This is a genomic window from Streptomyces sp. TRM70350, from assembly GCF_019219825.1.
In the GTDB taxonomy this organism is placed as follows: domain Bacteria; phylum Actinomycetota; class Actinomycetes; order Streptomycetales; family Streptomycetaceae; genus Streptomyces.
Genome location: NZ_JAHUXH010000024.1, coordinates 1 through 113,722 on the forward strand (window position 1 = coordinate 1; position 113,722 = coordinate 113,722).

The window sequence follows — 113,722 nt, forward strand, 5'->3', positions numbered from 1 at the left end:
CCTCCGCAAGCGAGACGAACGGACGAACCACGCTCATCTCTCCCGCTGCAAAGCGGAGTTCATACCCACCCACCCCGAAGCAACCGATCACGTTCGAAAAGCGGATGGCGTCTCAATGAACCGTTTCTCGGCTGGTATCGTTGCAACGGGACGGGGTGGTCGCGTGCCGTCGGCAACTGCATCGCTCCCCGCCGAGACCGAGCCGACGCGGACAGCATCGCGGCCCTCATACAGAGTGCGCGTAATGAGCGCCAGATCCACTGAACGATTTGTCAGAATCGGATGCAGGATGACTTCGGCCAACAGCAAGGCTCCCGTGGGTACGTACGAAGCGGTTTCCGTGCACTTCGAAGATCTTGATGCGTACGGCATGGTCCATCACAACAAGTATCCCTTCCTCTTCGAACGGGCTTTCAATAGCTACTTGAATCGAAAGGGTTTCCCCTTTGGCCGTGCTTCGGGAGCTCCCATCGAGATGATTCAGGTCGTCCGGTCCATGCAACTGACCTATGACGCCCCCATCACCAGGCTCGGGGAGATCCAGGTGCAGTTCTGGCTCGAGCATGTGGGGCGCACGAGTTTCACGTACAAGTTCGTTATTCTGTCTGCTGACCGCGCGACCGTCCATGCCAGCGGAACGCGAGGAATGGTGAACCTCGATGCCAGCACGCTGCGGCCGGCTCCGCTGACCCAGGACCTGTTGGACTTCAGCCGACCGCTGATGTCGGACGAACTCTTGGCGACGCTGGAGGCGAGGGAGGCACAGTCCGCCTCACCGGATGGAGACGTCCCTGGCATTTAAGCGGGCTTCGCTGGGCCAGCACCTCCCAGGTCGTCCGGCCCGCGTGTGCGGCGACCGGTTTCAGTGCGTCGGATCCGTGTGCTGTTCCGATGTCGGCGAAGTGCCGCAACACCGCCTGGTGCACCGCACGCAGACCCCGCTCATGAGGTGCGTAGCGTGCCCGCCCCGCCTCGCCCGACTACATCGAGAACGTCCGGCTCGCAGCAGCCCGGGGGCGACGGCCTCCGCCTGATCCGTATCGGTGAAGGCCTCGCGCAGCGCGGCCACGCAAGGGACGTCGACAACCGTGCCGTCGGCCTCCCGATACAGACGGCACGACACACTCGGCACCGCTCCGGCCTGGACGAAGCGGTCCACGCCGTCCAGCAGGAACGTCGGCGAGCCGTTCATCTCAGGCTTGGTGCTGTCACTGCTCGTGGTTCTCCTTCGGGCCAGGATCATAAGCCTGGCTTCAGGGACTCCACGAATCCGGGGTCAGTTCACGATGTCCTTGGCCAGTTGCTTCCACGTGTCGCCGGAGATCATCTGCGTGATCTTCTCGCCGCCGTCGACGACCGTGCCCCCACCATCCGAAGAGGAGTCCTTGAACTCCACGCCACTGGCCTTCAGGGCCGAGCCCAGGGCGGAAGCCTCGGCGCCCGCGATGGAGTCACGCAGCCACAGCACCTTCGTACCGGTGCTGGTCGTCGTGCTCTTCCCCTCGTCCCTGGTGCCGGAGCCCTTCTCGCCGCATCCGACCAAGGAGAGGCCGAGCGCAGTGACTGCGGCGACGGCGCTCAGGCTGTAGCGGGCTGTGCGGTGAGGAGAACGGGAACGGGACCTGTGGTTGCTGTTCATGTCCCCAGCACAACAGCCCCCGAGCGCCCACTCGCACGCCGTCATCGTTTGCTCATGGTCCGGGCAAGGAGCGCTCATAAAGGCCGCCGCCCACGATGCGGATACCGGAGCGGACTCTCAAGGGCCTGCCCGTCTCATGGAGGTCAGCCATGTCATGTTCTCCAACTCCCACCAGGGCCGGGACGTAAGCGTGCGCAGTACACCCGGAGTCCTGTTCAGCGGACCCAGTGCCTGCAGCGGGGCTCACCGTGCTCAAGCCGGAACTTCGGCTTCTTCTGCGCCCTGCTCCGCGGCCCCTGTCCGTCGCCTCCCTCACTGGCCAGTGATCCCAGCCGCGCGGCTTTGGCACTCATGGTTCAGCCCGACTGAATCACGCCAGCCATCGAGGGTGTGAACGCGTGAGATGCAGTGAGAAGAGCGCCGTGGACGGCTGAGGACGCCGCCCGCCTGACGTAGCGGTCGCTATTTGGAGGCCATACATCACGCTCTTGGTGGATCAGAAGAGAAACCGCCCCGTGCACGCTGGCACACAGCACTCTGGCGGTTTCGGTCTTACTCGTCACAGGTACCCCGGCATCAACACAGGCTGCGACCTTGTCTCGGAAATAGCGGAAGCATTCATCTTCGTTCCGGCGGCTGGCTTCGGTGGCCTCACCGGCCATCACCAGTCGGTACTGGGAAGGATGACGAAGTCCAAATGCGATGTAGGCGACGCAGGTTTCGTAGAGCGCCGTCACGGGATCCGGGATTTCCCGGGACACTGCTTCCAACTCGATGAACAGTGAGCTCCACACACGCAGGCACGTCGCATGGACGAGTTCCCTCTTCGAGGCGAAGTGGAGGTAGACGGCTGGCGGGCTGACTCCCGCACTTGTTGCTACTGCACGAATCGTAAGAGCGTCGACGCCTCCGCCTTCCAGTAGCTGATCGGCGATGTCGAGAAGCTGGTTTCGGAGCAGACCGCCCTGGCCTTTGGCGGCGCGAACCCGGGAACCGGTCACAGATACGAGCCTTCGTGAGAGGGCGACCATACGCAGGTGACGAAACCGCGATGCCCCGAACGTGCGTGACGAGGCATCAAGACGCCTTCGGTTTGATCGTGGTGACCACTTGGGTTACCCGAGCGCACAGTTCACCTTCGTCATCCTGAATGTCGACCTCGATGACAGTGTTGCGCCCCAGACGCAAGGGACGAGCTGTCGCAACGACGCTCGTGCGTGCGGGCCGAAGAAAATGCGTGCTCGACTCCACGGTGGCTGGTGCGGCGCCGGCTGGACCGTTGAGGGCGGCGCAAACGGCAGCACACACATCAGCGAGCCCCATCAACGCCCCTCCGTGGAGGCCGCCGCCCACCGTGGAAAGGGAGAGATCGTGCGCCAGTCTGGCTTGAACGCCGGCTTCCGTAATCTCCTTGAACTCGACTCCGAGCGTCTTGGCATACGGCGCGAGCGCGTAGACGTCTTCGGCTTCAAGTGTGACCACGGGCCACTCCCCTCCTGGTTAGTGGCGATAACTTATCTTCGTTAACTCAGGTCGTCAACCCGGGTGACTTCTGATCTGCTTACCACCACCGTGATGTGGCGGTGACTCGTTGAGTCGGCCGTGGGGCGGGGTACCTGGAGTTGGATTGTTCCGGACGGGTTGTGGGAGATCCCGAAGCCGTTGATCCCGCCGTCGAGGGTGCGGCCGCAGGGCAGCGGGAGGCAGGACACGCCTGATGAGACCCTGTTCGCGGCCATCAGCTATGTACTGGTCCAGCGGCTGCGCCTGGCGTACGTTGCTGCCGTGCTTGGGCATCTCCAAGTCGACCGCCCACCGCCGGTTCCTGATCTGGTCCCGGGCCGGCGTGTGGGCCCGTCTGCACGAGGCCGTGCTTCACCAACTCGACGACGCGGTCCTGATCGACTTTGGATGGAAGCCCATGGTCGAGGGTCACCAAACGAGACACGACCCGCACAACGGCTGACACTGCAAGCCCGCACCGTCAGGCTGGTCATTGTCTCGTCACGGTGGCGGGACGGGGGAAGCTGGGTCGGGTGCTCCCGCAGTAGCGGCCTCCCTGGAGGGCGGCACCTGGATGGCGGGGGAAGCCGGGGCCTGAGACGTGGAGGGGCTCACTGAATGCGAGGGGGTGTCGGCGGGACGGACCGGGCTGTCTGAATTGCTGCCCGTGACGGCGAGCAGTGCGCAGGCAGCAACCGCAGCCAGGCCGAACAACACGATGACGATCCGGCGAGGGGGGAGGAAGGACCGTCTGGGCCTGGTGGGAAGGGCGGCGGGCCGCAGGTGTGCCCAGTCGGCGCTGTTGGCCCGGGCTTCCAGGGCCTCGCGCAGTCGTTGTTCGGTCTCCGCGTGGTGGAGCTGGCTGCGCCTCATCGCTGGATCTCCGCAAGGCGCCGGCAGCGCGAAGAACTGGAGCGCGGCGGAGAGGGGTGCTCGGTCATCGAGGTACCTCCAGGTGTCTGCCGAGAGCGTCCAGGGCCCGGCTGGCGGTTGACTTGACCGTCCCACGGGAGACTCCGAGGATGTCGGCGATCTGCGCCTCGGTGAGGTCCGACCAGTAGCGCAGGACCAGGACCTCGCGCTGTCGGCGGGTGAGACGCTGCAACGCGTTGATCACTTCTTGATGGGTCTCGGCAAGGAGCACGCTCCTGTCGGCGGACGGGGCATGGCGTTCCCGCTCAGGAATGTAGGCGCGTGCTGTACGGCGCCGGCGCAGAGCCGAGCGAGCTCTGTTGACCACACTGGTTCGCAAGTAGGCCTCGGGGTCGTCCAGCTCCGCCAGCCGACGGCCGTGGCGGCGCAGGAGTGCGACGAAGGCGTCCTGTACCACGTCCTCTGCCGTCGGAAGATCGTCCACCAGAAGCAGTGCCAGCCGCACAAGCGCCAACCGGCGATGGTGGTAAAGCTCACTGAAGCCGTGCTCGTCCCCGGCTGTCACCGTGCTGGGGGGCACGGCTTCGAACAGCCGTCTCCCGCTACCCTTCCGACCGGCCAGTGAACGCAGCGCGAGTGTGTTCTGCGTTCGGCGCATCAGAGCCACTCCGCCGCAGAACAAGGGGCGCACCGGCCTGAACATCGTCCGCCACCAGGCGAGCGACGGTGCTGCGGTTGGGATCGCCGCTGTTCTCACATGTCTCCTGGACGTCACAGTACGGTCCGTCCGCCCGGGACCCCGGGCGGACGGACCGCTGCTGGGCCTGAGCCCTGCAGCGTGCTTTCACGTGATGTCGCCGAACGACCTAGCGTCGATCAGCGGGCCAAACGCTGAGCCTCACCTGGCCGCAGCCGCGAGCTGCACAGGCTGTGCGGGCTTCGCGTCAGCCGGGACGTCCGTCTCCGACCCTGGCACGTAGGGCTGTATGGGCTTTGCGTCAGCCGGGACGTCCGTCTCCGAGCTCGGAGCGGGCGTCTCCGACCCGGAAACGTAGGGCTTGGCGTGCTTCCCGGTGGAAGTGGACGTCACCGGAGAGGCAGCCTGCGCCTTCTGTGCCTCGGTGGGTGCATCCGACGAGGCGGGTGCGGCGTGGGCGGTGAAGGCTCCCCCCAGGGCCAGCGCGGTGCCCACAACCGAGGCGCCCAGCGCGGCGCGAAGCCGGCTCGGACGGGGGCTGCGGGCAGCGGCGTGACGTACTGACATGTTCGGTCCTCTTAGTCATCGGTCTCGGCGGTTGGGTGACCGTCCGTCATGGGTGGCTTCCCTTGCGGCGGCTCTGTGCTGGAGGCGCATCCACCCCGACAGACGTCCCAAGGCCCTCGGGGTTGCGGGTCGGGCGAGACGGAGACAGGCCTGATTCAGTGATTTGTGTCACTGAGGCCGGGGTCGGGGCCGGGGTATGGGCTGGGTGCAGAGGAGCCCGCGGGCGCGAGGTCGACGGTGATACACGTGCGCTGCCCGGACCGACTGCCGACATGGCGCACCCACCCTCCTCACGTCATCGACCGTGAACTCGCATTACGAGATGGGTGCAGAATGGCCGAGGCGCAGCAGGGTGTAGCCCTTGCCGTCGGGCTTCCGAGCCTCGAAGTGGATGGCGTGGTGCGCCGGTTCCATGTCGACGTCATCGGCAGGCCGGTGTAGGTGCCCAGAACGTGCCTGCTGGGAGCAAGACCCCACAACGCGACAAGGGCGTTGACGCGCAAGCCGCGTAGCCGACGGAGGTGACCACCATCTAGACGGCCGTGCCGGGAACCGTGGCAGCGGCGAAGCCGACCAGCAGGCCGATGACGAACAGGCCGACGCCGTAGCACATGGCCCGCACCTGTCCCAGCCGGGGGAGGCGTAGGTGAGGGGCACCACGCACACCAGGGGTGCTCTGCCCCCAAAGCCGCGCGGAACGGCATCGTCGCGGCGGAGCCCGCCCACCACTGTCGACCAGTTGGGGCCTGACAGATATGGGATCGTCGACGGGGTCGGGACGCCTTCCTGCTGGGGAGAGCAGGCCCCTTGCGGCCTGCTCTGCACAGGCATGCCGATGCTTCTCGTGCAGTGAGGCTTCCCCAAAGGCCGCAAGCTCCCTTGCTCGGTGGGCTTGTTCTACAGCACGCAGTAAATTCTTCGGTCGGACGACCTGCGACGAGGTCGGATCTTCTGAGCGGCAGCCCCGGGGTGAACCACGGCGAAGTTGACGACGCTGCGGTCGACCGTCAAGAAACCCTCAGGTTCATCGGCGGGCGCCCGTCAAGTTCGCCGAGAAGGATCAGAGCCTCAATCCACTACCGATGAGGGATGCAGGCATGGCTACGCTCTTGTACCGGCTGGGCGCGCTCGGCGCTCGACGGTGGCGAACGATGTTGGTCGCATGGCTCTTGGCTCTGGGAGCGGTGATCGGCCTCGGGTTCTCGCTCGCAGGCTCCTTCCAGGACAGCAGTTCCATTCCCGGGTCACCGGCGCAGACGGCCCTGACCAAGATGGACCGTCACTTTCCCTCCCCGGACGTGCAGTCCGCGCAGATCGTCTTCCAGGCCCCTCCCGGCCAGAAGGTGACCGATCCCGACCTGCAGAGGTCGCTGGCATCTCCAGACCGGCCGCGCACCGTCGAGCTGACCTCCTGACCGCCTGCGGGCGCGGCCTGACCATGCGCCGCGCATTCGGCGAAGGTGGGAGCGGCTTTGGAGCCCGAGTGGCCGGGTACTTGCGCGGACGACGGCCTTTGTGCCGAGCAGCCGTAGGCGAGTAGGTCCTTCACGGCTCGCAGTCCGCCTCGGGGTCGCAGTCCCTGGGCGGCCGGACCGTGCCGCCGATGGAACGCGGCCCTTCGGAAGTAGGCCGAAGCCAGCGGCCGTAGGGCAGCGCGTCACCGAGGACTTCTCGGTCACCAGATTCGGCTACAGCACGTATGCCGACCCAGCCATCACCTCCATGCACAGCCCGGGGTTCGAACACGGCGTTCTGGTGTGGAAGTTCTTCCATACGCTGGACGGTGCATCAGCCAAGTACACTCACGAACACGCCCCTGACCAGCAGAAATAGCGAACTGCAACTGGAGTACTAGGCACGCCCTCGATCTTCCTGGCGCGGCTTCAGCCCGTCGACGACGACGGTGAGCATGCGGTCGAGTTGGGCGCGCTGCTCGGGCGCGCCGGCCACGGAGAGCACGCCGGTGAGGATGCCGCCGACGTCGACCGGGTCGATGTCGCTGCGCAGTTCTCCTGCTTCAGCGCCGGCCTGGAGCACCATCCCCAGGATTTGCTGGATCTCATCGCAGACGGGTCCGGTGCCGAAGCGTCCGGAAGCGCTCATGGCGACCAGGGCTTCGCAGATGCCGCGCCGTTCACCCGCCCACTCGGCGAAGCGGCGCATCCAGGCGTGGAGAGCCTGTGCGGGCTTCTCGGTGGCCAGAAGGTCCCGGGCGTCGTCGCGCAGAGGGCGGATCTGGTCGCGGTAGACCTCTTCGACCAGGTCCTCTCGGGTGGGGAAGTGCCGGTAAAGGGTGCCGCTTCCCACGCCCGCGCGTTTGGCGATCGAGTCCAGGGAGATCGCCTTTCCGGAGGCGAAAGCCTCAGCGGCTGTGGCGATCAGGTGCTCGCGGTTGCGCTGGGCATCGGCGCGCAGGGTGTTGCGTGGAGGTGTCATGGCCTTCGCGATCAGGAGTGTCGGGTCGAGGTGCCGGGCGATTCGGGGAGGTCTCCGGTTAAGTGTACAGTGGACGCAAGCGGGGAGTCCTCCGCTTACTGGGGTGCCCGACCCTGCCCGCCCGACGAAAGGCCCGCCATGCCCACAGCACTCATCACCGGCGGCACGACCGGAATCGGCAGAGCGACCGCCGCACTGCTGCACGCCCGCGGCTACCAGGTCGCCGTCACCGGACAGAACCCCGAGTCCCTCGCGCGAGCACGACTCGAGCTTCCCGACGACGTACTCGTCGTCCGATCCGACGCACGCGTTCTGTCCGACACCGACGCCCTCATGACAAGGGTGTCCGAACGTTTCGGGTCTCTCGACCTGCTGTTCCTCAACGCCGGGGTCTTCCGCCCCGCACCGGTTGCCGACGTGACAGAGGAGTCGTTCGACAAGCACGTCGACGTCAACTTCAAGGGTCAGTACTTCACCCTCCAGAAGGCCCTACCACTGATGAACGACGGCGGATCGATCGTCCTCACCGTGGGCATCGCAACCCATAGGGGCAGCCCTGGCGCCACGGTGGGGGCAGCCACGCGCGGTGCCCTGCTGGCGATGCTGCCCTCGCTCGCGCTCGAACTGGCTCCGCGCAGGATCCGCGTCAACACCGTGAGTCCCGGCGCGACCGAGACCCCGCTGCTCGACAAGCTGGGGATACCCCAGAGCGGCCGGGACGCCATGCGCACGAAGATCCCGTTCGAGCGCTTCGGGACCAGCCAGGAGGTCGCGGAAGTCGTCGCCTTCCTCGCCTCGGACGCCGCCGGCTACGTCACCGGCCAGGACGTCACCGTGGCCGGCGGCTACGGGCTCGGCGCCTAAAACTCAGGCACGCCGACCACCGGCCCGCACCCCTCGAACCTCAGAAACCCACCACTACAGGAGAACACGATGCCACTCACTCTCGACGCCTACCGGCAACTGGGACGCTCCGGCCTACGGGTCTCGCCGCTCGCGCTCGGGGCGGCCACCTTCGGCAACGAATGGGGCTGGGGCGCGGAGCAGGACGAGGCGCGTAGGTTGTTCGACCTCTACGTCGAGCGCGGCGGAAACTTCATCGACACGGCGGTCACCTACACCAACGGCACATCGGAGCGCATGCTCGGTGAGTTCGCCCGGGACAGGCGAGACAGCTTGGTCCTGGCCACGAAGTACACGACCCTGCGGCGGCCTGACGACCCCAACTCCGGTGGCGCGAGCCGGAAGAGCCTCTTCGGGGCGGTCGAAACCAGCCTGCGACAGTTGAACACCGATTACATCGACCTGCTCTACCTGCACGTGTGGGATCCCACCACACCCGTGGAGGAGATCCTTCGCGGTCTGGACGACCTGGTCCGGCAGGGCAAAGTCCTCTACGTGGCCATCTCCAACACCCCCGCCTGGCAGATCTCACGCATGCAGACGATGGCCGACCTGCGCGGCTGGTCACCGCTGGTGGCACTGCAGCTGGAGTACAACCTGGTGGAGCGTACCGGGGAGCGTGACCTCATCCCGATGGCGCAGGAGCTGGGGCTGGCAACAGTTCTGTGGTCACCGCTGGCGGGAGGGGTGCTCACCGGCAAGTACAGCCGCCAGGACCTGACCACGTCGCCGTCCGGCCAGAGCGAGAGCACCCGCAAGAGTTTCAACCTGGCCCTCGGCGGGGTGACCGAGCGCAACCTCGCCATCGTGGACGTGGTCAAGGAGATCGCTGACGAGCTGGGCCGCACACCGGCCCAGGTGGGGCTCGCCTGGACCCTGCACAACCCGGGGGTGACTGCGCCGGTCATCGGAGCTCGAACCGCCGAGCAACTGCGGGAAAACCTCGGAGCTCTGGAAGTCGACCTCACCCCGTCCCAGATGGCGCGTCTGGACGAGGTCAGCGCGATCGACCTCGGATTCCCCCACGCCATGCTCGCGAGCGACCACATCCGCATCCAGACCCGCGGCGACCTGAAGATCCAGGCCCGCCGCTGACGATCGAGCAAAGCGCCAGGGAGCGGCGATACCGCTTACTGGCCGGCGCGAGTCCCCTGCACGCCGACCAGACCAGACCGACGCGAGGGCAGCTTGTTGTCGCCGCCTGGGCGGCTGGTGACAGAAAGGATGCCGAATGAGCGCTTGTGACAAGCCGCGTGCCTCATCGGTGACAACCAGACTGCTTCGACCGGTCTCATTCACCAGCTCAACCGGCTCTGCGGTGACAACTACCGCGCTTCGGCTCAGCACGAGAGCGAGAAGGACATGACGAACAAGAGCACTCGGCGTTTGATCCTCACTGGCGGTGCCCTGCTGGCGGCCGCCGCGAGCGGAACAGCTCTGACATTCGCCTCCAGCGGAGCGGCCGGTGCGGCCGGCGGAGCACCGCGCCTCGACTCCAGGACGACCACCGCGCAGCACTCGAGTGGCGGCAGGCCCACGATCGTCCTGGTGCACGGCGCCTTCGCCGACTCCTCCAGTTGGAACGACGTCGTCGCCCCACTGAAGCAGGCCGGCTACCCGGTCGTCGCCGCCGCCAACCCGCTGCGCGGGCTGCACCAGGACGCAGCCTCCGTGCGCAGTGTCCTCGACAGCATCGACGGCCCCATCGTCCTGGCCGGCCACTCCTACGGTGGCAGCGTCATCAGCGAGGCCGCCGCCGACCACCCCCAGGTCAAGGCCTTGGTGTACATCGCCGCGTTCCAGCCCGACAAGGGCGAGAGTTCGGCGGAGCTGGCCGGCAAGTTCCCCGGCAGCACCCTGGGCCCGAACCTCAACCCTGTTCCCTTCCGCCAGGCCGACGGCAGCACGGGCACCGACCTCTACATCAAGCAGAAGGCCTTCCACAGCCAGTTCGCGGCGGACGTTCCCCGCAGGACCACCGACCTGATGGCCGCCACCCAACGCCCCATCACCGACGCGGCGCTCAACGACACCGCCACCGAAGCCGCGTGGAAGACGATCCCCTCATGGGCTCTGACCACGACGCAGGATCTCAACATCCCCATCGCCGCACAGCGCTTCATGGCCGACCGCGCGGGCTCCCACACCCGGGAAGTCAAGGCCTCACATGCCGTGACCGTTTCCCAGCCGCAGGCCGTGGCGCGGTTGATCAAGCAGGCCGACCACGCCACCCGGTGATGCGGGCCCACCGGCCGACCGTCCAGGTGGCGTGACAGTCTCCCGTCACCGGGCTCCTATCATCCTGATCACCAGATCGAGTGGACCCATTTCCAACTGAGCCGGCCTTCGCCGCTGAGGGGGGCTGCCGCGCGTGGCCTCCCTCACCGGGTGACCGCTCCGGTGCTCCCAAGGCCGTCCACCGGAGCGCGACCATACCGACAGGGCCCGGGTCTTCGACCCGGGCCCTGTCCTTGAAGGGGCCCTTCGGCCCTCGCTCTGCTGCCCTCGCCCTACCGGACCGTGAGGTAGGCGCGGTCGATCGTCTGGACCAGGGTGTTGCCGTCACGGTCGGTCAGCTTGGCACGCAGCGAGACGGTGCCCGGCTGCGCGGGGTGGTTCAGCGACAGGTGGGTGCCGTTGACGGCTCTGGCCGTGGTCCAGGTCCTGCCGTCGTCGTAGGACACCTCGAACTCCAGCTTCTTGGCCGTCCGAGCGGTGGCCGCGCCCTCCACGGTGAAGGGCACCTGGAACCTCTGGCCGGCCTTCGCGGTACTGGTCAGTGACAGCCTGGGGGAGAAGCGGACCACGGACAGCGGCAGCCGGGCCCAGCTGTCCTCGGACACGTTCGCCGACCTGAACGTCCACTGCGCCCGCACACGGGTGCTGACCGCTAACAGCTCGGGGTCCCGCAAGGCGTCGACACTCAGTTCGTACCGGCCGTCCCCGGCGGGGACGGTGTACTCGGCGATGTTCAGCGGATCGCCCTCGGCGGGGATCTCTTCGCCGTCGACGCGGAGCGAACTCTCCAGCTCCGTGTAGCCGCTGCTGCTCTCATGCCCGTCACTGTCGCCGAACATGGGCAGATGCGCCTTGATCGTGTTCCCGCTCCGCGCGATCCCGGGACGCCCCCACCACGGTTCACCCTCACCCGGGGGCAGGACCGGACCGAAGACACCGACGTTGAACCGCGCGGTGTAGCTCTTCTTCGGCTGGTACGCCGTGAACCCTCCCACCTGCGCGTTCCCCGACTCCCACTGGTGTACGGAGTAGGACCACTTGACGCCGTTGCCGAGGACGTATTCGGAGGTCCGCAGCGGCAGTTGGCGCCGGGTGGGAGTGCTGAAGTCGGCCGCGAACTCGCCGATGGGCGTCAGCGGCATCACCGCGACCTGCGCGGTCGACTCAGGGCCGGGCCTGCCGGCCGCGAAGTCGATCTCGGCCAGCTGCTCGCGCCGGACGTCGGCGGTGAAGCCGCCGAGCGAACCCGTACGGTTCCACGCGAGACGGTAGTTCACGGCGCGCCCGTCGGCCGGCTGACGTGTCCAGAAACCGCTGTACTGGGCGTATGCCGCGTCCTTCGGCGCCTCCGGGCCGATGTGACCGACCTTGAAGCTCTGGAAATCGGGGAAGTCGAAGATGAACGGCATGAAGCCGAGGGGCTGCCCGTCGGAGCGGGTGTAGCCCGGGATGAGCTGGGCGTGGTGGTTCTCGGCTCCCGCGTCGGGGACGGTGATGCGCGTGGCCTTGGCCTCCCGGGCGTCCATGACGACCGTGGTGTCCTTGGTCAGCCGCAGGGCCGGGGCCAGGAAGAGGGAGTCGGGGGCGGCGGACTCGCCGACGGCGTTGAGGATCCCGGTGAGCGCGTAACCGCCCTTGGGCAGGCGCACCGTGATCTCGCCGTCCGTCGCGTCGGCGAACTCCTGGTAGTAGTCGCGGTCCCGGCCATCGATCGCCGTGTAACCCTTGCCGGTCGGCTTGCCGTCGTCGTCTAGGTGCTTGATGGTCAGGTCGTACGACTCGATCTCGCGCTCCACGCCGAAGGCGGTGCGCACCCGGGTCCGGCCGTCGGCCGAGGCTGCGGTCACCGAGCCGCCGTACGAGCCGTAGGCCTCGCCGCCGACGCGGGTGTCGGCGGTCACCGTGGTGCTCGCCGTGCCGCCCGCCGCAACGGTGAGCTGCCGCGACGACATCTCGAACATGCCCTCGGGGGCGGGCCCGCCGTCTATCCCGAGCGCCTCGATGGCCAGGTCCAGGACGACCGGCTCGGTGCCGAGATTGCGGTACGTGATCTCCTTCGTCACCGGCTCGTCATCGGTGTGCGGCCACTTCGGGCGGCCGAAGCCGATCGGGCCCTGCTCGGCGACGACAGTCTGCCCGATCGCCCGGGCCACATCGGTGCGTCCGGTGCCCTGCTGGTAGGCGCTGTACGGGCCGGGCTTGGCGGAAGCCGTGAGCGCCGCCCTGATCCGCTCGCCGGTCCAGTCCGGGTGCTGCTGCGCCAGGATGGCGGCGGCGCCCGCGACATGCGGAGTGGCCATCGACGTGCCGCTCAGGGTGGCGTAACCGGGCGTCCCCGAGGGGAACACCTGCTCTATGGGGCTCGCGGTGGAGGCGGCGGCCGTGATGCCGACGCCCGGCGCGGTCAGGTCCGGCTTGACTCCTCCGTCACCGACGCGCGGGCCGCGGCTGGAGAAGTCGGCAAGCTTGTCGGCCTTGTCGACCGCGCCGACCGTCAGCGCGGACTCCGCGCTGCCGGGCGATCCGACGGTGCTCTCGCCGTCCTCGCCCGCGTTGCCCGCGGCGATGACGAACAGCGTGTCCGTCTCGGCGGAGAGACGGTTGACCGTCTCCTCCAGCGGGTCGATGCCCTGGGTGTCGGTGCCGCCCAGACTGAGGTTGACGACCTGGGCGCCCTCGGCGACCGCCCACTCCATGCCCGCGATGATGCCGGACTCCCAGCCGCCGCCGCTGTCGTCCAGGACCTTGCCGTCCAGGATGCGCGCGCCCGGCGCGACGCCCTTGTACCTGCCCTGCGACCTGGCACCCGTACCGGCCACCGTCGAGGCCACATGGGTGCCGTGGCCGACCCGGTCGACGCTGTCCTCGGCGTCGGAGAAGTTCCGTTCGGCGATCTCCTGGCCCGCCAGGTCGGGGTGCGTCTGGTCGACGCCGGTGTCCAGCACGGCGACCTTGACGCCCCTGCCGTCGAACCCCGCGCCCCAGGCCGTCGGCGCGCCCGTCCGGGCCACGCTCTTGTCCAGGCTGGCCTGGCGCTTGCCGTCCAGCCAGACTTTCACCACCTTCTTCACCGCCGGTGAGCCGGACAGCCGCGCCGTGCCCTGTCCACCGTCACCGCCGTCGGTGAAGGTGTCCCAGAACGCGGAGTGGCCGTGCTTGTCGGCCCGCAGCGCCACGCCGTTGACGATGGGCAGCTCCTGGCCCGCCTTGGCCCTTGCGTCGCGGAAGGCGCTCGCGGGGGGTGTCTCGTCCCCGGCGTAGGTGACGATCAGCGGCAGGTCGGACCGGCTCGCGTCGTCGTACCCGTACGCGACGAGTTGCGTCACGTCGAACAGCCGCCGGTCGAGCTTTCCCTGGGCGACAGCCGGCGCCGCGTCGCCCGGTATGACGAAGCTGTGCCCGTCGACTTTCCGGACCGAGAACGACGCGCCCTCGCGCCCCTTGGCCCTCTCGATCCCGGCGACAGAGCCGTCCGCGGCGATCGATACTTTGTCGCCGGTGATCAGCGTCACCGTTTTGGCGCTCTTCGCCCCCGGAACGGACAGGGCCCTCCCTGGGCCTGCCGGAGCGTCAGGGGTCAGGGCGGCGGCCTGGCTCACCCCCGGCATCCCGGTCGCGGTGACTACGGCGGCCATGGCGAGAGCCCCCAGCGGGGCGGCCGCACGTATTCGTCTGCCGGGAGATAAAGACATGTTCATGTCATCTCTTTCGTCGGGGGATGAAGGAACGAAGGGCTGGAGCGCACAGGCCCGCCCCGCGATGACTCCGAGGTTGGAACGTCAGGCCGTCCCACGCCGGCCAGGACAGGCCGGCAGTGGGTCCACCGCCGGAGGCAGACCGCCCGGGCCGCGGGACCGGGTTGCCGAAGACCTCGCGTGCTGAGCGATCATGGTCGTTGAGGCTAGGTCCGCTGTGTGACCGGACCTGGCTCGGACGATAACGGAACCGCATCGGCCGATCCGAGGATGTGCTCGGGGACCGCCACTTGGCCGACGGCAGGCGACCGCGGCCACGTCAGCCAAAGATGCGCCTGCCGCGCCGACGGACGGTCTCACCGACCACACATTCCCGTCCGTCGTGCCCACTGCACACCGTGGCGGTGGTCGGCGTGAGCAGGCCCCCGCGCGCCGTGTGGTCCTGCCGTCACCGCCGCACCCGGTTGGCGACGGCCCGCAACGTGCGGGCGGCCGCGTCGGCCCAGCCACCGCCGTTCTCCAGGCGAAAGCCGTTGGCCGCGGCCGCCACGGCCCGAACCTGATCGGCGACGCTGTCCTCCAGCCTTTCGAGCAGTTCCTCATCCTGGCGGCGCAGCGCGGCGAGCAGGTCGGCGGTTGCCTGGTCATGGACCGCTTTTCCGCGATGCTCTGGCCGGCCCGGCAGGCCGCCAGCGCCCGGGCGGTGAACACGTACTCGTCTTCGGCGTTCCTCAGCAGCCGCCGTTCGCCGTTCGGCCACCGGCCGCGCAGCATCTCAGTCGTGATCACCGATCCGATGGTCAGCGGCAGCATGGCGGTGCGCACGGCGCTGCACGAGACGAACCTCGCCATATCCACGCTCTCCCCGACAAGCCCGCTGCGGGGCCGCAGCTTGCGCACGCGGTGCTCGATACGCCGAAGGCTGTCCTGAACGTCGTTCACCTGGCCCTCGAGCATCTGCCGGTAGGGGCCGGCGCGTGATGGTCACATCCGCCCTGAACCGGTCGACGACCGCCTCATGCGCCTCGCGGGCGTCTTCCAATGCCGATACGAGCGCGTCCGTCATCACTGTCATGGGGTGTTCACTAGGGGTTGCGGGGCAGGCAGCCGGCCAGAGGGCCGCGCAGGCGCAAGAGGCTGCCCGCCGGGGATCCAGCAGGTCCACGCGGAGTCGGCACCTCGGTCAGCCGTCGGAACAGCTCGCGCCGGTCCCTTCGACGGGCCGACCGCCCGGGCCCGTGACGGTCACCGGCAAGGGTTCCGCCCCGGGTTCGGCGACGCGCTGCGCCCCCAGGGCCGTACAGACCAGCTGGTCCACCGGGAGGCCCGTCAACTCACGTGAGGCGGCGGTGAGTTCAATGGACACCCGGTCGTCCTCCGCCACCACCTTCACGAGGTCGGCCGTACGCACCTCCTCCTGCGGCACCGCCACGGGGCCGTCCGTGGCCGTGGCGGCCGGGACGGGCGTCGCCAGGAGCCCCGGCAGCGGCAGCAGCGTGGTCAGGCGCTTGACGCGCTCCGCCTCGGTCGGGCCCTCGAGCAGTACCGCCACCGCCGACTCGACGTCGACCGGCGCGACGGTCCTGCGGGGAACCGCGACCAGGGTGCCGTCCCCCGCCACGAAGTACACCCGGATCGTGGGCACCACCCCACCGGCGGGCCCGCCCGCCTCCACCACGCCGGTCGTGGGGATGCCGCAGGAGGCGAGCGCGCACAGCGCGGGAACGGCCAGCAGTACGGCTCGGCACAGGGCCCTCACTGTCCGCTCCCCAGGGTCGACTCGTCCCGCCGCAGCGGGAGTTCCACGGTGAAGACCGCGCCGCCCTCCGGACGGTTCGCCGCCCGGACGGTGCCGCCGTGCATCCGGACGTTCTCCGCCGTGATGGCGAGGCCCAGGCCGCTGCCCTCGGTCCGGGTGCGGGCGGCGTCCGACTTGTAGAAACGCTCGAAGACGTGGGGCAGCACGCTGTCGGGGATGCCGGGCCCGCTGTCCAGCACCTCGACGACCGCGACCCGCTCCCCGCCCTCGTACAGGCGCAGGTGGACGGGACGGGCACCGTGCCGCAGGGCGTTGCCGACCAGGTTCGCGACGACGACGTCGAGGCGGCGCGGGTCGACCCGTCCGCGCAGCGCGTCGGGCGGAGGCAGGCGGACGTCCACCAGGTCCGTCCAGGCGCGGGCGGCGAGTGTGCGCCGCAGTGACTCGGCGAGGTCGATCTCGTCCAGGTGCAGCACCGCCGCTCCCGCGTCGAAGCGGGAGATCTCCATCAGGTCGTCCACCAGCCGGGCCAGTTTCACGGTCTCCTCGCTGATCAGCCGGACCGCGGTGGCGGTGTCGGGGTCGAGGTGGGCGGCGTCCTCGTCGAGGACGTCGGTGACCGCGGACATGGCGGCCAGCGGGGTGCGCAGTTCGTGCGAGACGTCCGCGGCGAACCGGCGGGCCCGGGCCTCCATGCCGCGCAGTTCGGCTACCGACTCCTCCAGGGCGGCGGCCGTCTCGTTGAACGTGTGCGACAGGTCGGCGAGTTCGTCGGAGCCGTTGACGTCGAGCCGGGTGTCCAGCCGGCCCTCGGCGATGCTGCGGGTGGCGCGGCGCAGTGCGCGCACCGGCCGCAGCACCCCGCGGGCGGCGAGCAGCGCGAGCAGCACGGCGAGGCCGAGGGCGGGCACGGTGGCCCGTTGGACGGCGGTGACCAGGGCGTCGACGTACGCCTGTTCCGTGGTCTGCGGCACGGTCAGGAACACCTGGACGCCGGACGCGGGCCCGGTCGCGGCGGTGCCGGCGGTGAAGACGACCGACATGCCGACGACCAGGGAGGTGTGGTCGCCGCTGTCCACCCGCTGGAAGACGGTGGCCGTGCTGGAGTCCACGGCCGCGCGCAGGGCCGGCGTCAGCTCCTCGAACGGATCGTCGGGAGCGGAGGTGGCGCTCAGCCCGCCGTAGGCGACCAGCACCCGCCAGGTCCCGGCGGGTTCGACGCCGGCCACGTCGGCCGCGAACCGCTGCAGCTCGAACTCGCCCGGTGGGACGGGGAGTTCCGGGGCGAGCCGGTCGATCTGCGTCCGCAGCAGCTTGATCACGGTGTCCTGGCTCTGCTGGAGCACCCCCGTACGCGCCTCCCGGAAGGTCAGGGCACCGGTGGTCGCGGCGGTGAGCACGGCGACCAGCGCGAACGCCACCACCAACCGCATGCGCAGACCGCGCAGTTGAGGAACCCTGACACGAGTTCTCAGCAGCCGCCTCACCGGGACGACGCGAACCGGTAGCCGAAGCCGCGCACGGTCTGGATGTAGCGGGGCTCGCGCGAGGGTTCGCCCATCTTGGCGCGCAGCCGCTTGACGCAGGCGTCCACCAGGCGCGCGTCGCCGTGGTAGCTGTGTTCCCAGACCGCCTCCAGGAGTTGCTGCCGGCTGAACACCTGGCCGGGCGAGGCGGACAGGGTGAGCAGCAGCCGCAGTTCGGACGGGGCGAGCGAGACCGGCGCGCCCTGCCAGGTGACCGAGAGGCCGGCCCGGTCGACGGCCAGGTCCCCGTACGTGTCGATCTTCGGTATCCCACCGTCGGCGGGCGCCCCGGCCGCCCGGCGCAGCACGGCACGGATACGCGCCGCCAACACCCGCGCCTGCACGGGCTTGACCACGTAGTCGTCGGCACCTGCTTCCAGGCCTACGACGATGTCCTCGTCGTCGCCGCGCGCGGTCGCCATGATGATCGGCAGCGTCTGGTCCAGGGCCCGCATCCCCCGGCACACGTCCAGGCCGGGCATGCCGGGCAGCATCAGGTCCAGCACCACGACGTCCGGCCGGAAGGACCGCAGCCGCTCCAGCCCCTCCTCGCCCGTCTCGGCGGCGGCGACCTCGTGGCTTTGGCGGCGCAGGGCGAGCGCGACGCCCTCCCGTACGGCGGGGTCGTCTTCGATCAGCAGAACGCGTGGCATGCGCTCAGTATCCGCAGAACCTCCACACGCCCGGGACTCTGTTACCGGATGATCACATGAGGCCCCAACAGGAGCCCGTTATCATTTCGTTACCGTCCGGGCCAGATCCCATCACATCGCGGTCACAGCCTGAACCACCATGACCGCGCACCGAGCAACTCCGCCCCGCACCCGCCGCCGCAGGAGCGGCCGCGCGCACGCCGCCGCGCGCGGGCGCAAGGCACCGCTGTGGGGAGGACTGGCCGCGCTGACCCTGCTCGGGGCCACCGGTTTCGCGGCCGTGGGATGGACGTCCGCGGACCGGGGAGGGGCGGGAATCGGGGCCGGAGCCGGGGGCGACTCCGCCGCGCGGGACGAGCCCACCGGGCGCGCGGCGTCCAGCCCCGCCCCGCGCAGTCCTTCCGCGAGCCCGTCCGTCAGCCCGTCGAGTCCCTCCGCCCGCCCTTCCGAGCCGGTCATCCCGGCCACCGGACCGGGCACCTTCACGACCGCTTCCGGCGGGAGTGCCAAGGTGGGGAAAGGGACGGTCCTGCGCTACCGGGTCGAGGTCGAGGACGGCCTGAAGCTGTCCGCCGCGGCGGTCGCCGAACAGGTGGAGGACATCCTGGCCGACCGGCGCGGCTGGACGGCGGACGGCCGCTCGGCGTTCCAGCGGGTGTCGGGCGGCAGCACCGACTTCGTCGTACGCGTCGCGACACCCGGGACCGTGGACAAGATCTGCGGTCAGTACGGGCTGGACACCGGCGGCGAGGTCAACTGCAGCGTGGACAAGAACGTGATGGTCAACCTCAAGCGGTGGGAACTGGCAACGCCCGTCTACGCCAAGGACGTGACGTCCTACCGGGCCCTGATCATCAACCACGAGGTCGGCCATTTCCTCGGGCACGGTCATGTCACCTGCCCCGGCCCGGGCAAACCTGCTCCCGCGATGATGCAGCAGATCAAGGGCATGCACGGCTGCGTGCCCAACGTCTGGCCGTACGACGACGAGGGACGGTACGTCACCGGCCCCGCCGTTCCCTGAGCGGAGGGCTCAGCGCTGGGACCGGGCCAGCACCAGGTTCCCGTCCTCCTCCAGTCGTTCGCGGAGTTCGCCGAGCCCGATCGCGCCGCTGTAGTACTCCTGGAAGGCGGGCGTGGCGACCTTGTCCTTCCACTCCGGGTAGCCGCGCACGGACTGCGCGGGCGCCGGGCGCAAATTTGCGGCAAGAGCCGTGCCGGTGGCCCAGCCGCTCTTCGCGGTGTGCAGGGCGGGGTCCTCAGGGCCTGGGTGCCGGTCAGCAGGGGCGTGTTTTGCGTTAAAGGGGTCTGAATAGCACAGTTACCGCGCGGACACAGCTTCTGGGGCTCCTGCGTCGTGATTCGGTGTCGGGGTGGTGTTCTTCGGGCCACGGGCGAGGATGTAGAGGAACAGGCCGGCCATGACGGCGACGCCTGCCCACATGGCCTGCTGCCAGCCGTCGACGAAGGACTGCTGCGCGGTGTGGATCAGGTCCTGCGCGTGGCTGCCAGTGCTCGGGGCTACCTCGATGGCGTTGGCGATGCCTTCGCGTGCGGTGCCCGCAGCTCCCTGAGGGATGCTGTCGAGCTTGTCGTCGATGGCGCTGCGGTATCCGTTGGCCAGGAGCGCGCCGAGCATCGCGACGCCCAGGGCGGTGCCGAATTCGCGGGTGACGTCGTTGAGGGCGGAGGCCACGCCCTGCTTGGCGCGTGGCAGGGAGCTGGTGATGGCCTCGGTGGAGGGCGTCATGGACAGGCCCATTCCGATGCCCATGGCGAACATGCCGGCGAGGATGGACAGGTAGCCGCCGTCGACGGAGACGAACAGGGCCATCAGTGCCAGGCCGAGGGTGGACAGGGCGACGCCCACGGTCATGGTCGAGCGGGCGCCGATCTGGGCGGCCATCTTGGGGGCCAGGCCGGAGGCCATCATCATCATGACGGCCATCGGCATCATCGCCACGGTGGACAGCAGACCCGACCAGCCCAGCACGGCCTGGAAGAACGGGAAGAGCACGACGGCGATGCCGGCCTGGACGCCGAAGACGACGAGCAGGGTGATCGAGCCGCTGGCCAGGCCGCGCTCACGGAAGAGGCGTACGTCCAGCAGGGATGCGTCGCGGCGGTGCAGTTCCCAGGCCACGAAGACGATGGCGGCGACGACGCCGACGGCCAGGCTGATCAGGGTGACGGGGTCGGTCCAGCCGCGCTCGGGGCCTTCCTGCAGGACGAAGATGACGCCGATCACGGCGATGGTGGACACCAGTGCACCGATTGTGTCGAAGGAATGGCTGGAGCGTTCGCGGGAGTTGGGCACCGACTTCAGCGTCATCGCCAGCGCGACGACGACCAGGACCACGGGCAGCACGAACAGCCAGCGCCAGTCCGCGACGTCGACCAGCAGGGCGGAGAGGAACATGCCCAGGATGCCGCCGCCTCCGGCGACGCCGGTCCATACGCCGATCGCTCTGCCTCGTTCCTCCTCGGGGAACGTGGAGGTGATGACGGCCAGCGTGATCGGCATGATCATCGCGGCGCTGATGCCCGCGGCAACGCGGGCACCGATCATCATCGCGGCCGACGGGGCGAGGCCCGCGACGACGCTGGCCGCGCCGAAGATGATCAGTCCGGTGATCAGCATGGGCTTTCGGCCCAGCCGGTCACCGATCGCGCCGAGCGGCAGCAGCAGAGCGGCCAGGGCCAGGGTGTAGATATTGATGATCCACAGGACGGTGGTCTGCGAGGCACTGAACTCGACGGCCATATGAGTCTGGGCGACGTTCAGGCCGGACACCGAGGCGATGACGGCCATCAGCGCGATCGAGACGGTGATCAGGATCGCGCGGAGCTGACGCGCATCCGGCGTACCCCCGCCGCTTACTGGTGCGGCCGCCGCCTGGGGAGGCAGGTTGCTACTCATTGGTTCCTCTCAAGAGGGGCATGCGGAATCAGCGCCGGAGCAGGGCCGGTCGCCAAAGGTGGTGAAGCAGGAGGTCTGTTCACCGCGCGGACTGCAGGTGTGCGGTCGCGCGGTTCAGCTACGGCGGCTGGGGTGTCAGGCGGGGGCGTTCTCGGCCTGTGCTGCGGCGAGGGCCGCGTCGGTGTCTGCGGTGGCCAGGAGGGCGTTGATGTGGGATCCGGCCAGGGCGCCGGCCGCGGCGGACGCGCCGACCTGCGCGGTGAGGTCGGTGGCGTTTCCGGCCACCCACACGCCCGGAACGTCGGTGGTGCCGGCCATGGCGGAGGCGAAGCGGCGGCCCGTGTTGTCGGGCAGGTCTTCCATCGGCAGCTTCAGTCCGTCCAGGCCCTCGGTGCGGGCCTGCATCTGCGTGGCCACCGCGATGACCCGCCGTTCCACGAATGTGCCGTCGACCAGGCGCAGGCCGGCCAGAGCGCCGCCCTCGTCGTTGACGACTTCCTGCACCTCGGTCTCGATGTTGCGGATGTTGCGGGCGGCGAACCGGGCGCGCGCGTCCTCGTCCAGGACGGTGCCGCTGGTGAAGTAGACCAGGTCGTCGGTGAGCTGACGGAACAGCAGTGCGTGGTGGAGGGAGGCGGGGCTGGTTGCGAGGATGCCTATGGGCTTGTCACGGACCTCCCAGCCGTGGCAGTAGGGGCAGTGCACAACGCTGCGGCCCCAGTGCTCGGCCAGGCCCGGAACCTCGGGCAGGACGTCGCGCAGGCCGGTTGCCACCAGGACGCGGCGCGCGGAGAGCGTGCGGCCGTCGGCCAGGGTGACGGTGAACCGCAGATCACCGTCGGCCGTGGGGGCGGCGGGCTCGGTGGCGGCCACTTCGCCGAAGACGATCTGGCCGCCGTACTGGCGTACCTGCTGGCGTCCGCGCTTGAGGATCTCGGGCGGCGGGGTGCCGTCCAGGACGATGAAGCCGTGCATCGCTGCGGCGGGCGCGTTGCGCGGGGTGCCGTTGTCGATCACGACGACCGAGCGGCGCGAGCGGGCGAGCGTGAGCGCGCCGTTCAGGCCCGCGGCGCTGCCGCCGATCACCACCACGTCCACGCTCTCGGCGGGCAGGGTGTCGCTCTCGTAGCGGGAAGTCTGCGCAGACATGTCGCGCCCTTTCGTCGTACGTGGCCCCCCGTGCTGGACCATCTGTATTCGACGTTAAGCCCGCATTGCAGTGAAGGCATAACATGTTGCCTATGACGCAAGGAGATGGGCAGCTGGACAGCCTGGTACGCAAACGGATCCGCGCCCTGCGGGTCGCACAGGGCTGGTCCCTGGAGGAACTGGCCACCCGCGCCAACCTCAGTCAGTCCTCGCTCAGCCGCATCGAGAACGGTCAGCGCCGCCTCGCCCTCGACCAGCTCGTCACCCTCGCCCGCGCTCTGGACACCACCCTGGACCAGCTCGTGGAGAACGCCGCCGACGACGTCGTCATCAGCCCGATGATCGACGGCACCCACGGCCTGATGCGCTGGCCCATAAAGGGCGTCCCCGGCATGAGCGTCATGCGTCAGCGGATGACCGAACCGCCGCCCGACAATCCCGCCCGCATGCGCGCCCACCCCGGCCGCGAATGGCTGGTGGTCCTGTCCGGTACGGCAATCCTGATGCTCGGCCACCGCCGGTTCCGCATCGAGACCAATCAGGCCGCCGAGTTCCCCACCATGATGCCGCACGCGATCGGCGCCGAGGGCGGGCCGTGCGAGATCATGGGCATCTTCGACCGCGACGCCCGCCGCGGCCACCAACGCGACACCGACGAGTCCGGCGACTGCGACAGCGCACGGGGCCCCTGTGGGTAGCGCCCGTGCGAGAACGGTGGTGTGCCGCCAGAAGAGAGGGATTTTGCGTGGCAGGCAGCACACAGAGCGACCTCTTTGCGTAGTGCGCAAGCAGTCGCGCAATTCACGCATGAGGTGCCTACGGTCGTGCCATGACCCCAGCTCACGACCACACCCCTCACCATCGCGGCTCGCACGGCCACCACTCAGAGCACGACGACAGCGGCCAGGCGGAGATCCTTGACCTGGACGCCGAGGTGCTCGCCGAGCACATTGCGTCCATCACCGCCTGGCTCCCGCTGAAGTCCGAGCCGCGCCAGATCGTGGACCTGGGCTGCGGCACCGGTGCGGGCACTTTTGCCCTCCTTGAACGCTTCCCCGACGCGCACGTCATCGCCGTCGACGTCTCCGCCGGCCACCTGCAGCTCCTGCGCGAGAAGGCATGCGCCCGCGGCATGCAGGACCGTGTGCGCACCGTGCAGGCCGACCTCGACACCGACCACTGGCCCGACCTCGGCACACCAGGCCTGGTGTGGGCCTCCGCTTCCATGCATCACATGGCCCGCCCCGACCGCGCACTGGCCGACGTCCACGAACTGCTCGCGCCGGGCGGCCTGTTCGCCGTCGTGGAACTGGACGGTTTCCCCCGCTTCCTGCCCGCCCACGCGCCCGAGGGCCAGCCTGGGCTCGAAGAGCGCGCCCATGCCGCAACCGACAGCTATCACGCCGAACACGTACCCCACCGCGGTGCCGACTGGGGGCCGATGCTGACCGCCGCAGGGTTCACCGTCGAGGACGAGCGCACCATCACCGTGAACATCGAAGGCAACCGCAGTCAGGCCATCGGCCGCTACGCCCACGGCAGCCTGCAGCGCATCCGCGGCGCCGCCGCACCTGCACTCAGCCCCGAAGACCTCGTCGCACTCGACGAACTCCTGGATGTCGACAGCCCACACAGCATCCTGCGCCGAAGCGACCTCGCGGTCCGCACCGAGCGCACCGTCTGGGCAGCCCGCCGCGCCTGATCCCGGGCCGCCCCGTTGTCTGTCGGGCAGCGCCGACAGCCAGTTACTTGCTTCATACGCGACCACTGCCGCGCACCCGCGTGCGTGTCGTCGGCTGAGCAACCATGCCCGCGCACGCCTCGCGCGGCGCTACCGCCGCGCACCCACGGCGCGGTGGAGACGAAGGGAGTACCTCCATGACTGCACCTCAGATTCCCGCCGACCACGAAGCCTGGCGCCAGGGCCGGTGGGAAGAGATCGCCGGAACGAACGGGAAGGGCACGGTCATCGCCAAGGCCAAGATCAACGGCCGCGATCCGCACACCCTGCCCGGCCTGCCCGGCCAGTGGACCACCACCGAAACGGGTGCGCTGACAGTGACCGCCAAGGCCGAGGACGGCGTGCGCGCCAACGGCGAGGCCGTCGACGGAACCACGGAAGTGCCCTCCGGCAGCGTTCTGGAATTCCCCGGCAACCTGAACGGCTTCGCGGGCGGCGCCGATGGCTTCTATGGCGTCATTGTCATGGATCAAAGCCGTGTCGAACGCTCCGGCCTCAGCGGCATCGACCGCTTCCCGTATAACCCGGATTGGGTTTTCGAGGGCCACTACCGGGCTGCGCCGGAAGGGCGGCGTATCGAGGTGGAACGGCTGACCGCCCCGCGGAGCACGGAGGCCATCCTCGCTCCCCTCGACCTGGTCGTGACCGTGCACGGCACCGAATACGTCCTCGCCGTTCTTGAGGAGTCTCCCGGGCAGCGCCTGGTGATCTTCACCGACGAGACCAACGGGGACTCCACCCCGCAGATCGGCCGCTGGCTGGTGCTGCCGCTGCTGGAGCCCGGCAGCGCCGTGACCGTGGACTTCAACCAGGCCACGCTCTCACACCACCACCTGAACCCGGACGTCTTTGTCTGCCCCCTCTCGCCACCCGGCAACCACCTGCCCATGCGCATCGAGGTCGGCGAGCGCGCCCTGATCCACTCCGCCACCGGCTAGAACTGACCTGCCCCAACCCCCTTTTGCACCGTTACCGTAGCCCGCACAGGAAGAAGACCAGCATGAGTCAGGCCCTCAAGGACAAGGCCGTCGCCTACCTCCGCGCACTCGAGTCGCGCGACTGGAAGGCCGCCCGTGCGCTCTGCGCCGAAACCGCCACCGTGTGGCACAACGATGGCAAGGGCGAGCAGTCCATCGAGGAGAACGTCGCGGGAATGGAGGGCCAGATCGAGTCCATCGAGTCGATGCGCTATGAGATCCTCCGCCAGCTCTCTCAGCACGGCGAAGTTCTTCAGCAGCACTTGGTGCACGTCGCCACAAAAAACGGGATGCGCGGCGAGGTGCACGCCGCCGTCTTCTTCGGCTTCAACGACGCCGGAGCGATCACCCGCATCGAGGAGTACGCCAACTTCATCCCCGTCGGCCAGGACAGCTGAGAGCCGAGGGCGGGCCCTGCTCACCGCTGGCAGACCCGTGGACGGGCCGCGCTGACGGAGAGGGGCCCGCCGCCCGGTGAGGGAAGTAGCTGGCGAGAGGCACACCTTTCGTTTCTCAGCCGCGGCCAGCACTGCTGCGAGTTCGGGCGAGGAGCTGCAACTCGATACGTCGATGATCCAACGACGTCACCGCGCGCAGTTCGCAGCGTCACACGCATCGCTTAGCGCGTATACATTCAGCCAAAGTAGGGACCTTGCGTGGCGTGGCGCTCTGCGACCCTAAATGATGCCGCGTCACCTCCGTGCCCAGGCATACGCGATGCAGTGAGTTCGGCCGAGGCCGCCACCCCGGCCGCCCGCCCAGCGTTAAGCGCGCACTCGGCGGATCGGAATTGTGAAATCTCCATCGCCACCGACTACTGTGCGAGAAAGGAAAATTCGAGTGTCCACAAAAGCTTCTGCCTCCCAGTCCCTGCGTGCCGGGCTCTCAGCTTTGATGTTGACCGGGCTGTTGTCCGTCGGCGCGATGCCAGCAACAGCAGCCCCTACACGCGTAATACCGAGGGGTGGGCTTACCTCATTGGTCGGTCTCGCTGCCGAGCGGATCCTGCTCGCTGACAAGGTTGCCGCCGCCAAGTTCGGGACGGCCGCGCCAATTGAAGATCCAGTACGGGAACAGCAGGTACTAGACCAGGCCGCAGCACTCGCCGCCGATGCCGGTATCGACCCCGAAAAAACTGTGGACTTCTTTCGAGCGCAGATAGAAATGAGCAAGGTAGTACAGCAGAGACTCCACAACCTTTGGACTGAACACCCGGAACTGGCACCAACTCAGCGGCCCGATCTGGCCACTGAGGTGCGTCCCGCGCTAGACCGGATCACCGTCGAGTTCATCGATCAACTGGCCGGCACGGAGGATCTGCGCAACTCCACTCTGCGCTGCAAGGCCTCGCTGATCCTTGCCAAGGAGAAAGCCAACCGCCAATACGGGCTCGACCGGTTGCATGACCGTGCCTTGTGGGGAGCAATCAAGCCGGTATGCGCGTGATCCCCTTGTGATCGCCTCGCTAAACTTCAAGTGCCTCGCGCCCCCTTAAGACGCCCTCTGGCTGAAGTCCTGGCGGTCTTCCGCAAAGCCCCGGTGCAGGCCGAATCGAATGGCGTCCATCGCTGCTGCGGTCCTCACCCTGGAGCGGCACTCCTCAAAGGGCTCAACGCTTGTTGTCACCGGGCCGAATCGGGGTGAACACCTGATTTCCCGCGGTTGAACCTTCGTGCGTGAGGCGAAGTCGGGGCGCAACAGCGGATCCCCGTATGGGGGCCGGACAAGTCTTCTTGGCTACAGCATGTCAGTCGCCCCGAGAGGAGTCACCCCCCTGATGCCCAGCATCACGTCGGCCGAGATACATACCGTCCCGACGAGCGGCAGATCCGCACCGCCCCAAGGCCACGCCCTGCGGCTCGACATCCAAGGGCTGCGCGCGGTGGCTGTCGGGCTGGTGGTGCTGTCCCACGCCGGCGTGTCCCAGGTCAGCGGCGGTTACATCGGTGTCGACGTCTTCTTCGTGATCTCCGGCTTCCTCATCACGTCGCTGCTGCTGCGCGAACTCACCACCACCGGCCGGGTATCGGTCCGTTCCTTCTACGCCCGCCGGGCACTGCGGCTGCTTCCCGCGTCGTCCCTCGTCATCGCCGTCACGCTGGGCGCTGCCTGGCTGTTCCTGTCGAAAGCGCGGCTCGCCGAGTACGCGGGCGACGCCCTCGCCAGCGCGCTCTACGCGGTCAACTTCCGGCTGGCTGCGGCCGGTACGGACTATCTCGACCAGAACAGCCCGCCGTCGCCGTTCCAGCACTTTTGGTCGCTTGCCGTGGAGGAGCAGTTCTACCTGGTGTGGCCTCTGCTCCTGTTGCTCACCTGGCGGATCGCCCGCGGTCGTCGCCGACTGGTCGCGGTGCCGCTCGGAATGCTGTGCCTCGGGTCGTTCGCGGCGGGCGTTCTCGTGACGAACTCCTCGGCGCCCTGGGCGTACTTCGGCTCCCTCACCCGGGCATGGGAACTGGGCGCTGGTACGCTCCTGGCGCTGGCCACCGGCTGGCTGGAACGTTTACCCGCCGCCCTCGCGGCCCCGCTGACCTGGCTCGGCTTGGCCTGCGTCACGCTGGCAGCGCTCTGGTACGACGACGAGACGCCCTTTCCCGGCTACCACGCCCTCCTGCCGGTCGCCGGCACCGCGCTCGTTCTGGCCGGCGGCTGCGCTCCCACCCTGCACGGCGCGGGATGGCTGCTGCGGCGGCGACCGCTGGTGTGGCTCGGCGGACTCTCGTACGGCTGGTACCTGTGGCACTGGCCGCTGCTGGTCATAGCCCCGGCGGCGCTGGGCCGCGCCGCCGGCACGGCCGACGTGCCGCTGGCGCTCGGGCTGTCCGCGGCGGCGCTGGGCCTGGCGTGGCTGACCCTGCGCCTCGTGGAGAACCCGGTCCGCTTCCACCGGGTCTTCCGCAGGCGTCCCCGCCGAGCCCTGGCGCTCGGGGCCGCGCTGTCCGCGGGCGCCTCGGCGCTGTCCCTGACGGCGACGGCGGTCCCGCCGACGATCGAGGTGGGCGATCCCGCGCCCGCGCTGGCGCGGGCTCTCTCCGAAGCACCGGCCCCGCAGGCCCGTCTCACCGAACTCCTGACGGCGTCCCCCACCGCCCTGCCGAGCAACCTCGCCCCGCCCCTGCCGAAGGTGAAGTCCTCCCGCTCCGCGGTCTACCGGGACGGCTGCCATGTCGACTACGCCACCACCCGTACCCGGTCCTGCTTCTACGGCGACCGGTCAGCCTCCCGCACGATCGTCCTCTTCGGCGACTCCCACGCGGCCCAGTGGTTCCCGGCCCTGCAACGGCTCGCGACCGCAGGCGGCTGGAAGCTGGTCTCTTTGACGAAGGCCTCCTGCAAGGTCGCCGACGTGACCATCGTCAGCGGCCACAAGCCGTACACCGCATGCGACACCTGGCGCTCCAACGCCATTGCAAGGATCAAGACCCTTCGCCCCGCCCTGGTCGTCGTCTCCTCCTCGGACGCCGGCGACCCGGCCCGCCCCACCGCCAACCCTCTTCACCAGTGGACCACCGGCTTCGAGAACACCTTCCGCGACCTTGGCAGCTCCGGCGCCCGGGTCGCCGCCCTACTCGACACGCCATGGCCCAAGGGCGACCCGATCGACTGCGCCGCCAGGAACTCCCTGCAACTGCGCGCCTGCGCACACCACTTGCCGGACGCGATCCGCGACGCGACCCGCGGTGCAGCCATACGCACCGCCGCATCGGCAACCGCCACCACAGTCATCGACCCCACCCCCTGGCTCTGCGCCCCCCGCACCGGCATCTGCCCCGTGGTCGTCGCCAACACCGCCGTCTACCGCGACGACAGCCACATCTCGGAGGCGTACGCCGAGGCGCTCACCCCGGTTCTGGCGCCGTCGCTGGATCGCCTCGTGAGCGCGCGCTGAACACACCGCCGTGCCAGTGGACGTGATGTCGCCCATGTACTTCCGCTCCGGCTCGGTGGCGGTGAAGTCCCGCTGGAACAGGTCTGGAACCGGTGAGGCTGCCGGGTCCGGAACGGTGGTGCGCACGCGTCTGCGCAGGCGGATTCCGGTGATGGAGAACGTCCGCATGATCCGGGCGATCCGCTTTTCGTTGACCCGCCGCTCTTTCTCGCGGAGCTCGGCGGTCACTCGCGGGGAGCCGTAGGCGCCGCCGGACTCACCGTAGACCTCGCGGATCTCCTCGGCCAGGACCCGGTCCTTGTGCTGCCGGGCCGCCCGGGCCCGGCATCGGCGAGCCACTTGTAGTAGCTGGACCGGTTCACGTCCAGGACTTGGCAGAGCCGCTTCACCTCGTAGGTGTCCCGGTGGTCGTCAACGAACCGAAACCGGCTCATCACCAGTTTGTCTCCCCGGCGAAATACTTGGCCGCCTTGCGCAGGATGTCCCGCTCGGTGGCGAGCTTGCGCTCACTCGCCTCGAGTTCGGCCACCCGAGCCGCCAGCTGCCGGACCCGCTCGTCCGGATCAGCGGACGGTACCGCCTCCCGACGTTGGGCGGCCGGCTTTGCAGCCGCGGCGCTGACACCACGGCGTTCGTGGTCCCGCAGCCCCCACTCGCGCAGGCTCGCCCGATTGACGCCCAGGTCAGCGGCGTTCTTGTAGGTCGCCCCGGCTGTGGACTAGTTACAGGGCCAGGGCATCGGCCTTGAACTCGTCCGAGTAGTCCTTCATTGTCATCGGCGGTCTTCTCGCTTCCTCCTGATCAAGCAGGTCCAGTACCAGCGTGTCCACCACTCAGGGGGAGGCCTGCCCGGATCAGGCTGCCGCCAGCCTCACCAGGCCGCTGCGACGGCCCGGCGGAGAAGGCCTTCACCACCACTCGATTGCATGGCGCCTCGTGGCGCACTCGGGTGACAGCGAACCTGGACCGTTTGCCAACCAAGTCGGACCGCGAATCCGCCCGGCGGTGCGGCTTCGACGGCACCGAACAGTCCACGTCTCAAGTCCGAGGGGTTCAGGGCTGACCGGTTCGGACGGCTGACCGACCCGTCATTCGTGAGGTGGGCTTCGCCGTGCAGAGTTCGTGAGCCGTTCGGCGAGAGACTCGACGAGGCCGCGGAGCTCTTCTGGGCGTTCGATGATGAAGGGCCGATCCAGCGAGGCGAGTACAGCAGGCAGCCAGTCGAGCCGGTCCACACGCAGTTCGACGCGGGACCAGCGCTCGGTCTCCGGATCTGCGCTGCTCGGGGCAGGGAGTTCCTCCACGATCGCGACGCCGGCGGGGAGTCGGGTGTGAATCTGCTCGGCTGTCCCCTGGACCCGCAGGGTTACCTCGTGCTGGTACGGAGCTGTGGCGAGCCCCGTTAGAACGCGGTTCGCCGGGTCGAGTCCGGCGGGGAGTTCGAACGAGCCGGGCAGGGTCTTCACGCCCTTGATGCGATCCAGTCGGAACGTCCGGTCCTCGCCGGTCGTGAGATCCGCAGCCGTTACATACCACCTGCCCGAGTGGGCGACGACCCCGTACGGGTGCAGAGTGCGTTCACTGCTCCGGCCGTCTGCCGCGGTGTAGCGGATCGAGATCGGCCGGTGGTGGCTCACCGCGTCGGTGATCGAGAGCAGGACCGTGGACTCCGGAGCGACCGCTTCGCCGGGCGGAGCCGTGATGGCAGCTGTGAACGCAAGGGAGCCGAGCACGGCGTCGAGCCTGCGGCCCAGCCGCTCGGGTAGCACCCGCCGGATCTTGGCCGCCGCTGTCTCACTCGCCGTGCCCGTTGCCGTGGTCAAGCCGGTTCGCCGCCCCGCGACCAGGCCGAGTAGCACAGCGAGCGCTTCGTCGTCGCTCAGCATGAGCGGAGGCATGCGGTAACCGGGGGCGAGCCGATAGCCGCCGTAGCGGCCGCGCACCGACTCGACTGGCACGTCGAGGTCGTAGAGGTGGCCGACGTAGCGCCGGACGGTGCGCTCGTCGACGTCGAGCCGACCGGCGAGTTCGGCCACGGTGCGGATGCCGCCCGACTGCAAGAGTTCCAGCAGAGTGAGCACGCGGGCGATGGGGCGAGGCATGTACAGAAGTCTCCCGCATATACCGGGCAGGTTCCGCCCGGTATTCGTCGTAGCGTGCGATCAGTAGCTCAGAGCACCGAACGACCTGGAGAAAACCCATGGACTTTGTCTCAGTCCGTATCATCACCGGCGACGTGGGTCGCCTCGTCGACTTCTACGAGCGCGCCACCGGAGTCCCTGCCACCTGGTTCAACCAGGACTTCGCTGAGCTCAGGACCACCTCGGCCATCCTCGCGCTCGGCAGCACCCGCACGGTCCCTCTGTTCGCGCCCGGCTCCGCCCGGCCTGCCGACAATCACAGCGTCATCCTCGAATTCCTCGTCGACGACGTGGACAGCGTGCACAAGAACCTGACCGGCTTCGTAGAGGACTTCGTCAACGAACCCACCACGATGCCCTGGGGCAACCGCGCGCTCCTGTTCCGCGACCCCGACGGCAACCTCGTCAACTTTTTCACCCCCGTCACGCCGGCCGCCATCGATAAGTTCGCTCGCTAGGTGTATTGACCCGCAGGGTTGTTGACGCGGCTGATCGGGGGGTGGTCTCCGAGTGTGGTGTGGCAGCGATGGTAGTTGTAGGTGTGCAGGGAGGTGTCGAGGGCTGCGGTCCGCTCGTCGTTGCTGGTGTAGGGCTGTAGGTAGGCCCACTCGTCGAACAGGGTGCGGTTGAAGCGTTCGACCTTGCCATTCGTCTGGGGTCGGTAGGCGCGGGTCAGCTTTCCTGTGGCGCCGTTCTCGGCGAGGGCCTGTTTCCAGGCCAGGCCTTTGCGGTAGGCCCAGGCGTTGTCGGTGAGGACCCGCTCGATGCCGGGGATGCCGATCTGAGGATCCCCCGCTGTGCGGGAGGGGCAGACAACTTCGCTACTTGGCCGCATGCGCCACCGCAGCGGTGGGGCTCACAGTGACGACGGCCACCTCCGCCTCGGCGGAGGAACTCAACATCCTGGTCAGGAACGACTCAGGACTCCTACTGGGGCGAGGCTGCTTCGACCCGGAGCACGAGGCTACCTCGGCTCTGGGAGCATCACGGTCTACGACACCTACTGCGACGGCGACAACGGCATCATTGCCGGCCTCTACGTCGTCCGGAACGGTGAGTGGGCGCGCAGCGGGCTGGTGAGCGTACGGGGATGCGGTTCGAGCAAGTCCAACGGGCTTATCGACAACAGCCCACGCCCCGCATACGGCGAGTACGTGCGGTTCCGGGTGTGCAAGCTGACGCCCGGCGGCCCCTGGAAAGACTGCAAGGACACGTTCACCTTCAACGACGACATACCCAGAGCGCGCCCGTGAAAGCACCCGACGCCGCGGCTCGCACGTCTTCGCGAAGACCCTGGCACATGAACAGGGCTTCTTGGCGTGCGTTGGGAACCCTTCAGGAGAACCGCAAGGGCAAGCCGTTTCAGCGGAGGGGGCGTCCGTGTGACCTCGGTCAGGCGGGCGCCGCCGTGCCATCGTCCGCCGACCCACGCCCGATCACCTGCGTGGCAGTCTCCCGCACAACTCGCCGCAGCCACTGGTGAGCGGGGTCGCCGTCGACACGGGGATGCCAGGCGATGCCGTAGGGGAAGGGCGGGAGTTCTTCTGGGGGAGCGGCGACGCGGTAGGCCGAGTTGTCGGCGTATGCGAGAACTGCGCGGCGCGGGAGGGTGGCGATGAGTTCAGTGCCCGGCACTGCGGTCGCCGCCGCGGAGAAGTAGGGCACGCGCAGGCCCACGGGACGGCGCAGTCCGTATTCGTCGAGTCGGCGCTCGACCATGGCCTGGCCCTCGGTCAAGAACTTGACGACGACGTGCGGGTACGTGATGAAGTCGTCCATGGTCAACCGGTCCCCGGCCACAGGATGGTCGCAGGACATCAGGCACGCGAACTCCTCCTCGAACAACGTCTCCCAGCGCAGCGCAGGCGGTGCCACGACTCCGGAGAAGACCAGGTCCGCGCGGCCCTGCTCGACGTCGGCGAAGGAGTGGTCACTCACGGGTACGACGGTCAGTGAGATACCCGGAGCCTCGCGGTAGAAGCGCGGGAAGAGGACCGGACCGAACAGCGAGGTGGCGAAGTCGGTGCAGTGAACGCGGAAGTGGCTGTTCGCCGTCGAGGGGTCGAAGGCATCCCCGCGCAGCAGCGCTTCCAGGCGAGGAAGGAGTTCTGCAAGCTCCGACTGAATCTGCAGTCCCCGGGGGGTCGGTTCGTACCCGCCCCGCGTGCGCACCATGAGTTCGTCGCCGAACGTCTCCCTGAGCCGGAGCAGGACGCGACTCATCGCCGACTGGCTCAGGTGGAAACGATCGGCGGCCCGCGTGACGTGCCTCTCCTCGAGTAGCACCGCGAGCGCTTGGAGAAGATTCAAGTCCGCGTTCCGCAGGTGCGACATGGCACAGAGCGTATGCCACATCCATGCAGGCTGCGCATAAAGAGCCCTGTTTCCGGACCTCGTCATGCACCCAACGCATCGCGAGCATGCACTCTTTGCGTTGGACGACTGGCTTCCCACCGCGTCAGGCTCGCTTCTGTCTCGCCCACTCCGGGTACACGAGGAGTAACTCATCCATGTCCCAACACAGCAGGCGCAGCGTACTGAAATCCGGGGGCGTCGCGGCGGCCGCGGTCATGGGTCCCCTCCCGGGGGCCGACCCGGCCACAGCGCAGCCCGCGGTCGCACCAGCGGAACAGCCCCGAACGGTCGGCAACCTCACGCTGGACATCAACGGCGCCCAGCACCGGCTCCCGGCAGTCGAGGCCCGCGTCACCCTGCTCGACGCGCTGCGTGAGCACGCCGGCCTGACCGGGACCAAGAAGGGCTGCGACCGAGGGGAGTGCGGGGCCTGCACGGTGCTCGTCGACGGTCGGCGCGTCAAGTCGTGCCTGACTCTGGCCATGATGGAGGAAGGCCGCTCCATCACCACCATCGAGGGACTTGCCCAGGGGGAGCAACTGCACCCGGTGCAGGAAGCGTTCGTCCGCCGGGACGCCTTCCAGTGCGGCATCTGCACACCCGGACAGATCATGTCCGCGGTGGCGTGCATCGAGGAAGGTCACGCCGACTCCGAGGACGAGATCCGGGAGTGGATGAGCGGCAACCTGTGCCGATGCAGCTGCTACCCGAACATCGTCGACGCTGTGGCCGACGCGGCGAAGGCGGTGCGCCGATGAGGGACTTCGCCTATGCGCGAGCGGACCGGGCGGCTGAGGCCGTACAGCTCGTCGCTCGCAGCGCCGATGCCACGTTCGTCGCCGGCGGCACGGACCTGCTGAACCTGATGAAGGACGGCGCCGAGGATCACGACCTGGTGGTCGACATCAACCGCCTGCCGCTCCACGGCATCGAGGAGTCAGGGGGCAGGTTGCGCATCGGCGCACTGGCCAGAATGGCGGACGTGGCCCTGCACCCGGTGGTCCGCAAGCGACTGCCCGTGCTCTCCCAGGCGCTGCTCGCCGGAGCCTCCCCGCAGGTCCGCAACCGGGCCTCGATCGGCGGCAACCTGCTCCAGCGCACCCGCTGCTGGTACTTCCGCGGAGAGGACTTCGCCTGCAACAAGCGCGAGCCGGGATCCGGCTGCGCCGCGCTGGAGGGCCGCAACCGCTGGCACGCGATCCTCGGCGGCAGCGACCACTGCATCGCCGTTCACCCTTCCGATCTCGCGGTCGCCTTGCGTGTCCTGGACGCCACGATTCACACGCTCGGCCCGGACGGCGCGCGGACCGTCGCCCTGGCCGACTTCTACCGGGCGCCCGAGGACACTCCGCACATCGAGAACACCCTGCGGCACGGTGAGCTGATCACCGCGGTCGAGGTGCCGTTGCCGGCCCCGGGAAGCCGCCAGCGCTACGTGAAGGTGCGCGACCGCGCCAGCTTCGAGTTCGCGGTCGTGTCCGTCGCCGCCGTGCTGCGGATGAACGGCCTCGTCGTCGACGAGGCCCGCCTCGCGTTCGGCGGTGTCGCTAGCCGCCCCTGGCGCTCCGCCGAGGCTGAAGCCGCCCTGCGGGGCCGGGCGCTGACCGAGCAGAGCATCGCGGCGGCCGGACGCGTTCTGGTCCGGGGCGCCCAGCCGCGACAGGACAACGCGTTCAAGGTCGAGCTGGTGCAGCGCGCGCTCCAGGACGTGCTCGGCCGTTTCACCGGAGGTTCCCGATGAGCACCGACGTCGTCGGCCGCCCGCTGTCCCGTGTCGAGTCCCGGCTCAAAGTGACAGGCGGAGCCGAGTACACCGCCGATGTGAAGCTACCCCGTCTGGCCCACGCGTTCATGGCGATGAGCACCATCGCCCGCGGCCGGATCACCCGGATCGACACCCGGGCCGCCGAAGCGGTGCGCGGCGTGATCGCCGTCTACACCCACGAGACCATGCCGCGTCTGACGCAGCCCACTTACCGTACGTTCTTCAAGTCGTTCATCCCCATCCAGACTCCGGAGATCCACCACGCGGGCCAGCCCGTCGCCTTCGTGGTCGCGCAGACCCTGGAACAGGCACAGCGGGCGGCGGAACTGATCGAGGTCGACTACGAGGAATCGGGCGCACCCGAGGGCGAGTTGGCCAAGGGCGAGGTGTTCCTGCCGCCCACCGGGCCGGACGGTCTCAACACCTTCCAGCGCGGCGACGCGGCGGCCGGCATGGCCCAGGCGGACGTCCGGGTCAAGGCCGAGTACACGATCCCCATGCACCACCACAACCCGATCGAGCCCCATGCCACCACGGCCGCATGGGAAGGCCCGAAGGTGACGGTGTACGAGACCACACAGGGATTGGACGGCACCCGGCAGACCGTCAGCCAGGCCCTGGAGGTCCCGCTCGCCGACGTCCGGATCATCTCCCGTTACCTCGGAGGCGGCTTCGGTACCAAGGGTCCCGTCTGGCCGCACACCGTACTGACCTGCGCCGCCGCCCGTGCGCTCGGCCGCCCGGTCAAGCTCGTCCTGTCCCGCGCGCACATGTTCACCTCCAACGGCCACCGCGCCCAGACACACCAGACGATCGAGCTCGGTGCCCGTGACGACGGTCGTGTCACCGCGCTGAACCACGTCATCACCCAGCAGATCACGCGCAACGACGTCGCACTGTTCAACAGCAGCGAACCGATCCGCATGCTGTACGACATCCCCAACCTGTCCAACGAGCAGCGCGCCGTACGCCTGGATCTGCCCACCCAGAGCTTCATGCGCTCTCCGGAAACGTGCACCAGCCACGCCCAGGAGGCGGCCCTCGACGAACTCGCCTACGCCCTGGGCATGGACCCGGTCGAACTGCGCAAGCGCAACTGGAGCGCGCGGAACATGGAGAACGGCGAGGAGTGGGGCAGCAATCACCTCCGTGAGTGCTACGACCGCGCGGCGACGATGTTCGGCTGGTCCCGGCGCGACCCGCGCCCCCGCTCGATGCGCGACGGCGCCGAACTCGTCGGCTGGGGCATGGCCACCTCCGCGCACACCGCGGGCGGCAGGCCCGGCGCGGGTGCCCATATGACTCTCGGCACCGACGGCAAGGTACTCATCCAGGTCGGCACCCAGGACAACGGCACAGGTACGTACACGATCATGACGCAGATCGCCGGCGAAGTGCTCGGCGTGCCGGTCTCCGACGTGACCTTCGAACTCGGCGACAGCGCCTTCCCCTTCAGCTTCGCCTCCGGCGCCTCCACCACCGCACCCGGCGTCGGCAGCGCGGTCAACCGGGTGTGCACCGCCGCCCGCAAGGCCGTCATCGACATGGCCGTGGCCCAGCCCGGCTCCCCGCTGCGCGGCGTCCCCGCCGAGCGCGTGGACACCGCCGACGGCAATCTCTTCGACACCGCCAACCCCCGCCGCCGGGTGAGCTATCGCTCGGTGGTCGGGCACGGCGGCAAGCCCTTGACCTTCCAGGTCGCACCCGTCAACACCCCACTCGGCTACTCGACCGGCGCCGTCTTCGTCGAAGTCCGCGTCGACCCGCTGCTCGGCCGGGTCCGGGTGACCCGCGTGGCCGGCTGCTACGACCCGGGCACCGTCCTCAACCGCAAGACCGCTCGCAGCCAGGTCCTCGGCGGTGTGATCTGGGGCATCGGTTTCACGCTCTTCGAGCACACCCTCGTCGACCCCGCGACGGCGAGGATCGTCAACCCGAACCTCTCCGGCTACCTGATGCCGGTCAACGCCGACGTCCCCGACATCCAGGTGCAGTTCATCGACGAACCCGACCCGGCCAGCGACGCCCTGGGCGCCCGCGGCTTCGGCGAGACCCCCATGACCGGGGTCACCGCCGCCATCGCCAACGCCGTCTTCCACGCCACCGGCAAGCGCGTGCGCGACCTGCCCCTCACCCAGGACAAGCTGCTGTGACCGGCCACGACGGCGTCTGGGACGCACTGTACGAGGCGTGGTCGTCCGGCGAGCGCTCCGGTCTGGCGACGGTGGTGCGCACCTTCGGCTCCGCTCCGCGCCCGGCAGGCTCGGCCATGGCCCTCACCCCCCAGAGGCGCGTCGTGGGCTCCGTGTCCGGCGGCTGCGTCGAGAGCGACGTCCTCGAACGGGCCCGTGAGGCCATCGAGAACGGAACCCCCCAGCAGGTGTCCTACGGAATCAGTGATGACGACGCTTTCGCCGTCGGCCTCACCTGTGGCGGCACTCTGGAGATCTTCGTCGAGCCCGTCGACATCCGCACCTTCCCCGAACTGGCCAAGGTGATGGTATCCGTGCGGGCCGGCACCCCCATAGCCGTCGCCACCGTGCTCGACCATCCGCGTCCGGAGGCCGTCGGCACACATGTGGCCCTGCGCGCCTACGACCACTACGGCAGCCTGCGCCCGCCGCACACCCCACCGGACCTGATGGACGACGCACGGGCACTGCTGCGCAACGGTGACAGCGCGCTGCTGAGCTACGACACGGAGGGCATCCGCATCTTCGTACGCTCGCTGACGCCGCCACCGCGGATGCTGCTGTTCGGCGCCGGAGACTTCGCCACAGCCCTCACCTCGATCGGACGGACGCTGGGCTACCAGGTCACCGTGTGCGATGCCCGCCAGGTGTTCACCACAGCCGATCGCTTCCCGGACGCCGACGAAGTCGTCGTGGCCCGCCCCGACGCGTACCTGGCCAAAGAGGCGGCGGCCGGGAGGGTGGACGCGCGGTCAGTGATCGTGTCCTTCAGCCATGACCCGAAGTTCGACATCCCCCTGCTGGAGACCGCACTGGGACTGGATGTCGAGTATGTGGGCGCGCTGGGTTCGCGCCGCACTCATCAACGCCGCACCGCGGCCCTGCGCGAGGCCGGCGTCACCGCGCCCGCTCTGGCGCGGCTGTCCTCCCCGGTAGGGCTCGACCTCGGCGGGCGCTCCGCCGCGGAGACCGCCGTATCCATCGCTGCCGAGATCATCGCCACCCGGCACGGTGGCCGCGGAGTGCGCCTGTCCGACCGCGACGGACCGGTCCACACCATGCGGGCAGCCGGGTGATCGGCGGTCCAGCGGGTCTTTGCCAAGTCTCAGCCGTGGGCTGTGCCGGTGCGGGTGGCCTTTCGGCGTGATGGCGTGCGGCGGAAGAACAGGGACACCGTTGCGAGACCGGCTGCCGGATTCGCCCAGTGGCGAGAAGGCGGTTGTGGGTTGCGGTCCGGCGGTGAGCGAAGCTACGCCTGCATGGCGCGTCGTGCCATGCAGCCCATCGTGCGGACGACCAGGCGCCGTGGCAGGAACTTGCTGGCGAGGGCGAGGGCGAGGGCGAGGGCGAGGGCGAGGGCGAGGGGGCGGGCGTTGGTGATGACTGATGGCGGTGCGGAGCGGCGGTCGAGGGTGTCGAGGGCTGTCCTCACGACGTGGTCGACGGTGGCCCGTTTCGACCCGTAGTCGGCCGACTGGCTGCCGGCGACGTCGTAGAACTCGGTCTGCACCGCGCCGGGGCACGCGGCTAGGGACTGTCTGCGGTTGTGATCAATGGGGTTTCAGGAGGCTGCGGATCCAAATGGTCGCTGCGCGGAGATGGAGTCCGGCGAGGTAGCTCTCAGGCGACCAGACCGCAGCGCACATTCTCGCGGTGGCCGGGTGCGCTGGCGTGAGCGCTCCTCGGCTCGTCGAACGCTTCGCGCATTGCCTTCGGAAGCCGACACCGGCTGAGATCCCTTGGGGTCGTCTCGCAGCCGCCCTCCGCCTTCCTGACGTGCCGAGCGAGCCGATGGCGGCTGCGCGCTGCCCATAGCGCGGCTCCGAACTGCGGCCTGTCCGCGAAACACCCTGCTTCACCACAGCCGATGGGTGGGCGGAGAACCGGTTCTCCGCCCACCCGCTCCCGATCACCTTCCTCACCTCGCAGAAAACCCTCCATGCCTGCACGACCGCTTCTTGCCTCTCCGGCTGCATCCGCTCCTGCGAGCGCCACCCGGGCCGCATTCCTCAACGTCAAGGGCGCCGCCGCGTACCTCGGCCTCTCACCGCACACCCTCTACGTCTGGCGACACCGACGGCAGGGGCCGCCGAGCTTCCGCATGGGCCCCCGCGGCCGCGTCATGTACCGGCGCGGAGCCCTCGATGCCTGGATCCGTGAACAGGAGCAGGCCGACTCCCGCTCCAACCCGGACCTGAACCCGCTGAGTACCGCTCCGCAGCATCGGCTGAGCCACCTCAGCCCCTGACGTGCGACGTCCTTGAGCGCCGTCTTCATCCATCGAAAAGGAGACTCACCTGGCCGGCTACATAGAAGACCGCTGGATCAAGAAGAAGAAGGACCCGGTCACTGGGAAACGAGAGCGAACCGCCCGCTACGGCAAGGGAAAGCGGTACAAGGTCGCCGGCATACCCGGCGTCCGGGATCGCTCCTTCGATACCCTCGAGGACGCCAAGGCGTGGCTTCGTCGGGCAGCCACCGACGAGGAGCGGGGCGAGTTCGTGGACCCGCGTGATGGATCCATCACGTTGGCCGAATACATCGCGATGCACTGGGCGCCGGGCCGAGGCGGTGTTCCGAAGACTCAGGACAACCAGGAGCGCAGAGTACGCCTTCACATCGTTCCGCATCTCGGCGAACTCCCGCTCAGGAACATCACGGCAGCGGAGCTGCGCACGTACATAGCGAAGTTGGAGGCCACTGTCTCCTCGGTCGACTATCGGCGCGGCATCCTGTCCGAGCTGTCCTCCATTCTGGAGGCGGCCGTCGATGACAAGCGGCTTGCCAGGAACCCCATGCACGCGAAGTCCGTGCGGTGGCCAAAGCGCCACAAGAGCGACGCGAGGCTTGGCCGTTGGAGAGGGCGCTGCGAGTCCGCGACGTGATCAGCCCGCGAAACCGGATAGCCGTCGTAGTCGGTCTGGGGTGCGGACTCCGCCAGGGCGAGGTGTTCGGGCTGAGCCCGGAGGACATCGACTACGTGCGAGGCGTCCTCCACGTCCGCCGCCAAATCCAGGCGATCAGAGGAAGGCTGTACTTCACCCTGCCGAAGGGAGCTAAGACCCGTACTGTCGACATGCCCTCCTCGGTGGCCGAGGAGTTGAAGCGCCATGTCGACGCGTTCCCGCCAGTGGAGGTGGAGCTTCCGTGGGGGAAGCCGGAGGGGCAGGGGAGGAAGTTCTCCCTGCTGCTCACCACACGACTCGGCAACGCTGTCGCGGTGAACACGTGGAACACCTATACGTGGAAGCCCGCGTTGGCCGAGGCCGGCATCATCCCGCCGCGCGCCAAGGGAGCGAAACCGTGGCAGTGGGCGGCGGCCCCGAAGGACGGCTTCCACGTGCTGCGGCACACCTATGCCTCGATCATGCTGGAGGCCGGAGAGTCCGTCGTGACCTTGGCGCGGTGGCTCGGGCACTCCTCGCCCGCGATCACCCTCGGTTACTATGCTCACTTCATGCCGGAGGCCGGAAGCAAGGGGCGCACTGCCATCGACGGACTGCTGGGGAAGCAGGGAGAACCGCATGCGATTCGAAACTCCCCAGATTCTCCCCAGGGCCGTTGACGGGCGATTCCCGCTGCTGCCGCCTCTCCGAAGCTTGTCGTGGATTGCAAGGCTGAAGAGACGGGTGGCCTAGGAAAATGTTGAAAGAGGTCACCGCGACCCGCTACATTACGCCCCTGCGTGAGGGTGGCTCGCTGCCGGGACTCGTCGAGGCCGACGATTTCGGGACGTACGTGATGAAGTTCACCGGCGCCGGGCAGGGCCGCAAGACGCTCGTCGCGGAGGTCGTCTGCGGCGAACTCGCCCGTCGGCTCGGCTTCCGCGTGCCCCGTCTGGTGACCGTCGACCTGGACCCCGTCCTCGGGCTCGGCGAACCCGACCAGCAGGTCCAGGAGCTGCTCAGATCCAGCGGCGGCACCAACCTCGGCATGGACTTCCTCTCCGGCGCGCTCGGCTTCGACCCCCTCGCCTTCCCGGTGAACCCCGAGGAGGCCGGGCGGATCGTCTGGTTCGACGCGCTGGTCAACAACGTCGACCGCTCCTGGCGCAACCCCAACCTGCTGATGTGGCGCGGCGAGCTGTGGCTCATCGACCACGGCGCCACCATGATCTGGCACCACAACTGGCCCGGCGCCGCGGCCTCCGCCGCCCGCCCGTACGACGCCTCCGACCACGCCCTGCGGTCCTTCGCGCCGGACGTCACCGCGGCCGCCGCCGCGCTCGCGCCGCTGGTCACCGAGGAACTGCTGGCCGAGGTCACCGCCGAGATCCCCGACGCCTGGCTGACCGGCGAGCCCGGCTTCGACACGCCGGACGACCTGCGCCGGGCCTACGCGCAGGCGCTGCTCGCGCGCGCCGCCGTCATCCACGACCGCATCGAGGGGGTCAAGTGAGCGAGCTGAGCGAGCGCCACATCACCAGGGCCGGTCAGGGCGGCGGCCGGGACGTCTTCGAGTACGCCGTGCTGCGCGTCGTACCCCGCATCGAGCGCGGTGAGTGCATCAACGCGGGGGTGCTCGTGTACTGCCGTGCCAAGGCGTACGTCGGCGCCCGCACCCACCTCGACGAAGCGCGGCTGCTGGCCCTCGACCCGGACGCGGACGTGGCCGGTGTGCGTGCCGCGCTGCGCGCGGTGGAGGCTGTGTGCGGGGGCGGACAGGCGGCCGGGCAGGCGGCGGGCGACGACGCCGGGCGGCGTTTCCGCTGGCTGATCGCGCCCCGCTCCACGGTCGTCCAGCCCGGGCCCGTGCACACGGGGCTCACCACCGACCCGGTGGCCGAGACCGAACGGCTGCTCGACCTGCTGGTGAGGTGATGGCGGACCGGGTGATGAGGTGATGGATCACCTGCACCCCGATGGGCCGTTGACACCGCGTGCCAGTGCTTCTAGCGTCACGTCTGCTGAAGGTACTAAGCGGTCGCTCATCGGGGAGCGTGCCGCTGAGCCGCATCCCAAGGGCGAGGAGAAGCAGCAATGTCCACCACTGAGCAGCGGGTCGCAGTCGTCACCGGTGCCGCGCGCGGCATCGGCGCCGCCACCGCCGTACGCCTGGCGGCCGAAGGCCGCGCGGTCGCCGTGCTCGACCTCGACGAGGCCGCCTGCAAGGACACCGTGGAGAAGATCACCGCGGCCGGCGGCAAGGCCATCGCGGTCGGCTGCGACGTCTCCGACGAGGGGCAGGTCGAAGCGGCCGTCGCACGGGTCGCCGAGGAGCTCGGCGCGCCGACGATCCTCGTCAACAACGCGGGCGTGCTCCGCGACAACCTGCTGTTCAAGATGAGCGTCGCCGAATGGGACACCGTCATGAACGTGCACCTGCGCGGCGCCTTCCTGATGTCCCGGGCCTGCCAGAAGTACATGGTCGACGCCGGGTTCGGCCGGATCGTCAACCTCTCCTCGTCCTCCGCGCTCGGCAACCGCGGCCAGGCCAACTACTCGGCCGCCAAGGCCGGTCTGCAGGGCTTCACCAAGACCCTCGCCAAGGAGCTCGGCAAGTTCGGCGTCACCGCCAACGCCGTGGCCCCCGGCTTCATCGCCACGGACATGACGGCCGCGACCGCCGAGCGGGTCGGCATGGGCTTCGAGGACTTCAAGGCCGCGGCCGCCTCCATGATCCCGGTGCAGCGCGTCGGTGAGCCGGAGGACATCGCCAACGCCATCGCCTTCTTCACGGGTGACGCGGCCGGCTTCGTCTCCGGCCAGGTGCTGTACGTCGCCGGCGGACCGCTCGACTAGGGAGCACGGACATGACTGAACTGCCTGAGCTCTCCGGCAAGGTCGCCCTCATCACGGGCGGCAGCCGCGGCATCGGCTACGGCATCGCCGAGGCCCTGGTCGCACGCGGTGACCGGGTCTGCATCACCGGCCGGGGCGAGGACGCCCTGAAGGAGGCCGTCGAGCAGCTCGGCGCCGACCGGGTCATCGGCGTCGCCGGCAAGGCGCACGACCTCGACCACCAGGCCGTCGCCGTCGAACGCACCATGGAGGCCTTCGGCCGGGTCGACTACCTGGTCAACAACGCCGGTACCAACCCGGTGTTCGGGCCGATCGCCGACCTCGACCTCGACGTCGCCCGCAAGGTCTTCGAGACCAACGTCGTCTCGGCGCTCGGGTTTGCCCAGAAGACCTGGCACGCCTGGCAGAAGGACAACGGCGGCGCCATCGTCAACATCGCGTCCGTGGCGGGGGTCTCCGCCTCGCCCTTCATCGGCGCGTACGGCATCAGCAAGGCCGCGATGATCAACCTGACCCTGCAGCTGGCGCACGAGTTCGCGCCCAAGGTACGGGTCAACGCGATCGCCCCGGCGGTGGTGAAGACCAGGTTCGCGCAGGCCCTGTACGAGGGCCGGGAGGCGGAGGCCGCCGCGGCCTACCCGCTGGGCCGGCTCGGCGTGCCCTCCGACATCGGCGGCGCGACCGCGTTCCTCACCTCGGCGCAGGCCGACTGGATCACCGGTCAGACGCTCGTCGTCGACGGCGGGATCTTCCTCAACGCCGGGGTGGGCTGACCGGATCGGACCATCGCGCGTCGGGTGTTTTCGGACAGGGGCGCCGACTCCGTCGACGGATGATCGCATGACGCGATGTCGTTGACGGAAACGGTGCCCCTGTCGACATCGGCGTCGTACCGGCCGATGACAACGTCGTCATGCGGAAGGTGATCAACGACCTAGCGCAAGCACGGTTCAGGCCGTCAGCGCCTGCGATAGGGTCTGCCGACCCTTGGTATGGCAGATCGAGGAGCGTGCGCGTGTTCAACCGGAACCGAGGCCTGCGGCAAGTGGCGGCGATCGCTTCCATATCCCTCTTGGCCGGGTGCAGCCTGTTTTCGGACGGCGACCCCGCCGAGGGGGGACCCATCGTCGTGGGGACCACCAGCGCCCCCAGCACACTGGATCCGGCCGCTTCCTGGGACGGCTCCTGGGAGCTGTTCCGCAACATCTACCAGACGCTGCTGAGCTACCCCAACGGCGCCACCACGCCCCAGCCCGACGCCGCCGAGAGCTGCGAGTTCACCGACTCCTCCAACCGCGTGTACCGCTGCGAGCTGCGCGAGGGGCTGACCTTCTCCGACGGCGACTCGCTCGACGCCCAGGCCGTCAAGCACTCCATCGACCGGATCCTGGCCATCAACGCGCCGAGCGGCCCCGCCGGGCTGCTGGGCAGCCTGGAACGGGTGCAGGCACTCGGCGACCGCGAGGTCGTCTTCCACCTCAAGACGTCCGACGCCACCTTCCCGTTCGTGCTCGCCACCCCCGCCACGTCCGTCGTCGACCCCGACGACTACCCGGCCGACGCCCTCCGCGAGGACGGCGGCGTCACCGGCTCCGGGCCGTACGTCCTGGACTCCTACGACGAGGGCGCGCGGGCCGAACTCGTCCGCAACGGCCGCTACAAGGGCTTCGCCGAGCGAAGAAACGACGCTGTCACCATCCGTTACTTCCAGGACTCCGGCGCCATGGTCCAGGCCCTGCGTGACCAGGACATCGACCTGACCTACCGCGGCCTCGCCGCCGACGACATCGTCGCGCTCCAGAGCAGGGACGCCGACGACACCCTGCATCTCGTCGAGGGCGCGGGCGCCGACATCAGCTACCTGGTGTTCAACCCCAAGGACGAGTGGGCCGGGAAGACACCCGTGCGCCGGGCCGTCGCCCAGGTCGTCGACCGGGCGAGGATCGCGCACGAGATCTACAAGGACACCGTCGACCCGCTGTACTCGATGGTCCCCAAGGGCCTGACCGGCCACACCACCGGCTTCTTCGACAACTTCGGCGACCCCGACCCGGACAAGGCCCGCACGATCCTCACCGAGGCCGGCATCACCGAGCCGGTCCCGCTCACCCTCTGGTACACCACCGACCGCTACGGCTCCGAGACCGCCGTGCTGTTCAAGGAACTCAAGCGGCAACTGGAGGCCTCCGGCCTGTTCGAGATCACCCTGAAGAGCCGGCCCTGGAAGACGTACGTCGAGGGCTACCAGAAGGGCGAGTACCCGGTGTTCGGGCGCGGCTGGTTCCCCGACTTCCCCGACGCCGACAACTACATCGCGCCCTTCGTCGGCGAACAGAACGCCCTCGGTACGCCCTACCCCGCGCCCAAGATCACCGAGGAGCTGCTGCCCCGCTCCCGGCGTGAGAGCGACCGCGCCCAGGTGGAGGCCGACTTCGAGGAGGCCCAGCAGATCCTGGTCCGGGACGTACGGCTGCTGCCGCTGTGGCAGGGCAAGCAGTACGTCGCCGCCAGCGAGGAGATCTCCGGCGCCGAGCGCGCCCTGGACCCGTCGACGATCATGATGGTGTGGGAGCTGTACCGGAAGACCAGCTGGTGAGGCCGCCCGTGGCGTCCGTTGTCAGTGGTCGCCGGTAGGTTCTGTGGTCTGGAACCGACCACACCGTAAGGAAGTTGACGTGACGGACATCGCCATGCTGCCCGAGTCCTGGCGCGGGGTCCTGGGCGACGAACTGCACAAGCCCTACTTCAAGGAGCTGACGGAGTTCGTGGAGGAGGAGCGGGCGAAGGGTCCCGTCTACCCACCGCGCGAGGAGGTCTTCGCGGCGCTCGACGCCACGCCGTACGAGCAGGTGAAGGTCCTGATCCTCGGCCAGGACCCGTACCACGGCGAGGGCCAGGGCCACGGCCTGTGCTTCTCGGTCCGCCCCGGGGTGAAGACCCCGCCCTCGCTGCGCAACATCTACAAGGAGATGCAGGAGGAGCTCGGCCTGCCGATCCCGGACAACGGCTGTCTGATGCCGTGGGCCCGGCAGGGCGTGCTGCTGCTCAACGCGGTGCTGACGGTCCGGGGCGGCGAGGCCAACTCGCACAAGGGCAAGGGCTGGGAGAAGTTCACCGACGCGGTGATCCGCGCGGTGGCCGAGCGGCCCGACCCGGCGGTGTTCGTGCTGTGGGGGAACTACGCGCAGAAGAAGCTGCCGCTGATCGACGAGACCCGGCACGTGGTGGTGAAGGGCGCGCACCCCTCGCCGCTGTCGGCGAAGAAGTTCTTCGGCTCCCGGCCGTTCACGCAGATCAACGAAGCGATCGCGCGGCAGGGGCACGAGCCGGTGGACTGGCGCATCCCGAACCTGGCCGACCTGGCCTGACCGGCGCTGCTCGGGGCCGGCCCGCGTCGCGGGTCGGCCCCGCCTCGCCGGGATTGCCGGTGGCGGCCGTTAGCGTCGGGACGGACGGGACGTCGGCGAGAGTGCGGAGGGTGCGGTGGCGGAGCGACAGGAGCAGGCGGCACCGGATGCCGTGATGACGCGGATCGGGCAGGTCGTCATGCTGCATCACGCGGGGGACCGAGAGGAGGCCCGACACCGCTTCCTCCAGCTGTGGGCGGAGATCGGCGAGGACGGCGACCCCCTGCACCGCTGCACGCTGGCCCACTACATGGCCGACACCCAGGACGACCCTTCCGACGAACTGGCCTGGGACCTGCGGGCGTTGGGCGCGGCGGAAGAGCTGACCGACGACCGGCTCGCGGCCCACGAGGGCGCCCTGGCGGTACGCGCCCTGTATCCCTCCCTGCATCTGAACCTCGCCGCCGACTACGTCAAACTCGGCCACTCGGACGCCGCCCGCACCCATCTGCGCCGGGCACGTGGGGCGTCGGACGCCCTGGGCGACGACACGTACGGGGAGGGCGTGCGGGCGGCCATCGGGCGCCTGGAGCTACGGCTGGGGGAGGGCGGTTCACCGGGCGGGGTGTGGGGTCCGCCTCGGCAGCGGCCGTGAGCGCCGCGCCGCTCACGGTGGCGCCCTCACCGCCCGTACGTCTGCTCGCAGATCACCGCCTCCGGGCTGTCCGGGCGCCAGCCGCCGTACTTCCTGCCCAGGGCGCACACGTCGGTGTTCGCGCCGAGCGTGGGGGAGATGTCCGGGATCTCGGCGGGCGGTTGCTGGTGCGGGCGGCGGGACTCGGGGCGGGGCGGGTCGGAGTGCGGGCGGGACTCCGGGCGCGGGGCTGGGGGCTGCTGGGTCGGTGACGGGGCCTTCGTGGTGGGGCGGCGTGGCTCCGGCGTGGCCGGGCCGGGCCGGGACGGGCCGATCATCTCCAGGGCCTCGCGGGCCGGCGCCTGCACGATCTGCGGTTCGGCGCGGCCGTCCGGGCGCGGTCCCGACGGCTGGGCCGACGCCGGCGGCACGGCGGCGGGGCCCCGCTGGACGGTCACACAGCCGGAGACAGCGGAGAGGGCCACGGTGACGAGCAGCGTCGCGGTGGTCGTCGTTCGATGCACCCGCGCAACTCTGCTGGCTCCGGCCCAGCAGAACCCGACGGACCAGCACAGGTTGCTCCGGACGGGTGAACTACGCCCCCGCAGGGAGGGCGCACACCCACCCGGGCTGACGCCCGGAACCCTGCCCGGCGGGTCGGGCGCGGCGGCGGGGTCTGCGGTCTGTCTGGCGGGTCGGAGCAGAGGCGGGTCTGGGGTCTGTTGGGCGGCCCTGGGTGGGGTGGGGTCTTGGGTGCGGTGGGGGCGCGCTGTGTGTGGTCGTCCGGTGTGGGTCTGGCGCGGTGGCGGGGTTTGGGGTCGGTGCGGGGTCCGGCGTGGTGGCGGGGTCTGCGGTCTGTCTGGCGGCCCCCGGGTGGGGCGGGGGCTACGGATGCGGTGTGGGAGCGGGTCTGGGGTGCGTCTGGGGCCAGATGTGGTCGCGGGGTTTGGGGTCTGTGCGGGGTCCGGCGTGGTGGCGCGGTCTGGGATCTGTCCGGTGGGTCCGGCGTCGGCGCGCGTCTGCCGTCTGTCTGGGGGCCCGCGCGGACGCGCGGTCTGAGCCTCTGTTCGGCGGATCACGCAGCCGACGCGGGTCTTCGCACCCCGGACCCCTCTCGCCGGGCGCTGATCAGGCGCCGTTCCCCGCGACCTGATCCGTCGGCCAGCCACCCATCACCCGTACGAACAACGCGCGGATCAATAACACCTAGTCGCCCGTCGCGCCGTCGACGCGCTCGCGGATCAGGTCCGCGTGGCCGTTGTGGCGGGCGTACTCCTCGATCATGTGGGTGTAGATCCAGCGCAGGCTGAACGGCTCGTCGCTGTGGCGGCCGCGGCCCTTGGACAGGTCGTCCAGTCCGAAGCCTGACGCGTTGCGCCGGGCGACCGCGATCTCGGCCTGCCAGGTGGCGTACGCCTCCGCCCAGGTGTCCGCCTCGGTGAGGTGGAACTCGCCGTCGGGGTCCTCCTCGGTGTAGTAGATGGGCCCCGGGTCGTCGCCGACCAGCACCCTGCGGAACCAGCCCCGCTCAACCTCCGCCATGTGCCGTACCAGCCCCATCAGGGACAGCTCGGACGGCTCCACGGCCGCCATCCGCAACTGCGCGTCGCTCAGTCCCTCGCACTTCCACGCCAAGGTCTGCCGGTGATACTCCAACCAGCCCTCCAGCATGGTCCGTTCGTCGGCGTTCTGGGCGGGCTCGCGGCGCTGCGTTGTCATGAGCGCATCCTCGCTCACCACCACGGAAGCCACCAGCAGTTTTACGACCGCCCCGGTGCCCCGCCGAACATCCCGCCGAGCAGCTCCCGCAGCCCCGCCCGCACCTCGTCCAGGCTCGGCACCTCCGCGTTGAAGGACCCGGCCACGCAGCTGAACATCAGCCCGTCCGCCCACGCGACCAGCATCAGCACATGCCGGTCCGGGTCGGTCGACCCCATCGCCGTCACCAGGCCGGTGAGCTGCTCGCGGAAGCGGGCGCCCGTGGCGTCGTAGTACGCGCGCAGTCCGGGGCGTCGGGTGGCCTCCAGGGCGAGTTCGTAGCGGGCGACGACCAGGTCACGGTTGCGGGTGAGGGACCGGTGGACCGCGAGGGCGAGGCCGTCCACCAGTGGGTCGAGTCCGCCGCGCGGGTCCGGCATCTCGTGCAGCGCGAGCACCCGCGCCTCCCGCTCGGCGTGCCGACGCACCGCCAGCTCCAGCAGCGCCTGGCGGGTGCGCGCCACGTTCGAGGTGGAGCCCTGGGGGAGCCCGGCCGCTTCGTCCACCGCCCGATGCGTCAGCCCGCGCATCCCGCGCTCGGCGAGCAGGGCGAGGGCGGTGTCGGCGACGAGATCGGCGCGGGACGCGCCCGTGGTGCGTACGGACATGCTGCTCAACCTACCGCTCTCACTACATGTGTAGTACGGTCGGAACGCGGCCGCCACTACGGGCGTAGTGAAGAGAGGCGCATACGATGAAGAACGCGATGAATGCGAGGGGGAACTCATGGCACCGACATCCACCCCACCCCGAGCCGTCGTCATCGGCGGCGGCGTCGGCGGTCTGACCGCCGCCGTCGCCCTGCACCGGCGCGGCTGGCAGGTCACCGTCCTGGAACGCGCCCGTTCCCTGGCCCCCGTCGGCGCGGCCATCTCCCTCGCCCCCAACTCCCTGCGCGCCCTGGACGTCATCGGCCTCGGCGACGAGATCCGAGCCCTGACCGCCTGGCAGGGCGGTGGGGGAGGCCTGCGCACCCCGAGCGGACGCTGGCTGTCCCGGTCCAGCGCCGCCGCTGTGGCCGAGCGCTTCGGCGGCCCCCTCGTCCTCCTGCACCGCGCCACTCTCGTCGACGCCCTGACCGCACGCCTCCCCGAGGACCGCATCCGCACGTCCGCCCCCGCGACCCTCGTCGACCCCGGCGACGCGGACCGCCCGGCCCGCGTGACCAGCCCCGACGGCGAGTGGGAGGCCGACCTGGTGGTGGCCGCCGACGGCATCCACTCCGCCGCACGCCGGGCCCTTTTCCCGCAGCACCCAGGGCTCGCATACGCCGGATTCACCACCTGGCGGGTCGTCATCCCGGTGCCCGGCGTGGAGTTCGCCTCGCACGAGACGTGGGGGCGGGGCCGTATCTGGGGCACGCATCCGCTCAAGGACGGCCGTGTCTACGCGTACGCCGCCGTCGTCACGCCCGCCGGGCAGCGCGCGCCCGACGACGAGAAGGCCGAGCTGCTACGGCTGTTCGGCGACTGGCACGACCCGATCCCCGCCGTGCTCGCCGCCGCCCGCCCCGAGGATGTGCTGCGCCACGACGTGCACCACGTCGCCGAGCCGCTGCCCGCCCACCACCGCGGCCGGGTGGCCCTCCTCGGCGACGCCGCCCACGCGATGCCGCCGACTCTCGGCCAGGGCGGCAACCAGGCCATCGAGGACGCGATCGTCCTCGCCTTCCACGCACCCGACCTGGCCGCGTACACCGCCGCCCGGCTGCCCCGTACGACGGCCATCGCCCGCCAGGCCGTGAAGGTGGCGCGGCTGAACATGATGAGCAGCCGCGTCGGCACGGCCGTGCGCGACGCCGCGATCGCCGCCCTGTCCAAGGCCGGACCGGCGCTGTTCCTGCGCGGCTTCGACGGCATCGCCGACTGGCGGCCGCCGGGGCAGCCGTATGCTTCCGAGCAGACCCCAGCAGGCAAGCAGTGAGGGAGCCCCCGTGAAGGTCGGCTGCATCGGACTCGGTGACATCGCGCAGAAGGCGTATCTGCCGGTGCTCGGCGTCCAGCCCGGGGTCGAGCTGCACCTGCAGACCCGCACGCCCGCCACGCTGAACCGTGTCGCCGACAGCCTTCACCTGCCCCGCACCCAGCGCCACAGCACCTTGGACGCGCTCCTCGCCCAGGACCTCGACGCCGCCTTCGTGCACGCCCCCACCGCCGTGCACCCCGAGATCGTCACCCGGCTGCTTCAGGCGGACGTCCCGACGTACGTCGACAAGCCACTGGCGTACGAACTCGCCGACTCCCAGCGGCTGGTGGCGCTCGCCGAGGACCGGGGCGTGAGTCTGGCCGTCGGCTTCAACCGACGGTACGCGCCCGCGTACGCGCAGTGCGCCGAGCATCCGCGCGAGCTGATCCTCATGCAGAAGAACCGGGTCGGGCTGCCCGAAGAGCCGCGCACGATGATCCTGGACGACTTCATCCACGTCGTGGACACACTGCGCTTCCTGGTGCCGGGCCAGATCGACGACGTGACCGTGCGCGCCCGCACCGTGGACGGGCTGCTGCACCACGTTGTGCTCCAGCTCGCCGGGGACGGGTTCACCGCGCTGGGGGTGATGAACCGGCTCAGCGGGTCGGCCGAGGAGATCCTGGAGGTCTCCGGGCAGGACACCAAGCGGCAGGTGATCAACCTCGCCGAGGTGATCGACCACAAGGGTCAGCCGACGCTGCGGCGCCGCGGCGACTGGGTGCCGGTGGCCCGCCAGCGGGGCATCGAGCAGGCGGTGCTGGCCTTCCTCGACGCCGTCCGCGCGGGCAAGCCCCTCAGCGCCCGGGACGCGCTGGCGACCCACGAACTGTGCGAGCGGGTGGTACTGGCGGTTCTGGAGCGCTCCGGCGCGGTCGCCTGACCGCCCGTCCGCCCTCGATCAGGACCAGGGCGAGCAGCACCAGCACGGCGACGTACACCGGCCAGGCGCCCAGGCGCACGTACGGTGTGACCCCGTCGGCCAGCGGCACCTCGTACACCTGTGTGGTGCTCGCGTCCGTCCCGAGCGGTGGGCCGGTCCGCTGTCCCTCGGGCCCGTACACGGCGGAGATGCCGGTCAGGGTGGCGTGCACCATGGGGCGGCCGCTCTCCGCGGCGCGCAGCGCGGCCAGCGAGGCGTGCTGCGCGGGCGCCCAGCTCTGCTGGAACGTCGAGGTCGCCGACTGGGCGACCAGTACGTCGGCGCCGTTGCGGGCGAGGCTGCGGCTCATGTCGGGGAACGCCGACTCGAAGCAGACCATCGGGCCGACGCGCAGCCCGCCCCCGACGTCCATCACGACCTGCTCGGTGCCGCGCCTGCGGTCCTCGGCCGCGGCCTCGCCGACGGAGGTCACCCAGCCGAGCAGCGAGCGCAACGGGACGTACTCGCCGAACGGGACCAGCCGCATCTTGTCGTAGCGGTCACCGGTCGGGCCGTCCGGGCCGATCAGCACCGAGCTCTTGTAGATGCCCGGCCGGTCCGAGCGGCGGGCATCCACGTTGACCAGGACCGGGGCCCCGGTCTCCCGGGACAGCGCCGCGATGCGCCGCGCCAGGTCGGGACGGCGGCCGAGGTCGTAGCCGACGCTGCTCTCGCCCCAGACGATCAGGTCCACGTCCTGGCCGACGAGCCGCCGGGTGAGCTGTTCCTCGCGATCGAACCGGCGTTCGGCTCCGGCGATCACCCCCGGCTGTACGACCGCCACCCGGACCCGGCTCTCGACCTCGGGCCGCGGCGACCACATCCAGGCCGCCGCGGTGACCGTCGCCGTGGCCAGCAGGGCGACGGCCGGCACCCGGGACCGCCGTACCGCGATCAGGACGGCGACGGCGACATTGACGCCCACCAGCAGGAAGCTCAGCAGCCACACCCCGCCCACGGAGGCCAGCCGCAGCGCCGGTTCCACCTGCCACTGACTGGCACCCAGCATGCCCCAGGGCCCGCCCAGCCCCTGCCAGGACCGCACCAGCTCCACCGCCAGCCAGCCCGACGGCAGCACCAGCAGCGCGGCCGCGATCCGGCCCGCCGAGGGTGTCCCGGCGAGGAACCGGCGCACCAGCCGGCCCCACGGCCCCCACAGCGCGCCGAGCAGGGCGGCGAGCACGAAAGTGAACACGTGCAGGTTCGGCAGCAGCCAGTGGTGCCCGGCCAGTATGAAGCCGAAGCCGCCGCACCAGCCGTCGTACAGCGCCCGCCGCCCGGTCGGCGCGGTGCGGGCCAGCAGGATCCACGGGACGAGGCCGACGTACGCGAACCACCACAGGGACGGGGCCGGGAAGGCGAGCGTGGGCAGGGCGCCCGCCACCGCGGCGACCGCGGAGCGCGGCCACGGGGAGCCGAGCCAGCGGTCCAGCGTCTTCATACGGCGCCTCCCTGTGGGCTCCAGTGTGCGCGGGCCCGGCGATCTCGGTACAGAAGGCGCCCGCTCAGTCGATCACCGGTACCCCGGACCCCTGGGGCACACTCCGCCACTTCTCCCGTACGACCACCTCGCGCAGCCGCCAGCCGTCGTCCGTGCGCCGCAGCTCGAACGCGTACCGGCCGCCGCAGACGAAGTCGGGCGCCGAGCCGTTACCGGCGAGGCGCATCGGATTGACGTAGTCGGCCTGGACCTGGGCGGTGTCCCCGGTGTCCCGCTCCAGGATCCCGAAGCGGACCCGGCGGTTGACGATCAGGTGCTGGCGCATGGTGAACGCCCGCATGCTCTCGGCCAGCCACGCGGCGACCTCCACGGCGTCCCCCTCGATGCCGCCGGCCGAGCGGTAGTCCGCCCGCCCGTCCGGGGTGAACAGCTTCCGGTACGCCTCCCAGTCGCCGTCGTCCACCGCCACGGCGTAGTCGGTGACCAGACTGTCGACGGCCAGCCGGTCCATCACGGTCGCGAGTTCCACGCGCTGCGTCATCGGCTCAGTGTTGGGCACGGGGCGGGCCGCGCCAAGAGGGCGTGCCGTGTTGTTCTCAGGGGACAGCCGTCGGCCCGGCGCTCACCGTTCCCTGGGCGCCGTGGAAGATCACACCGGGCTCGGCCGGGGCCTGGTTGAGAACCCACAGGCCGATCACGGTGGCGAGAGTGAAGACGACGGCGATGAGGACGGCGAGGACGAGGCGGCGGCGGCGTTCCCGGCGCACCCAGTCGCCGCACGCCGTGCGGTACGCGTCAGGGGCGGCGTGGACTCCGCTCGCCAGGGCCGCCAGCGCCTCGCGCAGCTCCTGTTCGGTCTTGCCCACGGTGTCACCGGGGCGGGAGGTGTGGATGCGGTCGTTCATCGGCGGGCCTCCATCACCTGGGTCAGGGCGACGATACCGCGAGCGGTGTGCGTCTTGACCGAACCGGCCGATATCCCCATGGCGGCTGCGATCTCACTCTCTTTCAGGCCCAGCCAGTGCCGCAGGACGAGGGCCTCGCGCTGCCGGGCGGGAAGTTGCTGCAGGGCGTTGATCAGCTCGCGCTGGTCGTCGCGGAGCAGGGCCGAGTTCTCGGCGGAGGCGACGACCTCCTCGGGCGGGCGCGTGGCGTGCTTCCGGACGACCTGGAGGTGGCGCAGGCGCATGCGGGTCAGGTTGCAGACGGTGGAGCGCAGATAGGCCTCGGCCGTCTGGTTGTCCCGCAACCTGTTCCACTTCCGGTAGATCTGGTAGTACGCCTCGGCCACGATGTCCTCGGGGTCGTCGGCGCCGAGCAGTACGGCGAGGCGCAGCATCGAGGAGTAGTGCAGATCGAACAGCCGGGCGACAGTGGCCTCGCGCTCCAGTTGCTCCGGGTCGGTCACCGCGTGCAGGGCACCCGCCTGGGGCCCGGGCGGGAGAGCGACCGTCTCGGCCGCCGACGGGCGCGCGCCGGGTACCGGCGGTGCCGACGGCAGTGCGGCGGTCGGCGGCAGGGTGGCGGAGTGTTCCTGTCTGCGTCTCACGGGTTCGTCGCTCCCGTCTCGGGGTGCCGCCTGACCATCAGACGGGACGGTAGTTGGGTGCTGTCGGCGCCTCCAGAGGCACCGGTGCGCTCCAGCACGATGGTGGTCACCACGGCGACGGCCAGGTTGAGCAGCAGGGCGACCAGGCCCGCGTAGATCTCCAGTGGCTGTTCGCCGGATCCGAACGGCACGACGGACGAGAACCCCTCGCGGACCACCATGAACGTGCCGGCGGCCATGCCCGCCGCCCATCCGGCGAGCAGCGCCCGCGGGTGCAGCCACCGGGTGAACAGCCCGATGGCCACGGCGGGGAAGATCTGGAGGATCCATACGCCGCCGAGCAGCTGGAGGTTGATGGCGTCCTGGCCGCGCAGGCCGAAGACGAAGGCGACGGCCCCCACTTTCGCGGTGAGTGACACGGCTTTGGCCACCCGTACCTGCCGTTTGGGTGTGGCTGTCGGATGGACGTACTCGACGTACACATTGCGTACGAAGGACGTGGCGGCGGCGATCGACATCACCGCCGCCGGCACCATGGCTCCCACGGTGATCGCGCCGAACACCAGTCCGGCCAGTGGTGCGGGCATCAGCCGGTCGACCAGCATGGGGACGGCCGACTCGGCGGAGCCTCCGGGGGCGCGTACTCCCCAGGCGACGGCGGCGATGCCGAGGAACCCGAAGAGGGCGAGCACCGCCGTCCAGGCGGGCAGCGCGACGGAGGCCTTGCGCAGGCTGTCGGGTCCCGAGGCGGCGAAACCCGCGGTCAGGACGTGGGGATACATCAGCAGGGCCAGAGCGGAGCCCAGGGCCAGGGTGGCGTACGCGGACTGCTGTTCGGGGCTGAGGAACAGGGACGCATCGGCGGTGTCCGCCTCCGCGAGCCGCCGGGCGGCGAGGTCGAACACCGCACCGGGGCCGCCGAGCCGGTCGAGGACCAGCCAGCACACCGCGGTGAGGGAGGTCAGTATGGCGAGCCCCTTGAGGGCCGATATGACAGTGGGGGCACGCAGTCCATGCCGGTAGGTGGCCACCGCCAGGCCCGCGAAGAGGGCCACCATCACCAAGTCGCCGGTGGCGCCGCGCGCGTAGACGCCGCCGGCGGTGAGCACGGCGCGGATGCCGAGCAGCTGCAGCGCGAGGTACGGCATGGTGGCGAGGATCCCGGTGAGGGCGACGACCAGGGCCAGCAGCGGTGAACCGTAACGCCCGCGCACGAAGTCGGCGGCCGTGACATAACCGTGGCGGCGGGCGACGTCCCACAGCCGCGGGAGCAGCACGAACGCGAGCGGGCAGACCATCACGGTGTACGGCACGGCGAAGAACGCGGGTGCGCCGTTGCCGTACGCCAGTCCCGGAATGGCGGTGAAGGTGTACGCCGTGAAGATGGTGCTGCCCAGCAGCAGCCAGCTCCACCAGGGTCCGAGGGACCGGTCGGCGAGCGCCCAGCCCTCCAGGGAGGGCAGCCGGTCGCTGGGGTGGAGGCGACGGGCGGTGATGGTCAGGAGCGAGGTACCGCCGATGACGGCGAGGAATGCCACGGCCATCGCAGCGTTCGTCATCGGTCACCGTCCTTGGTGTGCCTGAGCCTTGCGCGGGAGTCCCCGCCCAAGAGTTGCGCGGGCCGCCGAATCCGATGACAGAAAACCGCGGATTAATTTCCTGGAAATCCGCTGTCAACCATGTCGAGGAGTCGGGCAACTCTTGCACAGAACGAACAGGGAACGCGAGAGAAGAGGCCGCCATGGCACGCACCGGTCACCCCCGGCTCCGCCGTGTCACGGTCGCCGGACTGCTCCTCGCACCCGCGGCCGGCCTGCTGTGGGTGCCTCTGTACGCCGGTGACCACCCGCGACTGGCCGGCGTTCCCTTCTTCTACTGGTACCAGCTGGCCTGGGTGCCCGGCTGCGGCCTTGCCCTGCTGGCCGCCCATCTGCTGCGCAGGGGGCGGGACCGGCCGCGCGATGCGCGCCGTTGCCGCTGATCCCCGGCTGTCCCTGGCCCTGGTGATTGCTGGTCCGGGCGATTCCTGATCCCGGTCCGCCCGGTCCGCCGGTCCGCCCGGTCCGCCGGTCCGCCCGGGACAGACGCAAGAACCACCCCGTCATCGTTCACCCGCTGCCGTGTGAGGAGCAAGCCATGCCCGAATCCGCCCTGCCCGGAACCGGCCTGCCAGCCCCGTCCGGGCCCCAGCCGCCGTCCCGACGTGGCCGAATGACGCCGCGGTCCGTCCTGATCTGGACCGCGGTCGCCATGGTCGGCGCCATCGGCTGGGGGATGCTCGCCCTGTCCCGGGGCGAGGAGATCTCGGCGGTCTGGCTGGTCGTGGCCGCCCTCGGCTCGTACGCCATCGCCTACCGCTTCTACTCGCGGTTCATCGCCCGCCGGGTCCTGGCGGTGGACGACACCCGCGCCACTCCCGCCGAGCGGCTGGAAGACGGTGTGGACTACCACCCCACCGACCGCCGGGTGCTGTTCGGCCACCACTTCGCGGCCATCGCCGGTGCCGGTCCGCTGGTGGGCCCGGTGCTGGCCGCTCAGATGGGCTATCTGCCGGGCACCATCTGGATCATCGTGGGCGTGATCTTCGCCGGCGCCGTCCAGGACATGATCGTCCTGTTCTTCTCCCTGCGCCGGGACGGCAAGAGCCTCGGCCAGATGGCCCGGGACGAGATCGGCAAGGTGGGCGGTGCCGCGGCGCTGATCGGCGTCTTCGCCATCATGATCATCCTGCTCGCGGTGCTGGCCATGGTCGTCGTCAACGCGCTCGCGGAGTCCGCCTGGGGCACCTTCTCGGTCTCCATGACCATCCCCATTGCCCTCTTCATGGGCTTCTACCTGCGCTACCTGCGGCCGGGCCGGGTCGTGGAGACCAGCCTCCTCGGTGTCGCGCTGCTGCTGCTCGCCATCCTCGGCGGCGGCTGGATCCAGGACTCCTCCCTGGCCGAGTACTTCGTCTGGAGCCCCGAGACCCTGGTCTTCTGCCTGGTCGGCTACGGCTTCGTCGCCTCCGTGCTCCCGGTATGGATGCTGCTGGCCCCCCGTGACTACCTGTCGACGTTCATGAAGGTCGGCACCATCGCCCTGATGGCCGTCGGCGTGGTGGTCGCCGCCCCGACCCTCAAGGCGGAGCCGGTCACCGAGTTCGCCTCCACCGGCGCCGGACCGGTCTTCGCCGGTTCGCTGTTCCCGTTCCTGTTCATCACCATCGCCTGCGGTGCCCTGTCCGGCTTCCACGCGCTGGTCTCCTCCGGCACCACGCCGAAGCTGATCCAGAAGGAGTCCCAGGTCCGGATGATCGGTTACGGCTCCATGCTCACGGAGTCGTTCGTCGCCGTCATGGCACTGATCGCCGCGTGCGTCCTCGAACCCGGCCTGTACTACGCCATGAACTCCCCGGCGGCCCTCCTGGGACCGACCGTGGAGAGCGCCTCCGAGGCGGTGCGGAACCTCGGCTTCAGCATCACCCCGGACCAGCTCGCCGCAGCGGCGAAGGCCGTCGAGGAGGAGACGCTGGTCGCCCGCTCCGGTGGCGCGCCCACCCTGGCCGTGGGCATGGCGGAGATCTTCGCCGCGGTGTTCGGCGGCGCCGGGATGAAGGCCTTCTGGTACCACTTCGCCATCATGTTCGAGGCGCTGTTCATCCTCACCACGGTGGACGCCGGCACCCGCGTGGGCCGCTTCATGCTCCAGGACATGCTGGGCAACGTCTGGCGGCCGATCGGCCGGGTCACCTGGAAGCCGGGCATCTGGATCACCAGCGCCCTGGTCGTGGGCGCCTGGGGCTACTTCCTCTACGCCGGTGTCACCGACCCGCTCGGCGGCATCCGGCAGCTGTTCCCGCTGTTCGGCATCGCCAACCAGCTGCTGGCCGCGGTCGCCCTGGCCGTCACGACCACCCTGCTGATCAAGCACGGCAAGCTGCGCTGGGCATGGGTCACCGGTATCCCGCTGGCCTGGGATGTGGCGGTCACCTTCACCGCCGGCTGGCAGAAGATCTTCTCCGACAACCCGACGATCGGGTTCTTCGCCCTGCGGGACAAGTACGCGCAGGCCATCGAGGACGGCAAGCTCCTGCCCGGCGCCACGAGCATGGACGACATGCACAAGATCGTGCTCAACAACACCGTCGACGGTGTGCTCATGGCCGTCTTCCTCCTGCTGGTCCTCATCGTCCTGGTCAACTGCGCCGTGGTGTGCTTGCGCGCCGTCCGCGCCACCGAGCCGCTGCCCACGACCGAGGCACCCTACGTCGCGTCGCGTATCGACGTGCCGGAGCGGCAGCGCACCGAACCGCTGGTCGAGGCGGGGTCATGAGGACCGTGCGGAAGGTGCTGGGGGCCATCCGCTGGTACGCGCGGGAGGTGACCGGCGAGGCGGAGTACGACCGCTACTGCGAGCGGCGCCGTCGCCACCACCCGCACGCAGCTGTGCCCACCCGTCGCGAGTACGAGTGGATGCGCACGGCACGCCACGAGCGGGAAACCCCCAGCCGCTGCTGCTGAACGATCCCTGCTCCCTCGTGGACCCAGGCGTTCCCCGGAGTGACGTCCGGGGAACGCCTCGTCCGGCCCGGCACGAACCCGATCCCGGACAGGCAGAAGCAACCGCTCAGGTCCGGGTGGGGCCACCGCCCACCGTCCGGTTACCTCCCAGCAGTGCACGCACCCGCCCCCTCGTCAGCCGCACCCTCATGGGAAGGGAACAGATGCTGCGACGCCGAAGATTCGTGGTCGCCGGCCCCGAGCTCGACGACCGCCACCTGCGCCGGGTCCTGACCCAGATGCGTCCGTCGCATCAACTGCACGGACTCGGGGCGAGCGCCGGCCGTCCGCCGTGGGAGCCCGTGGCCGAACTGCTGCACGCCACCGGCCGGGACTGGGACCGGCGCGTGCACCGGATCTCCGTGCTGGCACCCGCACTGCCGACGATGGTCGTGGACCGATGGATCACCGACCGCCCGAAGGACCCCGACGCCTTGGTCGTCAAGGCGTATGCGAAGGTGGCACGGGCGGACGGCGCCCACCGTTCTGCGGCCCGGGACGTGTACGACGACTGCGTGCGGGCGGCGGAGGCCGGCCCCGAGGACCCCACGCCGTGGCTGGCCATGCTGGATCTGATGTACGCCTGCGGCTCCCCGTCCCGAGCCGTCGTCCCGGTGTGGACCGAGGCCGTCAACCGCCATCCGTGGAATCGGACCGCCTACCACCGGCTGCTGCGGCACCTTTCTCCGCGAGGGCACGGGACACTGGCCGAGATGCTCGACTTCGCCCGGCACAGCGCGGCACGGGCACCCCACGGATCACCGATCGCCGTGCTGCCCATCGCCGCCCGCGCCGAACTCGTCGCTCACCGGGAGGGCTCGCGTTCCCCGACGGCCGTGGGGGCCGCGGCCCACTGGAACCAGCCGGAAGCCGCCGCGGAGATCGACACCGCCCTGACCAAGTGGTTCCACGTCGAAGCCCCGCCGCACGCCGAGGTGCTCGCCGACCTCAACCTCCTCGCCTTCGCTCTGACGCGCGCCCACCGCACGGCCGAGGCCGCTCCCGTCTTCCGGCGTATCGGTCGCCATATGACCAGCCACCCCTGGGACCTCGTCCGCGACCCCGGGGGAGCGTTCCTCTACTGGCAGGACCGGGCGCGCTGCTGATCGAGTTCCGGGGCCCGCCGCAGAGGACCTGGTCGGCACGTGTCCTGCCGTACCGTGCTTCCCGCGGATGCGCCGGGCGGCCGGTGAGGACCCGTCAACTGCCCTCAGCCGTCTCCGTGCAGCCGCTGGAAGGCCGTCGGGGTGGGGCGGGCGGACAGGAAGTCCCGGATCCGGCGGGCGCATGGAGGGGGTCGGAGACACCGGTGTCGCACTCGATGTCGTAGACGCCGTGGGCGTGGACCTGCTGGAGCTGGCGGGCGGCGAGACCGGGCGGCCGGTCCGCGCGCTCGCGCTCCCGACGCTGAAGCTCGTCCAGGGGGCAGTGCACGCCGACGAGGAGCACGTCCTGCGGTACGAAGAGGGAGAGGCAGTCCTTCAGCCGCCATTCGGCGCTGAGGATGTGGTCCATGACGACGTTGTTGCCGGCGGCGGCCATCCCGGCGACCGCGCGGTGGTAGCCCTGCCAGGTGCGGTGCAGGACGGTGTCAAGCTCATCGGGCGGGACGGGGGTGGGAGACCGCATCGCGTGGAAGGTGTCGACCGGCATGTGGAAGTACGGCTGGTCGAGGATCCGCAGCAGCTCGGTCGCGATGCTCGACTTCCCCGAACTGGACGTGCCGTTGAGGAAGACGATCAGGCCACGGCGCGGTGGCACATCGGTGAGATGTCTCATGTACGTCGGTCCCGGCGCCCAGGTCCCGCCCTCAGGCCGCCTCGATGACCTCACCGCGGATCGCCGCGGCCCACTCGACCACCAACAGCTCGTACTCCGCCCGCTCCTGTGCCGACAGTGAGCCGCCCGCGCGCATCCACAGCGCGCGGATCTGCTCGTTCACCTCGGCAGCAGACCGCACGGAACCAGGGGTCACGGAATCGGGGGACATGCGGGCAAGCCTAGGGGCAAGCACTGACACTGCGCTACCGGGCGGCTACGCATCCCGTATGGGCTTGGTCACGGCCGACCGGATCCGGTCGCGCGTACTGACTGCACGACCAGTCGTGAAGCCACGGTCAGCCCGCCGATTCCGCCGCGTGGGGACTCAGGACGCCGAACGTCACCAGGGCGACGATCACGATGCCGAGCGCGACGCGGTACCAGACGAACGGCATGAAGCTCTTGGTCGAGATGAACTTCATGAACCAGGAGATCACCACATAGCCGGTGACGAAGGCGATCACCGTGGCGAAGATCGTCGGCCCCCACGACACATGGCCGGTCTCCATGGCGTCGTTGAGTTCGAACAGGCCCGAGGCGAGCACCGCCGGAATGGCGAGCAGGAAGGAGTAGCGGGCCGCGGCCTCGCGGGTGTAGCCCATGAAGAGGCCGCCGGTGATGGTGGCGCCGGAGCGGGAGACTCCCGGGACGAGCGCCATGGCCTGGCAGAAGCCGAAGATCAGGCCGTCCCGCACGCCCAGTTCCTTCAGCGTCTTGCGCTCCTTGGCCGCCCGGTGGCGTCCGCCGTTCTCGTCGCGCGCCGCGATCCGGTCGGCGATGCCCATGATCAGGCCGACCACGATCAGCATGGTGGCGGTGATGCGCAGATCACGGAACGGCCCGACGATCTGGTCCTTCAGCGTCACGCCGAGCACGCCGATCGGGATCGAGCCGACGATCACCAGCCAGCCCATCCGCGCGTCCTGGTCCTTGCGCCACGTCTTGTCGTAGAGCGAGCGGGTCCACGCCGACAGGATGCGCCCGATGTCCTTGCGGAAGTAGATCAGCACGGCGGCCTCCGTGCCGATCTGGGTGATCGCCGTGAAGGCGGCGCCGGGGTCCTCCCAGCCGGAGAAGGCCGCGGTCAGGCGCAGGTGCGCGCTGGAGGACACGGGGAGGAACTCGGTCAGCCCCTGGACGAGTCCTAGGATGAGTGATTCGAACCAAGACATCAGTTACGGAGTCCAAGTGCCGATCGTGGAACGGACGAAGGACACACCGAGCCCCCGCGCGCGGTGATCGGGTGTGTTGAGGGGCAGCGTAGCGTCCCGCGCCGACGCGCCCGACACGGGGGCTTCCCGGGCGATCGACGGTGATCGGTCCGGGGTGTTGACCGGCTGCGGAGGCGGGCCTACGTTGCAGTCCGGGGAAAGCGCTTGCTATGGCGCTTGTCATGCGTCCAGGGACCCCGGAGGAGTGCTGATCAGGTTCATGGCCACATCCGCGACATCGGTGACATCGGTGACATCGGCGGCTGACAAGACATCCGACATTTCCGGAGCAGCCACGGAAGCCGACCCTCGATCCCCCTCCGCCTCTCTCTCCGACCGCCCGATCAGAGCCGCTGTCATCGGCACCGGAGGCATCGCCCGCGGATGTCACCTCCCCGCCCTCACCCGGCTCGCCGAGGAGGGCGAGGCGGAGGTCGTCGCGGCCGTCGACATCGACCGGGCCGCCGTCGAGGCGTTCTGCGCGGAGGGCGGGATTCCGCACGCGTACACCGACATGGAGCGGATGCTGCGGGAGCAGCGGCCCGACCTGGTGACGATCTGCACACCGCCCAGGCTGCACCGCGAGCAGACCATCGCCGCCCTGCGGGCCGGCGCCTGGGTGTGGTGCGAGAAGCCGCCCGTGCCCACGCTCGCCGACTTCGACGCCGTCGAGGCGGCGGAGGGCCGGGCAGGTGGGCCGTACGCCTCGATCGTCTTCCAGCACCGGTTCGGCTCGGGCGCCGCCCATGTGCGCCGGCTGCTGGCCGAACAGGCCATGGGCCGACCGCTCGTGGCGCACTGTCAGACCACCTGGTACCGCAACGCCGCCTACTACGCGGTGCCCTGGCGCGGCCGCTGGCAGACCGAGGGCGGCGGGCCCGCCATGGGGCACGGCATCCACCAGATGGACCTGCTGCTCGATCTGCTCGGGCCGTGGAGCGAGGTGCGCGCGATGGCCGGCCGGTTGGTGCACGACGTGGAGACCGAGGACGTCTCCACCGCGCTGGTCCGCTTCGAGAACGGCACCATGGCGACGGTCGTGAACAGCGTCCTCAGCCCCGACGAGGTGAGCCGCATCCGCGTCGACTGCGAACGCGCCACCGTCGAACTCACCCACCTGTACGGGCACGCCAACGCCGACTGGCGGATCACCCCGGCGCCGGACGTGCCGACGGAGGAGGCCGCGCTCTGGCGGGACTTCGGCCCCGACGTGCCCAGTTCGCATCTGGCGCAGCTGCGGGAGCTGGTCGCCAGCATGCGCGCGGGTGAACGGCCGCGCAGCAGCGGGCCGGACGGACGCAAGAGCCTGGAGCTGATCACCGCGCTGTACAAGTCCGCGTTCACCGACACGACCGTCCGCCGGGACGAGATCGGCCCCGGCGACCCGTACTACACGGCCCTGCACGGCGGTGCGCCCGGCTGGGCTCCCGTCGTCCCCGAGGCCGCCGCGAACCAGGAGGTGCCCGCATGACCGGTCCGCACATCGTCCACGCGCACGGCGACCGGATCACGGTCACCGAACCCACCACCGGCGTCGAGCTGTTCTCCTACGTCTACCGGCCGGAGGCGGCCTGGGAGGCGCCGAAGCCGTATCTGCACCCGATCCGGACCCTGGGGAACGCGGTCGTCACCGACTACCGGCCCAACGACCACCGCTGGCACAAGGGCCTGCAGCTGACGGCCTCCCACCTGTCGGGCCAGAACCTGTGGGGCGGCAACTCGTACGTGCACGGAGAGGGCTATGTCGCCCTCCCCGACCGCGTCGGCTCCATGGCGCACGCCGGCTTCGACGAGGTCGCCTCCGACAGCTCCCGGGCCGTGATCGCCGAGCGGCTCACCTGGCACCCGTACAGCGGGGAGTTGTGGGCCGACGAGCGGCGCCGGATCGAGGTGCACGACGTGGACCCGGCGGCGGGCTCGTGGGCGCTGACCTGGACCAGCGCCATCACCAACCGGCGGGACGAACCGCTGCTGTTCGGCAGCCCGACCACCGCGGGGCGCGAAATGGCGGGCTACACGGGCCTGTTCTGGCGCGGACCGCGCGCCTTCCGCGACGGCCGGATCCTCGGGCCCGACAGCGAGGGCCCCGGCCTGATGGGCAGGCAGGCGCCCTGGCTGGCGTACTCCGGCGAGCACGACGGCGTCGACGGCCACGCCACCCTCGTCTTCGCGCACGCCCCGGAGAACGACCACACCGGTGCCGGGGGCGCCCACCCCGCCCACTGGTTCGTCCGCAACGAGCCGTTCGCCGCCGTGGCCCCCTCCTGGGCCTTCTACGACGAGCTGGAGCTCGCCCCGGGCGACACCCTCACCCGCCGCTACCGGCTCGTCGTCGCCGACGGGGCCTGGGAACGCGACGAGATCGCCAAGTACCTGGAGGCGCACCCGTGGTGAACGCCGAGGAGCTGACGGGCGTCTTCACCGGCCTGCCGGGCGGGGTGGCCGTGTCGCACCTGTCCGTCTACGACTGGCCGGCCGCGGACGGGGTGTGCGGCGGAACTCCGCACCTGCACCTGACCTGTTCGGAGGCGTACGTCGTGACCGGCGGACGCGGGGCGGTGCAGACGCTCACGACGTCGGGGTACGAGGTGACGCCGCTCGCGGCCGGTACCGTCGCCTGGTTCACGCCCGGCACGATCCACCGGCTGGTCAACGACGACGACCTGCGCATCACGGTCCTGATGCAGAACAGCGGGCTGCCCGAGGCGGGGGACGCGGTGCTCACCCTGCCCCCGGAGTACCTGACCGACCCGGAGACGTACGCCGCCGCCACCACGATCCCGGCGGACGCGCCCGTCGCCGAGCAGGAGCGCGTGGCCCGCGCCCGGCGCGACCTCGCCCTGGAGGGCTACCGCGCGCTGCGCGCGTCCGGCCCGGAGGCGCTGGCCGAGTTCCACCGGGCCGCGGCCGCGCTGGTACGGCCCCGGCTCGCCGAGTGGCGTGAGCGCTGGCGGCGGGGCGCCGAGGCGGCGGCCGCGGCGACGGGGGAGCAGCTGGACCGGCTGGAGCGGGGCGATGTGTCCCATCTCACGGGGGCCGTCGTACGGAGTGAACAGCCGTCGGCGCGCGGCAGGTTCGGGATGTGCGGGCGGCTGGACGTGTATCCCGGCCACTAGGTTGCGATCACGCCGCCGTCGGGCCGGTGACGGTCCAGCCCGGGGACTGGGGGTGGGGGGTCAGGTCCTCGTGCTGGACCGGGTCGCCGCAGGCCTGGCAGGTGACGAGCGGGACCAGCTCGTGGCCGCAGATGTGCTCGACGACCATGGGACGGTCGTCCTTGCGGAGGTGGCGGTTGCCCCACTCCATGAGCGTGAGCAGGACCGGCTCCAGTTCGAGGCCCGCCTGGGTGGGCCGGTACTCGAAGCGCTGCGGGCGCTCGCTGTAGGCCCGCTTGGTGAGGATCCCGGCGTCGACGAGGCGGCGCAGGCGGGTGGCCAGGATGTCGCGCGGGGCGCCGATGTTGCGCACCAGCTGGTCGAAACGGCCGTTGCCGAGGCAGACCTCCCGCAGGACGAGCAGGGAGTACTTCTCGCCGACGAGCGCCAGGGCGTCGGCGATCGAGCAGGGACGCGGTTCTTTGGTGGCGGCCATGCAGCCCAGTCTAAGTGAGGGTTTGGATCTCCAACCGACTGATCATGTTGATGGGTTTGTTTTTCCAACCTGCCGAGCTATGGTGAGTTTGGATTTCCTACTCATCGGTAGTCGCTCCGGCGGCCAAGGAGGCCCGCAGCATGCGTGACGCAGTCATCGTCGAAGCCGTACGCACCCCCATGGGCAAGGGCAAGCCGAACGGCTCGCTCGCGCACGTCCACCCCGTCGAACTCCTCGCCCACACCCTGCGCACCCTCGTCGAGCGCTCCGGCGTCGACCCGACGCTGATCGACGACGTCATCGGCGGCACCGTCGACCAGGTCGGCGAGCAGGCCATGAACACCACCCGGTACGCGGTACTGGCGGCGGGCTTCCCGGAGACCGTCCCCGCGACCACCGTGGACCGGCAGTGCGGCTCCTCCCAGCAGGCCGTGCACTTCGCCGCGCAGGGCGTCCTCTCGGGCGCGTACGACCTCGTGGTGGCCTGCGGCGTCGAGTCCATGAGCCGCGTGCCGATGTGGTCGAACGTCCCGCCCGGCAAGGACCCGTTCGGCCCCGGTGTCGCCGAGCGCTACCCGGAGGGCCTGGTCCCGCAGGGCATCAGCGCCGAGCTGATCGCCGCCAAGTGGTCCATCACGCGCGCGCAGATGGACGCCTTCGCCGTCTCCTCGCACCGGAAGGCGGCCGCGGCCTGGGACGGCGGCCTGTTCGACGCCGAGGTCGCGCCCCTGGACGGGGTCGCGCGCGACGAGTGCGTACGGCCGGGCAGCACCACCGAGATCCTGGCCGGGCTCAAGCCCGCCTACTACGACCCGGCCTTCGCCGAGCGCTTCCCGCAGATCGAGTGGAACGTCACCGCGGGCAACGCCAGCCCCATCAACGACGGCGCCTCCGCCGTGCTCATCACGTCGAGCGAGACCGCGGCCCGCCTCGGCCTGCGCCCGCTCGCCCGGCTGCACAGCTTCGCCGTCACCGGCTCCGACCCGCTGCTGATGCTCAGCGGCGTCGTCCCGGCGACCGAGAAGGTGCTGCGCAGGGCCTCCCTGACCCTGGACGACATCGACCTGTTCGAGGTCAACGAGGCCTTCTCCAGTGTCGTACTGGCCTGGCAGCAGGAGACCGGCGCCGACCTGGCCAAGGTCAACGTGCACGGCGGCGCCATCGCCCTCGGCCACCCGCTCGGCGCGAGCGGCACCCGGCTGACGACCACGCTCGTGCACGCCCTGCGCGAGCGCGGTGCCCGCTACGCCCTGCAGACGATGTGCGAGGCGGGCGGTCTGGCCAACGCGATGATCCTGGAAGCCGCGTAAGTCCTCTGACCTGGGGTCAGCCGCGCAGGTGGTGGCGCTTGCGCCAGGCCACCACCGCGCCCGCCAGACCCGGAACGGCGATGGCGGCCATCGCGATCAGGAACACCGGCGACGTCGGTGTGGAGGCGCGGGCGCCCGCGACGACGTACGCGGCGGTGTTCGGCAGCGAGCCGAGCGCCGTCGCGAGCAGGAACGGCAGCCAGCCCATCCTGGAGACGGAGGCGCAGTAGTTCGCGGCCCAGAACGGCACGCCCGGGAACAGCCGCACCGCCAGCATGGAGCGGAAGCCGTGCCGGCTGAACTGCCCGTCGACGGTCTTCAGGAACTTGCCGCGCAGCAGCGGGCGCAGCGCGTCCTGGCCCAGGAACCGGCCGAGCCCGAAGGCGAGCCCGGCACCGATCACCGAGCCCCCGATCGCCGCGGCGATGCCCAGCTCGGAGCCGAACAGGGCACCCGCCGCCAGGTTGAGCAGCGGCCGCGGCACGAACGCGACGGTGATGACGCCGTACGCCACCGCGAAGATGAGCGCGGCCGCGACTCCGCCGAGCTGCGGCGGCCAGCCGTGCGCGAGCAGCCGCTGCGGCTCGAAGAGCAGCACCGCCGCCACGGCCCCGGCCAGCAGGGCGACCAGCAGGGAGAAGCGGGCCCAGGGCGAGAACAGGAGTCTCGCGCAGCGGGCGGCGAAACCGAGGCGGACGGCCGCGGCGCCGACGGGGACGGCGGCCGCGAGTTCGGTGGCAGTGGCCCGGGGAGGGGCCGGTGCGGTGCCCCCAGAGCGGGTGTGGGCATCGAGCATTCGGTGACACTAACCGACGAATATGTGTGATCGCCGTATGGTTCGTCTCATGAGCGTCACACGTGCGGGAACGGCGGGTGTCCCGCACAGCGCCCTCGCCGACACGCTGCTGGATCGGCTCACCGCCACCTACAGCGCCGCGGCCGACCCTGCGCGCGCGGCGCCCATGCGGGCGTACATGAAGGACGTCGCGCCCTTCCTCGGCCTGACCACACCCGTGCGCCGCGCCCTGTCCCGCACGGTCGTCGAGGGCACGCCCCGACCGGACGAGAACGACTGCACCGCCGTCGCCCTGCGCTGCTGGCGGCTGCCGGAGCGCGAGTACCACTACTTCGCCGTCGACTATCTGCGCCGCCATGTGAGCCGCTGCTCGTCCCGCTTCCTGCCGGTGGCCCGGCAGCTCGTCACCACCGTCTCCTGGTGGGACACCGTCGACCTGATCGCCGCCCACGTGGCGGGCCCACTGGTGGCCGCCGACCCCGCGCTGAAGGCCGAGATGGACGCCTGGATCGTGGACGACGACCTCTGGGTCGCCCGCGCGGCCCTGCTCCACCAACTGCGCTACAAGGACCACACCGACACCGAACGCCTGTTCAGCTACTGCCTGCGGCAGTCCGGACACCCGGACTTCTTCATCCGCAAGGCGATCGGCTGGTGTCTTCGGGAGTACGCCAAGACCGATCCCGACGCCGTACGCGGCTTCCTCGCGCGGGAGCGGGGGCGGTTCGCGCCGCTGTCGGTGCGGGAGGCGCTGAAGAACATCGGGCCGTGACCATCGGCACGGGCGGGGCAGCTTGAACTCCCCTGCCGGGAAAACCATTCGACGTGCGACCCGGCGTCGGCGATGATCGACGTCATGTTCCGGCACGCCTTCCTCCTCGCAGCATCCGCGGTCGCGGATGCCCCGAAGGCTGCCGTCGTGATCCTCCTGGCCGCTGTCGACGGCGCCCGAAGCTGACCCTCCCCGGAACGTCCGGCGGACCCCGCAGGGGGAGGGTCGGCCAGTCACCGGGGTCCCAGCCACCATCGAGACGCTTCGAGGTATCGCCATGCCCAAGACGGCATACGTGCGCACCAAACCGCACCTGAACATCGGCACGATGGGTCACGTCGACCACGGCAAGACCACCCTGACGGCCGCCATCACCAAGGTCCTCGCCGAGCGCGGCACCGGCACCTTCGTGCCGTTCGACCGCATCGACCGAGCCCCCGAGGAGGCGGCGCGCGGCATCACCATCAACATCGCGCACGTCGAGTACGAGACCGACACCCGGCACTACGCGCACGTCGACATGCCGGGCCACGCCGACTACGTCAAGAACATGGTCACCGGTGCGGCCCAGCTCGACGGGGCGATCCTCGTCGTCTCCGCGCTCGACGGGATCATGCCGCAGACCGCCGAGCACGTCCTGCTCGCCCGGCAGGTGGGTGTCGACCACATCGTCGTCGCCCTCAACAAGGCGGACGGCACGGGCGACGAGGAGCTCATCGACCTCGTCGAACTGGAGGTGCGTGACCTGCTCACCCAGCACGGGTACGCGGGTGACTCCGTGCCGGTCGTACGGGTGTCCGGGTTGCGGGCGCTGGAGGGCGACCCGCGCTGGACGGCGTCCATCGAGGCGCTGCTCGACGCGGTGGACACGTATGTGCCGATGCCGGAGCGGTATCTGGACGCGCCTTTCCTGCTGCCGGTGGAGAACGTGCTCACCATCACCGGGCGCGGGACGGTCGTCACCGGTGCGGTGGAGCGGGGGACCGTTCGGATCGGCGACCGGGTCGAGGTGCTCGGGGCGGACCTGGAGTCCGTCGTCACCGGCCTGGAGACCTTCGGCAAGCCGATGGAGGAGGCGCAGGCCGGGGACAACGTGGCGCTGCTGCTGCGGGGCGTCGCGCGGGACGCGGTCCGTCGTGGGCATGTCGTCGCCGCGCCGGGGAGTGTGGTGCCGCGGCGGCGGTTCTCCGCGCAGGTGTATGTGCTGTCCGCGCGTGAGGGCGGTCGTACGACGTCGGTCTCCACCGGGTATCGGCCGCAGTTCTATATCCGTACGGCGGATGTGGTCGGTGACATCGACCTCGGCGAGGCGGGGGTTGCCCGGCCCGGCGAGACGGTGACGGTGAACGTGGAGCTGGGGCGTGAGGTGCCCCTGGAGCCCGGGCTCGGTTTCGCCATCCGTGAGGGCGGTCGGACCGTCGGAGCGGGGACCGTGACAGCCGTTCAGTGAGGGTGGTGCGGGTGCGTGGGGGACTGCGGGTCCGTCGTGGCTGGTCGCGCAGTTCCCCGCGCCCCTTCAGGTCTGCTGCACAAAGGCACAATGGGATGGTGAACGAGCCCCTTCCCGTCAGTCGTGCCGTCGATCACGGGTTCGCCAAGCTGATGCCTGACGTCGATCGGGAGCGGGCCTGGCTGCTCACGGTCGACGGGGCGCCGCAGTCCTACGTCGACCTCGACGAGCCGACGCATCTTGAGTTCGAGTACGCGCGGCGGCTCGGGCATGTGCTGGACACCGTCGAGGAGGCGGGGCGGCCGCTGGACGTGGTGCATCTCGGTGGGGGTGCGCTCACCCTGCCCCGGTATGTGGCGGCGACGCGGCCCGGTTCGCGGCAGGACGTCGTCGAGGCCGACCGGGGGCTGGTGGAGCTGGTCGGCGAGCATCTGCCGGTCGAGGAGGGTTCCGGGATCGCGTTGCACGTCGCGGACGCGCGTGGCTGGCTGGCGGATGCCCCGGCGGACTCGGCGGACGTCGTCGTCGGTGACGTCTTCGGCGGCTCGCGGACTCCGGCCGGATTCACGTCCGTCGGCTACGCCGGTGAGGTCGAGCGGGTGTTGCGTGCCGACGGCGTGTACGTGGCCAATCTGGCCGACGCCGCGCCCTTCGCCTTCCTCCGTTCCCAACTGGCCACCTTCGCCACGGTGTTCCAGGAACTGGCGCTGATCGCCGAACCGGCCGTGCTGCGCGGGCGCCGGTTCGGCAACGCGGTGCTGGTCGCCGCGCACCGTCCGCTCGACACGGCCGCCCTGGCCCGGCGCACCGCGGCCGACGTGTTCCCGGCCCGCGTCCGGCAGGGGCCCGCGGTGCGGGAGTTCATCGGCGATGCCCGGCCGGTGCGGGACGAGGACGCCGTGCCCTCACCCGAGCCCCCGGACGGGGCGTTCGGCATCGGCTGAGTCGGCCGGTGCGCCCTTGGCCACCTGGTGGGTACGGCGCCGCAGATTCCGCACCTCCGGGACGCACAGCACCGCCGCCGTGACCACCACGACGAGCGTCGCGCAGCCCCACAGCGCCGCCGTCCGCCCGAACGCCACCTCGGCCGGTCCCGCCAGCGCCGTCGCCAGCGGGACCAGGGCGACCGAGCCGAACCAGTCGTACGCCGTGACACGCGAGAGCTTGTCCTCGGGGATCTCCTGATGGAGGGCGGTCATCCAGGAGACGCCGAAGACCTCCAGCGTCACGCCGGTCACGAACATCACCGCCCACAGGCCCCCGGCCGGCAACGGCACCGCCAGTGCCGCGGACGGCAGGGCCAGCGGGAAGACCCCCAGGGTGCCCGCGAGGAGCAGCCGACGGGGCTTCCAGCGGGTCATCAGCAGTGCGCCGACGACCGTGCCCGCGCCGAAGGAGCCCAGCGCCAGACCCCAGGGCGCCGCTCCGCCCAGGTGGTCCCGGGCGACCAGGGGGCCTTAGTACTCCAGCAGCGGTTCGTGTCCTGAGCTGGTGTTTGTCGTTGTCCTGGCATGGAGGGGATGGCTGAAGTCGGTTGCTGGGCTGCCGAGTTGGAGTCGGCGTTCGGGAGGGTGGCGGGCCGGTTCGGCCGGGCGGATCTGCGGTGGCGGATGCGGGACTATGTCCGGGGCCTGCTGGGACAGGCGGCACGCAAGAACGGCTGGCAACTCGCGGAATGGGCGGGGCACCGCACTCCTGACGGCTTCCAGCGGCTGTTGAACAGCAGTGTCTGGGACGCGGACGCCCTGCGCGACGATGTCCGTGCCTACGTCGCCGAACGACTCGGACCGGACGGTGTGCTGATCATCGACGACACCGGCTTCATCAAGAAGGGCAGCACGTCGGCCGGGGTGGGCCGGCAGTACACGGGAACCTCGGGAAAGATCGACAACTGTCAGATCGGAGTGTTCGCCGCCTACGCCACCCGCTCGGGCCGCGCCCTGGTGGACCGGGAGCTCTACCTGCCGAAGTCCTGGACATCCGACCGGCAGCGGTGCCAGGCGGCGAAGATTCCTGACGATCGAGGCTTTGCTACCAAGGGCGAGCTGGCCCGGGACATTGTGCGCCGCTGCATCACCGCCGGACTACCCGCCGCATGGGTCACTGCGGACGAGGCGTACGGGCAGGATTGGCACTTCCGCCGCCTGCTCGAACAACTCGACCTCAGCTACGTCGTCGCTGTGCCCAAGTCCCAACAGATCAAGTCGCTGGCCGGCATCTGGCGCATCGACCAGATCATCGAGGATGCCCCTGGCGATGCCTGGCAGCAGCTGTCCTGCGGCAACGGAGCGAAGGGACCGCGGATCTACGACTGGGCCGCCGCCAAACTGCCCGCCAACATGATCCTCGACCCCGATCCGCCCACCCACCACCGCTGGGTGATGGCCCGCCGCAGCCTGTCCGACCCCGGCGAACTGGCCTACTACCTCGCCTACGCGCCCGTGGGCGTCGAGATCGCCGAACTGGTCCGGATCGCCGGCTCCCGCTGGGCGATCGAGGAGTGCTTCCAGGCAGCGAAGAACGAATGCGGCCTCGATCAGTACGAGGTCCGCCGCTACATCGGCTGGTATCGGCACATCACCCTGGCCATGCTCGCCCACGCAGTCCTGGCCGCACTCGCCGCCCAAGCCACCAGTGATGCCACAAAGGGGGCAGCAGAAACGGATCAGCCCTCGCCCCACTCACCGTGGCAGAGATCCGGCGGCTCTTGGACGCTCTCCTGCCCCACCCACGAGCCCACCGCGACCCCGTCACCCACACACTGAAGTGGTCGGCCTGGAGAAGACGCCACCAAGCCATTGCCCGTCACTGCCACTACCGAAAACGCAGCTCAGGACACGAACCGCTGCTGGAGTATTAGGGCTCCTTGCACTATGCCCGCCCGGGTCGCGCGGTCTGGCACCGCACCTCGCCGCGTTGCCGAAACGCCCAGGTAGCTCCGCTACCAGGGCGCTCCGGCGCCTCGCGATGCACGGCACCAGACCACGCGACCTGATCGGACGCTCATAGTGCAAGGAGCCCTTAGACCGACTCGGCGGCCGCCACCACCGCGTTGGCGATCGAGAACTGGACGACGATGCCCCACAGCCACGGCCGGCCGGCGAACTCCCGCCGGCCCTCGCGGAGATCCCCGAGCAGCCCGCCGCCCGGCTCGCGCGGCGGGATGTGGCTCACGTCGAGAAAGGCGCGCAGCGCCCCGGCGACGGCGAACGCGGCCGCGTCCGCGGCGAGCACCCAGCCCGGGCCGATCGCGGCGACCATCGCCCCGCCGAGCGCGGCACCGCCCAGGGCCGCGCCCTGCATCGCCATCCGGAACACCGCGAACGCGCGGCTCACCTGCTCGCCCCGCACCGACGACATCAGCATGCCCTCGGCGGCCGGACCGAAGAACGCCTGGCCGGTGCCGCCCAGCCCGCTCAGCAGCATCATCTGCCACAACTGCGGCTCACCGGCGAGCACGATCAGGGCGAACAGGCCCTGCGAGACACAGTTGAGGGCGTTGGCGGCGACCACCACGCGGTGCCGGGGCAGCCGGTCCGCGATCGCGCCGCCGATCAGCAGGAACAGCACCAGCGGCAGGGTGCGGGCGGCGGCCACGAGGCCCACGTCGCCGCCGTCGCCGCCCGCCTGAAGCACCCGAACGCGGCGACGAGCGCGCCGTTGCTGCCGAGGTGCGTGACGACCGCGGCGGCGGTCAGCAGGCTGTAGTTGCGGCCCGCCCAGGCGGGCCTGCGGGGGCGGAAGGCGTCGGCGACGGTGTTCACCGGCCGACTATCACCGCCCGACCCCCGACTCGCCGAACGGTTCGCCGGTCAGCCTCCGGTGGGCTCCCCGTGCAGCCGTACCGTGCTCAGGATCTGCATGATGGTCGCCTTGGGGACCTCGCCCTCGACGCCCTTGGCCCCGTAGAAGTTCCACGACACGAAGTCGCCGGCGGAGTTCTTGAAGCCGAACGTGACCGCCTTGCCGTCGCTGTCGCACTTGCCCTTCTGGGGCGTGTTCGTCGACTCGGCCCAGGCGATGCTGCCCTCGATGCCCGACTTGGTGGTGTAGGGCTCGGCCTTCTCCTCGAACTTGAGGCTCTTCTTGTCGGGCTGGGTGTAGCCGCCGTAGACCCACCAGGGGACCGTGTTGATGGCCACCTCGTCGGTGTCCTTGGCGCCGTCGGCCCCCTTGGTGCCCACGGCGGCCAGGTGGGTGTCCTCGGTCCGGCCGTCCTTGTTCTCGTCGGTCGTGCACCACTTCGACTTGTAGTACGCCGGTGCCGACATCACGATCAGCGGTTTGGCGTCGTCCGACTTCTCGTCCTCGAAGCCGATGCTCGTCCCGGGCGAGTCGACCTCCCAGTCCGGCGGCACGTCGAAGGCGACGCCGCGCTTGGGATTTACGACGACCTTCCAGCCCGCGATCGTCGGCTTCTCGGCCTCGTTGCTCCGCGGGTTGTCGTCCGACCCGGACCCCGACTCGGTGGGTTCGGCGGAGTTCGACGGCGACTGGCTCGTCTTCGTCTGCCCGCCGCCGTCGGCCTGGTCGTCCTTGTCGCCGCCGAGGACCAGGAAGCCCGTGACACCGGCGGTCACGACCACGGCGGTGGCCGCGATGATCGCGACCAGCTTCGTCCGGTTGCCGTCACCGCTCCCGCCGGGCTGCGGCTGCGGCGCACCCACCGGCGCCGGGGTGCCCCACTGCGGCTGCTGCGCATAGGGGTTGGGCTGCTGCTGATAGCCGGGCTGCTGGTACGGATTCGGCTGCTGGTACCCCGGCTGCTGGTACGGGTTGTTCTGCCCTTGCGGGTTCTGCTCGCCCCCGGGCGGCTGCTGTCCTGGCCACATGAGCGGTAACCCTAGTAGGGCCGGGGACACGATTCGGTCACCGGGCTTTGTCAGGGACGTAGCAAATCAGGGGCCGAGGGGCGGACTCCCCGGCAGGGCGACGAACGGGGTCGTCGTTGTCGGCGACATGGCGACCCAGTCGCGGAGCTGCGGGGCCCGGTCGGCCGGTACGTCGTACGCGATCCCGGGACCGGGGTTGACGACCACCTTCCACCCGGCGACGACCGGCTGTTTTCGTACGGCGACCTGTACCGGCCGGGGGCGACGCCCTGACCGTGGGAGCGTGCGGGCCGGTGAACCCCGCTGCGCGGGCGGCGAGTTGGGATGGCCGTGCCGGGGTCCGTCCCGCCCGGCGGAGGCTGCTCTCCCGGCCACGCGGGACGCGACGATACGACGATCGCCACGCCGATCTGGCCAGCTGAGGCTACTCGTGGGTAACATGCGGTCATGAGCGCAGATCAGATGTCGATCGGCGAGTTGCTCGCCGCCACGGTGCCGATGGTTCGGACGCTGAACCTGGAGTACCTGGAGACCACTCCGGAGAAGGCCGTGCTGGCGCTGCCGGACCAGAGCGAGTACCGCAATCACGTCGGCGGGCCGCACGCGGGGGCCATGTTCACCCTGGGTGAGTCGGCCAGTGGCGCGATCGTGCTGGCCGCGTTCGGTGACCAGCTCTCGCGTGCCGTGCCGCTGCCGGTGCATGCCGAGATCGCGTTCAAGAAGATCGCCCTGGGTCCCGTCACGGCCACCGCGACGCTCGGGCGCCCGGCCGCCGAGGTCGTCGCCGAGCTCGACGAGGGCAAGCGCCCGGAGTTCCCGGTGGCCGTCGCCATCCAGCGCGAGGACGGGGCCGTGACCACGGAGATGACCGTGGTGTGGACGCTGCGTCCCAACAGCTGACCGCCCGTTGGGCCGCCTGACAGGGTGGCGCCCACCCCACAGAAAGAGGGCGAGAGGCATGGCCGCACTCGCCCTGTCCGTCGTTCCCCTGCTCGTCGGCGGCGGGTGCGCGTGCGTCCTGCGGGCGTCGCGAGGCGGCCCGCGCCGGGTGCGCCGGTGGCCGCCGTGACCCTGGCGGCGGGTGAGCTGGTGCGCCGGTCGGGGGCGGTCGTATGCCCTGCCCGGAAGTTGGAGATTGTGTGCGTCAACGGGCTTTGCGCCTGCACAAGTTGAGGATCGCATCCCCACCTCTTTCGAATGCGGGTGCGGATACCCGAGGTAACACCCGGGCATTTTCGGCTCGTTGAACATGGGGCACTCGAACTCCTTGTTTCCTGTGCGGCGCATGTGCGAAGGTATGCCCCCCGCGGGAAGGTAAAGGCACGTCAAGGCCTATAAGTACGCACCAATCAACACCTGCTTTCCGAAGGAGGCGCATTCCGTGCGCTGTCTTCGGCAGGGAAGGAAATGGTTCAGTGCAGCCCCCCTACCCCCCACGTCCGCCCTACCCGCCCCGGCCCGGATCGCGCCCGGGGGAGTCCGACCGCGATCTCCTCGCCCGGCTGGCCGACCCCGAGCCGGACGTCAGGGCCGTCGCGCTGCTCATGGCCCGGCACTGGCGCGCGGTGCACGCATACGCCGTCATCTGCCTGGCCGCATCCTCGGTTTCGGCGTCGATGGCGGCCGGTGCCGCGTTCCAGCAGGTGCTCGGCCGCCGGGCGCCGGTCGGCGCACTGCGCCCGCAGCTGTTGATGACCGTCCGGAACACGGTCCGGGAATGGGCCGCCGAGGACGAGGTGACGGCGCTGCTGCCGGAACTCGCCAAACCCACCGGAGCCCGCGGACTGCGCGTGGCGAGGTCTGCGACACCCGAAAAGCGGCGCCTGGCGGAGCGTGCTTTCCATGCCCTTCCGACGGCCTCCCAATGCCTCCTCTGGCACACCGAGGTCGAATCGGAAACGATAACCATACCGGCCGGTCTGCTGGGCATTGACGCCCTCACCGCGTCCTCCGCCCTGGAGCGGGCGCGCGAGGAATTCCGGGCCGGCTGCGTACGCGCCCACCGGGAACTCGCGCCCACCAGGGAATGCCGTTTCTACAACCGCCTCCTGGACGTCCCCATGCGGCGCGGCGGCACCCTCCTGCCCGATGTGCAGCGCCATCTGATGCAGTGCCGGTACTGCCGTCACGCCGCTGAACAACTCAGCCGCTTCGACGGCGGCCTGGACGTCCTGCTCGCCGAGACCGTGCTCGGCTGGGGCGCCCACCGCTACCTTGAGTCCCGCCCCGGCCGCACCGCGGCGCCACCGCCCCCGCCGCGCCCACTCGCCGCCGCCCGCACGAGAGTCGGCGGCCGCCACCGGCCCACGACGCGGACGCGGACCGGATTGCTCACCATGCCCCGACGCCACGCCCGGACTGTGGCTTTCGGCGTCGGTCTGACCTCCCTCGCGCTGGTCGCGACCGTGCTGGCGGCCGGGGGCTGGTCCGATGACGACGGTGTTCCCGGCCCCGGTGCCACCTGGGGAGCCCCCAGCGGCCGGACCGCCCGCCCCGGCCCTGCGTCCGAGAACCCGTCCGCCGGAACCCCGTCAGCCGCCTCCGTGGAACGCCCCGGCGAGGTCGCCCGGGGACGCCTGCGCAACCTCGCCGTCGGCCGCTGCCTCGACGGCCGTGGCACCGAGGTGCTGCTGGCGGCCTGCACGACCACCGACTCGCAGCAGTGGTCGTACCAGGACGACGGCCGACTGCGCAGCGTCGCCGACCCCTCGCTCTGCCTCGGCGCCGACGTCGATGCCGGAACGGTCCAGCTGGCCGACTGCGGGGCGCCGTCCGGCCAGGTGCAGTACGACCTGACCGTGCGCGGCGAGCTGCTCCTGCGCTGGAGCAAGGACAGACTCGTCGCTCCCGGTACGGGCGAGGAGCTGGTCGTCGCCGGACGGGACGGCTCGACGGAGCAGCGGTGGCGGATGGAGGCGGGGGGCGCAGAGATGGGGGACACGGGCGAGTCGGGGGAGACGTCGCCGAAGAGCGACGACGGCCAGGAGCGCGACTCCCGCGGCGGTCAGGCGGAGGAGCGGCGCGGCGACTCCGACCGGCGCGAGGAGGGCGGTGACCGGCGCGGCGGCGACTCCGACGGTGGTGAGCAGGACCGTGACGGCCAGGAGCCCGAGGACGCGCCGGACGCGTACGAGAAACGGTTCGCCCAGGTCGGCTGCTGCGACGAGCAGGCCGAGCCCGCCGAGCCCGCCGAGCCGGTCGCCGTGGCGGCGCTGGAAGCCGGTGTGCACCATCTGACCGGCGGCATCCGGGGCGCGGTCACGTCGCGTGGGACGGAGGTGGCGCAGTCCCTGCTGGGCTGAACCTCCCAAAGGGCCTGTTCCGGCGCTCCGCGCTGCACGTGCTCCGACGGCGGCAACGCGCTGAGCACTGCGATCCGTGGGACCCGGGAGTGTCATCGTGACCCGGTAGGCTGCACGGCGTGCGCCCGGCCACGGGCGCACGCCCTGTGTGGGCAGGGACGCGATTCTGGAGGAACCGGCGGTGCACGTCCAGGAGTGGCTCGAGACCGTACCCGCGGTCGCCGTCTACGCGCTGGTGGGAGTGGTCATCGGCCTGGAGAGCCTGGGCATTCCGCTGCCGGGCGAGATCATCCTGGTCTCCTCCGCGCTGCTCGCCTCCCAGCACGGCGACATCGACCCGGTCGTCCTCGGCGCGTGCGCCAGCGCGGGCGCGATCATCGGCGACTCCATCGGTTACGCGATCGGCCGCAAGGGCGGGCGGCCGCTGCTCGCCTGGCTCGGCAAGAAGTTCCCGAAGCACTTCAGTGAGGCGCACATCGCCACCGCCGAGCGCTCCTTCGAGAAGTGGGGCATGTGGGCCGTCTTCTTCGGCCGCTTCGTTGCCCTGCTCCGCATCTTCGCGGGCCCGCTCGCGGGCGTGCTGCGGATGCCGTACTGGAAGTTCCTGATCGCCAACGTCTTCGGCGGCATCTTGTGGGCGGGCGGCACGACGGCGGTCATCTACTACGTGGGTGTCATGGCCGAGGCGTGGCTGAAGCGCTTTTCGTGGTTGGGACTGGTGGTGGCGGTGCTGATCGGCCTCACGTCCATGCTGGTCCTGAAGCGCAAGGCGACGAAGACGGGCCCTGTGCAGCGGGAGGCGGAGCCGGTTCCCGTCGGTGACTGAAGCGCCCCACCAGGGGCGCGGGGAACTGCGCGAGAAGCCACCACCAACCCGCAGACTTTTCGTACGACCTTCAGTCCCCGTGCTCTTCCCGATGCGCCTTCCCCAGCTCCGCGTACATCGTCCCGTTGAGCGTGATCCCCTCCCGCTCCTCATCCGTCAGCTCCCGCCGCACCTTCGCAGGCACCCCCGCCACCAGCGACCCGGCCGGCACCACCATCCCCTGCGGCACCAACGCCTGCGCGGCGACAAGCGACCCCGCCCCGATCACCGCCCCGTTCAGCACGGTCGCCCCCATCCCGATCAGGCAGTCGTCCTCGACGGTCGCCCCGTGCACCACTGCGTTGTGCCCGATGGACACCCGCTCCCCGACGCTCACCGGAAACCCGGGATCCGCGTGCAGCGTGCAGTTGTCCTGCACATTGCTGCCGGCGCCGACGGAGATCCGCTCGACGTCCCCCCGCAGCACGGCCCCGTACCAGACACTCGCCCCGGCCCCCAGCGTCACGTCGCCGATCACCGCCGCCGTGGGTGCGACAAACGCCTCCTGATCGACCCTCGGCTCCTTGCCGCCGATGCCGGTGATCAGCGCCTGCTGCGTCATCCTCATCTCCTCGTCGCCCTCGTCGTCCTCGTCGTCGAGTACGAGGGAACGGTACGCCACCCCGTAGGGCGAAGATCACAGGCCCATGCCCTCATGGCAGCACCCCGCGCTGAGTAACGTGAGCGGGTGCCGAAGCGCAAGAACACGTTCTCATCCTGGCGTCACCGACTGGTGCAGCGCGCCGTCCACGCGGGCTGGGCCTGGGTGCAGCGCACGGGTTCGGTGACGGCCGAGAACCCCGGCCGCTTCCACTTCGGCTCGATCGGCGAAGCCACCCGGCTGGCCTTCCCACTCGGCACGATCTTCGGCGAGCCCTGGATCCACCTCGGCGCCCACTGCATCGTCGGCGAACAGGTCACACTGACGGCCGGTCTGATGCCCGACCTCGACCTCGGCCCCGAGCCCATCCTGCGCATCGGCGACGGTGTCGTCCTCGGCCGCGGCAGCCACGTCATCGCCGACACGACGGTCACCATCGGCAGCGACTGCTACTTCGGGCCGTATGTCTACGTCACGTCCACCAACCACTCGTACGACGACCCGCACCAGCCCATCGGCAAGCAGTGGCCCCGGATGGAGCCGGTGGAGATCGGGCCGGGCTGCTGGATCGGCACCGGCGCGGTGATCCTGCCGGGCGCGCGGATCGGGCGGAACGTGGTCGTGGCCGCAGGGGCGGTGGTCCGCGGGGTGGTGCCCGACCACGCGGTGGTGGCGGGGGCGCCCGCCCGGGTCGTACGGCGCTGGACGCCCGTCGACGGCTGGCAGCCGCCGCTCAGGACACCGGCGCCGGTGCCGATACCCGAGGGCGTCACCCCCGAGCAGTTGACGGCGCTCGCGGATCTGGACGAGGAGGCGGCCGCGCGGCTGGCCGAGCTCGAGCCGGAGGCCTGACCAAGCGCTGTTAGCCGGTCGCCAGCAGCAGGGTCCCGGCGAGGGCCAGGCCCGCGCCCGCCGCCTGCACGGCACGCAGCCGTTCGCTGAGGAAGCCGCGGGCGGCCAGGGCCGTCACCACCGGGTAGAGCGAGGCGAGTACGGCGGCGACGGTGACCGGGCCGTGCTGGGCGGCGATCGAGTACGTGCCGTTGGCCGCCACGTCCGCCAGGCCGACGAAGCCGAGCGCCGGGAGCGAAGCCCAGGGGAAGCCGTCGGCGGGGAGCGCGGGGGAGCCGCGCCGCACGGAGATGTACAGGGCGGTGCCGCCCGCGACGACGTTGGTGACGCGCTGCACGAACAGGGCCAGGAACAGCCCGGTGAGCGTCGTCGAGGCCTCCGCGATCAGCGCCATCACCGCTCCGAAGCCGAACGCGGCGAGCAGCGTGAGCAGTACGGCCTGCCGCTGCACCGGCGCACCCCTGAACTGCGGCCCGCCCGCGAGCATCACCCCCACCACGGCCACCACGATCCCGGCGACCTGCAACAGCCCCGGACGCTCGCCCAGCACCAGACCCACGCCCACCGGCACCGCCACGCCCAGCGACCCCAGCGGCGAGACGACCCCCATCGGGCCCAGGGCGAGCGCCTTGTAGAAGGCGAGCATGGCCACCGGGCCCACCAGACCGGCGCCCACGGCGAACCAGAGCTGCGGTCCCGCCTCGCTCCAGCCGCCGGTCGCGACCACGATCGCGCCGAGGACGACCACGGCGATCGACTGCGAGACGACGACCACGGTCAGCGCCGGCGTACGCCGGGTCAGCAGCCCGCCGCCGAAGTCGGCCAGACCCCACAGGAGGCTGGTGGCCAGGGCGAAGAGTGCTGTCATCGAGGCGCCTCGCAGTACAGTTCAGTGAACGATTGGGTGCACCACACCATAGTTCAATAGACTGAACTCCGCTATCTAGAATATTGGACGGAATGTGTCGGACCTCGACCTGCTGACCCAGTCCCTGGCGCGGAACGTCAAACGCTGGCGCACCGAGCGCGGCTTCACCCTGGACACGCTCGCCGCCCGCGCCGGGGTCAGCCGCGGCATGCTGATCCAGATCGAGCAGGCCCGGACCAACCCCAGCCTCGGCACGGTCGTCAAGATCGGCGACGCGCTGGGCGTCAGCATCACCACCCTGCTCGACTACGAGCAGGGCCCCAAGGTCCGTATCGTCCCCGCCGACCAGGCCGTACGGATGTGGCACACCGACGCGGGCAGCTACAACCGGCTGCTCGCCGGCACCGAGGCCCCCGGCCCGCTGGAGCTGTGGGACTGGCGGCTGATGCCGGGCGAGAGCAGCTCCTCCGACCCGCACCCGGCCGGCACGGTCGAGCTCGTCCATGTCACGGCCGGCGAGCTGACGCTCACCGTCGACGGCGTGCCGTACGGCGTCCCGGCGGGCGCCAGCGCCTCCTTCGACGCCGGGGTGCCCCACATGTACGGAAACGACGGCGACGTACCGATGGAGATGGTGCTGGCCGTGTCGGTGCCGCCCGTGCACTGAGACACGTACGAAGAGCCGCCGGACGGCTGTTAGCGTGCCGACATGCGCGCACCCATCGGACACTTCGACCGGGCGACGCCCGCCCCCGACTGCCTCGACGAGCTGACCGGCCCGGTCGCCGACGCCGTACGGCACTGGCGCGGCAGCGTCCCCGCCGACCAGATCGTCTACGTCGACACCGACCCGCGGTGGGCCGACACCAACGTCTTCGTCGGGCACTACGGCCGGGAGCTGCTGGAGCAGTCGGCGAACTGCGTGGTCGTCGCGGGCAAGCGCGGCGGCGAGACCACACTGGCCGCCTGCGTCGTGCTCTCCACCACCCGCGTCGACGTCAACGGCGTCGTCCGCCGCCGACTCGGCGCCCGCAAGGCCTCGTTCGCCGCGATGGACACCGCCACCGGCGAGACCGGCATGGAGTACGGCGGCATCACCCCGATCGGACTGCCCGAGGGCTGGCCCGTGCTGGTCGACTCGGCCGTGGTCGACCTGCCGTACGTCCTGGTCGGCAGCGGCCGGCGGCGCGGCAAGCTGCTGGTGCCGGGCAAGGCCTTCGCGGAACTGCCCGGCGCCGTGGTCCTGGAGGGGCTGGGGATCGCCTGAGGCCGGGCCTCACGCCGGGGCGTGGTGGGCCAGCGGCAGATGCGGGTCCGCCTCGCCGGGCGCGTGCGCCGGGTCGGCGTGCACCAGGGCGGCGGTGAGGCGCGGTACGGCGTGCAGCAGGGCGTGTTCGGCCTCGACGGCGATCGCGTGGGCCTGACGCACCGTCACCTCCCCGTCCACGACCACCGCCACCTCGGCCCGCAGCCGGTGCCCGATCCAGCGCAGCCGCAGCTCGCCCACCTCCTGCACGCCCGGCACCGCGCGCAGCGCCCGCTCGGCCCGGTCCACCAGGGCCGGGTCGACGGCGTCCAGCACCCGCCGGAACACCTCGCGCGCCGCGTCCCGCAGCACCAGCGTGATCGCCGCGGTGATCGCCAACCCCACGATCGGGTCGGCCAGTTGCCAGCCCAGCGCCGCGCCGCCCGCGCCCAGCAGCACCGCCAGCGAGGTGAACCCGTCCGTACGCGCGTGCAGCCCGTCGGCGACCAGCGCCGCCGAGCCGATCGAGCGGCCGACGCGGATCCGGTAGCGAGCCACCCACTCGTTGCCCGCGAAACCGACCAGCGCGGCCACCGCGACCGCCGGGATGTGCTGCACCGGACGCGGGTCGAGCAGCCGCTCGATCGCCGTCCACCCCGCGAAGGCGGCCGACGCGGCGATCGTCAGCACGATCACGATGCCCGCCAGGTCCTCCGCGCGGCCGTAGCCGTAGGTGAAGCGGCGGGTCGCCGCGCGGCGGCCCAGCACGAAGGCGATCCCGAGCGGTACGGCCGTCAGCGCGTCCGCGGTGTTGTGCACCGTGTCGCCGAGCAGCGCCACCGACCCGGACGCCACGACCACGACGGCCTGCGCGAGCGCGGTCACGCCGAGCACCGCCAGCGACACCCACAGGGCGCGCATGCCGCGGGCGGAGGACTCCAGGGCCGAGTCGACCTTGTCGGCGGTGTCGTGGGAGTGGGGGGTGAGGAGGTGGGCCAGGCGGTGGGGGAGGCGGGAGTGGCGGTGATGTCGCCGGTCCTGGTGGTGATGCGCGTGGCCGTGCTGGTGCTCGTGCCGGTCGCTCACGGTTGTCCCCTTCCGGTGCGCGTCGCTGGACGTACGCCGTCCTCGGGCACCATTATGTGCGTATGAGCGCACGCATGCACCTGTCACCTGCGCACGATGCGCATCCGCGCACCCCCGGTGAGGAACAGTTCGCGCTCGCCGCCGAACTCCTCGCCCTGCTCGGCGACCGCACCCGCCTCGCGCTGCTGCACGCGCTGAGCAAGGGCGAGGCGGACGTCTCCACCCTCACCGAGGCGTGCGGCGCCGCCCGGCCCGCGGTGAGCCAGCATCTGGCGCGGCTGCGGCTCGCGGGGCTGGTGACCACGCGCAAGGAAGGCCGCCGGGTGATCTACTCCCTGCGCGACGGCCATCTGCGCAGGGTCGTGGACGAGGCGCTGAACCTCGCCGACCACCGGCTCACCGGGCGGCCGGAGCACGACTGACGCCGGTGCCGGGTCAGAGCGCGGGGTCCGTGCCGAGATACTGCTCCGCGAACGCGGACGCGGCGGCGGGTGAGGTGAACAGGCGGCGCAGCCGGGCGAGGGTGGTGCCCGCGTGGTACGGGTCGCCCGACGCGGTCCCGTGGTACACGTCGGACAGCCACCGCGAGAACTCCTGGTAGTCCCAGACCCGCCCCAGGCAGTCGGCCGAGTAGCCGTGCAGCCCGCTCGCGTCGCCCTCCGTGAGGTACGCGGCGAGCGCGTCGCCGAGCAGGAACGCGTCGTGCAGGGCGAGGTTCATGCCCTTCGCGGCGATCGGCGCGGTGAGGTGGGCCGCGTCACCGGCCAGGAACAGCCGCCCGAAGGCCATCGGCTCGACGACGTGGTTGTGCATGTCGAGCACCCGCTTCTCGATCAGCGGGCCCTCGGTGAGCGGCGGGGTGTCCCGCGCGCCCAGCCGCTCCTGGAGCTCGGCCCACACTCGTTCGCGCGACCAGTTCTCCGGGTCGTCGCCGGGCGGGCACTGGAGGTAGTACCGGGTCACTTCGGGGCTGCGGGCCATGTGCCCGGCGAAGCCGCGGGGGTGGATGCCGAAGACCACGCAGTCCGAGGACGGCGGTGCCTCGGCGAGCAGCGCCGGCCAGCCGATGCCGTAGTCGTGCCGGGCGATGCGGACCCGTTCCGGCGGCAGCGCGGCCCGCGTCACTCCCCGCGCGCCGTCACAACCGGCGACGAACTGGCAGCGGATCACCTGACGTTCGCCGGTCTCCGGGCAGGTGTACGACACCGCGGGCCGGTCGGTGTCCAGGTCGTGGAGCCGGACGTCCCGCACGCCGAACCGTATGTCGCCGCCGCGGACGTCGGCGTACTCCCGCACCAGGTCCGTGACCAGCAACGGCTGCGGGTAGACCCAGTGGTGCTGCCCCGTCAGTTCGGTGTACGGCAGCCGGTAGCGCCCTCCGGCGAAGCGGAACTCGCACTGGGTGTGCCGCTGGGCCCGCGCCAGCAGGTTCCCGGTCAGGCCCCGCCGTTCGAGCCCGCGCACGGCCCACTCCTCCAGGACCCCGGCCCGCGGCCGCTGCTCTATGAACTCCCTGCTCTCCACCTCGAGCACGACACAGTCGACGGACGCGGCCCGCAGGATGTTCCCGAGCGTCAGACCGGCGGGCCCGGCGCCCACGACGACGACCGGAGAACGGTGGGGGGCAGGGGAGTTGGGGTGGGGGGAAGGGTGGCCACGCGAGCATTATGACGGTGGCCGGGCAGGTGGGGAAGGCGCGCGGTGAGCTAGCCGAGGCGCGGTATCTCGATGGCGGGGCAGCGGTCCATCACCATGTCGAGTCCGGCGGCGCGGGTGCGTTCGTAGGCGGCCTCGTCGATGACGCCGAGCTGGAACCAGACCGCCTTGGCGCCCTTGGCGACCGCCTCGTCGGCCACCGCTCCGGCGAGGTCACTGTTGACGAAGACGTCGACCACGTCCACGTCGAAGGGGATGTCGGCGAGGGAGGCGTAGCCCTGCTCGCCGTGCACCGTCTCCGCCTTGGGATGCACCGGCACGATCCGCTTGCCGAACCGCTGGAGCACCTGAGCGACGCCGTACGCCGCGCGCCGTTCGTTGCTGGAGAGACCAACGATCGCCCATGTGTCCCCCAGTTCATTGAGGATCCTGCGGATTGTCTCGGTCTCGCTGCGCACGCTGCTCCTCCTGTGGGCCGGATGTTCGCGCACCAGGGAACGACGGGAGGCTGCGTGTCATTCCCCATCCATCCGACTGAAGCGGTAGAGGCGCCGGGCAGGTGGCCCCGTTACGGGTGGTCGTCCAGGGGCTGCCGGGGGAGATGGACGACGGCGCGCGTGCCGGCCGGGGCACGAGGGTGCAGGGTGAGGCTTCCTCCGGCGCTTTCGAGCCGGATGCGGTGTGAGGCGAGGCCGATGTGACCGGCGGCGCGGGCCGCTTCGGCGGCGCCGGGCGGGATGCCGCGTCCGTCGTCGGTGATCTCCAGACGTACCCCTCCCGCGTGCCCGGTCAGCCGCACGGCCACGCGCCGCGCGTCGGCGTGTTTGACCACGTTGGTCAGCAGCTCCCGGGCGGCGGCGAAGACCAGCTGCTCCTGGGGATGGCGGACGCCCTCCTCGCACTGGACGTCGACGCTGAACCCGCCGCGCTCGCCGGCAGCCTGGGCGGCTGCCCGCACCGCTCCGGCCAGTCCGATGTGCTCCAGCACCGAGGGGTGCAGCTCCGAGACGACGGAGCGCATCTGACGGGCCGCGTCCGTGAGGGTGCGCTCGGCCCGGTCCAGGGATTCCGCCGGCTGCTCCACCATGCGGGCGTCCTCGACGTCCTGGCGGGCCGCGAGGACGCTCTGCAGGGCGTTGTCGTGGAGGGCTTCGGCCAGTGCGGTGCGCTCGCGTTCCTCGACGTTGAGGACTTCGACAAGGAGCCGGGAGCGGTCCTGGACGAGGCCCGCGATGGTCTGGACCCGTGCCCGATGGACCCAGGACGTGAGGGCGCAGGCCATGCCCACGGTGACGAGGAAGATGGTGTGCATCACCGCGGCCAGTGGCCCCCGAGGGCCCTCCCCGACGCCGGTGGCCGCCGCCATGTACACCGAGGCGGTGAGCGTCATCAGGGCGACGGTGGTTCTCGGCTGCAGCTGGAACGAGGCCATCATGGCCACCACGAAGAACGCGTCGTCGATCAGCGGCAGCGATGTCTCGGGGATGGGGAAACCGCGGGTGAGTACGACGAGCCCCATGAGCACGGCCAGGTCGACGATCAGTACGGCCCAGATGAGCTGCGGGCGGGCCCGCCCCTGCCATACGGCCCGCAGTCGCACGACCGACCACACGCCGTAGGCCATGATCAGGACGTTTCCGGCGGCGACGTTCTGTCTGTCGGGGAAGGCGGACGCCTCGACCACCAGCAGCAACACCAGCCCGCATCGCAGGAGTGACTGGACGCGCGCGACGCCTTGGGGGTGGTTCAGGGCCACGGCGTACTTCCCGGCCACGCCCGCCGCGGTGGACGGCCAGTGGCCGTACCAGCGGCTCACGGCACGTCGGCCCGACGGCCGGGGACCACGTCCCCGAGGCGGCCACGGTCCCGAGCGAGCGAAGGAGACATCATCAGACACCCCGCATGTGTCCGATCGGCATCAATGATGAACATGATCATCCCGTCTAGGAGAATATGCTATCGCCCCGCTTTGAGTGGTTTGTCCCCTCGCGGGGAAGTGCAGTCGGGCCCGGTCCCTGCACAGGGGTCGGGCCCGACTGCGGAGACGTCGGCTAGTTGGCGCTGGAGCCGCCGAGCAGAAGGATCGTGAACGGGGTGGACGCGAGCTGCTTGCCGTTGCAGAGGAGCGAGACCGTGTACTGCCTCGGGGTGTTGCTCACCGTGGCGGTGGCCTTGTAGGTGCCGTCGGTGTTCACCTTCATCGACGTGGCGCCCTTGCCCGCGAAGGCAGGCGAGGTCACGGCGCAGATCGCGCTCCGGGAGGCCGCGGGGAGGCTGCCGGTGATCGTGACCTTCTGGCCGTTGGCCGCCCCCGTGGGGTTGACGTTGATCGTGGCGGTCGGGGCGGGGGCGGGGGAGACGACCTTGAAGCTCGCCGTGGCCGCGGCGTTGTCCGGGTGGTCGCTCGTGTAGAGGTATGCCGTGTAGGTGCCAGGGGTCTGGGTGGCCGTGGCGGTTGCGGTGAAGTCGAGCGAGCGGTTGTGAGTGACGAGCGCCTGGTGGGAGCGCCCCGCGAACCCATAGGAAACGATCTTGGTGACGTGCCCGAGCGGCTTGCCGTTGTGGGTGGCCACCGCACCGTCGAAGGTGATCTTCGCCCCCGGCGCCACCTTCGACGGCGTGGCGTTCATGACGGCCGGCTCGTACCAGTGATGCTGCTGGGACGCGACGCTCGTCGTGTCGGGACCGGTGCTGAGATCACTGGCGGAGGCGGTACCGGCGGGAATGGCGACGGATGCAGCGATGACGGCCGCTGCGGCCGTGATCTTGGACAGACGCATGAGGGGCCTTTCTGGACCGGGCCGATCGGCGGGGATCGAGCTCCGGATCGGGAAGAGGTGAAGGCGCGGCAGCTCGGCGGGGGCCCGGTGGGCCCCGTCGCCTGTCGCGTGCCATTCCAGAATCAGGGCTGCGTGGTGAGCGCCCCATCGATCGGCCGGACCCTGCCCGGGGCCACGCAGCGATCCTCCGACCGTCGACGGACGGGGGAGGCCGACTGGCCGTGCAACGGCTCACGACGCGGGTGGTGCTGCTCCACGCAGGGACCGTTTTTTGCGCCGCCCGTACGTGTCCCAGCCACGCTCCTGCGGTGTCGTACCGCCCCAGACTCCGAACGGTTCGGGCATCGATTCGGCGTGCTGGAGGCATTCGGCGGTCACCGGGCAAGTGGCGCAGATTTCACGAGCCCGGCTTGCCTGCTCGTCCTGGTTCTTTCCCTTGGGAAAGAACAGCCTTGGCTCAGCACCGATGCATGCCGCTCGGCTGTTCCAGGTGGGAAGGCTCTCCAGACCGACGAAATAGGCGGGCAGTTGCCGCCGGGGATAGGTGTCACTCAGTACGGTTGTGCGTGCCATACCTCGTGTTTAGCAACCGGAATCGAGCCGGGGTGGCCCTCCGGGTGGAGCATGACGCTGCTGCCGGTGAGGTCGGCCGATGGGGGGAAGTTCCTGTCCGCCGGACGCCCGAGTCGGTGCCCGGACCGTGTCCGGGCTGCGGGGCATCAGACGTGGATTCCGTGGCGGCGCATATACTCCACGGGGTCGATGTCCGAGCCGTAGTCAGGAGTGGTACGCACCTCGAAGTGAAGGTGGGGGCCGGAGACGTTTCCGGTGGCGCCGGAAAGACCGATCTCCTGACCGGCCTTGACTTTGTCCCCGGCCTGAACGGTGAGACGGGAAAGGTGGGCGTACTCGCTGTATTCACCGTCGTCGTGCTGGATGACGACCTGGTTGCCGTAGGAGCCGGCCCAGCCCGCGGACACGACGCAGCCGTCGGCGACTGCCTTGATGGGCGTACCCGTGGGAACGGGGAAGTCGACGCCCGTGTGATAGCCGCTCGCCCACATCGGGCCCGCCGCTCGGTAGGGCGTGCCCTGGGCGGCCTTGACGGGGGCGCTGTAGCCGCCGGGGCCGTCCCAGCAGTCGCCCGAACCGTCGCTCCCGTCCGGCCCGTTGCCGGGATCGGTGCTCTGATCGTCGGGGTTCCAGTCGCCGCCGGTTTCGCACCGGGACACCGTGGCGGAGGTGTTGACGGGAGCGGCGTCGGCCCCTGTCGCAGCGATGAGGGGCAGGACGATGCCGGCGCCTGCGGCTCCGATCGCGAGCAAGGCGCGGGACTTTCGGGTGTACTTGGGGCGACGGTGACGGCTGCGTGGAGCCATGGGTTTTCCTCTCCGATGCCTGCGGGGCGAGTTGCCGCTCCTGCCGGCGGGAGTTGAAAAGTAGACGGACTGAATTCCGTGCGACAAGTAGGTGTTGTCTTCGCAGCGAAGACCCCCCGATGAAGGGGCCGATTGGGGGATACAGGTCACTCACGGGCGAGCCATAGCGTCGTCGCGCAGTTTCCAGCGTCTTCGCACCGTATCCGAACTCGCAAGCCCTGAGGTTCCCGCCATGACGTCTTCCATCATCCGCACGCTCGGGAAGCCGGGGAGGATGCGGTCCCTGGCCGTCCTGCTGTTCGCGGCCGGGATGCCGGCCCTGTCCGCCTGTGGTCCCGTCCACGCCGCCGCCTCTGCCGCACCACCGCCTCCACGGATCACCGTCACACCCGCCGACGGGGCGAAAGACGTGAAACCCGCCGAGCCGATATCCGTGAGCGCCAAAGGGGCGATGCCCAGCTCCGTGACGCTCACGGGCCCGGACGGCACCCCGCGGCCGGGCGCGCTGAAGGGCGGCACCTTCGTCCCCGCTCGGCTGCTCGCCACCGGCACCACGTACAGCGTCGCGGCGACCGTCGTCGACGCCCAGGGCCACCAGCACACCCGGACCAGTCACTTCACCACGCTCACACCGGACAAGGTCAACAAGATCACGCTGTTGCCGTCGAAGGACTCCGTCGTGGGAGTCGGACAACCCGTGTCGGTGCTGTTCGACGATCCGGTCACCGACAAGGCCGCCGTCGAGCGGCATGTGAAGGTCACCACCAGCAACAACACCCAGGGATCCTGGGGTTGGGTGAAGGATTCCAGCGGCCGGGACCGTATCGACTGGCGCCCTCACACGTACTGGAAGCCCGGCACGACCGTCACGCTCAAGGCCGACCTCAACGGCGTCGACAGCGGTGACGGCCGATACCTGGTGCGGGACTACGCCACCTCCTTCACCATCGGCCGCAGCCAGCTGGCAAAGGTGGACCTCACCACCCACAGGCTCACCTTCTACCGTGACGGCAAGCCCGTCAGGACGATCCCCGTCTCCGGCGGCGATCCCCAGCACCGGACCTGGAGTGGAACGATGCTGGTCATGGCCAAGGAGGGGACGGTCCGGATGAACTCCGAAACCGTGGGCCTGGGCAGCTCCTACAACCTGCTGGTCCACAACTCCCTGCGTCTGACCGGCTCAGGCACCTATGCCCACCAGGCCGAGTGGGCCGCCGCCGCCATCGGCAGGACGAACGCCAGCCACGGCTGCATCGGGATGAACCCCGCAGATGCCGCCTGGCTCTACCACCAGGCCCGGGTCGGCGACGTGTTCCAGGTCACCGGAGGCAAGGAGACAGTCGCCGTGGGCAATGGCTTCGGCGACTGGAACCTGGCGTGGCCGGCCTGGCAGCACCTGTCCGCCCTCGGTTGACCGGTGACGCGGGGATCGTCCACAGGGCAATCATGAGGAGCAAGCGTCGGACGGCGCCGACCGGATGGCCCTCCTACCCCTTCTGTCAGCTCAGCTTCGAGGGAGGTGAGCGACCGGTTCCTCGTCTCCGGGACGCAACCGCGCGTGAAGGCCAGGAACCCGAGACTCACGATGGAGAAGAAGAGGAACGCCGCGCCTACGCGTGCCGGATCCCCCGGTGTGCCGACTGCCAGCGGAAACAGCAGGGCTATCAGGAGGTTGGCGCTCCAGTTCATGCTGGTCGCGGTCGCCGCCATCCGGTCCCTGATCCGCCGTGGCAGCACTTCGGCCACCAGCAGCCAGCCGATGGGCCCCACGGAAAATGCGTAACAGGCCATGAAGGCAAGCAGGGCCGCGACGGTGACCGGACCTGTGGACGCCCGGACGGACGCCCACAGGCTCCACCCGGCGACGGCCAAGGACACCGCGATGCCCGTCAGTCCGGCGCTGAGCACTGCCTTGCGGCGAAAGCGCCTGATCAGCCACATGCCCACCACCGTGGCAACCGTGTTGACGGCGCCGACGGTCAGCGAGGCCACCTCTGCGCTGCCCCGGCCGTGGAATCCGGCTATGCCGAAGACGAAGGTGGAGTAGTAGGTAACGGCTCCGACCCCCACGCATGCGCTCATCAGGGCCGCGCCGCAAGCCACGACGACCGGTCGCCGCAAGGAGGGATCCCGCAGACATCGCACGAGGCCTGCCGTCTCGGCCGGTGCTCTGCCCGGTGCGGTTGAGGTCTCGGTCCGCGGATGCCGCGCGCCCATCCAGGGCGGTACGACGACACGAACGACACCGGCTTGCAAGAGACCCGGCAGTCCGTTGACGGCGAGCATCAGCCGCCAATGTCCTCCCACCGCAAGGGCCGAGCCGATGGCGAAGGCCGCCAACACGGCAACGGTGACCGCCAGTTGGTAGCACGCGATCAGGGATCCTCGGCGGTCGGCGGGAGAGAACTCGGCGATCAGCACAGGGGCGACCGACGTGGTGACTCCCACGGCGAACCCGAGAATGAGCCGCCCCGCGACCAGGGTCTGGAGTGTCGGTGCCGCCGCGGCAACGGCGGCGCCGGCCGTGGCCAGCAGACCCGACCACACCAGGAGGCTTCGTCGGCCGTACCTGGCGGCGAGCCGCCCTGCCGTGACACAGCCCAGCAGCGCTCCCATCAGCAGGCTGCTGACCAGCGCTCCATGGGCCAGACCTGTCAGCGTGAACGTGTCGTTCAACGGCCGCAGAGCTTCGTTGACAGCAGCGATCGAATATCCGAACAAGCCGCCGGCCGTCAGACCGACGAGCAGGAGTGCGCCGCCCATCACACTCGTATTCCGATGTCGTGGCATATACCGAATTCCCAAACTGCTAGACGGTCAGCGTTACCTTGACCGTGTCGTCGCCGGTCAGATCCTCCAGCGCGCGGTCGATCGCGGTGAATGGATGCGCGTGAGTGATCAGACGCTCGAACGGGATCTTGTCGTGCTGGGTGAGCAGCGCCATGCCCTCCGTATAGGAGCGGGGCGGATTGAAGCTCATACCGATGAGGCGGATATTGCGCTGGCAGACGTCCAGCGCCGGATCGATCGTGATGCCGTGGTCGCCCGGGACGATATTGCCCACTTCGATCACGGTTCCCAGACGGCGGACCATCCCGAGCGCCTCGCCCAGGGCGGCGGGTCGGCTGGCCGCGTCGATCACCAGATCCGCTCCGCGTCCCTGCGTCAGGTCGAGGACGGCCTTCCGGCGTGCCGCCGCGTCGCTTCCGGCAGTGTCCAGGACGACGTCCGCGCCGATGTCCCTGGCCGCCTGGACACGGCCCGGACGAGACCCGGAGACGACCACCGTGCCGACGCCCACCTGGCGCAGGACCAGCGCCGTCAGAAGTCCGACCGCGCCGGCTCCGAGGACCACGGCCGTGGCGTCGCTCGTGAGGGTCTCGTCCCAAGAGCCTGAGTTCGTCCTGGCCAGATCCACCGCACGCACGGCCACCCCGAGGGGATCCAGCAACGACGCCACCGCAGTGGGCACATGCTCGGGCACGCGCCACAGATAGGTTCCCGCCTGCACGGCGATGTGGCGGCCCAGCCCACCGGTGAGGGCGGGGCCGTCGCCGGACACGCCGGTGACGCCGCCTTCCAGTCCGATGTCGTCCAGGGGGATTCCGTAGACGAAGGCTTCCGTGCAGGTCGCCGCGCCAGGGCCGAAGCGTCGGCACGCCCAGCAGGTGTGGCACGGCACCCAGGGAAACAGCGCCACGGTGTCCCCCTCGCGCAGAGGCCGGTCGTCGGCGTCCCGCCGGGGGTGTCCGGTGCCGAAGGAGACGACGCGTCCCACGATTTCGTGTCCCAGCACGGTCGGCCTCCGCGGCTCACGGGAGATCAGGTGCTGGTCGGTGCCGCAGATGCCGTTGGCCGTGACCTCCAGCAGCAGGCCGCCGGGCGGGGTTTGAGGCATCGGCAGTTCGAGCCGCTCGATGCGGTTCTTGCCGGTCCATGTGTAGGCGCTGGTGGTTTCCATGACGCTGCTTTTGATTCCTTGCGTTGCTTGGGTGCGGGCGTGGCGTTGGCGCCACGGAGAGGTGACCGTGGAGGTCAGGTCTGCTCCGGCGGCCAGAGGACGGGGCACCCGCGGATGTTCCGGTACGGCTCGGAACCATCGTCTTTGACGATGGGCTGCGGTGCCGTGCTCACGTATTCGAGGCGCATGCCGTTCAGGTGCTTCTTGGACGTGAACCACAGCAGGATGCTGTTGTCCGGTGCGAGAGCCATACCGTCGTCCTCTATCCCCAGGGCTGCGAGATCGGCGAGGCGGCCCTCGGGGTCTGGGTGATCGAGGAAGCCCAGATGGTGAAAGCCCTCTCCTTGGGCAATCGAATGCGTTCCCGACCCATGGAATTCCATGAGTTCGATGAACGGCGGACCCTCCTTGGAGAAGGAGATCCGGGCATCGTGGTGATGCGGTTCAGGGTTGGACTTGTCGCAGTAACGGTCGGTCCGGTACCGGGCGATCTCACTGAATGTGTATCCCGTCGCCGCGGACCATTCGGAGATCGCTGCCTCCAGGTTGGGGACAAGCAGTGCGACGTGGTGGATCAGAGGTGCAGAGCTCACGGAATGTTCCTTCAGTATTCGTGGTGGATGTCCGGGTCCATGGGGACCTGCGTCCCGGCGAGTTGCGCGATCTGCGCATGCTCGGCACTGGAGAGCCGGAAGTCGAAGACGTCGATGTTCGTCGCCAGGCGCTGGGTGCGCACGGTCTTGGGCAGGGGCACCAGGTCCAAATCGAGGTGCCAGCGCAGCACTATCTGTCCGGGGGTCTTGCCGTGCCGTTCGGCAAGCTTCCTGAGGACTGGTTCGGCGAGGAGGGAGGCGCCATGGCTCAACGGGCCCCAGGACTGCACAACGATCCCCTTCTTGGCGGCGTATGTGCGCCCCTGGTCCTGGGTGACGCGCGGATTCAACTGGATCTGGTTGACGGCGGGCACGATCCCGGTCTCCGCCTCCAGCCGGTCCAGGTGGGCCGGCGTGAAGTTGGAGACGCCGATGGCCCTCACCCGGCCGTCCGCGCGGAGCCTTGCCATGGCCCGCCAGGTGTCGACGTAGAGGTCCTGGCCCGGCAGCGGCCAGTGGATGAGGAGGAGGTCCAGATAGTCCAGCCGCATCCGGTCGAGGCCGGCCTCCAGGGCGCGCAGGGTCCGGTCGTATCCGTGATCGGCACCGCGCACCTTGGACACGACGAAGAAGTCCTCGCGCGGTGCGCAGCTGGACCGGACGCCCCGTCCCACCCCACGCTCGTTGCCGTAGCTGGCGGCCGTGTCGATGAGCCGGTAGCCGAGCCGCGCAGCTTGACGGATGACGTCCGCCACTTCCGCGTCGGCGATCTGATAGGTCCCAAGGCCGATCTTCGGCATCGCCGTGCCGGAGTTGAGGCGGACCAGGGGCGCGGTGGTGTCACTCATGTCAGGCCGCCAGGGGAGCGCTGGTTTCGGGGGCGCCATGACCCCGCCGGGTCTGCAGCCGATCCGGCACGCCGACCACAGCACCCCGCGGGCCTGCCTCCTGCTCACGCAGCAGATCGGCCATGACCTCTACGGCGCTGTCGATCTCGGCCTCGGTGAGATCGTCGACGAAGACGGTCTCGCCGATGTCGGTCAGCAGCGTGAGGTACTGGTGGTTGTCCCGGTGCCGCATGGTGTCGGCGAGCGCCTGCTTCATGACGGTGGCGTCGGTGAACAGGGGATGCGAGGCGGCCAGCCCGATCCGGCGCGTGGTGTCGACGATGCGGGCGAGCTGTCGAGGGGCCAGCAGGCCCCGGTTCACGGCCAGCACCGCGCTGAAGACGCAGTCCATGGCGACGGCCTCGCCGTGATGGAGTTCGGGCAGTGCGCGCATTTCGACGATCGGCGAGAAGGTGTGCCCGTAGTCGACGATGCGCTTGAGATCGGTCTCCCAGAGGTTCTTCTGCAGTTCCTCCGCCATGCCCGAGATGGCACGGTGGATGACCTCCAGGCCCGGCTGCGGGTCGCCCGGCTCAGCCCCCGAATCCTGCAGCCGGTCGGTGACGAGACGCGGGCCGTATTCCTCAAGCAGCTGGAACAGGCGAGCATCCTTGATCAGCGCCATTTTCAGGGCCTCGCCGAGACCGCTGCGGATCTGCCGCTCGGGAAGCGTGGCGATCAGACCACGGTCGATCAGGGTCCGCGGCGGCGGGGCGAACGTGCCCAGACGATTGCGGCAGCCCTCGTAGTTCACGCCGTTCTTGGCGGAGACCGAGCCGTCGATCTGGCCGAGCAGCGTCGTGGGCACCCGCACGTAGGGAATGCCCCTGCGATAGAGGCTCGCCGCCATGCCCACGACGTCCTGCAGCACGCCTCCGCCGATGGCGATGGGCGGGGTCCCCACCCGGCTGGTGCCGACCTCGGTGAGCTTGCTGGCGACCTTCAGGAACGCTTCGACGGTCTTGTTCTCATCGCCGCCGGGCAGCGTCAGATACTCCACGTCGATGTCGTTCTGCGTGAAGTACTTCCGGATCCGGTCACCGAACAACGCATCGACCGTCTCATCCATCACGACGAGCCGGGTGCCGCCACTTTCCTGACCGCAGGGAAGCATTCCCAGTTCGGGATTGCCCGGATCGAAGATCTCGGACGTCACCACGATCTCGTAGGTGACCTCCTTGGCCGCCCTCATCGTCCAACGCTGATGTGTCGCGTACATACTCATCTTTCCGTTTTGTTGCTTTTTGGACCTTTAGGCTCACGTTAAGGTGCGGCCGCGCCGCTCGGATCGGCCATCCGGTCGGCTGGACCGGACGAAATCAGTTCCCCCGATCGGCCGACGAGCCGCGCTCACTGGGGTCGGCATGCGCTTTCGCGTGCCAGGGCCGCGCACCACTCGCTCTGACGGCGATCGGCCGCCGCTCTGTGCGCCCCGCCACTGTCCGCCCTTCTCGTCCTTCCGTCCTGACCTCCACCGGCCCGTCGGCCGATCGGGGGAGGCACGGGACCGGCCGCCTGCGTCAGAGTCGAGCGGAAGCCGACCAGCAGCGACCGAGACGCACCTCAGCAGCCCGGGAGTAGACCCTCCATGCCAGCGACCATGAAAAACTGGGCCGGGAACGTGACCTTCTCGGCACGCAGCGTGCGCCGCCCGGCATCAGTCGGCGAACTGCAGGACGCTGTTGCGGGCAGCGACCGTGTCCGAGCTCTGGGTACTGGTCACTCCTTCAACCGGATCGCCGATACCGACGGCACCCTGATCGCTCTGGACGCCTTGCCCACCTCGATCGAGGTGGACCGCGCCGCACGATGCGTGCGGGTCAGCGGGAGAACGACCTTCGCCGCACTGTGCCCGACGCTGCACCGCCACGGGCTCGCCCTGCCGAACCTCGGCTCGCTGCCGCACATCTCCGTCGCCGGCGCCTGCGCCACGGGGACCCACGGCTCAGGGAACAGCAACGTGTCGATCGCCGCAGGTGTCCGGGAGGTCGAGTTCGTGGCGGCGGATGGCGCCCTGCGCACCCTTGACCGGAGGTCGCCCCTCTTCGACGGTGCTGTGCTCTCCCTCGGTGCCCTCGGAGTGGTGACGAACCTGACCCTTGATCTGGTCCCGGAGTTCACCGTCCAACAGGACGTGTGGGAAGGGCTGCCCTGGGACGCGCTCCTCACCCACGTCGACGAGGTGCTGGGCGCCGCATACAGCGTCAGTGTCTTCACCGACTGGGGCGATCAGTGCCAGGTGTGGATCAAGCGCCGCGCCAACGACTCCGTCCCGGACCTGTCCGGTATCGGCGCACGCGCCGCGGACGGTCCCCGCCACCCTCTCGCCGGATTCCCTCCGGAGCACTGCACTCCGCAGCTGGGCGCACCCGGTCCCTGGTATGAACGACTCCCGCACTTCCGTCGCGAGTTCACACCCAGTACGGGCGACGAACTGCAGTCGGAGTACTTCGTGGACGCACACCACGCCGTCCCCGCACTCCAGGCAGTGCGGCGGCTCGGATCGCGGATCAAGCCGCTCCTGCACCTGTCCGAGCTCCGTACCACCGCACCGGAGGCGAACTGGCTGAGCCCCAGCCATCGCCGCGCCTGCGTCGCGATCCACTTCACCTGGAAGCCGGACCAACCGGCCGTGACGCAGGCACTGCCACACCTTGAGAAGGCCCTCGCCCCCTTCGGGGCGCGTCCGCACTGGGGCAAGCTCTTCATGACAAGCCCGCGCCGACTCGCCGCCTCCTGTCCCAGGTGGGCGGACTTCCAGGCGCTCATGCACCACTTCGACCCGGCCGGTAAGTTCCGCAACGAGCTGATCGACCAGTACTTCGCCGCTGACGGCCCAGCGGTCGGCGACCGCTCCAGCTGACGGCAACTGCCGCCTGTGCACCCTGACGTGGCCACGAAGACGATCGCGGCCGACACTCCCGGTCACCTCATCCGGCACCAGCCGCTCATGGGGTTCGCCGGGACGGCCGGTGTCGAGCCAGGTCTGCGCGGCCGCGCATGGTGAATGCCGACCGCCCCGAAGGACGGTCCGGTCCTCCGGGGCGAGATAGCGGCGTCAGATCCCGCGGCTTCAGTGCGCTGCGGTCGTCTGATCGGCCTCGGCCTCGGCCGTGTCCGCTGACGGAGACGGCGCAGGCTCTGCTGCTCGCGGTTCGGCCGTGGGCCGCTTGTCGTCGGCCTGCGTTTCGGCCGTCGGCTGGGCGTCCTCCGCCTTCGGCTCCGCCGTGGGGGACGGGGCAGTGTGCGGCTCGGACTGTGCCGGCGCGGGCTGTTCACTGCCGACGCCCGCTCCCGACTCCACTCCCGGCTCCGTTCCCGTGGCCGCATCCCGCGTGAGGTCCACGATGGTGACCGTGCCGGCCCCCGGGTCGGTGACGTACGCCCGGCTGCCATCAGGAGACACGGCGATCGCCTTGCTGAGGTCGGCCTTCTCCGGAGCGCTGGGGACGATCTGGTCCTTCGTGGCATCGAAGACGCCCACACCCAGCTTGGCCAGGCCGCTCTCGGTGTGCGGGCTTCCGGCGCTGTAGACGCGCTTGCCGTCCGGGGAGAACGCCACGGTCCTGGCGTCGGCCTCGGGCATATGGGCCACAATCCGCTTCGTGGAAACGTCGAATACCGTGATTCCACCCTTGGTTCCGACGGTGTAGAGACGTCCGTCGGGGGAGAGGGCGACGTCTTCCGCCCCGCCGTCACGGGTCACGAACTCGCCTGCGACCCGGTCCGGCTGCTTCACCTCGATGGCGACCGCTCCATGGTCGGTGGCGAGGTAGAGCCGGTCGCCGGACGCGAAGGCCGGTCCGCCGCGGAGCGCCGGACCGCCTTCCGGCAGGCGGATCTCGTGCTTCTTGTGCTGGGCGACGTCCACCAGCCATGCCGCGCCGTCTCCGTCCGCCAGTGCGATGTACTGGCCATCGGGCGAGACGGCGACGCTCCGGGCCTTCGCGGGTCCCCACACGTCGGGCAGCAGGGTGTTGGTCGCGGTGTCGATCACGTGCGTGCCCGACTCGCCGACGACGTAGAGGCGGCTTCCGTCGGGACTCATGGCCATCGACCGGGGCCCACGCTCCTCCCTGGGGGTGGGGAGGTTGATGCGATGGGCCACCTTGTCGGCCGCGGCGTCGATCACCGACACCGATCCGGGGAGCAGCACGTAAGCGTGGCTGCCGTCAGGGGCGACCGCCACGGAGCTCGGCGCGTCACCCACGCTGATCACGACGTCCTTCGCGGTGCGGGAAGAGTCATCCGCTGCGTGGGCATGCCGCGAGGCGCCGTCCTCGGCACCCTTGCCACCCTTGACGCCGCGCATCTTCCAAGCCGTGTCGGGAGTGTCGGCACGGTGGTCGTCGGTGATCTCGGTCGCCGCCGGATTCTTGTTGTCCCACTCTGCGGCCATCGCGGGTGTGACACCGACCAGCCCCAGGCTGGCAGCACCGAGCACGACTCCGCAGATTGCCGTGCGATAGATCCGGGATCGAGTCATGTGGTTCATGAGAAGTTGCCCATCAGGTCGAGGTAGATGTCCCTACTCGTCCAATTTCGCCCGTACGTCGCTAAATTGACGCTAACGGTCTGTTGTCATCACCGTGACGTGCCCTTCCACGCCTACAACCAGGCGTCGAAGCGGCGGACGTACCACGTCTTCACCAACTGAGTGAGCGCGCAGTAGGCGAGCAGAGTGGCGATCAGCCACGGGAAGTAGCCCAGCGGCAGCGCCTGCATGCCGACAGACGAAGCCAGCGGCGAGAACGGCAGGAAGACGCCGAACGCCATGACGGCCGCCGTCATGAACAGGACCGGCAGGGAGGCCCGGGACTGGATGAAGGGGATCTTCCTCGTACGGATCATGTGCACGATCAGCGTCTGGGACAGCAGTCCCTCGACGAACCACCCCGACTGGAAGAGCGTCTGGTGGGCCGTGCTGTCGGCGCCGAACACGTGCCACATCAGCAGGAAGGTCGTCATGTCGAAGATCGAGCTGGTGGGACCGATCAGCAGCATGAAGCGTCCGATGCCCCTCGGATCCCATGTGCGCGGCTTCCGCAGGTACTCCGGGTCCATCCGGTCCCAGGGCGTCGCGAGCTGCGAGATGTCGTACGCCAGGTTCTGCACCAGCAGCTGGATCGCCAGCATCGGCTGGAACGGGATGAACGCGCTGGCCACCAGCACCGAGAAGACATTGCCGAAGTTCGAGCTGGCCGTCATCTTGATGTACTTGATGGTGTTGCCGAACGTCGTCCTGCCCTGCAGTACACCTCGCTCCAGGACCGTCATGTCCTTTTCGAGCAGGATGATGTCCGCGGACTCCTTGGCTATGTCGACCGCGGTGTCGACGGAGATGCCGACGTCCGACTCGCGCAGGGCGGCCGCGTCATTGATGCCGTCGCCGAGGAATCCGACGGTGTGCCCGTCGGCCTGGACGGCCCGCACGATGCGCGCCTTCTGCAGAGGGTTGACCTTGGCGAAGACGGTGTGCCGGGCGACGCACTCGCGCAGACGCGCATCGTCCAGGGCATCGATCTGCGAGCCCGTCACGACCTCTCCGACGTCGATCCCCACATCCGCGCACACCCGTGCGGCGACCAGCTCGTTGTCGCCCGTGACGACCTTGACCGCGATTCCCTTGTCCGCGAGACCGCGCAGCGCGGCGGCGGCGTCGCGCTTCGGCGGGTCGAGGAAGGCCAGGAATCCGACCAGGGTCAGCTCGGACTCGTCCTCGACTCCGTAGGTGTCGCGGCCCCCGGGGAAGGTACGCGTCGCCACGGCGAGGACGCGCAGCCCCTGCTTGTTGTTCTCCTCGCAGATGCGCGTCACCTGCCGCCGCAGCTCGTCGGTGAGCGCGACCGTACGGGACCCGTCCCTCATCCCGATGCACCGGGCGAGGATCTCCTCCGCCGCGCCCTTGCTGATCAGGATGTGCTGTCCATCTCCTGGGCGGTCCGTCAGAGCGGTCCTGGCGAGCACCACGGACATCCGGCGCCGCTCGAAGTCGAAGGGAACCTCGTCGACCTTGGTGAAGGCGGCGTCCACGACGATCTCTTCGGCTTCGTGCACGTGGTCGATGACGGCCTTGTCGAGCAGATTGCGCAGACCTGTCTGGAAGTGACTGTTGAGGTACGCGTACTGCAGCACCTCGTCGTCCTCACGGCCGTGCACATCGAGGCAGCGGTCCAGGACGATGCGGTCCTCGGTGAGCGTGCCGGTCTTGTCGGTGCACAGCACGTCCATCGCCCCGAGGTTCTGGATGGCGTTCAGCTTCTTGACCACGACCTTGTGACGGGCCATGGCCACGGCACCGCGCGCCAGGTTGGTGGTCACCACCATCGGAAGCATCTCCGGGGTGAGGCCGACCGCGACCGCCACCGCGAACATGAAGGCCTCGGTCCAGTTGTGCTTGGTCAGGCCGTTGATCGCGAACACCACGGGGACCATGACGAGCATGAACCGGATCAGCAGGAAACTGACCTTGCGCACACCGACGTCGAAGCTCGTCTCGGGCCGTTCTCCCGACAGCGATCCGGCCATGGAACCGAAGTAGGTGTCGGAGCCCGTGGCGACCACCACACCGGCACCGGTCCCGGACGTCACCGAAGTGCCCATCAGGCACAGGTTGTTCGCCTCCACGGGGTCGGTCGTCTCGGACTGTCCGTCTGCGCCCTCGCGGGTGTCGGCCTTGGCGACCGGCAGTGACTCGCCGGAGAGCGCGGCCTGACTCACCATGAGGTCCTTGGCGGTGAGCAGACGCAGATCGGCGGGGACCAGATCCCCCGCGGCCAGGTGCACGATGTCACCGGGGACGACGTCGTCGAGCGGCACCTCCGCCGTGACGGGGACGGCGTGACGGGATGGCCGACGACGTACGGCCGTCGTGGTGCTGACGAGCGCCGTCAGCGCACGGGCGGACCTGCCGGACCGGTACTCCTGCCAGAACCGCAGCAGCCCGCTGACCAGCACCATGGTGGTGAGAATGAGGACGCCGGGGTCGTCCGGGTCACTGATGTACATCACCACGGCGAGGCACGCCAGGACGACGATGAAAGGGTTCCGGAAGGACGTGACCAGCTGGAGGGTCCAGTGCGGTACGCGTTGCTGGGCCACCACGTTGGGGCCGAGCCGGTGCAGTCGGCGGGCTGCCTCCTGCTGAGTCAGACCCTTGTGGGTGACGCCCAGTTCCTCCAGCGCGGTCCCGGCGGGCCGGCTGCTGATGGCCGCGAGGCGATCACCGACGGCGCGGGTCCGCACTTCCAGCTCGGCGGCCTTGCGCCTGCGGCGGCTGCGGCCGGGAGGGGCGAGGGTCTCGGGGGTGAGTGTGATCACGGTGGTACCTCCCTCCGCGCACGACCGGCTGCCCTGTGGCCACGTCATGCACGTCATGGAGGGACGACGGTCATGGAGGGACGACGGGCGACAGCGGCGGTCGTGGTCGCGGAACTCTGAAAAGTCGCGGAGCTCTGAAAAGACGTGTCGGCGGCAGAAGAGCCGCCTCCGGCACTGATGAGTGCGTGTTCCTCGCACGGCGGCAAGGACTACTTCCCTCGGGACTTATCCCGATCACCTCCTCGCTCGCGGGGGCAACGGCGCACCGCCGATGTCGCAGCCACGAGTGTTGCAATCACGCGCCGGAGGAAATGTCATCCGATCGGACCACACGGCGGAGGACGTCGTACAAGGCGTTTTCTTTCTTGCAGGCCTCTACTGGTCGCTCCTTTCCGGACAAGGGCCGCCAATTCGGTCGATCAACTGCGTCGAGCAACTGCCACGAGCGACGGTCGGATGACACCCGGGAAATCCACTGCGCCCCGGTCGGGTCAGAAGGCGTTCACCCCCCACGGGCGCGCGGGGCTGCCGCGAGCACGATCGGCCGGAGGGGATATCGTCCGCCTCGTCATCCGGTCGGATGACCGATGTCCGCGCGCGGGAACCGCATGCTTGACGTGTCGGCCCGATCGCCCATCCCCCGAGGCGGCCGGGTCGGCGTCCCCGGCCGGGCGGCTCGTCAGGAGTGGTTGGGGAACCCGTGCGAGGGGCCGCCCGGCGCACAGCGGCGCCTGAAGTCAATCCCTGCAACCCCCGCGGGATGGCTTCAGGCGCCAACTGCGTTGTGCCACCTCTCGCGCTGCGAACCGGGGCGCGACCAGAGGTGCGGCGGGGCAGGCGCGAGCGGTGTGGTGCGAGCAAAGGGCAGGTTTACGCTTAATTCACGCAGAACGCCGCAAACTGCCCTATGTAGTAGCAAAGCAACAGGAAGGCGACAGCCATGTCCACCCTCGGCAGCCGTGTACGCGTCGTCGTCGCCGATGACCATCCCATCTACCGCGAGGGCATCGCGCGTGGCCTGTCACTGAGCGGTCAGGTCGAGGTCGTCGCCGAGGCCGGGGACGGCGCGGAGGCGTTGCAGGCCATCCGCAGCGAGTCGCCGGACGTGGCCGTCGTGGACTACCGGCTGCCCAAGCTGGACGGCATCGCCGTAGTGCGCGCGATCACGAGGGACGGCCTGCCCACACGGGCCATCGTCCTCTCCGCGGTCACTCAGAGCTCGGTGGTGTACCAGGCCATCGAGGTGGGCGCCGCCGGCTACCTCGCGAAGGACTCGCCGCGCGCCGAGATCGTCTCGGCCGTGCTCAAGGTGGCCAAGGGCGGCACCGTCATCCCGCCCGAACTCGCGGGTGGCCTCGTCGGCGAGATCCGCATGCGGGCCGACAGTGAGGCGGTGTACCTGTCGGAGCGGGAGCGGCAGGTACTGGAGGCGTTCTCGGCAGGCCGGTCGATCCCGCAGATCGCCGCCGAGCTCTTCCTGGCCGTGAGCACCGTCAAGACGCACACCCAGCGTCTGTACGAGAAGCTCGGCGTCTCCGACCGGGCGGCTGCCGTGGCCGAAGCCATGCGGCGAGGGCTCCTCGAATGACGCGCCGCTCCCGACGCGCCTGCTGAGACCCCGACTCAACGCTGCTGCGGGCGACGGGACGGGTCGCTGTCCGGCTCCTGACGCCTGTCCGGCTCATGCTCCCTGTCGTTCAGCGCCCGTGTCTCCGCCTTGAGGATGCGCAGTGACCGCCCGACCCCCCGAGCGGCATCGGGCAGCCTTTTGTGGCCGAACAGAACGGCAAAAACCAGTATCACCAGCACCAGGTGCCAGGGCTCCAGCGCATTCCTCAGCATCGCCATTCCTTCCTCGTGCTGACTTATGGCGCAGTCAGAGTACGGCCATAAAAACGCCTCGTGAAGCGATGGCCTGATTCCTTCCCGTATTTCATCCTCCCCGGGGTCCGATCAGGCGACAGCACGGATTCACTTGCCCGGCATAATGATGGAATAACCACTCCTGCCGGTGCGCCCGCGCGCATGTGTGGCGGAGTCGTCAATGGTGACGCAATCCGACGGACGATGAAGGGTCGAAATGGCAGCCGGCAGGCGTATTCCGGTGGTAGTGGCCGATGACCACCCCGTTTACCGGGAAGGTCTCGCACGAGCTCTTTCGCTGAGTGGTTGTATCGAGCTCCTTGATGAATGTGCGGACGGAGCCCAGGCGCTGGAGGCCGTGCGGGAAAGGCGACCTGACGTCGCTCTCGTCGATCACAGGATGCCGCTGCTGGACGGAATGGACATCGTGCGGGCGGTGACACGCGAACGGCTGCCGACCCGCGTGCTCCTGATCTCCGCTTCGGTCACCGGCGAGGCAGCCGGTGCGGCAAGCCGCGAGGGGGCGGCCGGGTTCCTGACCAAGGACGTGCCCAGGGCGGGCATCGTCGCCGCTGTCGAAGCCGTCCACCGCGGCGACACGGTCTTCCCGGCGGGAGTGCGCCCGGCCGACGGACCGACCGCTGTGCCCCCACGCGGTGCCCTTTCCGACCGGGAGTTGCAGATCGTGGAGGCCTTCGCGCGAGGCCTCAGCATCCCGCTCGTGGCACGGGAACTGTGCATCACCAAGAGCACCGCGAAGACCCACACACGCCGCCTCTACGGAAAGCTGGGCGTGGGGGACCGCGCGGCCGCGGTGGCGGAGGCCATACGCCGTGGGCTCCTGAAGTAGCGCCTGCCGCTCGGATCTTGCAAGGCGGACGCGCACAGTCGTCCAGTCGTTCGATCGCCCGGTCGTCCGTCCCCCGATCGGACAGCCGCCTCATACGCTGCATGGCCTGGTCAGCGGGTCATCCTCAACAGCCCTGGCTCTCATGATGGTTGTCGCAAGGCTAAATCGCCCGACGGCATCGGCCACGGACACACCACGCAGGCACCGCTTTACGCGCCCTCTGGTGTGACTTTCGTGCTCGGTCAGAAGCCGTCCGGTCTGAACACCATTCACCGGAGCCCTTCTCATGCCTCATGTGCTGATCATCGAAGACGACGATGCGATCCGCCGGGCGCTCTCGCACTCCCTGCAGCGTCTGCAGCATGCCGTCACCACGGTCGGTCGCGGCAGTGACGGCCTGATCGCGGCCATGGAGAACTCTCCCGACGTCGTGACCCTCGACCTGGGTCTTCCCGACATGGACGGCATGCAGGTGCTGAAGATGCTCCGGGCCGCGGTGGACGTTCCCATCATCGTCGCCACGGCGAGGGACGGTGAGCAGCAGATCGTACGGGCCCTCGAACTCGGCGCCGACGACTACATGGTCAAGCCCTTCTCCGCCGAGCACATGCACGCACGCATCACCGCGGTCCTGCGGCGCGGCAGCGACAGCAGGAAGCAGACGCGGGTCATACGCGTCGGGGAACTCGTCATCGACCTCAACGCCCACCACGTCACGCTCGAAGGCCGTCCCGTCGAGGTCCGGCCCAAGGAGTTCCGGCTGCTCGCCTATCTCGCCGAGCACGCGGGCCGTGTGGTGAGCAAGGAGGAGCTGCTCGCGGAGATCTGGGACCGGGCCTTCGGCGCGACGGAGAAGACCGTCGACGTACACCTGTCCTGGCTCCGGCGCAGACTGGGCGAGACCGCGGCCGAGCCGCGCTATCTGCAGAGCGTACGTGGCGTCGGTGTCAAGCTGGTGGAGCCGCCGGCATGAGGCGGCGTCTCATGCTGCTCGCAGCGATAACCACGTTCGTCAGTACGGTACTTCTGGCCGTGCCACTGGCCCTGTACGGTCGGCACGCGTACCTGGACGAGGCCGACCAGGCGGCGATGAGCCGGGCCCACCTGCTGCGTTCGGTGCTGTCCGAGTGCGACAGCCACGACGAGTTCGGGGTCTTCGAAAGACTGCGGCAGGACGAGGCGGACGGCACGCAGGCCGCGGCCTTCCTGCGGTCCAGAAAGGTCGTCGGAGCGAAACTGCCGTGGACGGCTGCCGTGGACCAGGCATTCGAGGGGAAGACGAGCGTCGAGGCCATCGGCCGCAACGAAGCGGTGTTCACCCCCGCAACGACGGCCGACGGGCAGAAGGCGGTGGTGGCCGTCATGGTGGACACCACCCCGCAGTGGCGCAGCATCCACTGCCTCTGGGCATCCATCACGGCAGTGGTGGTGCTGCTGCCCCTGGTTGCCGCAGCCCTGATGGACCGGCTCGGACGGACCATCATCAAGCCGATCGACCACCTGGTGGCGGCCTCCGGACTCCTGACGTCGGGACACCTCAGCACGCGCGTGGAACCGAGCGGCCCGGCGGAGACCCAACGGCTGGGGGAGGCGTTCAACGCCCTCGCGGAACGCATCGAGGACCTGATCGTCGCGGAGCGGGAAGCGGTGGCCGACATGTCCCACCGTCTGCGGACTCCCGTGACGGCGCTGATGCTCCAGGCCGAGAGCCTGAAGGACGCCGCGGAATCCAGCCGCGTGCTGGAGACCACGCGTCGGCTCCAGCAACAGATCAGCTTCCTCATCGAGCAGGCCCGCAAGCCGGCCGACCAGCGCCAGCGCGCACCGGTCGCCGACCTCGCCGCGGCGGTGGCCGAACGCCTCGACTTCTGGTCGCCGTTGGCCGAGGAACAGAACAGAAACTGCACCTTGCACGTGACCGGCCGGGACCATCAGGTGCAGGCGTGCCCGATCGAACTCACGGCCGCGATCGACGTGCTCCTGGAGAACATCTTCGCCCACACCCCGGAGGGCACCGCGATGCGCATCGCCGTCCACTCCGCCGAGCCGACCGGCGCGGAACTCGTCGTCGAGGACGACGGCCCCGGCTTCGCCGACGTGAACGTCGTCGCCCGCGGCATCAGCACCCGCGGCTCCAGCGGCCTGGGCCTGGACATCGTCCGCCAGCTCGCCCAGCGGTCGGGCGGGGGCATGAGGGTGGGTGGGGGTGTGGGCGGGGGTGCGCGCATCGAGGTCGGCTTTGGGGGGCCGGGGGAGGTGGAGGGGGGATTGGGGCGGGCGTGACAACGTCCGGCCTGGGAGGGGGGAAGCTCCGCGACGGCCTCGGGCGGCCACCCTTCCGTCAGATCCCCACGAGCCACACCGCGATCATTGAGCCTCTTCCAACCCTAGTTTGAGCTGGTCAGGTGGAGGGTGGGCGTCGACTGGACGAGGCTGGTGATGCGGGTTGTGGAGCACCGCAGTGACGGCTTGCTGACCTGTGGAGAGGTGGTCCCACCGGCTGCGGTAAGGCGTGTGGACGGTACCACCGGCGCCCTGGTATCCCTTGTCGGCCCAGCAATCGGTACCGGACTCGACGAGAGCGCCGAGATGCCGTGCTCGCGGGCAGCCCCGATGTCGTGGACGACTCCGGGCAGGGCTGGCGACGCCCCAAGCAGGCGACCTCCGGGATCAGCGATGATCTGCACGTTCATGCCGTGTTTGCGGCGCTTGCCCGAGTAGCGGTCGCCGGCGATCCAGTCGATCTGCAGCTGCGTCCCGTCCAGGATCAGATACGCCCTCAACGTCGTGCGCCGCGGCGCCTCAGCGAGGCTGGGCGCGAGGTCGGCCAAGACGTCGACGGCTTCGGTGATGTAGCGGTAGACGGTCGTAGCGCCGACACCGAACCCGGCGGCGAGCTGGGCGTAGATCTGTCCGCAGCGCAGGTGGGCCAGCTCGAAAACCCATCTACCAGGGGCTTCGTCCTTCAGCCAACTGACCGGTCCGCAAGGCAGCTTGGAAAGGTCTCAGGGAACCTACTGGTCCATGACGGCTGGTACTGCCGGGTACCGCGTGCCGCGCCGTCGAGTGGGGCTCCGAGGTCGCCGCCGATCATCAAGCGCGAAGCGCTCCGCAGGTCTTCGCGGAGCGCTTCGGCAGGTGGAGCGTTGATCTACTTGCTAGTAAGGCTCTTCGTGATCGCGCTTGAAACCCTCTGGTCCAGATCTATCATTTTGTTGTTCAGCTTGTTGTACTCCTTCATGAAGTTGTTGACTTGCTTTGGTGTGAGGATGCCAATCTCTTCCTGGGACTTCAGCCTTCCAGCGAGCCCAGTAAACCCATCGGGAGTCCTCAGGAGTGAGATCTCGTTCTGCGCATCGCTCAGCTGCTTCCCCAGCGACACCACTTCATCGCCCAGGCTCTTTACCGCCGCCTTCGAATCCGCGAGCAGTTTCTGCCCGGCCTCAGCTGCCTCCTTGTAGAATTGTACTTCCTTCTTGAGGGCCGCTCCACCATCGCCGATTTGGTCCTGGAGATTCTGAATCTGAATCTCGAGTGTATTGATGTGGCCGCGCTTGGCCGTGAGGTCGGCTTCCAGGCGTGTTACATTCGCCTCAAGGCTGGTCGCCCTATCCGACAATTCACCAATCCTGCCGTTAAGGGATTCGATCAGCCGATTCTTGCTCGACAGCTCGGCTGCATGAGAAATGTTCTTCGCGGCATGCGCGAGACCGAAGTGGGTGAGGCCCGCAGCCAACCCTCCGATTGCCAAGCCAGTCCGCCACCCCTCACTGAGGAAACCCTCTCCGGTCTTCAAGTATTGAACGTCATCGGCGACACCGATGCCGTCGGCAATGAGTCCGATTGCGCCCACCGCCGAACCCAGCCGGGCCAGAATCAATGCCGATCCCACCAGCGATCCACCGACTGGCGGTGCCATAATTGTGGCAGCTATCGTGATCCCGAACGCCAGGATGTTGATGCCAGCCTCCCATGCCCGTTCGGGAAGCATGCCGCTCGGGTCCACAAAGTTAATTGGATCCGCAGTTGCGTAGGCGTACATGTTGAGCATCCCTGCCTCGGGTGTATCCGAAGTCAGGAAAGCATGGGAAGCGGGGTCGTAGTAGCGCGTCCCCAGGAGCTGAAGCCCCATGGGATCTGTGTATTCGCCGGCATATCCGTAGGGGTTTCGCGCAATACCAGTGCCCTGTGCGGGGGACCAAGTGGGGACTCCGTAGTCGGTGTAGGTGGCCCGACCCTTGATTGTTCCGTCTGTGTCGAGCGTAGCGACCTTGTCGCCGTGTCGATTGGTCAGATAGTAGGCCGTGCCACTTTCGTGGCTCCCCTTCAACGTACGTGCCTCACGCGTGCTGGCTATGAGATAGGCAGCGCTGTCCCCGTGCTGATCCGATTCCGTGTTGAGCACTCCAGCGGCGTCATAGGTGAACGCAATCGTGGTCCCATCGGGATCGGTACGTGTGGCTCGCTGACCGCTGGCGTAGTAGGTGTACTTGGTTTCCTTACCGCCTCGGACCGTTGAAATCAGATTCCCTACCTCATCGTACGCGTGGGTGGTTCCATCTGCGTCCTTGGTGAGGTTTCCGGCCTTGTCATATTCCGGCTTCACGGAGACGGGTCCAGGAGACGTGCACGAAGACTCACCGCACTTCGTCGACGAGCGGGTCACCTGTTTCGTCCGGCCCACTTCGTCATGCTCGTACTGGGTGGTGGTCGTGGTTTGCTGACCGTCGGACGTCCGGGTGGTCACCTTCTCTTCGGTGACGTTTGCTGCGAGATCCGGCTTGTACTCCGCACGCCGGATGAGATCCCCCGCGCCGGGCTTGTCACCCTCGGTGAGAAGGGATGACGTCAGACGACCGTCCGCGTCGTACTTGTACTCAGTAGCCGTCTTCTTGCCGCCGACAGCAGCTACATTCGTGTGTAGTTTTCCATTCGGATAGTAGGTGTACGAGTGCTCTTCCAGGGTTTCTCCACCGGGAGAAGTGTGCTTCTCGCTCGTGACCCGGCCCGCGTCGTCGTGTTCGTAAGTCGATTTCCCTGCAGATGCGTCATGAGCACGCGCGACCTCATGGAGTCGGCCGAGTTTGTCGTACGTGTATGTAACTTCGGACAATACCGTACCGGCGCGCTCCTGCCGTGCTTTGTGCAGGGCTCCATCATCGGTGTATTCGTACGTGGTCTCCGCCCCGGTAGGGTCGACCACCTTATTTACGGAGCGATCGCGGTTGTAGGTGTAGGAGGTTGTTTTGTTACCCGGGTATGTAACCGAATGAGTGGTTCCATCGGCATTGTATTCTGTGGTCACCTGCGTCGCTTCACGATTCTCCGGATCGTACACACGGGAGACCTTTCCCGTGGCTGAATCATAGTCGTAGTGAGTCTGGTGAATTTTCTCATCAGGTTTGCCGGGTTTGGTGAGCCACGTGTCGCTCAGCCGTCCCACGGTGTCATAGACATAATGCAGCACATTGCCATTGGCCAGTGTGATGGTCTCCACTCGACCATTGCTGTCGTACGTCATAACCCGGCGACCGCCTGCCGCATCGGTATCGACCTTCACGCGCCTCGCTGCGTCAAACTCAGTGACACCGGACGAGACGTGTTCTGTTCCATGACTCAGTTTCTTCGAGGTTTGATCACCGAAGGCGTTCGTTTCATACTCAACTTCTGTCGAATTCTTTCCGGAGGTTACGGAATCACCGACAAGTATCCCTGAAGGGGAATAGTCATGGGTCACGCTGACGTCGTCACTGCTGTCAGTTTCCGTAGCTTGACCAAAGGGGTTGTATTCCGTTGCGGCGATCTCGCCGGGAGTGCCATCGGCGTACGCACTCTCACTCTTCGTCAAAAGGCCTTCGTCGTTGCGGGTTTCCGTGACGACGCTGGACGGTTTGTCGGCGCCTTTGGCCGTCACGCTTGTTATCGTGGCGGCATTGACCGGATCGTAATCGAAGCGTGTGACAACTCCATTGCTCGCGGTATTGCTTTCCAGTTGACCGAGGGCGTTGTAGGACTTCTTCGTCTCCCGGCCGCCGGCGTCCGTCACCAAATCCAGCTGTCCGTACTTGTTGTAGTGCTGGGTTGACAGGGTCTGCAAGTCGCCGATCTTCCGGCTCGCCGAATCATAGTTGTCGCCCTCCTCCATCACGCGTCCCAGCGCATCGAAATGCTTGAAGGTGCTGTAACCGTCGCCGGTCCGTGTGGTCGTAATGGAGTTCTCACCGTCCTTCCGGGCGTTCTTGTAGACGATCTTCGTCGTCTGGCCATCGGGAGTGGTGGTGGAGGTGAGCTGGCCGGCTGAGTCGTAGCCGAAGGCGGTGGGATCCTGGTCCCCGCTCTTAGTGGAGAGCGTCAGGCCGGAAGCCAGGTCCGTGACGGTCTCGGTCTTGACGCCTGCGGAGTCCGTGGTCACATCGGTACGGGTACCCTTTGCCTCGTCAACGGTGATGTCGGTGGTGGTGACGGCTGCTCCTGGGTTGCCGCCCTTGGCCTTGGGGTCACCGGTGGTTTCGGTCTTCTTCATCTCGCCGGCCAGCTGACCCGTCTGATAGGCAAGAACGGTCTTCGAGACCTTTACTTCCGGGGCTCCAGTCTTGGCCACGGCGATGGTCTCGCTGACGGCGATGCTCTTTCCGTCATCGGTGGGAGTGTTGACCGTGATGGTCTTCTGTCCGGTCTTGGGGTCGGTCGTCTCTGAGCGGGTCGGGATCGAGTTCGGACCGTAGACCGTGCTCGTGATCAGCTCGGCCTGTTCTTGGGCAAGGCCCTCGGCGGTGTACCGCTTTTCCTCGGTGACTTGGCCCGCCTCGTTGTATGCATGGCGTACCTCGACAGTCTTCTTCCGCGAAGAGTTCTTCGGGTCGATGGTGGTGACCTTGGTCCGTACCGGCATCTGGTAGGTCGGCGGTGCGTCGGCCAGGCGGGGTGCCTTACCGTCCTTCTCGCCGTCGTACTCGTATTGCGTGACGGCGGCGTCCTTCGTCTGGCCATTCGGCCCACCTGGTCGGGCCTTGACCTTCTCCTCCTTCAGAAGATGAAGGTTGTTGAAGGTCCGCCAGACCTCCTGACCGTCCGGCTGGGAGAACTTCACCGTGTAGGTGTAAGTGCTATCTCCCGAAGCCGCCAGACGGTCCGTGCCGTTGGCACACCACTCTGGACAGCCCGTGAAATTGTGATGCTTGTTGTCCTTGTCCGGGTCCAGACTGACCGTGATCGGCTCGATCAGGTTCTTGGTGCGATCCTTGTTGTCCACCTGGGTAACTTCCGACACCGCACGCACCTGACCCCCCTCCGGATAAACTGTGTACACGAACTGCGTACGCGCATCACTCGGTGAGACCACCGCGCTCGGCAGCGGCACCCCGCCTCCTTCCTGCGCCGTCGTCCACTCGATAGAGGTCTTGTTTCCCGCCGGATCGGTCACCGACGACACCAGGCCGCCACTACGCTCGATCACCGACTCCGACCGCGTCTGCTCCTTCTGATCAGGATTCGACTGCCGCTGATCAGCGCGCTGCGGCTGACGAACCGTCACCCGACCAGGAGACCACTCCACATCGAGCCGATTGCCCCATGGACCTGTCACATGATGCAGCTGATGTACCTTGTCGGACCCCGAGCCGACCACCTGAAATGTGAACTCCGTCATATGCCCGAATCGGTCCTCGATGGCCAGTAGATCACCGTTCACATCGAAGAACTGACGTGAACCATCCACCTCTGACTTCAGCACATACGCATACTGACGCCCCTTCTCGTACTCGCGACCCTTCGGCGTCGTCCCCAGACCAACGGCGAACGACACGTCCCTCAACTTGTAGTCAGCAAAGCCATTGCCCCCCGGCTTCGCCGCCACACGAATCGTTCGCCCGTCGGCAAGCACCACCTGCGCCCCGTCTACGTAGGCCAACCCCAAACTCCAACCCCGTCCAAGGCCGAACCGGTCCGCCCCCGACTGCAACTGGTTGTACGACGCCTTCAATGCCACCCCCGACCCCGCGGGTCCCGACACGCCCCCCACATCCACACCGAACCGCACCTGCCCCGTGCGCTCATCCACCGAACCCCCCACCGATGCCAGTGCACCCGCCAATGACCCGGAGCCAGCGGCCTCAGCAGCCACCGCAGGCGCCACCACCACCCATGGGGCCGTCACCCCCAACACACACGCGACACCCAGCGCCACACGACGCGAAAAGCCAGACAAACCTACGGATCGAGAGCCCATTGCCATCTCCTTGGAACTTTGCTGTGGAAAGAAAGCTATTGGGAAAGACTTTTTCGCCGAACTCACTCGTCCTTAAAGCTTCCCTAA

Annotated in this window: 101 protein-coding genes and 10 pseudogenes; 57 read left to right on the forward strand and 54 right to left on the reverse strand. The window is 69.4% G+C overall.

Annotated elements, in window-relative coordinates; translation table 11 throughout:
* The first annotated feature begins 289 nt into the window (after nt 1–289).
* The gene (locus tag KWI83_RS28065; protein ID WP_218517189.1) at nt 290–802 is read left to right on the forward strand and encodes a thioesterase family protein; all 513 of its coding nucleotides are present in this window, start codon (nt 290–292) and stop codon (nt 800–802) included.
* 474 nt (nt 803–1,276) lie between these two features.
* Here the strand turns inward: KWI83_RS28065 and KWI83_RS28070 are convergent, their stop codons facing one another.
* The 3 genes from KWI83_RS28070 to KWI83_RS28080 all read right to left on the reverse strand — a co-directional run bounded on the left by KWI83_RS28070 (nt 1,277) and on the right by KWI83_RS28080 (nt 3,121).
* Nucleotides 1,277–1,639: a hypothetical protein gene (locus tag KWI83_RS28070; RefSeq protein ID WP_218517190.1), complete on the reverse strand. Its 363-nt coding sequence runs from the start codon at nt 1,637–1,639 to the stop codon at nt 1,277–1,279.
* Nucleotides 1,640–1,995: 356 nt separating this feature from the next.
* Nucleotides 1,996–2,640 carry a TetR/AcrR family transcriptional regulator gene (locus KWI83_RS28075; protein ID WP_308122221.1) on the reverse strand — a complete coding sequence of 215 codons (645 nt, stop codon included), beginning with the start codon at nt 2,638–2,640 and terminating at the stop codon, nt 1,996–1,998.
* A gap of 76 nt (nt 2,641–2,716) precedes the next feature.
* Entirely contained in the window at nt 2,717–3,121 is a 405-nt protein-coding gene (locus KWI83_RS28080; protein WP_218517192.1) for a PaaI family thioesterase, read from the reverse strand.
* 120 nt (nt 3,122–3,241) lie between these two features.
* Between KWI83_RS28080 and KWI83_RS28085 the strand changes: the two are divergent.
* Nucleotides 3,242–3,602, forward strand: a pseudogene (locus KWI83_RS28085) (transposase); the annotation flags it as partial.
* Nucleotides 3,603–4,079: 477 nt separating this feature from the next.
* Here KWI83_RS28085 and KWI83_RS28090 read toward each other — a convergent pair.
* Nucleotides 4,080–4,673: a SigE family RNA polymerase sigma factor gene (locus KWI83_RS28090; RefSeq protein WP_256362923.1), complete on the reverse strand. Its 594-nt coding sequence runs from the start codon at nt 4,671–4,673 to the stop codon at nt 4,080–4,082.
* Between the two features lie 1,138 nt (nt 4,674–5,811).
* Complete coding sequence (locus KWI83_RS39095; RefSeq protein ID WP_256362924.1) at nt 5,812–5,943, reverse strand: hypothetical protein; 132 nt, start codon at nt 5,941–5,943, stop codon at nt 5,812–5,814.
* Nucleotides 5,944–6,376: 433 nt separating this feature from the next.
* Here KWI83_RS39095 and KWI83_RS28095 point away from each other — a divergent pair, with 433 nt between their 5' ends.
* Nucleotides 6,377–6,694, forward strand: coding sequence for a hypothetical protein (locus KWI83_RS28095; RefSeq protein ID WP_218517194.1), 318 nt, complete (start codon nt 6,377–6,379; stop codon nt 6,692–6,694).
* A gap of 436 nt (nt 6,695–7,130) precedes the next feature.
* On the opposite strand, the gene KWI83_RS28100 is transcribed toward KWI83_RS28095, so the two are convergent.
* Entirely contained in the window at nt 7,131–7,715 is a 585-nt protein-coding gene (locus tag KWI83_RS28100) for a TetR/AcrR family transcriptional regulator (protein ID WP_218517195.1), read from the reverse strand.
* 138 nt (nt 7,716–7,853) lie between these two features.
* Here KWI83_RS28100 and KWI83_RS28105 point away from each other — a divergent pair, with 138 nt between their 5' ends.
* The 3 genes from KWI83_RS28105 to KWI83_RS28115 all read left to right on the forward strand — a co-directional run bounded on the left by KWI83_RS28105 (nt 7,854) and on the right by KWI83_RS28115 (nt 10,856).
* Nucleotides 7,854–8,579 carry an SDR family oxidoreductase gene (locus KWI83_RS28105; RefSeq protein WP_218517196.1) on the forward strand — a complete coding sequence of 242 codons (726 nt, stop codon included), beginning with the start codon at nt 7,854–7,856 and terminating at the stop codon, nt 8,577–8,579.
* A gap of 69 nt (nt 8,580–8,648) precedes the next feature.
* Nucleotides 8,649–9,713, forward strand: coding sequence for an aldo/keto reductase (locus KWI83_RS28110; protein WP_218517197.1), 1,065 nt, complete (start codon nt 8,649–8,651; stop codon nt 9,711–9,713).
* Between the two features lie 267 nt (nt 9,714–9,980).
* Nucleotides 9,981–10,856 (forward strand): alpha/beta fold hydrolase, encoded by an 876-nt coding sequence (locus tag KWI83_RS28115; RefSeq protein ID WP_218517198.1) that lies wholly within the window; start codon nt 9,981–9,983, stop codon nt 10,854–10,856.
* A 272-nt stretch (nt 10,857–11,128) separates the two neighbouring features.
* Here the strand turns inward: KWI83_RS28115 and KWI83_RS28120 are convergent, their stop codons facing one another.
* Nucleotides 11,129–14,491: a S8 family serine peptidase gene (locus KWI83_RS28120; RefSeq protein ID WP_256362925.1), complete on the reverse strand. Its 3,363-nt coding sequence runs from the start codon at nt 14,489–14,491 to the stop codon at nt 11,129–11,131.
* Nucleotides 14,492–14,933: 442 nt separating this feature from the next.
* On the opposite strand from KWI83_RS28120, the gene KWI83_RS28125 reads away from it, so the two are divergent.
* On the forward strand, nt 14,934–15,482 hold the full coding sequence (locus KWI83_RS28125; protein ID WP_218517199.1) for a hypothetical protein: 549 nt from the start codon (nt 14,934–14,936) through the stop codon (nt 15,480–15,482).
* 252 nt (nt 15,483–15,734) lie between these two features.
* Here KWI83_RS28125 and KWI83_RS28130 read toward each other — a convergent pair whose 3' ends face one another.
* From KWI83_RS28130 to KWI83_RS28140, 3 genes are read right to left on the reverse strand one after another with little or no spacing between them, the layout of a single operon-like run.
* Nucleotides 15,735–16,310, reverse strand: a complete 576-nt coding sequence (locus KWI83_RS28130) for a hypothetical protein (RefSeq protein ID WP_218517200.1) — start codon at nt 16,308–16,310, stop codon at nt 15,735–15,737.
* Nucleotides 16,307–17,743 carry a cell wall metabolism sensor histidine kinase WalK gene (locus KWI83_RS28135; RefSeq protein WP_218517201.1) on the reverse strand — a complete coding sequence of 479 codons (1,437 nt, stop codon included), beginning with the start codon at nt 17,741–17,743 and terminating at the stop codon, nt 16,307–16,309. The genes KWI83_RS28130 and KWI83_RS28135 overlap by 4 nt, the downstream gene beginning before the upstream one ends.
* A 50-nt stretch (nt 17,744–17,793) precedes the next feature.
* The gene (locus tag KWI83_RS28140) at nt 17,794–18,489 is read right to left on the reverse strand and encodes a response regulator transcription factor (RefSeq protein WP_218517202.1); all 696 of its coding nucleotides are present in this window, start codon (nt 18,487–18,489) and stop codon (nt 17,794–17,796) included.
* A 139-nt stretch (nt 18,490–18,628) separates the two neighbouring features.
* On the opposite strand from KWI83_RS28140, the gene KWI83_RS28145 reads away from it, so the two are divergent.
* Nucleotides 18,629–19,513: a DUF3152 domain-containing protein gene (locus KWI83_RS28145; protein WP_218517203.1), complete on the forward strand. Its 885-nt coding sequence runs from the start codon at nt 18,629–18,631 to the stop codon at nt 19,511–19,513.
* A 9-nt stretch (nt 19,514–19,522) separates the two neighbouring features.
* Here the strand turns inward: KWI83_RS28145 and KWI83_RS28150 are convergent.
* From KWI83_RS28150 to KWI83_RS28160, 3 genes and pseudogenes are all read right to left on the reverse strand, one after another.
* A pseudogene (locus tag KWI83_RS28150) lies at nt 19,523–19,773 on the reverse strand (sugar ABC transporter substrate-binding protein); the annotation flags it as partial.
* 37 nt (nt 19,774–19,810) lie between these two features.
* On the reverse strand, nt 19,811–21,409 hold the full coding sequence (locus KWI83_RS28155; RefSeq protein ID WP_218517204.1) for an MFS transporter: 1,599 nt from the start codon (nt 21,407–21,409) through the stop codon (nt 19,811–19,813).
* A gap of 135 nt (nt 21,410–21,544) precedes the next feature.
* Nucleotides 21,545–22,558 (reverse strand): NAD(P)/FAD-dependent oxidoreductase, encoded by a 1,014-nt coding sequence (locus KWI83_RS28160; protein WP_218517205.1) that lies wholly within the window; start codon nt 22,556–22,558, stop codon nt 21,545–21,547.
* A 92-nt stretch (nt 22,559–22,650) separates the two neighbouring features.
* Here KWI83_RS28160 and KWI83_RS28165 point away from each other — a divergent pair, with 92 nt between their 5' ends.
* The 6 genes from KWI83_RS28165 to KWI83_RS28190 all read left to right on the forward strand — a co-directional run bounded on the left by KWI83_RS28165 (nt 22,651) and on the right by KWI83_RS28190 (nt 29,165).
* Nucleotides 22,651–23,256, forward strand: coding sequence for an XRE family transcriptional regulator (locus tag KWI83_RS28165; RefSeq protein WP_218517206.1), 606 nt, complete (start codon nt 22,651–22,653; stop codon nt 23,254–23,256).
* Nucleotides 23,257–23,387: 131 nt separating this feature from the next.
* On the forward strand, nt 23,388–24,260 hold the full coding sequence (locus tag KWI83_RS28170) for a trans-aconitate 2-methyltransferase (RefSeq protein WP_218517207.1): 873 nt from the start codon (nt 23,388–23,390) through the stop codon (nt 24,258–24,260).
* A 104-nt stretch (nt 24,261–24,364) separates the two neighbouring features.
* The gene (locus KWI83_RS28175) at nt 24,365–25,237 is read left to right on the forward strand and encodes a DUF1684 domain-containing protein (protein WP_218517208.1); all 873 of its coding nucleotides are present in this window, start codon (nt 24,365–24,367) and stop codon (nt 25,235–25,237) included.
* Nucleotides 25,238–25,299: 62 nt separating this feature from the next.
* Nucleotides 25,300–25,674, forward strand: a complete 375-nt coding sequence (locus tag KWI83_RS28180; RefSeq protein ID WP_218517209.1) for a nuclear transport factor 2 family protein — start codon at nt 25,300–25,302, stop codon at nt 25,672–25,674.
* A 580-nt stretch (nt 25,675–26,254) separates the two neighbouring features.
* Entirely contained in the window at nt 26,255–26,722 is a 468-nt protein-coding gene (gene aroQ, locus KWI83_RS28185) for a gamma subclass chorismate mutase AroQ (RefSeq protein WP_218517210.1), read from the forward strand.
* A 331-nt stretch (nt 26,723–27,053) separates the two neighbouring features.
* Nucleotides 27,054–29,165 carry an acyltransferase family protein gene (locus KWI83_RS28190; protein ID WP_218517211.1) on the forward strand — a complete coding sequence of 704 codons (2,112 nt, stop codon included), beginning with the start codon at nt 27,054–27,056 and terminating at the stop codon, nt 29,163–29,165.
* Between the two features lie 138 nt (nt 29,166–29,303).
* Here the strand turns inward: KWI83_RS28190 and KWI83_RS40435 are convergent.
* Together KWI83_RS40435 and KWI83_RS28195 are read right to left on the reverse strand one after the other, a co-directional pair.
* A pseudogene (locus KWI83_RS40435) lies at nt 29,304–29,504 on the reverse strand (IS3 family transposase); the annotation flags it as partial.
* Nucleotides 29,505–30,253: 749 nt separating this feature from the next.
* The gene (locus tag KWI83_RS28195) at nt 30,254–31,267 is read right to left on the reverse strand and encodes a YafY family protein (protein WP_218517212.1); all 1,014 of its coding nucleotides are present in this window, start codon (nt 31,265–31,267) and stop codon (nt 30,254–30,256) included.
* A gap of 98 nt (nt 31,268–31,365) precedes the next feature.
* On the opposite strand from KWI83_RS28195, the gene KWI83_RS28200 reads away from it, so the two are divergent.
* Complete coding sequence (locus KWI83_RS28200; RefSeq protein WP_218517213.1) at nt 31,366–31,764, forward strand: VOC family protein; 399 nt, start codon at nt 31,366–31,368, stop codon at nt 31,762–31,764.
* Here the strand turns inward: KWI83_RS28200 and KWI83_RS28205 are convergent.
* A pseudogene (locus KWI83_RS28205) lies at nt 31,761–32,072 on the reverse strand (integrase core domain-containing protein); the annotation flags it as partial. The gene KWI83_RS28200 and the pseudogene KWI83_RS28205 overlap by 4 nt on opposite strands.
* A gap of 67 nt (nt 32,073–32,139) precedes the next feature.
* On the opposite strand from KWI83_RS28205, the gene KWI83_RS28210 reads away from it, so the two are divergent.
* Nucleotides 32,140–32,559, forward strand: a complete 420-nt coding sequence (locus KWI83_RS28210; protein WP_218517214.1) for a hypothetical protein — start codon at nt 32,140–32,142, stop codon at nt 32,557–32,559.
* Nucleotides 32,560–32,698: 139 nt separating this feature from the next.
* On the opposite strand, the gene KWI83_RS28215 is transcribed toward KWI83_RS28210, so the two are convergent.
* Entirely contained in the window at nt 32,699–33,814 is a 1,116-nt protein-coding gene (locus KWI83_RS28215) for a LysR family transcriptional regulator (protein WP_308122222.1), read from the reverse strand.
* A gap of 2 nt (nt 33,815–33,816) precedes the next feature.
* On the opposite strand from KWI83_RS28215, the gene KWI83_RS28220 reads away from it, so the two are divergent.
* Genes KWI83_RS28220 through KWI83_RS28235 form a run of 4 tightly spaced genes read left to right on the forward strand, consistent with a single transcriptional unit; the run spans nt 33,817 to nt 38,694 of the window.
* Nucleotides 33,817–34,419 (forward strand): (2Fe-2S)-binding protein, encoded by a 603-nt coding sequence (locus KWI83_RS28220; protein WP_218517216.1) that lies wholly within the window; start codon nt 33,817–33,819, stop codon nt 34,417–34,419.
* Nucleotides 34,416–35,402, forward strand: coding sequence for a xanthine dehydrogenase family protein subunit M (locus KWI83_RS28225; RefSeq protein ID WP_218517217.1), 987 nt, complete (start codon nt 34,416–34,418; stop codon nt 35,400–35,402). Before KWI83_RS28220 ends, KWI83_RS28225 begins: the two co-directional genes overlap by 4 nt.
* The gene (locus tag KWI83_RS28230; protein WP_218517218.1) at nt 35,399–37,579 is read left to right on the forward strand and encodes a xanthine dehydrogenase family protein molybdopterin-binding subunit; all 2,181 of its coding nucleotides are present in this window, start codon (nt 35,399–35,401) and stop codon (nt 37,577–37,579) included. Before KWI83_RS28225 ends, KWI83_RS28230 begins: the two co-directional genes overlap by 4 nt.
* Entirely contained in the window at nt 37,576–38,694 is a 1,119-nt protein-coding gene (locus KWI83_RS28235) for an XdhC family protein (RefSeq protein ID WP_218517219.1), read from the forward strand. The genes KWI83_RS28230 and KWI83_RS28235 overlap by 4 nt, the downstream gene beginning before the upstream one ends.
* A gap of 173 nt (nt 38,695–38,867) precedes the next feature.
* Here KWI83_RS28235 and KWI83_RS28240 read toward each other — a convergent pair whose 3' ends face one another.
* Nucleotides 38,868–39,128 (reverse strand): hypothetical protein, encoded by a 261-nt coding sequence (locus KWI83_RS28240; RefSeq protein ID WP_218517220.1) that lies wholly within the window; start codon nt 39,126–39,128, stop codon nt 38,868–38,870.
* 429 nt (nt 39,129–39,557) lie between these two features.
* Here KWI83_RS28240 and KWI83_RS28245 point away from each other — a divergent pair, with 429 nt between their 5' ends.
* From KWI83_RS28245 to KWI83_RS28285, 10 genes are all read left to right on the forward strand, one after another.
* The gene (locus KWI83_RS28245; RefSeq protein ID WP_218517221.1) at nt 39,558–39,866 is read left to right on the forward strand and encodes an AlpA family transcriptional regulator; all 309 of its coding nucleotides are present in this window, start codon (nt 39,558–39,560) and stop codon (nt 39,864–39,866) included.
* 280 nt (nt 39,867–40,146) lie between these two features.
* Nucleotides 40,147–40,503: an N-terminal phage integrase SAM-like domain-containing protein gene (locus tag KWI83_RS40080; RefSeq protein WP_308122223.1), complete on the forward strand. Its 357-nt coding sequence runs from the start codon at nt 40,147–40,149 to the stop codon at nt 40,501–40,503.
* Nucleotides 40,473–41,183: a site-specific integrase gene (locus KWI83_RS40085; RefSeq protein ID WP_308122224.1), complete on the forward strand. Its 711-nt coding sequence runs from the start codon at nt 40,473–40,475 to the stop codon at nt 41,181–41,183. Before KWI83_RS40080 ends, KWI83_RS40085 begins: the two co-directional genes overlap by 31 nt.
* Before the next feature lie 77 nt (nt 41,184–41,260).
* Complete coding sequence (locus KWI83_RS28255; protein WP_218517222.1) at nt 41,261–42,016, forward strand: HipA family kinase; 756 nt, start codon at nt 41,261–41,263, stop codon at nt 42,014–42,016.
* Between the two features lie 5 nt (nt 42,017–42,021).
* Nucleotides 42,022–42,438, forward strand: coding sequence for a DUF3037 domain-containing protein (locus KWI83_RS28260; RefSeq protein ID WP_218517281.1), 417 nt, complete (start codon nt 42,022–42,024; stop codon nt 42,436–42,438).
* Between the two features lie 159 nt (nt 42,439–42,597).
* A complete protein-coding gene (gene fabG, locus KWI83_RS28265; protein WP_218517223.1) occupies nt 42,598–43,359 on the forward strand; it encodes a 3-oxoacyl-ACP reductase FabG in 762 nt (253 codons plus the stop codon).
* 11 nt (nt 43,360–43,370) lie between these two features.
* Complete coding sequence (locus KWI83_RS28270; protein WP_218517224.1) at nt 43,371–44,132, forward strand: SDR family oxidoreductase; 762 nt, start codon at nt 43,371–43,373, stop codon at nt 44,130–44,132.
* 242 nt (nt 44,133–44,374) lie between these two features.
* Nucleotides 44,375–45,955: an ABC transporter substrate-binding protein gene (locus KWI83_RS28275; protein WP_308122225.1), complete on the forward strand. Its 1,581-nt coding sequence runs from the start codon at nt 44,375–44,377 to the stop codon at nt 45,953–45,955.
* A 79-nt stretch (nt 45,956–46,034) separates the two neighbouring features.
* Nucleotides 46,035–46,727 (forward strand): uracil-DNA glycosylase, encoded by a 693-nt coding sequence (ung, locus tag KWI83_RS28280; RefSeq protein ID WP_218517226.1) that lies wholly within the window; start codon nt 46,035–46,037, stop codon nt 46,725–46,727.
* A gap of 115 nt (nt 46,728–46,842) precedes the next feature.
* Entirely contained in the window at nt 46,843–47,361 is a 519-nt protein-coding gene (locus KWI83_RS28285) for a hypothetical protein (protein WP_308122226.1), read from the forward strand.
* A gap of 26 nt (nt 47,362–47,387) precedes the next feature.
* On the opposite strand, the gene KWI83_RS28290 is transcribed toward KWI83_RS28285, so the two are convergent.
* The 3 genes from KWI83_RS28290 to KWI83_RS28300 all read right to left on the reverse strand — a co-directional run bounded on the left by KWI83_RS28290 (nt 47,388) and on the right by KWI83_RS28300 (nt 49,706).
* Entirely contained in the window at nt 47,388–47,864 is a 477-nt protein-coding gene (locus KWI83_RS28290; RefSeq protein ID WP_218517227.1) for a hypothetical protein, read from the reverse strand.
* 682 nt (nt 47,865–48,546) lie between these two features.
* Nucleotides 48,547–49,059: a DinB family protein gene (locus KWI83_RS28295; protein WP_218517228.1), complete on the reverse strand. Its 513-nt coding sequence runs from the start codon at nt 49,057–49,059 to the stop codon at nt 48,547–48,549.
* 41 nt (nt 49,060–49,100) lie between these two features.
* Nucleotides 49,101–49,706, reverse strand: coding sequence for a TetR/AcrR family transcriptional regulator (locus KWI83_RS28300; protein WP_218517229.1), 606 nt, complete (start codon nt 49,704–49,706; stop codon nt 49,101–49,103).
* A gap of 118 nt (nt 49,707–49,824) precedes the next feature.
* On the opposite strand from KWI83_RS28300, the gene KWI83_RS28305 reads away from it, so the two are divergent.
* Nucleotides 49,825–51,021, forward strand: a complete 1,197-nt coding sequence (locus tag KWI83_RS28305) for an FAD-dependent monooxygenase (RefSeq protein ID WP_218517230.1) — start codon at nt 49,825–49,827, stop codon at nt 51,019–51,021.
* Nucleotides 51,022–51,031: 10 nt separating this feature from the next.
* A complete protein-coding gene (locus tag KWI83_RS28310; protein WP_218517231.1) occupies nt 51,032–51,946 on the forward strand; it encodes a Gfo/Idh/MocA family protein in 915 nt (304 codons plus the stop codon).
* Here KWI83_RS28310 and lnt read toward each other — a convergent pair.
* The 5 genes from lnt to KWI83_RS28335 all read right to left on the reverse strand — a co-directional run bounded on the left by lnt (nt 51,861) and on the right by KWI83_RS28335 (nt 56,534).
* Nucleotides 51,861–53,426, reverse strand: a complete 1,566-nt coding sequence (gene lnt / locus KWI83_RS28315; protein ID WP_218517232.1) for an apolipoprotein N-acyltransferase — start codon at nt 53,424–53,426, stop codon at nt 51,861–51,863. The two genes, KWI83_RS28310 and lnt, sit on opposite strands and share 86 nt — an antisense overlap.
* A gap of 64 nt (nt 53,427–53,490) precedes the next feature.
* Nucleotides 53,491–53,967 carry a nuclear transport factor 2 family protein gene (locus KWI83_RS28320; RefSeq protein WP_218517233.1) on the reverse strand — a complete coding sequence of 159 codons (477 nt, stop codon included), beginning with the start codon at nt 53,965–53,967 and terminating at the stop codon, nt 53,491–53,493.
* Nucleotides 53,968–54,022: 55 nt separating this feature from the next.
* Nucleotides 54,023–54,331 (reverse strand): hypothetical protein, encoded by a 309-nt coding sequence (locus KWI83_RS28325; RefSeq protein WP_218517234.1) that lies wholly within the window; start codon nt 54,329–54,331, stop codon nt 54,023–54,025.
* Nucleotides 54,328–54,975: an RNA polymerase sigma factor gene (locus KWI83_RS28330; protein ID WP_218517235.1), complete on the reverse strand. Its 648-nt coding sequence runs from the start codon at nt 54,973–54,975 to the stop codon at nt 54,328–54,330. Before KWI83_RS28330 ends, KWI83_RS28325 begins: the two co-directional genes overlap by 4 nt.
* On the reverse strand, nt 54,972–56,534 hold the full coding sequence (locus KWI83_RS28335; protein ID WP_218517236.1) for a sodium:solute symporter: 1,563 nt from the start codon (nt 56,532–56,534) through the stop codon (nt 54,972–54,974). Before KWI83_RS28335 ends, KWI83_RS28330 begins: the two co-directional genes overlap by 4 nt.
* 182 nt (nt 56,535–56,716) lie before the next feature.
* Between KWI83_RS28335 and KWI83_RS28340 the strand changes: the two genes are divergently transcribed.
* The 4 genes from KWI83_RS28340 to KWI83_RS28355 all read left to right on the forward strand — a co-directional run bounded on the left by KWI83_RS28340 (nt 56,717) and on the right by KWI83_RS28355 (nt 60,622).
* Entirely contained in the window at nt 56,717–56,956 is a 240-nt protein-coding gene (locus KWI83_RS28340) for a DUF3311 domain-containing protein (RefSeq protein WP_218517237.1), read from the forward strand.
* Nucleotides 56,957–57,111: 155 nt separating this feature from the next.
* Nucleotides 57,112–59,289, forward strand: coding sequence for a carbon starvation CstA family protein (locus KWI83_RS28345; protein WP_374106395.1), 2,178 nt, complete (start codon nt 57,112–57,114; stop codon nt 59,287–59,289).
* Nucleotides 59,286–59,477 carry a YbdD/YjiX family protein gene (locus KWI83_RS28350; protein ID WP_218517239.1) on the forward strand — a complete coding sequence of 64 codons (192 nt, stop codon included), beginning with the start codon at nt 59,286–59,288 and terminating at the stop codon, nt 59,475–59,477. Before KWI83_RS28345 ends, KWI83_RS28350 begins: the two co-directional genes overlap by 4 nt.
* Nucleotides 59,478–59,680: 203 nt before the next feature.
* Nucleotides 59,681–60,622 carry a hypothetical protein gene (locus KWI83_RS28355; protein WP_218517240.1) on the forward strand — a complete coding sequence of 314 codons (942 nt, stop codon included), beginning with the start codon at nt 59,681–59,683 and terminating at the stop codon, nt 60,620–60,622.
* Nucleotides 60,623–60,726: 104 nt separating this feature from the next.
* Here KWI83_RS28355 and KWI83_RS28360 read toward each other — a convergent pair.
* The 3 genes and pseudogenes from KWI83_RS28360 to KWI83_RS28370 form a co-directional block, all read right to left on the reverse strand.
* Nucleotides 60,727–61,295 (reverse strand): annotated as a pseudogene (locus KWI83_RS28360) (chloramphenicol phosphotransferase CPT family protein).
* A gap of 31 nt (nt 61,296–61,326) precedes the next feature.
* Nucleotides 61,327–61,506 (reverse strand): hypothetical protein, encoded by a 180-nt coding sequence (locus tag KWI83_RS28365; protein ID WP_141311656.1) that lies wholly within the window; start codon nt 61,504–61,506, stop codon nt 61,327–61,329.
* Between the two features lie 127 nt (nt 61,507–61,633).
* Nucleotides 61,634–62,509, reverse strand: a complete 876-nt coding sequence (locus KWI83_RS28370; RefSeq protein WP_218517241.1) for an undecaprenyl-diphosphate phosphatase — start codon at nt 62,507–62,509, stop codon at nt 61,634–61,636.
* Between the two features lie 259 nt (nt 62,510–62,768).
* Here KWI83_RS28370 and KWI83_RS28375 point away from each other — a divergent pair, with 259 nt between their 5' ends.
* The 3 genes from KWI83_RS28375 to KWI83_RS28385 are packed head-to-tail and all read left to right on the forward strand — an operon-like array spanning nt 62,769 to nt 65,664.
* A complete protein-coding gene (locus KWI83_RS28375) occupies nt 62,769–64,019 on the forward strand; it encodes a Gfo/Idh/MocA family protein (RefSeq protein WP_218517242.1) in 1,251 nt (416 codons plus the stop codon).
* Nucleotides 64,016–64,942: a PmoA family protein gene (locus tag KWI83_RS28380; protein WP_218517243.1), complete on the forward strand. Its 927-nt coding sequence runs from the start codon at nt 64,016–64,018 to the stop codon at nt 64,940–64,942. The genes KWI83_RS28375 and KWI83_RS28380 overlap by 4 nt, the downstream gene beginning before the upstream one ends.
* Complete coding sequence (locus KWI83_RS28385; protein ID WP_308122228.1) at nt 64,936–65,664, forward strand: cupin; 729 nt, start codon at nt 64,936–64,938, stop codon at nt 65,662–65,664. Before KWI83_RS28380 ends, KWI83_RS28385 begins: the two co-directional genes overlap by 7 nt.
* Before the next feature lie 7 nt (nt 65,665–65,671).
* On the opposite strand, the gene KWI83_RS28390 is transcribed toward KWI83_RS28385, so the two are convergent.
* Nucleotides 65,672–66,139, reverse strand: coding sequence for a helix-turn-helix domain-containing protein (locus KWI83_RS28390; protein WP_218517244.1), 468 nt, complete (start codon nt 66,137–66,139; stop codon nt 65,672–65,674).
* 140 nt (nt 66,140–66,279) lie between these two features.
* Between KWI83_RS28390 and KWI83_RS28395 the strand changes: the two genes are divergently transcribed.
* Nucleotides 66,280–67,449, forward strand: a complete 1,170-nt coding sequence (locus KWI83_RS28395) for a thiolase family protein (RefSeq protein WP_218517245.1) — start codon at nt 66,280–66,282, stop codon at nt 67,447–67,449.
* Between the two features lie 16 nt (nt 67,450–67,465).
* Here KWI83_RS28395 and KWI83_RS28400 read toward each other — a convergent pair whose 3' ends face one another.
* Entirely contained in the window at nt 67,466–68,245 is a 780-nt protein-coding gene (locus tag KWI83_RS28400; RefSeq protein WP_218517246.1) for a TVP38/TMEM64 family protein, read from the reverse strand.
* A gap of 49 nt (nt 68,246–68,294) precedes the next feature.
* On the opposite strand from KWI83_RS28400, the gene KWI83_RS28405 reads away from it, so the two are divergent.
* The 3 genes from KWI83_RS28405 (at nt 68,295) to KWI83_RS28415 (ending at nt 71,411) form a co-directional block, all read left to right on the forward strand.
* Complete coding sequence (locus KWI83_RS28405; RefSeq protein ID WP_218517247.1) at nt 68,295–69,017, forward strand: DNA alkylation repair protein; 723 nt, start codon at nt 68,295–68,297, stop codon at nt 69,015–69,017.
* Nucleotides 69,018–69,294: 277 nt separating this feature from the next.
* Entirely contained in the window at nt 69,295–70,467 is a 1,173-nt protein-coding gene (gene tuf, locus KWI83_RS28410) for an elongation factor Tu (RefSeq protein WP_218517248.1), read from the forward strand.
* 98 nt (nt 70,468–70,565) lie between these two features.
* Complete coding sequence (locus tag KWI83_RS28415; RefSeq protein ID WP_218517249.1) at nt 70,566–71,411, forward strand: spermidine synthase; 846 nt, start codon at nt 70,566–70,568, stop codon at nt 71,409–71,411.
* Here KWI83_RS28415 and KWI83_RS28420 read toward each other — a convergent pair.
* Nucleotides 71,373–71,924 (reverse strand): annotated as a pseudogene (locus KWI83_RS28420) (MFS transporter); the annotation flags it as partial. The gene KWI83_RS28415 and the pseudogene KWI83_RS28420 overlap by 39 nt on opposite strands.
* Nucleotides 71,925–71,987: 63 nt before the next feature.
* Between KWI83_RS28420 and KWI83_RS28425 the strand changes: the two are divergent.
* The gene (locus KWI83_RS28425; RefSeq protein WP_374106396.1) at nt 71,988–73,232 is read left to right on the forward strand and encodes an IS701 family transposase; all 1,245 of its coding nucleotides are present in this window, start codon (nt 71,988–71,990) and stop codon (nt 73,230–73,232) included.
* 259 nt (nt 73,233–73,491) lie between these two features.
* Here KWI83_RS28425 and KWI83_RS28430 read toward each other — a convergent pair.
* From KWI83_RS28430 to KWI83_RS28440, 3 genes and pseudogenes are all read right to left on the reverse strand, one after another.
* Nucleotides 73,492–74,231 (reverse strand): annotated as a pseudogene (locus tag KWI83_RS28430) (MFS transporter); the annotation flags it as partial.
* A 48-nt stretch (nt 74,232–74,279) separates the two neighbouring features.
* Nucleotides 74,280–75,299 carry a hypothetical protein gene (locus KWI83_RS28435; RefSeq protein ID WP_218517251.1) on the reverse strand — a complete coding sequence of 340 codons (1,020 nt, stop codon included), beginning with the start codon at nt 75,297–75,299 and terminating at the stop codon, nt 74,280–74,282.
* A 66-nt stretch (nt 75,300–75,365) separates the two neighbouring features.
* Nucleotides 75,366–75,674 carry a hypothetical protein gene (locus KWI83_RS28440; protein ID WP_218517252.1) on the reverse strand — a complete coding sequence of 103 codons (309 nt, stop codon included), beginning with the start codon at nt 75,672–75,674 and terminating at the stop codon, nt 75,366–75,368.
* A gap of 87 nt (nt 75,675–75,761) precedes the next feature.
* Here KWI83_RS28440 and KWI83_RS28445 point away from each other — a divergent pair, with 87 nt between their 5' ends.
* From KWI83_RS28445 to KWI83_RS28455, 3 genes are all read left to right on the forward strand, one after another.
* The gene (locus KWI83_RS28445; protein ID WP_129797489.1) at nt 75,762–76,199 is read left to right on the forward strand and encodes a DUF4442 domain-containing protein; all 438 of its coding nucleotides are present in this window, start codon (nt 75,762–75,764) and stop codon (nt 76,197–76,199) included.
* A gap of 515 nt (nt 76,200–76,714) precedes the next feature.
* On the forward strand, nt 76,715–78,601 hold the full coding sequence (locus KWI83_RS28450; RefSeq protein ID WP_308122230.1) for a ricin-type beta-trefoil lectin domain protein: 1,887 nt from the start codon (nt 76,715–76,717) through the stop codon (nt 78,599–78,601).
* 181 nt (nt 78,602–78,782) lie between these two features.
* Nucleotides 78,783–79,427 (forward strand): DedA family protein, encoded by a 645-nt coding sequence (locus tag KWI83_RS28455; RefSeq protein ID WP_218517253.1) that lies wholly within the window; start codon nt 78,783–78,785, stop codon nt 79,425–79,427.
* Between the two features lie 70 nt (nt 79,428–79,497).
* Here KWI83_RS28455 and KWI83_RS28460 read toward each other — a convergent pair whose 3' ends face one another.
* Nucleotides 79,498–80,028: a gamma carbonic anhydrase family protein gene (locus KWI83_RS28460; RefSeq protein WP_218517285.1), complete on the reverse strand. Its 531-nt coding sequence runs from the start codon at nt 80,026–80,028 to the stop codon at nt 79,498–79,500.
* A gap of 126 nt (nt 80,029–80,154) precedes the next feature.
* Between KWI83_RS28460 and KWI83_RS28465 the strand changes: the two genes are divergently transcribed.
* Nucleotides 80,155–80,919, forward strand: a complete 765-nt coding sequence (locus tag KWI83_RS28465) for an acyltransferase (RefSeq protein ID WP_218517254.1) — start codon at nt 80,155–80,157, stop codon at nt 80,917–80,919.
* 10 nt (nt 80,920–80,929) lie between these two features.
* On the opposite strand, the gene KWI83_RS28470 is transcribed toward KWI83_RS28465, so the two are convergent.
* Entirely contained in the window at nt 80,930–81,787 is an 858-nt protein-coding gene (locus KWI83_RS28470) for an EamA family transporter (protein ID WP_218517255.1), read from the reverse strand.
* Nucleotides 81,788–81,881: 94 nt separating this feature from the next.
* Between KWI83_RS28470 and KWI83_RS28475 the strand changes: the two genes are divergently transcribed.
* Together KWI83_RS28475 and KWI83_RS28480 are read left to right on the forward strand one after the other, a co-directional pair.
* On the forward strand, nt 81,882–82,454 hold the full coding sequence (locus KWI83_RS28475; RefSeq protein WP_218517256.1) for a helix-turn-helix domain-containing protein: 573 nt from the start codon (nt 81,882–81,884) through the stop codon (nt 82,452–82,454).
* 42 nt (nt 82,455–82,496) lie between these two features.
* Nucleotides 82,497–83,054 (forward strand): YbaK/EbsC family protein, encoded by a 558-nt coding sequence (locus tag KWI83_RS28480; RefSeq protein ID WP_218517257.1) that lies wholly within the window; start codon nt 82,497–82,499, stop codon nt 83,052–83,054.
* A 9-nt stretch (nt 83,055–83,063) separates the two neighbouring features.
* Here KWI83_RS28480 and KWI83_RS28485 read toward each other — a convergent pair whose 3' ends face one another.
* Nucleotides 83,064–84,119: a cation diffusion facilitator family transporter gene (locus KWI83_RS28485; protein ID WP_218517258.1), complete on the reverse strand. Its 1,056-nt coding sequence runs from the start codon at nt 84,117–84,119 to the stop codon at nt 83,064–83,066.
* A 62-nt stretch (nt 84,120–84,181) separates the two neighbouring features.
* On the opposite strand from KWI83_RS28485, the gene KWI83_RS28490 reads away from it, so the two are divergent.
* Nucleotides 84,182–84,541, forward strand: coding sequence for a helix-turn-helix transcriptional regulator (locus KWI83_RS28490; RefSeq protein WP_218517259.1), 360 nt, complete (start codon nt 84,182–84,184; stop codon nt 84,539–84,541).
* A 13-nt stretch (nt 84,542–84,554) separates the two neighbouring features.
* Here the strand turns inward: KWI83_RS28490 and KWI83_RS28495 are convergent.
* From KWI83_RS28495 to KWI83_RS39825, 6 genes and pseudogenes are all read right to left on the reverse strand, one after another.
* Nucleotides 84,555–85,760, reverse strand: a pseudogene (locus KWI83_RS28495) (4-hydroxybenzoate 3-monooxygenase); the annotation flags it as partial.
* A 65-nt stretch (nt 85,761–85,825) separates the two neighbouring features.
* Nucleotides 85,826–86,233, reverse strand: coding sequence for a CoA-binding protein (locus KWI83_RS28500; RefSeq protein WP_218517261.1), 408 nt, complete (start codon nt 86,231–86,233; stop codon nt 85,826–85,828).
* A gap of 110 nt (nt 86,234–86,343) precedes the next feature.
* The gene (locus KWI83_RS40090; protein WP_218517262.1) at nt 86,344–87,591 is read right to left on the reverse strand and encodes a sensor histidine kinase; all 1,248 of its coding nucleotides are present in this window, start codon (nt 87,589–87,591) and stop codon (nt 86,344–86,346) included.
* A gap of 235 nt (nt 87,592–87,826) precedes the next feature.
* Nucleotides 87,827–88,555: a hypothetical protein gene (locus KWI83_RS28510; protein WP_218517263.1), complete on the reverse strand. Its 729-nt coding sequence runs from the start codon at nt 88,553–88,555 to the stop codon at nt 87,827–87,829.
* A 231-nt stretch (nt 88,556–88,786) separates the two neighbouring features.
* Nucleotides 88,787–89,128, reverse strand: a complete 342-nt coding sequence (locus tag KWI83_RS28515) for a WhiB family transcriptional regulator (protein WP_218517264.1) — start codon at nt 89,126–89,128, stop codon at nt 88,787–88,789.
* Nucleotides 89,129–89,274: 146 nt separating this feature from the next.
* A complete protein-coding gene (locus tag KWI83_RS39825) occupies nt 89,275–89,934 on the reverse strand; it encodes a M23 family metallopeptidase (RefSeq protein ID WP_218517265.1) in 660 nt (219 codons plus the stop codon).
* A gap of 232 nt (nt 89,935–90,166) precedes the next feature.
* On the opposite strand from KWI83_RS39825, the gene KWI83_RS28525 reads away from it, so the two are divergent.
* Entirely contained in the window at nt 90,167–91,348 is a 1,182-nt protein-coding gene (locus KWI83_RS28525; RefSeq protein ID WP_218517266.1) for an Ig-like domain-containing protein, read from the forward strand.
* Between the two features lie 104 nt (nt 91,349–91,452).
* Here KWI83_RS28525 and KWI83_RS39120 read toward each other — a convergent pair.
* The 5 genes and pseudogenes from KWI83_RS39120 to KWI83_RS28545 all read right to left on the reverse strand — a co-directional run.
* Nucleotides 91,453–92,724, reverse strand: a pseudogene (locus KWI83_RS39120) (MFS transporter); the annotation flags it as partial.
* A gap of 19 nt (nt 92,725–92,743) precedes the next feature.
* Nucleotides 92,744–93,895 carry a zinc-binding dehydrogenase gene (locus tag KWI83_RS28530; RefSeq protein ID WP_218517267.1) on the reverse strand — a complete coding sequence of 384 codons (1,152 nt, stop codon included), beginning with the start codon at nt 93,893–93,895 and terminating at the stop codon, nt 92,744–92,746.
* Nucleotides 93,896–93,969: 74 nt separating this feature from the next.
* Nucleotides 93,970–94,488: a VOC family protein gene (locus KWI83_RS28535; RefSeq protein ID WP_218517268.1), complete on the reverse strand. Its 519-nt coding sequence runs from the start codon at nt 94,486–94,488 to the stop codon at nt 93,970–93,972.
* An 11-nt stretch (nt 94,489–94,499) separates the two neighbouring features.
* Nucleotides 94,500–95,336 carry an aldo/keto reductase gene (locus KWI83_RS28540; protein ID WP_218517269.1) on the reverse strand — a complete coding sequence of 279 codons (837 nt, stop codon included), beginning with the start codon at nt 95,334–95,336 and terminating at the stop codon, nt 94,500–94,502.
* Between the two features lies 1 nt (nt 95,337).
* Nucleotides 95,338–96,531 (reverse strand): sedoheptulose 7-phosphate cyclase, encoded by a 1,194-nt coding sequence (locus KWI83_RS28545; protein WP_308122232.1) that lies wholly within the window; start codon nt 96,529–96,531, stop codon nt 95,338–95,340.
* 432 nt (nt 96,532–96,963) lie between these two features.
* On the opposite strand from KWI83_RS28545, the gene KWI83_RS28550 reads away from it, so the two are divergent.
* Nucleotides 96,964–98,238, forward strand: a complete 1,275-nt coding sequence (locus KWI83_RS28550) for an FAD-binding protein (protein ID WP_218517271.1) — start codon at nt 96,964–96,966, stop codon at nt 98,236–98,238.
* A 210-nt stretch (nt 98,239–98,448) separates the two neighbouring features.
* On the opposite strand, the gene KWI83_RS28555 is transcribed toward KWI83_RS28550, so the two are convergent.
* Both KWI83_RS28555 and mgtA read right to left on the reverse strand, forming a co-directional pair.
* On the reverse strand, nt 98,449–99,861 hold the full coding sequence (locus KWI83_RS28555; protein ID WP_218517272.1) for a WD40 repeat domain-containing protein: 1,413 nt from the start codon (nt 99,859–99,861) through the stop codon (nt 98,449–98,451).
* A gap of 122 nt (nt 99,862–99,983) precedes the next feature.
* Complete coding sequence (mgtA, locus tag KWI83_RS28560) at nt 99,984–102,695, reverse strand: magnesium-translocating P-type ATPase (RefSeq protein ID WP_308122233.1); 2,712 nt, start codon at nt 102,693–102,695, stop codon at nt 99,984–99,986.
* A 940-nt stretch (nt 102,696–103,635) separates the two neighbouring features.
* On the opposite strand from mgtA, the gene KWI83_RS28565 reads away from it, so the two are divergent.
* A complete protein-coding gene (locus KWI83_RS28565; protein ID WP_218517274.1) occupies nt 103,636–104,283 on the forward strand; it encodes a response regulator transcription factor in 648 nt (215 codons plus the stop codon).
* Nucleotides 104,284–104,318: 35 nt separating this feature from the next.
* On the opposite strand, the gene tatA is transcribed toward KWI83_RS28565, so the two are convergent.
* Nucleotides 104,319–104,537: a Sec-independent protein translocase subunit TatA gene (tatA, locus tag KWI83_RS28570; RefSeq protein ID WP_218517275.1), complete on the reverse strand. Its 219-nt coding sequence runs from the start codon at nt 104,535–104,537 to the stop codon at nt 104,319–104,321.
* Nucleotides 104,538–104,775: 238 nt separating this feature from the next.
* Here tatA and KWI83_RS28575 point away from each other — a divergent pair, with 238 nt between their 5' ends.
* From KWI83_RS28575 to KWI83_RS28585, 3 genes are all read left to right on the forward strand, one after another.
* Nucleotides 104,776–105,408, forward strand: a complete 633-nt coding sequence (locus tag KWI83_RS28575; protein WP_218517276.1) for a response regulator transcription factor — start codon at nt 104,776–104,778, stop codon at nt 105,406–105,408.
* A gap of 286 nt (nt 105,409–105,694) precedes the next feature.
* Nucleotides 105,695–106,381 (forward strand): response regulator transcription factor, encoded by a 687-nt coding sequence (locus KWI83_RS28580; RefSeq protein ID WP_218517277.1) that lies wholly within the window; start codon nt 105,695–105,697, stop codon nt 106,379–106,381.
* Nucleotides 106,378–107,691, forward strand: a complete 1,314-nt coding sequence (locus KWI83_RS28585) for a HAMP domain-containing sensor histidine kinase (protein ID WP_218517278.1) — start codon at nt 106,378–106,380, stop codon at nt 107,689–107,691. The genes KWI83_RS28580 and KWI83_RS28585 overlap by 4 nt, the downstream gene beginning before the upstream one ends.
* A 104-nt stretch (nt 107,692–107,795) precedes the next feature.
* On the opposite strand, the pseudogene KWI83_RS28590 reads toward KWI83_RS28585, so the two are convergent.
* Both KWI83_RS28590 and KWI83_RS28595 read right to left on the reverse strand, forming a co-directional pair.
* Nucleotides 107,796–108,380: pseudogene (locus KWI83_RS28590) on the reverse strand (transposase family protein); the annotation flags it as partial.
* 179 nt (nt 108,381–108,559) lie between these two features.
* Nucleotides 108,560–113,635: an RHS repeat-associated core domain-containing protein gene (locus tag KWI83_RS28595; protein WP_218517279.1), complete on the reverse strand. Its 5,076-nt coding sequence runs from the start codon at nt 113,633–113,635 to the stop codon at nt 108,560–108,562.
* Between the last annotated feature and the right edge of the window lie 87 nt (nt 113,636–113,722).

Coding starts and splice junctions, on each gene's coding strand:
- KWI83_RS28065 (WP_218517189.1), top strand. CDS start 290: ATGACTTCGGCCAACAGCAAGGCTCCCGTGGGTACGTACGAAGCGGTT.
- KWI83_RS28070 (WP_218517190.1), bottom strand. CDS start 1,639: ATGAACAGCAACCACAGGTCCCGTTCCCGTTCTCCTCACCGCACAGCC.
- KWI83_RS28090 (WP_256362923.1), bottom strand. CDS start 4,673: ATGCGCCGAACGCAGAACACACTCGCGCTGCGTTCACTGGCCGGTCGG.
- KWI83_RS28095 (WP_218517194.1), top strand. CDS start 6,377: ATGGCTACGCTCTTGTACCGGCTGGGCGCGCTCGGCGCTCGACGGTGG.
- KWI83_RS28100 (WP_218517195.1), bottom strand. CDS start 7,715: ATGACACCTCCACGCAACACCCTGCGCGCCGATGCCCAGCGCAACCGC.
- KWI83_RS28105 (WP_218517196.1), top strand. CDS start 7,854: ATGCCCACAGCACTCATCACCGGCGGCACGACCGGAATCGGCAGAGCG.
- KWI83_RS28110 (WP_218517197.1), top strand. CDS start 8,649: ATGCCACTCACTCTCGACGCCTACCGGCAACTGGGACGCTCCGGCCTA.
- KWI83_RS28115 (WP_218517198.1), top strand. CDS start 9,981: ATGACGAACAAGAGCACTCGGCGTTTGATCCTCACTGGCGGTGCCCTG.
- KWI83_RS28120 (WP_256362925.1), bottom strand. CDS start 14,491: ATGGCCGCCGTAGTCACCGCGACCGGGATGCCGGGGGTGAGCCAGGCC.
- KWI83_RS28135 (WP_218517201.1), bottom strand. CDS start 17,743: ATGCGGTTGGTGGTGGCGTTCGCGCTGGTCGCCGTGCTCACCGCCGCG.
- KWI83_RS28140 (WP_218517202.1), bottom strand. CDS start 18,489: ATGCCACGCGTTCTGCTGATCGAAGACGACCCCGCCGTACGGGAGGGC.
- KWI83_RS28145 (WP_218517203.1), top strand. CDS start 18,629: ATGACCGCGCACCGAGCAACTCCGCCCCGCACCCGCCGCCGCAGGAGC.
- KWI83_RS28155 (WP_218517204.1), bottom strand. CDS start 21,409: ATGAGTAGCAACCTGCCTCCCCAGGCGGCGGCCGCACCAGTAAGCGGC.
- KWI83_RS28160 (WP_218517205.1), bottom strand. CDS start 22,558: ATGTCTGCGCAGACTTCCCGCTACGAGAGCGACACCCTGCCCGCCGAG.
- KWI83_RS28165 (WP_218517206.1), top strand. CDS start 22,651: ATGACGCAAGGAGATGGGCAGCTGGACAGCCTGGTACGCAAACGGATC.
- KWI83_RS28170 (WP_218517207.1), top strand. CDS start 23,388: ATGACCCCAGCTCACGACCACACCCCTCACCATCGCGGCTCGCACGGC.
- KWI83_RS28175 (WP_218517208.1), top strand. CDS start 24,365: ATGCCCGCGCACGCCTCGCGCGGCGCTACCGCCGCGCACCCACGGCGC.
- KWI83_RS28180 (WP_218517209.1), top strand. CDS start 25,300: ATGAGTCAGGCCCTCAAGGACAAGGCCGTCGCCTACCTCCGCGCACTC.
- KWI83_RS28190 (WP_218517211.1), top strand. CDS start 27,054: ATGCCCAGCATCACGTCGGCCGAGATACATACCGTCCCGACGAGCGGC.
- KWI83_RS28195 (WP_218517212.1), bottom strand. CDS start 31,267: ATGCCTCGCCCCATCGCCCGCGTGCTCACTCTGCTGGAACTCTTGCAG.
- KWI83_RS28200 (WP_218517213.1), top strand. CDS start 31,366: ATGGACTTTGTCTCAGTCCGTATCATCACCGGCGACGTGGGTCGCCTC.
- KWI83_RS28210 (WP_218517214.1), top strand. CDS start 32,140: ATGCGCCACCGCAGCGGTGGGGCTCACAGTGACGACGGCCACCTCCGC.
- KWI83_RS28215 (WP_308122222.1), bottom strand. CDS start 33,814: ATGAGTTACTCCTCGTGTACCCGGAGTGGGCGAGACAGAAGCGAGCCT.
- KWI83_RS28220 (WP_218517216.1), top strand. CDS start 33,817: ATGTCCCAACACAGCAGGCGCAGCGTACTGAAATCCGGGGGCGTCGCG.
- KWI83_RS28225 (WP_218517217.1), top strand. CDS start 34,416: ATGAGGGACTTCGCCTATGCGCGAGCGGACCGGGCGGCTGAGGCCGTA.
- KWI83_RS28230 (WP_218517218.1), top strand. CDS start 35,399: ATGAGCACCGACGTCGTCGGCCGCCCGCTGTCCCGTGTCGAGTCCCGG.
- KWI83_RS28245 (WP_218517221.1), top strand. CDS start 39,558: ATGCCTGCACGACCGCTTCTTGCCTCTCCGGCTGCATCCGCTCCTGCG.
- KWI83_RS28255 (WP_218517222.1), top strand. CDS start 41,261: ATGTTGAAAGAGGTCACCGCGACCCGCTACATTACGCCCCTGCGTGAG.
- fabG (WP_218517223.1), top strand. CDS start 42,598: ATGTCCACCACTGAGCAGCGGGTCGCAGTCGTCACCGGTGCCGCGCGC.
- KWI83_RS28270 (WP_218517224.1), top strand. CDS start 43,371: ATGACTGAACTGCCTGAGCTCTCCGGCAAGGTCGCCCTCATCACGGGC.
- KWI83_RS28295 (WP_218517228.1), bottom strand. CDS start 49,059: ATGACAACGCAGCGCCGCGAGCCCGCCCAGAACGCCGACGAACGGACC.
- KWI83_RS28300 (WP_218517229.1), bottom strand. CDS start 49,706: ATGTCCGTACGCACCACGGGCGCGTCCCGCGCCGATCTCGTCGCCGAC.
- KWI83_RS28305 (WP_218517230.1), top strand. CDS start 49,825: ATGGCACCGACATCCACCCCACCCCGAGCCGTCGTCATCGGCGGCGGC.
- lnt (WP_218517232.1), bottom strand. CDS start 53,426: ATGAAGACGCTGGACCGCTGGCTCGGCTCCCCGTGGCCGCGCTCCGCG.
- KWI83_RS28320 (WP_218517233.1), bottom strand. CDS start 53,967: ATGACGCAGCGCGTGGAACTCGCGACCGTGATGGACCGGCTGGCCGTC.
- KWI83_RS28325 (WP_218517234.1), bottom strand. CDS start 54,331: ATGAACGACCGCATCCACACCTCCCGCCCCGGTGACACCGTGGGCAAG.
- KWI83_RS28335 (WP_218517236.1), bottom strand. CDS start 56,534: ATGACGAACGCTGCGATGGCCGTGGCATTCCTCGCCGTCATCGGCGGT.
- KWI83_RS28340 (WP_218517237.1), top strand. CDS start 56,717: ATGGCACGCACCGGTCACCCCCGGCTCCGCCGTGTCACGGTCGCCGGA.
- KWI83_RS28345 (WP_374106395.1), top strand. CDS start 57,112: ATGCCCGAATCCGCCCTGCCCGGAACCGGCCTGCCAGCCCCGTCCGGG.
- KWI83_RS28350 (WP_218517239.1), top strand. CDS start 59,286: ATGAGGACCGTGCGGAAGGTGCTGGGGGCCATCCGCTGGTACGCGCGG.
- KWI83_RS28355 (WP_218517240.1), top strand. CDS start 59,681: ATGCTGCGACGCCGAAGATTCGTGGTCGCCGGCCCCGAGCTCGACGAC.
- KWI83_RS28365 (WP_141311656.1), bottom strand. CDS start 61,506: ATGTCCCCCGATTCCGTGACCCCTGGTTCCGTGCGGTCTGCTGCCGAG.
- KWI83_RS28370 (WP_218517241.1), bottom strand. CDS start 62,509: ATGTCTTGGTTCGAATCACTCATCCTAGGACTCGTCCAGGGGCTGACC.
- KWI83_RS28375 (WP_218517242.1), top strand. CDS start 62,769: ATGGCCACATCCGCGACATCGGTGACATCGGTGACATCGGCGGCTGAC.
- KWI83_RS28380 (WP_218517243.1), top strand. CDS start 64,016: ATGACCGGTCCGCACATCGTCCACGCGCACGGCGACCGGATCACGGTC.
- KWI83_RS28390 (WP_218517244.1), bottom strand. CDS start 66,139: ATGGCCGCCACCAAAGAACCGCGTCCCTGCTCGATCGCCGACGCCCTG.
- KWI83_RS28395 (WP_218517245.1), top strand. CDS start 66,280: ATGCGTGACGCAGTCATCGTCGAAGCCGTACGCACCCCCATGGGCAAG.
- KWI83_RS28400 (WP_218517246.1), bottom strand. CDS start 68,245: ATGCTCGATGCCCACACCCGCTCTGGGGGCACCGCACCGGCCCCTCCC.
- KWI83_RS28405 (WP_218517247.1), top strand. CDS start 68,295: ATGAGCGTCACACGTGCGGGAACGGCGGGTGTCCCGCACAGCGCCCTC.
- tuf (WP_218517248.1), top strand. CDS start 69,295: ATGCCCAAGACGGCATACGTGCGCACCAAACCGCACCTGAACATCGGC.
- KWI83_RS28425 (WP_374106396.1), top strand. CDS start 71,988: ATGGCTGAAGTCGGTTGCTGGGCTGCCGAGTTGGAGTCGGCGTTCGGG.
- KWI83_RS28435 (WP_218517251.1), bottom strand. CDS start 75,299: ATGTGGCCAGGACAGCAGCCGCCCGGGGGCGAGCAGAACCCGCAAGGG.
- KWI83_RS28445 (WP_129797489.1), top strand. CDS start 75,762: ATGTCGATCGGCGAGTTGCTCGCCGCCACGGTGCCGATGGTTCGGACG.
- KWI83_RS28460 (WP_218517285.1), bottom strand. CDS start 80,028: ATGACGCAGCAGGCGCTGATCACCGGCATCGGCGGCAAGGAGCCGAGG.
- KWI83_RS28470 (WP_218517255.1), bottom strand. CDS start 81,787: ATGACAGCACTCTTCGCCCTGGCCACCAGCCTCCTGTGGGGTCTGGCC.
- KWI83_RS28480 (WP_218517257.1), top strand. CDS start 82,497: ATGCGCGCACCCATCGGACACTTCGACCGGGCGACGCCCGCCCCCGAC.
- KWI83_RS28490 (WP_218517259.1), top strand. CDS start 84,182: ATGAGCGCACGCATGCACCTGTCACCTGCGCACGATGCGCATCCGCGC.
- KWI83_RS28510 (WP_218517263.1), bottom strand. CDS start 88,555: ATGCGTCTGTCCAAGATCACGGCCGCAGCGGCCGTCATCGCTGCATCC.
- KWI83_RS28515 (WP_218517264.1), bottom strand. CDS start 89,128: ATGGCACGCACAACCGTACTGAGTGACACCTATCCCCGGCGGCAACTG.
- KWI83_RS39825 (WP_218517265.1), bottom strand. CDS start 89,934: ATGGCTCCACGCAGCCGTCACCGTCGCCCCAAGTACACCCGAAAGTCC.
- KWI83_RS28525 (WP_218517266.1), top strand. CDS start 90,167: ATGACGTCTTCCATCATCCGCACGCTCGGGAAGCCGGGGAGGATGCGG.
- KWI83_RS28530 (WP_218517267.1), bottom strand. CDS start 93,895: ATGGAAACCACCAGCGCCTACACATGGACCGGCAAGAACCGCATCGAG.
- KWI83_RS28540 (WP_218517269.1), bottom strand. CDS start 95,336: ATGAGTGACACCACCGCGCCCCTGGTCCGCCTCAACTCCGGCACGGCG.
- KWI83_RS28550 (WP_218517271.1), top strand. CDS start 96,964: ATGCCAGCGACCATGAAAAACTGGGCCGGGAACGTGACCTTCTCGGCA.
- KWI83_RS28555 (WP_218517272.1), bottom strand. CDS start 99,861: ATGACTCGATCCCGGATCTATCGCACGGCAATCTGCGGAGTCGTGCTC.
- KWI83_RS28565 (WP_218517274.1), top strand. CDS start 103,636: ATGTCCACCCTCGGCAGCCGTGTACGCGTCGTCGTCGCCGATGACCAT.
- tatA (WP_218517275.1), bottom strand. CDS start 104,537: ATGCTGAGGAATGCGCTGGAGCCCTGGCACCTGGTGCTGGTGATACTG.
- KWI83_RS28575 (WP_218517276.1), top strand. CDS start 104,776: ATGGCAGCCGGCAGGCGTATTCCGGTGGTAGTGGCCGATGACCACCCC.
- KWI83_RS28580 (WP_218517277.1), top strand. CDS start 105,695: ATGCCTCATGTGCTGATCATCGAAGACGACGATGCGATCCGCCGGGCG.
- KWI83_RS28585 (WP_218517278.1), top strand. CDS start 106,378: ATGAGGCGGCGTCTCATGCTGCTCGCAGCGATAACCACGTTCGTCAGT.
- KWI83_RS28595 (WP_218517279.1), bottom strand. CDS start 113,635: ATGGGCTCTCGATCCGTAGGTTTGTCTGGCTTTTCGCGTCGTGTGGCG.